We start from the raw sequence: 112474 nt of genomic DNA, 5'->3' as shown, positions 1-112474 counted from the left end.
GCTTTCCACCTGGGTCTCGGCTTCCGCCCAGGCCTCTTCCGGCACACGGCTGCCGGTCATGCGCTGCAGCTCGCGGCCGAGGGATTCGGACAGCGCGCCCTCGGCGAAGACCATCTTGCCCAGCGCCGCCCGGACGAAGTCCGGCACCGGCACGAAGTTCTTGCGGATGGCCTTGGGCAGGCAGCGCACCAGCTCGATGCACTTGGCTTCCAGCAGGCCCGGAACCAGCCATTCGAGGCGTTCGGCAGGCAGTTGCGGCAACAGTGGCGCCGGCACGCGCAGGGTCACGCCGTCCCGCACGTGGCCCGGTTCGAAATGGTAGGTGAGCGGCAACTGCAACTCACCCAGTTGCAGGCGATCCGGGTAAAGACCGGCAGTGACTTCACTGGCATCGCGGGCGAGGACATCTTCCTCGCGCATGATCAGCAGGTCCGGTTTTGCCTTGTGCTCGCGCTCGTACCATTTCTCGAAGCTGGCAGACTGGTAGATATCCGCCGGCAATCGTTCGTCGTAGTAGGCGAACAGGGTTTCCTCGTCGGCGAGGATGTCGCGCCGGCGCGCCTTGGCTTCCAGCTCGTCGAGCTTCTCCAGCAACTGGCGGTTGGCCGACAGGCACTTGGCGCGGCTGTTGATCTCGCCGCGCACCAGCGCCTCGCGGATGAACATCTCGCGGGACACCGGCGCATCGATCGGGCCGTAGTGCACGGCGCGGCGGCCGATGATGATCAGGCCATACAGGGTGACCTGCTCGTAGGCCACTACCTGGCCGCGGCGTTTCTCCCAGTGCGGTTCCAGGTAGTTCTTCTTCACCAGGTGCCCGGCCAGCGGTTCCAGCCAGTCCGGCTCGATCTTGGCGACCATGCGGGCGAACAGCTTGGTGGTCTCCACCAGCTCGGCGGCCATGATCCACTGCGGCTTCTTGCGGCCGATGACGCTGGAGGGATGAATCCAGAAGCGCCGCTGGCGCGCGCCGAGGTAGTCGCCCTCCTCCGCCTTCTGGCCGATCTGGCTGAGCAGGCCGGAGAGGATCGCCTTGTGCACGGCGGCGTAGTCGATGTCGCGAGCCTTCGGCTCATCCGCCTTGGCGACCGGCTGGCGGCCACGGTTGTCGTGCGGCTTGGCCTGCTCGCGGACGGGTTCGTTCTTGCGCTGGGCGCCGTCCGACTTCGAGCCGAAAGGCAGCTGCAATTCGCGGCAGATCAACGTCAGCTGGCGGTGCGCATCGCGCCACTCGCGCAGGCGCAGGTAGTTCAGGAAGTTCTTCCGGCACCAGTTGCGCAGCGGGTTGGAGCCCAGCGCCTGGCGCTGCTCCTCGAAGCCGCGCCAGAGGTTGATCAGGGCGGCGAAGTCCGAGTCCGGGTCCTTCCACTGTGCGTGGGCCTGGTCGGCGGCCTGCTGGCGATCCATCGGCCGCTCGCGCGGGTCCTGCACCGACAGCGCGCTGGCCACGGTGAGGACTTCCGGCAGGCTGCCCAGTTGTGCGGCCTCCAGCAGCATGCGGCCCAGGCGCGGGTCGATGGGCAGGCGCGCGAGCTGGCGGCCCAGCGGTGTGAGCAGGCCCTCGCGGTTCACTGCCGAGAGCTCCTGCAGCAGGGTGAAGCCGTCGTTGATCGCCTTGCCATCCGGCGGCTCGATGAAGGGGAAGGCCTCGATGTCGCCCAGACGCAGATGGAGCATCTGCAGGATCACCGCCGCCAGGTTGGTGCGCAGGATTTCCGGATCGGTGAAGGCCGGGCGACCGTTGAAGTCTTCCTCGCTGTACAGGCGCACGCAGATGCCCGGCTCGACCCGGCCGCAACGGCCCTTGCGCTGGTTGGCGCTGGCTTGCGAGACGGCTTCGATGGGCAGGCGCTGGACCTTGGCGCGGTAGCTGTAGCGGCTGATGCGCGCCGTGCCGCTGTCGATCACGTAGCGGATGCCCGGCACGGTCAGCGAGGTCTCGGCGACGTTGGTGGCGAGCACGATCTTGCGCCCCGGCATGGGCGCGAAAATCTTCTGCTGCTCGGCCGGCGTCAGGCGCGCATACAGCGGCAACACTTCGGTGTGGCGCAGGTTGGCCTTGCGCAGCATGTCGGCGGCGTCGCGAATCTCGCGCTCGCCGGGGAGGAACACCAGCACGTCGCCGGGGCGCTTGCCGATTTCGCGCTCATGGGCGGCAATTTCGTCCAGCGCGCGGAGGATGCCCTGGTCCACGGAAAGGTCGTCGAATAGCGCCTCGCCGTCCTCGTCCACTTCCGCGGCGAGCGGTCGATACCAGGTGTCCACCGGGTAAGTGCGGCCCGAGACCTCGACGATGGGTGCATCGCCGAAATGCTTGGAGAAGCGTTCGAGGTCGATGGTCGCCGAGGTGATGATCAGCTTCAGGTCGGGACGGCGCGGCAGCAGCGTCTTCAGGAAGCCGAGCAGGAAGTCGATGTTCAGGCTGCGTTCGTGGGCTTCGTCGACGATGATCGTGTCGTAGCGTTCCAGGTAGCGGTCGTGCTGGGTCTCGGCCAGCAGAATGCCGTCGGTCATCAGCTTGATCAGTGTGCTGTCGTCGCTCTGGTCCTCGAAACGCACCTGGTAGCCGACCAGCGAGCCCAGTGGCGTGCCGATTTCCTCGGCGACGCGGGTCGCGACACTGCGCGCGGCCAGGCGGCGCGGCTGGGTGTGGCCGATCAGGCCATGGGTGCCACGGCCCAGCTCCAGGCAGATCTTCGGCAGCTGGGTGGTCTTGCCCGAACCGGTTTCGCCGGCGATCACCACCACCTGGCTCTTTTCCAGCGCGGCCTTGATCTCGTCGCGCTTGGCGGCGATGGGCAGGCTGTCGTCGTAGCGAATCTTCGGAATGCTCGCACGGCGCGCCTCGACCTTGGCGCAGGAGGCCTGGAAACGCTCGGCCCACTGGGCGAGCTTGGCGTCGTCCGGGTGCTTGCGCAGTTCATGGAGTTGCCGGCGCAGGCGATGGCGGTCGCGGATCAGCGCATGGTCCATGCGCTGCAGGAGCTGTTCGGGAGTCGGCGTGGTTTCTGGGGTCATCGGCTTCGCTGGCGTATGCGCGGGAAGCGGCGCAGCGCAAACGAGCGAGGCCGGTCCCGGAAAATGGGCTGTCATGGCGACAATCCGTGGATTGTCGCAGAGGACCGGCAAGGGCCGCCACGCCGAATGCGTTGCGGCCCGTATTGGCGGGGCGTCGCGCCCCGCCGGGAGTCAGGCCTGCTGGTGCTCGCGCAGCTTGGCCAGGGCAATGGCCAGTGCCGCGCCGCCGAGGGTCTTGATCAGCGTGGGATGCTGGGCATAGAAGTGGCCGATGCTTTCGACTACGCCGGGGTTGGCCTTTTCCGCCTGGGCAGCCATCACCTCCACCTCCGACGCGCTCAACTGCCCGGCCTGTTCCGGCGTCAGCTGCGTCGCGCCCGGCTGCAGCACCTTGCCCAGGCCACCGCTCATCATCTGGGCGAGCAGTGCCGGGCCAGCGGCAGCCAGCAATTGATTCAGCATGCCCGCACGCTGCACATCGCTGGACTGGCCGAACAACTGGCTCACCGTGTTGGCGAAAGGCGGCGTCTGATCGGAATGGAACATGGCGGTGAGGCTCTGCCCCAGTGCGCCGGCGGGCGCATTTTCAAGGTGCTCGTCCAGATTGCCACCGACGGCACCGACCACTTGCTGCAACAACGAATCCATCAGACTCATGGCGAATTTCCTCAGCTCTTTTTGGCGAACAGCAGGTGGTAGAGGACGAGCAGGGCTACGGCGCCGATCACCGCGCCAATGAAGCCCGTGGACTCGTCGGGTTGGTAGAAGTGCAAGGCCTGGCCCGCGAAGGTCGCCAGCAGCGCGCCGGCAATACCCAGGGCAGCGGTGATGAAGAAGCCCAGGGAGTTGTTCCCGGGTGCCAGCCACCGCGCAACAAGCCCCGCAACGAAGCCGATACAGATTGTCCAGATGAGGTGCATGGCGCTAGAACTCCGTGACAGTGGGAACGTCGGCCGAGGCTACGAGCAGCGCTGCCATGGAGGTATCGGTGATTTCCGAAAGTACCGCGGGGAATGTTGACTGTCTCCAGCGCGGAGGCGCCGGTGAACGATCTGGGGGGCAGACGTGCCATCGGCTAAGGAGCCGGTTGTTCGGACCGCCGTTGAATACGCCACTGGCCTGGCGTCCCCGAATCGGAGCGCAAGCTCCCATCCATGGGCGCTTGCGATTCCCTAGCAATGCAATGCCGCCAGCGCGCGGCTCCGCTCAGATGCGGAACTGCCCCACGAGCTGGCGCAGGCGCTCGCCCAGGCCGTTCAGCTCGGTCGCCGTGCGCGCGCCCTTGGCTGCGTCGTCCGCCACGCTCTCCACGCCGCCGGCGATCTGGTGCACGCTGCGGTTGATCTCCTCGGCCACCGCGGTCTGCTCCTCGGCGGCGCTGGCGATCTGCGCGTTCATCGAGTTGATGGTGCCGATCAGCTGGGCGATGGCGTCCAGCGACTGGCCGGCCTGGTTGGCCTGGCCACGGGTGCGCTCGGCCATGTCGCTGGCGCGCTGCATGGCACTGACCGAGCCTTCCGTGGTACCGCGCAGGCGGTCGATCATCTGCTGGATTTCCCCGGTGCTCTGCTGGGTGCGGCTGGCCAGGGCACGGACTTCGTCGGCGACCACGGCGAAACCACGCCCGGCCTCGCCGGCGCGGGCCGCTTCGATGGCAGCGTTGAGCGCCAGCAGGTTGGTCTGCTCGGCGATGGAACGGATCACTTCCAGCACACCGACGATGCCCTGCACGTCCTGCCGCAGGGTGTCGAGGGAGTCGCTGCTGCTGCGCACCTCGCCCACCAGGTCGTTGATCTGCGAGACGCACAGGTCCACTTCGCGCTTGGCGGCCTGGCCTTCGCGATCGGTCTGTTGCGCTGCGTCGGCGGCCTGTTGTGCGCTGCGCGCCACTTCCTGCGCAGCGGCGGTCATTTCGTTGATGGCGGTGGCGACCTGGTCAGTCTCGTGGCGCTGCCCGTCCATCGCGCGTTCGGAGCGCTGCGCCTGCTGGGCCACATCGCCCACCAGACCCGACAGCTGGTTCGTGGTGCCGGCGACCTGCTGCACCAGTACGTGAATCTTCTCGACGAAACGGTTGAACGAGCCGGCCAGTTCACCCAGCTCGTCATGGCGGCCCAGGTTCAGGCGATGGGTCAGGTTGCCGTCACCGGCAGCCATGTCGTCGAGGTTATCGCGGACCTGCACGATAGGCTGCACGATGGCGCGGCTGAACAGCCCGGCGAGCAGGCCGATCACCACCAGCAGCGCCAGCGCCCCGCCACCCATGAGCAGCAGCAGGTTGTCGATCTTGGCATCGAAAGCGGCACCGGCCTCCTTCACTTCGCGCTCGACGTCGTCGAGGTTGAGGGAGGTACCGAACACCAGGTTCCACTTGGGCAGGTAATGCGCGTAGCCGATCTTCGGCACGATGGCATTGCCGCCCGGCAGGGTGAAGCTGTAGCGCACGTAGTGCTGGCCGCTCTGCCCCGCCGCCACCAGTTCGCGGATGGCGTAGACGCCGTTGGGATCGCGATAGCCGCTGAAGTCTTCGCCCAGGCGTTCGTCGCTGGTGCCCTGGAAGACGCGGATGGAGCGGGTGTCGTAGCCCCAGAAGTAGCCGCCCTTGCCGTATTCGAGGCGCTTGAGGATGGCGATGCCCTGTTCGCGCGCCGCGGCATCGCCCTGAGCAGCGGCCTGGTAGACAGGCCCGACGGCGGCCAGTGCCACGTCGACGAAGTTCTTCAGCTGGGCTTCGCGGTCCTGGGTAAGGTTCTCGCGGATCTGCGCTTCCTGCTGGGTCGCCAGTTGCTTCAAGGCAACGGTGGAAATCGCGCACAGCAGCAGGGTGAGGAGGAGGATCGGCACGATGGCCAGGAGCAGGACCTTGGCGCGCAAACGAAGGGCAGTGTTCAAGGCGTTCACCTCAGGCGGATAGGGGACATGGCTTCCTTGCCCCATCAAAAAACCCGCCTTGCGGCGGGTTTCTTATCTATCGGCTCAGGCTCTGATTTTCTTGAGCTCTTCGTCGCGCAATTCGCGGCGCAGGATCTTGCCAACGTTGGTGGTCGGCAGGCTGTCGCGGAATTCCACGGACTTGGGACGCTTGTAACCGGTGAGGTTGTCGTGCATGTGCTGCATGACTTGCTCCTTGGTCAGGGTGACGCCCGGCTTGGACACCACGAAGACCTTGATCGCCTCGCCGGACTTCTCGTCCGGGATACCGATCGCGGCGCACTGCAGCACGCCCGGCAGGGTGGCGAGCACGTCTTCCAGCTCGTTGGGGTACACGTTGAAGCCCGACACCAGGATCATGTCCTTCTTGCGGTCGACGATACGCATGTAGCCGTCTTCCTGGATGATCGCGATGTCGCCGGTACGCAGCCAGCCATCCTTGTCGAGGATCTCCTCGGTGGCTTCCTGGCGCTGCCAGTAGCCCTTCATCACCTGCGGGCCCTTGACGCACAGCTCGCCACGCTCGCCCAGTGGCAGGTCCTGGCCGTCATCGCTGATGACCTTGCAGAGGGTCGACGGAACCGGGATGCCGATGGTGCCGATCTGGATGTTCTGGAACGGGTTCACCGACACCACCGGGCTGGTCTCGGTCATGCCGTAGCCTTCGCAGATGGCGCAGCCGGTGACGTCCTTCCAGCGCTCGGCAGCAGCCTGCTGCAGGGCCATGCCGCCGGAGAGGGTCAGCTTCAGTGCGGAGAAGTCCAGCTTGCGGAAGCCTTCGTTGTTGCACAGGCCGACGAACAGGGTGTTCAGGCCGACGAAGCCGGTGAACTTCCACTGCGACAGCTCCTTGACCATGCTGGCCAGGTCGCGCGGGTTGGTCACCAGAATATTGTGGTTGCCGGTGAGCATCATCGCCATGCAATGGAAGGTGAAGGCGTAGATGTGATACAGCGGCAGCGGCGTGATGAGGATCTCGCAACCTTCATTGAGGTTGGCGCCCATCAGTGCCTTGCACTGCAGCATGTTGGCGACCAGGTTGCGATGGGTCAGCATCGCGCCCTTGGCCACGCCGGTGGTGCCGCCGGTGTACTGCAGCACCGCTACATCGTCGCCCTTGGGCGAGACTTCCGCCACCGCCTTGCCGCGGCCCTTGGCCAGGACGTCGATGAGCTTCTGCGCGTTGGGGATGCTGTAGGCCGGCACCATCTTCTTGATGTTGCGGACCACGAAGTTGACGATGAAGCGCTTGAGCGGCGGCAGCATGTCACCCACTTCGGTGACGATGACGTTGCGGATGCCGGTCTTGGGCAGCACTTCCTCGGCCAGGTGAGCCATGTTCGCCAGGCACACCAGCGCCTTGGCGCCCGAGTCGTTGAACTGGTGCTCCATTTCCCGCGCGGTATACAGCGGGTTGGTGTTGACCACGATAAGGCCCGCGCGCATGGCGCCGAAGACCACGATCGGATACTGGAGCACGTTGGGCAGTTGCACGGCGATGCGGTCGCCGGGCTTGAGGTCGGTGTGTTGCTGCAGGTAGGCGGCGAAGTCCCCGGAGAGCTTGTACATCTCGCCGTAGGTCAGGGTCTTGCCCAGGTTGCTGAAGGCAGGCTTGTCTGCAAAACGTTGGCAGGATTCTTTGAGTACCGCGAGGATGTTCGGGTACTGGTCAGCGTTGATCTCGGCAGCGATCCCCACTGGGTATTTGTCCTTCCAGAAATTGTCGGTCATGGAAGCCCACTCCTAAGCAACAGCTCATCTTTACCGCGTTCGCGGTTCTTTGTTGTGTTTATGTCGCTTTCCCCCGGCTCGGGGAGCGAAAAGCGGGCCGAGATTATCAGCTTTGGGAAACAGCGACCAGCACCAAACACAGCCTTGTCCGTAAGAAAAATGACCGAAGACAGGCTTTCCGGTCACCAATCTCCCATTCGTCGGAAAAGCCCGTCCCAGAAGGCTCGCAGCCTTGTTGGATTGTCTGACAAAGTGAGTTTCAGGGAAATGAAACCGGAAAAAAGAACGGGGACCGGTGTTCAGGCCAGGTCCCGCTCGGAAGGTTGAAATCGCAGTTTCGGATAGGCCGGTTTCGCATGGCTCAAGCGGTTGAAGCGATTCGCCGCCGGCGGCTGCTGTGAACAGCGTCTCAGGCGGCGCGCCCGGGTACGCTGCCTTCAATGATCTACCTCAACACCGGACCATTAAGGTTCCCGCACAGTGCTTATGCACTCTCCTGGAGAACCCTCATGTTTCCCGAATTCCGCGAAAAGATTACCCGTCTGAAAACCGAAGACCCGCATTTCGCCAAGCTCTTCCACAGCCACAACGACCTCGACCAGCAGATCAAGAACATGGAAGCGGGGATCACTCCCGCCAGCCATGACACCATAGAGACACTGAAGAAGCAGAAGCTGCAGCTCAAGGACGATCTCTACGAGATCCTGCGCAAGAAAGACGGCTGCTGCCAGTGCGGCAGCGGCGGCTGTGGTGGTTGACCCACTCGCGTCGACAATACGCCATAAAAAAGGGGGGGGCTGATTCAGGATCAGCCCCCCCTTTTCATTCACGCTCGCCTCAGGCGGTTTCGCGCAGCTCGCGGCGCAGGATCTTGCCCACCGGCGTCATCGGCAGAGCGTCCTTGAGCACGATGTGCTTGGGCACCTTGTAGCCGGTGAAGTTTTCCTTGCAGTAGGCCTTGAGTTCCTCGACGGTCACGCCGCCTTCGCGGGCGACGACGAACAGCTTCACCGCCTCGCCGGATTTCTCGTCCGGCACGCCGACGGCCGCGCAGTTGGCGACTTTCGGGTGGGCCATGACCACGTCCTCGATCTCGTTGGGGTAGACGTTGAAGCCGGAGACGATGATCAGGTCCTTCTTGCGGTCGACGATGCGGGTGAAGCCGTCCGGGTCGATCACCGCGATGTCGCCGGTGCGCAGCCAGCCGTCGGCGTCCAGCACCTCGGCGGTGGCTTCTTCGCGCTGCCAGTAACCCTTCATTACCTGCGGGCCCTTCACGCACAGCTCACCACGCTCGCCCAGGCCGACGTCGTTGCCGTCGTCGTCGATCACCTTCAGCGCGGTGCCCGGCACCGGGATGCCGACTGTGCCGAGGCGCGCCTGGTCGCCGTAGGGGTTGGTGCTGACCACCGGGGACGTCTCGGTGAGGCCGTAGCCTTCGACCACGGTGCAGCCGGTCATGGCTTTCCAGCGCTCGGCGGTGGCGGTGACCAGCGCGGTGCCGCCGGAGTTGGTGACCTTCAGGTTGGAGAAGTCCAGCTCCTTGAATTCGGGGCGGTCCATCAGGGCGACGAACAGGGTGTTCAGACCCAGCAGCGCGGAGAAGCGCCACTTCTTCAGTTCCTTGATGAAGCCGGGGATATCGCGCGGATTGGTGATCAGCACGTTGTGGTTGCCATTGACCATCATGCACATGCAGTTCGCGGTGAAGGCATAGATGTGATACAGCGGCAGCGGCGCGATCATCACCTCGTTGCCGACCTGCATCAGCGGCTTGCCGTCCGGCCCGTGTTGCTGCAGACAGGCATGCACCTGCTGCATGTTCGCCACCAGGTTGCCGTGGGTGAGCATGGCGCCCTTGGCCACGCCGGTGGTACCGCCGGTGTACTGCAGCACCGCGATGTCTTCCAGACCGACCTTGACCGGCTGCAGCCCATGGCCGCGGCCCTGACGCAGCGCTGCCTTGAAGGAAACGGCCTGGGGCAGGTTGTACTCCGGCACCATCTTCTTCACGTGCTTGACCACGGTGTTGACCAGCAGGCCCTTGAGCGCCGGCTGCAGGTCGCCCATCTGCGCTTCGATCAGGTACTCGATGCCGGTGTCGGGCAGCACTTCCTGCACCAGCTTGCCGAACAGGTTCACGTAGACCAGCGCGCGGGCGCCGGAATCCTTGAACTGGTGGCGCATCTCACGGGCGGTGTAGAGCGGGTTGGTGTTGACCACGATGAGGCCGGCGCGCAGGGCGCCGAACACGGCGATGGGGTATTGCAGGATGTTCGGCATCTGCACGGCGATACGGTCGCCGGGCTTGAGGTCGGTGTGCTTCTGCAGGTACGCGCCGAAGGCGGCGGACAGGCGATCCAGCTCGGCGTAGGTCAGGGTCACGCCCATGTTGCTGAAGGCCGGGCGGTCGGCGAACTTCTTGCAGGAGCGTTCGAAGACTTCCACCACCGACTTGTAGGCGGTCAGGTCAATGTCGCTGGGCACGCCGGCCGGGCGTTTGTCGTTCCAGAAATCAGGTTGCATTTATTCTTGTCCTCGTACCTGAGCGAAACCGAACCGTCATTGCGGTCATTCGACGGAAGCTAGCAGTTCCTTTGGTCATCGCAAAGACTCCAGGCGGCGTCATAGACTGCGTGAATCTTGCTCCACCACCCCCGCTCAGCGCGGGATAGAGCCGGCGGCCGCCTGGGACGGGACTTGCACGACAATGGCCGGGAGCTATCCGCAATCCATACAGAAGATGTCCCGGCGTGGCAGAATCGCCCCGTCTGGCCCGCTCCATGGCCCCATTCCAATAAGAATCGACGAACAAGAACCAGGATGGACCCCATGCCCTACGCCGCCTACTGGCTCGCTGCCAGCGACGAGACACCGCTCTATACCCGCCACTGGGCGCCGGAAGGCCCGTCCCGCGGGGCCCTGATGCTGTCCCATGGCATGGCCGAGCATGCCGGCCGCTACGAGCGCCTGGCCCTGGCGCTGAACGCCGCCGGCTATCACCTCTATGCCATCGACCAGCGCGGCCACGGCCGCACCGCCGAGAACGGCGAGCTGGGCCATTACGCCGACCGCGGCGGCTGGGGCAAGGTGATCGGCGACCTGCACACGCTCAACCAGCATGTGCGCGAGGAACACCCGGACCTGCCGATCATCCTGCTCGGCCATAGCATGGGCAGCTACATTGGCAGCGCCTACCTGCTGCAACACAGCGCCAGCGTGAATGCGGCGGTGCTGTCCGGCTCCAATTACCAGCCGGTCGCACTGTACAAAAGCGCTCGCGCCATCGCCCGCTTCGAGCGCTGGCGCCAGGGTCCGCTGGGGCAAAGCGCGCTGATCGACTTGCTGTCCTTCGGCTCGTTCAACAAGGCCTTCAAGCCAAACCGTACAGCCTTCGACTGGCTCAGCCGCGACCCCGTCGAAGTCGACAAGTATGTCGCCGACCCGCTCTGCGGCTTCCGCTGCAGCAACCAGCTGTGGGTGGACCTGCTCGGCGGCCTGGCGGATATAACGCCGGTGGAGCATCTCTCGCGCATCCGCCACGACCTGCCCGTGCTGGTGATCGGCGGCGAACGCGACCCGGTCAGCCAGGGCAAGCGCCTGCGGGATCTCGCCCAGGCGATGACCCGCGCCGGGGTTCGTGACGTCCAACTGAAGATTTATCCCGACGCTCGCCACGAGTTGTTCAACGAGAGCAACCGCGACGAGGTCATCCACAACCTGATCGACTGGCTGGGCGCGCAGTGCCCGGTCCCGCAGGTCGAGAAATCCGAGGAGCCCCTATGACTTCCGTGCAGAACGTCCCCTATGAAGAACTCGAAGTCGGCCAGAAGGCCACCTTCAAGCGCAGCGTCGGCGAACGCGACATCCAGCTGTTCGCCGAGGTCTCCGGCGACCGCAACCCGGTGCACCTGGACGCCGACTACGCCGCCACCACCCAGTTCAAGGAGCGCATCGCCCACGGCATGCTCACCGGCGCGCTGATCAGCGCGGCAATCGCCACCACCCTGCCTGGCCCGGGCACCATTTACCTCGGCCAGAACCTGACTTTCACCCGCCCGGTGAAGCTCGGTGACGAACTGACGGTGGAACTGGAAGTGCTGGAAAAGCTGCCGAAGAACCGCGTGCGCATCGGCACCGTGGTGCTCAACCAGGACGGCAAGGCCGTGGTGAAAGGCGAGGCCGAAGTGATGGCGCCGACCGAAAAACTCGACATCGAACTGCCCGCCCTGCCGCCGATCACCATCGGCTGATGCAAATTCCGGGGCCGGCCATCCGGTCCCGGAAACTTGTATACAGTTTTCCCCTCGACTACCCTGCCCCCGTCACCTCACATCCATCCGGGATAACCGAAGGCTTCGTGCCCGAAACCCCTCACCGGGAATCGGAGCCGCCATGGACCTTCGACTGCTATTGCTGTCCCTTTGCACCTTCGCCGCCGGCCTCGCCGAGGCCATCCTCACCGGCATCCTGCCCTCTCTCGCCGACGACCTGAATGTCTCGCTCAGCCTCGCCGGCCAGCTCACCAGCCTGTTTTCCCTGAGTTTCGCCATCGCCGCGCCGTTGCTCGGCTGGCTGACCCGTGGCGCCGATTGCCGGCGGCTGCTGTTCATCACCCTGCTGGTGTTTGCCGCGTTCAATGCTGGCGCCGCGCTGAGTCCCGACTACGCCTCGCTGCTGCTGATGCGCATCGGCATGGCCGCGTGCTGTGGGTTGCTGATCATGCAGGCCAGCCTGCTGGCGGTGGAGCTGGCGCCGCCGGGCCAGCGCGGGCGCGCCATTGGCCTGATCTTCATGGGCATCAGCGGCTCGCTGGTGTTCGGCGTACCAGCCGGCGTACTGGTCAACGACTGGTTCGGCTGGCGCTGGATCTTCGCCGCCATCGCCCTTTACTCGCTGCCACTGGCCGCCCTGCTGCTGCTCGCCCTGCCCCGCCGCACGCTGGAGAGCCCGGCCAATGGCGCAGCGTACAGGCGCCAGTTGCGCAGTCCCGCGCTGAATCTCGCACAACTGGTGTCGATTCTTCTGTTGGGCGGTCACTTCACCCTGTTCGCCTACATCACGCCCTGGTTCCAGCAGGTCGCCGGGATCACTGACAGCCAGAGCATTGCGCTGACCCTGTTACTGATCGGCCTGGCGGCCATCGGCGGCGGTTATCTGGGTGGCTGGCTGAGCGACCGGCTCGGCCAGCGCCGCGCGCTGATCGTGGTGCCGGTGCTGTTCGCCCTGGCGATGACGGCGATCCCGCTGAGCCTCGGACATCCGTGGCTGCTGCTCGGCGCGCTGATGGTCTGGAGCACCATCAGCTGGATGATTTCGCCAGCGGTGCAGAGCTACCTGCTCGCCAGCGACCCCGCCAGCGGCAGCGCCGGCGTGGCACTGAACACCTCGGCCATGCACCTGGGCATTGCCCTCGGCGCGGCGCTGGGCGGCGCGGCGATCAGCCTGGCCGGCATCGTCTGGACGCCCTGGGTCGGCGTCAGCCTGGTAAGCGCGTCGGTGCTGTGCGCGGCACTTTCCTGCTGGCTCGGGCGCGAACCGCATGCGCTGGGGCTCAGCGCTCCTTCACGGTGACGCTGGCGGTCATCCCGGCGCTCAGGTGTACGCCTTCGGGTACCGTGCCCAGGCGGATGCGCACCGGGATGCGCTGGGCCAGGCGCACCCAGTTGAAAGTCGGCTCGACGTTGGCCAGCAACTGGCTGTCGGGGATCGCGTTGCGGTCGGTGATGCCGCTGCTGATGCTTTCCACCGTGCCGTCGATGGCGATGTCGCCACTCATCAACACCACCTGCGCCGGCTGGCCGACACGGATGCCGGGCAGCTTGGTTTCTTCGAAGTAGGCGGTGACGTAGAAGGACTTCTGGTCCACCAGCGCCATCACCGGCTGGCCAGCCTGGGCATAGTTGCCCTGGGCCAGGCGCAGGTTGGTGACCTGGCCGTCGCGCGGGGCGCGCATTTCGCTGCGGGTCAGGTTGAGCTGCGCCAGCCGGACCTGGGCCTGGGCCTCGTCGAACTCGCTCTTGGCAATGGCGGCGTTGATCTGCGCGGTCTCCTTGTCCTCGGCACTGATGGCGGCGATGCCCAGCTTGTTGCGCCGCGAGGCTTCGCTCAGGCGCAGTCGATATTGCTGCTGGCGCGTCTCGGCGACGGCCTTGGCCTGCTCCAGGTTGGCGGCATAGCGCTCGTGGTCGATGCGCATGATCAGGTCACCGGCCTTGACCTGCTGATTGTCCTGCACGGCGAGGTCGGTGACCCAGCCGGATACGTCCGGGGCGATCACCACCACATCGGCGCGCACGCGCGCATCGCGGGTCCAGGGCGACAGCATGTAGTAGCGCCATAGCCAGGTGCCGGCCATGACAGCGGCAATGACCAGGATGACGGTGACCGCTACGCGAAAGGTTCCGCGCATACAAACTTCTCCTCTCAGGGCACAGCGCTGAGCGCCCAGGTAATGGCGCAGAGAATCAGCACGAACAACGCGCAGTCGAACAGCGCCTCGTGCCAGATCCAGCGTCCGAAGGGGGTGGCCTGCAGCAGCAGGCGCAAAACCACGGTCAGGCCCAGGGCCAGCACCGCGTAGATGAACAGCGGACTCAGAAACACGCCACCCCAGCCGAACTCATGCAGTCCCATTGGCGTCCTCCAGGCGGCACCACTGGCGCCAGGTATGGCGTAATTGCGCCAGCGCGGCACGGGCCAGGCGGTTGGATTCGTCGTCACCCTGCAGATCATGCGCGAGGGCTTCCTCCAGCGGCGGGCACAGGCTTTCCAGGCGCGGCTCGCGGCCCGCGCCAGGGCCCTTTTCCAGCACGCTGCCCAGTGCACCGAGGAACTGATCACGACGCTTGCGCAACTGCCCCTGGGCGCCGTTGAGGCAGGCTCGCATGTGGATCAGCTCATTGCCCAGGTCAAGGGCGAACAGGCCGTCCTGCCAACGCCGCTGCTCTTCCTTGGGCAACAGAGTGTAGTGCCGCGCCAGACGGATCAGGCGGTCGGCCATGCGCCCGCCAAACCAGTTCTCGGCTTCGGCCAGCGGCCGCCGAGTCAGGCGTCCGAGATCTTCGCAGGTGGCCTGGATCAACCGGCGGTTGAGCCAGTCCGCCGGCAAGGTCAGCAAGCGGAACACCAGCACCGCAAAGCCCACGCCGATGACGATGCCCTGGGCCGAATTAAGCAGGTTGGCCAGGTCGTACTTCATCACGTTGCTGGGCGCTACGAGCGTGATGAAGTGGATCGAAAAGGACGTCGCCGTGCCCGCCAGCGCTGGCGTGGCCATGCCCAGCAAGGCGAAGAACAGCGGCACGCCCAGTGCCAGGCAAAGCAGCGGGAAGCCGTTCCACTGCGGCAGCAGCCATTGACTTACGATGGCAGCCGCCGGGATCGCGTAGAGAATGCCTCGCAGGAAACCCAGGCCGATGGTGACGGCATTGTCGCGGTTTGCGAACAGGCTGCAGATCACCGCCGCCAGCAGCATGCCGCCGGTGGCCGCCGGCCAGGCCGTGGCCATCCAGAAGGCCGACATGCCGAGTAACGCCAGCGCACTGCGCAGGCCGTAGAACAGCGCCATCAGCCCATCGCGGTGCCAGGACAGGGTACCGGTGGCAACATCGTCCACCCGACCGTCGGCTACCGCACGCATGGTCCGTTCCGAATCCACCGCCTTGCGCAGCAACAAGGCACAACGGGTCAGGCAGTAGCGCAGGTCGTTGGAATAGCTGTCGTCGGTGCCGGCCTTCTGCAGGCGCTCCTGCAACCCATGCATCACATCGACCTGGGGATTTTCCAGCGCGGCACGCAGCTCCTCGAACCAGGGCTGCAGGCGGGCACGGTCTTCCGCGTCCAGCACGCTGCGCTGGCGCGCTACACCGCGCGCGGTGCGCAGCAGGCTAAGCAAGTCACGGGAAAGAATCCGCAGCGCGCGTGAGCGCATGCGTCCGCGATAGCCCTCGAACCAGGCATGGTCGCGCTGCACGTCGACTTCGACAATCTTGCCCAGCGCCTGCAGCAGTCCCTTGATCTGCCGAGCGTCGGCATCGATCTCGCTGCGCGCGGCCTGCATGCCGGTAAGCCAGGTGGCCTGGGCCTGCTTGTCCAGGTTGGCCTCGACGCGACGGGGCCAGAGGATGGCGCTGATGGCCGAGGCGCAGAGGATCCCCAGGCAGATTTCCGTGCTGCGCGCCACGGCCTGGTCGAACACGTCCAGCGGATGGTTGATCGCCGGCAGGCCGATGATCGCCACGGTGTAGCCCGATAGCACGAAGGCGTAGGAAACGTGGTTGCGCAGGCTCGTCGACGCAGCCGTGCAGAGCCCTAGCCAGAGCGAGATGGCCAGCAGGAACAGCCAGGGCGTCTGGGCGAATAGCGCGATCATCACCACCGACATGACGGTACCGACCACGGTACCGATCAGGCGGAAAAGCCCTTTGGCCACCACCATGCCCGACAGCGGCTGGGAAACGATGAACACGGTCATCAGCGCCCACTGCGGCTGCTCAAGGTCAAAGCGGAAGGCGCACCAGAGCGCCAGACCACCGGCCAGGAGGGTCTTGATTGCGAATTTCAGCGCCAGCGTATCCGGCGCGAGGAATGCCTGCAGCGTAGGTCGCACGCGGTCTCTCGAAAGGGTCCGGGTCTATCGCTTAAAGATAGCCGGCAAAGAGGATGATGGAATCGTTGCTGATCATATTATTAGCAAGCTAACAATATGTCATCCCCACTTTCGTCAGGGCAAAAAAACGGGCGACCTAAGTCGCCCGAAGTGCCTTGCGTGCTCTGTGAATCTGTAAGGATCAGCTCTTCTTGTGGCTGTCCTTCCAGATGAAAATTCCAACCCCGCCGAAGAAAACAACCATCAGTCCGACGGTAAGGATGCCTGCGAGAACCACTTCGTCGATGAACATGATGCTGGCCTCCTGTTGCCTACATCGTCTGGGGATGTGTGCAGATTACCGGCGGCCTGGCGGTGCAAATTGACCTGGATCAATGGACGACAAGGCGCTTTCCGGGGAGGCCCGGAGCACTGACGCAGGTCAAGTTTCGGAGGGGACGGGGTGCGGCGGGAAGCCGCGCAGGGCGGGGGTTTGCGGGTGAAGCGGGGGATTGGAGGCGAAGAAGTTCAGCGCTTCTTCGGCTTGCTCTTGCCCTTCTTGCGCGACTTGCCCAGCGGCAGTGCCTGCTCGAAGGCCTTGCGCACATCCTGCAGGCGCTTTTCGTGCACGTCGTGGATGCGCTTGTCGCGCTCGGCGGTGAAGTCGATCAGCTTGTCGTCGTTGCTCATGGCAGGGCATGCACCAGGCGGAAAGTCAGGTTCAGGCGCGGCGCGACCGGACGGCGCGTCTTGGCGACCTGATGCTGCCAATAATGCTGTGTCGCGCCGGACATGACCAGCAGCGAACCGCCGGAAAGCTCCATGGAATGTTCGATTGTGTTTCGCCCCTTGCGCCGCAAATCGAAGCGCCGGGTCCCGCCCAGGTTCAGCGAGGCCACCACCGGATTGCGTCCGAGCTCCGGCTCGTCATCGCTGTGCCAGCCCATGGAATCCTGGCCGTCGCGGTAGTAGTTGAGCAGCACGCCATTGAAGCGCTGCCCGGCCGCCGCCTCCACCGCGGCACGAATCTCCGCCAGTAGCGGCGTCCAGGGCAGCGGCGCGTGGGTCAGGCCGGAATAGGTATAGAAGGCCTCGGGATCGCCGTACCAATTGACCAGGCGCGGCACCGGGTAGTCGCGGCCGTGCAGACGGACGAGCGGTTGCTCCCAGGGCGTCTCGGCCAGCAACTGCGCCAGCCAACGGGCGGCACGCGGCGGCGGGCACCAGTCGGGAATCAGGCGCAGTTCTGCATCGGGCAGCAGGATGGGGGCGTCGTCGAACAGCATGCAAGGCTCGGGCATTCAGCGATGGACAGAGTCTACTACCCCGGGAAGTCAGACCTCGACATCGATCCACAGTCCCTTGCGCGGCGCGGCCTGCACGCCTTCACCCAGTTCCTCGACTTCTTCCAGCTCCTCCAGCGCCTCGCCCTCGGGCGTGCCGTCGGTCTGCTCGCGACGCTTGCGTCGGCGCTGGTACTCGTCCTTGAGCGCCTGTTCGTCCGGACGGCGCTCCAGCTCCACACCAGCGTTGCCCGCGCTGGGCGCAGGTGGCGTCACCGGGGCGACATCCGGTCGCGGCCTGGGCAGGTCCTGCTGGGCAGTGACGGGGGCAAAATGGGTCGGTACAAGTGGCAGCATCGGGATGCTCCTGCGCCGAAGCTCGGTGGGAAGTCCTCTTGTCAGGCTATCGGCGGCAGCGCTAGAGACTTGAGCCCGCCTCGCTACACTTTGTTCGATTCGCGATGAATCTGCCGTGAAATCCGGCACCTGCCGGCGGCCGTAGCGACATTTCGGACGACCGGAGGCGCCGACGGCCATCGCTGAACGCTGCGCGTTCCGGTACCATAGCCGGCTTTTTTTGGGAGGTGTCCATGGCGCAGTATCAACCCGGTCAACGCTGGATCAGTGACAGTGAAGCGGAACTCGGCCTGGGGACCATCCTGGCGCTGGATGGCCGCATGCTCACGGTGCTCTATCCGGCCACCGGTGATACCCGCCAGTACGCCGAGCGCAATGCGCCGCTGACCCGCGTGCGCTTCGCCCCGGGCGATCAGATCACCCACTTCGAAGGCTGGAAGATGACCGTCCGCGAAGTGGACGAGATCGACGGCCTGCTGATCTACCACGGCATCACCGCGCAGAACGAGCCGCACACCGTCCCGGAAACCCAGCTGTCGAACTTCATCCAGTTCCGCCTGGCCAGCGACCGCCTGTTCGCCGGGCAGATCGACCCGATGTCCTGGTTCGGCCTGCGCTACCACACCCTGGAACACCGCACCCGCCTGCTGCAGTCCTCGCTGTGGGGCCTGGGCGGCGCCCGCGCGCAACCCATCGCGCACCAGCTGCACATCGCCCGCGAAGTCGCCGACCGCATGGCGCCGCGCGTCCTGCTGGCCGACGAAGTGGGCCTGGGCAAGACCATCGAAGCGGGCCTGGTGATCCACCGCCAGCTGCTCTCCGGCCGCGCCAGCCGCGTGCTGATCCTGGTACCGGAAAACCTGCAGCACCAGTGGCTGGTGGAAATGCGCCGGCGCTTCAACCTGGAAGTCGCGCTGTTCGACCGCGAGCGCTTCGTCGAGAGCGATGCCAGCAATCCCTTCGAGGACACCCAGTTGGCCCTGGTGGCGCTGGAATGGCTGCGCGAGGACGAGAAGGCCCAGGACGCGCTGTTCGCTGCCGAATGGGACCTGCTGGTGGTCGACGAGGCCCACCACCTCGTGTGGCACCCGGAACAGGCCAGCCCGGAATACCAGTTGGTCGAGCAACTCTCCCAGGTCATCCCTGGCGTGCTGCTGCTCACCGCGACCCCGGAACAGCTCGGCCTGGATAGCCACTTCGCCCGTCTGCGCCTGCTCGATCCGGACCGCTTCCACGACCTGGAAGCCTTCCGCACCGAAAGCAGTCAGTACCGCCCGGTTGCCGAAGCGGTGCAGGAACTGGTCGACCAGGGCACCCTCTCCCCTACCGCGCGCCAGGCCATCCACGGCTTCCTCGGCAGCGAGGGCGACGAGCTGCTGGCCAGCGTCGAGGCCGGCAATGAAGAGGCCCGCGCCCGCCTGGTACGCGAGCTGCTCGACCGCCACGGCACCGGCCGCGTGCTGTTCCGTAATACCCGCGCCGCCGTGCAGGGCTTCCCGGAACGCCAACTGCATCCTTACGTACTGGCCAACCCGATCGAGTACATGGAGCTGCCGCTGGGCGAGCACCCGGACCTCTACCCGGAAGTCAGCTTCCAGGCCCAGGCCGACGACGGCGACGAGAACAACCGCTGGTGGCGCTTCGACCCGCGCGTCGAGTGGCTGATCGACACCCTGAAGATGCTCAAGCAGTACAAGGTGCTGGTGATCTGCGCCCATGCCGAGACCGCCATGGACCTGGGCGACGCCCTGCGCCTGAAGTCCGGCATCCCGGCCACCGTGTTCCACGAAGGCATGAGCATCCTCGAACGCGACCGCGCCGCCGCCTACTTCGCCGATGAAGAGTTCGGCGCCCAGGTGCTGGTCTGCTCGGAAATCGGCAGCGAAGGCCGCAACTTCCAGTTCGCCCATCACCTCGTGCTGTTCGACCTGCCGGCCCACCCGGACCAGCTGGAACAGCGCATCGGCCGCCTGGACCGGATCGGCCAGAAGCACACCATCCAGATCCACGTCCCGCACCTGGAAAACAGCCCGCAGGAACGCCTGTTCCAGTGGTACCACCAGGCGCTGAACGCCTTCCTCAACACCTGCCCCACCGGCAACGCCCTGCAGCACCGCTTCGGCCCGCGCCTGGTGGAACTGCTGGACGGCGGCGACGACGACGCCTTCGAGGCCCTGCTGGCCGAAGGCACCGCTGCCCGCGAGGCGCTGGAAGCCGAGATGCACAACGGCCGCGACCGCCTGCTGGAGCTCAACTCCGGCGGCGCCGGCGAAGGCGAGGCGCTGGTGGCGGAGATCGAGGAACAGGACGACCAGTTCGCCCTGCCGATCTACATGGAGCGCCTGTTCGACACCTATGGCATCGACAGCGAGGACCATTCCGAGAACGCCCTGATCCTGCGCCCCAGCGAGAAGATGCTCGACGCCAGCTTCCCGCTGGGCGACGACGAAGGCGTGACCGTCACCTACGACCGCGGCCAGGCGCTGGCCCGTGAAGACATGCAGTTCCTCACCTGGGAACACCCCATGGTGCAGGGCGGCATGGACCTGGTGCTGTCCGGCTCGCTGGGCAATACCTCGGTGGCGCTGATCAAGAACAAGGCACTCAAGCCCGGTACCGTGCTGCTGGAACTGCTGTTCGTCAGCGAGGCCGTGGCACCGCGCAAGCTGCAGCTCGGCCGCTTCCTGCCGCCAGTGGCGCTGCGCTGCCTGATGGACGCCAACGGCAACGACCTGTCCTCGCGCGTGTCCTTCGACACCCTGAACGATCAGCTGGAAAGCGTGCCGCGCGCCAGCGCCAACAAGTTCGTGCAGGCCCAGCGCGACGTGCTGGCGAAGCAATTCTCCGTGGCCGAGACCAAGATCACCCCGCGCCATGCCGAGCGCGTGGAGCTGGCTCGCCAGCAGTTGAAAGCGACCCTGGACGAAGAGCTGGCGCGCCTGACCGCGCTCAAGGCCGTCAACCCCAGCGTGCGTGACAGCGAGCTGGATGCCCTGCGCAAGCAGCGTGACGACAGCCTGGCGATGCTGGACAAGGCCTCGCTGCGCCTGGAGGCGATCCGCGTGCTGGTCGCCGGCTGATCGCGGCAACGCCGAAATGAAGAAGCCGCCACCGGGCACCCGGTGGCGGCTTTTTTCATGGGCACCGTTCCTACGCAATGGCGAGCCCCACGATCAGCGAAACAACCCGCTCTATTCCCGGCATATTCAGGCACACCGACTACCATTGACGCTGCGCAAGGGATTCTCGCCCATGGGGGGATAGAGTTTCCCTACCAAGCCACTCATTGAGGGAACACATCATGTACGAGCGCATTCTGGTAGCGGTGGACGGCAGCCCGGTTTCCGACCGAGCCCTGGTCGAGGCGGCCAAGCTGGCTCAGCTGAGCGGCGGCGAGCTGCGCGTCATCACCATCGTCGACAGCCCGCTGCGCCATTTGCCCGACTACGCCGTGTACTACAACCCGGAGCCGCTGCGCGAAGCCGCGCTGAAGGCCGCCGATGACATCCTCGGCAAGGCGAAGGAGAAGATCGCCGAGTTCCCGGTGAAAACCAGCTTCGAGCGGGTCTGCCAGGAGCGCGCCAGCGAGGAAATTGCCGAGCGCATCGAGATCGAGGCCGAAGCCTCCAAGGCCGATGTCATCGTGATGGGCACCCACGGCCGCCGTGGCGTACGTCGCCTGATGCTGGGCAGCGTGGCCGAAGGCCTGCTGCGCGTCAGCAACCGTCCGGTGTTGCTGGTTCGCGAGAAGTAACAGCTCCCGGAAAACAAAAGGCCCTGCGGCAGAAGCCGCAGGGCCTTTTTCATGGCCGCCGTTCAGATCGGCCCTTCAGTCATTGCGAAGCGGTCATGGCACGTTTGCAGGAGTGGAAGATGTCCAGGTCCGGCTGGTACAGGCTGGTCTGTACACCGTAAAGCCCGAGCACCGAATGGAACAGGTTGTCATGGCTCAGCTCGTCGCCGCCGGCTTTCTTCTCCAGGCAGCCGCGATCTACGCCCATGCCACCCAGGGCGCCGTCGCCGAACCACATCACCATGGGCACGTGGGTCTGCGCCTTGGGCGCGATGGCATAGGGCGCGGCGTGCAGATACACACCGTTCTCACCCAGCGACTCACCGTGGTCGGAGACGTAAAGCATCGACGTATCGAAGCGTCCCTCGTTGTGCTTGAGCAGCTCCACGACCTTGGAGAGGAAGTAATCGGTGTAGAGGATGGTGTTGTCGTAGACGTTCACCAGCTCTTCCTTGCTGCAACTGCCCAATTGGTTGGTATGGCAGACCGGGGTGAAGCGCTCCATGGACTTCGGATAACGATCGTAATACTCCGGACCATGGCTGCCATCGGCGTGCAGGACGATGATCGCGTTGTCCTTCAGGCCATCGATGTAAGCCTGCAGGTCCTGCAGCATGGCTTCGTCAAGGCAACGATTGCCGTCGCAGAACGGGCCCGGCTGATCCTTCGAGATATCGCGGCTGGGCACACGCAGGCAGGTGCCCTTGCAATCGCTGTTGTTGTCCAGCCAGAGCACCGACACGCCGACCCGCTGGAGGATGTCGAGCAGCCCCTGGTTGGTCTTGCCCTTCTTGTCGCTGTAGTCCTCGCGGGGGAACTTCGAGAACATGCAGGGCACGGAAACCGCCGTGGACGTGCCGCAGGAACTGACGTTGGTGAAGTTGAGGATATCGAGCTTCGCAAGCTCCGGGTTGGTCTCGCGCGCGTAGCCATTGAGGGAGAAATGGTCCGCACGGGCGGTTTCGCCGACCACGAAGATCATCAGCGACTTCTTGCCGTCGGCATTCACCTTGCGCGGCATTACCGCGTCCTCGCCGATGGGCTGCACCACCAGATGTTCCTTGATGCCCAGGCGCTGCTTGGTGAACTTGCTCACCGCATAGATGTAGTTGGTCGGGTTGATGAAGTGGGTCAGCTTCTCTTCCTGGCGGAACACCGGCGCGTAGGTGGAGTAGAACGAACCGACGCAGACGGCGACCACCACCAGGCAACCGAAGATGACCAGCACCTTGTTCAGCAGCCCGCGGAAGAACGGGCTGTAGCGGACCGGCGTCAACCAGATGATCACCGCCGGCAGCACGCCCAGCAGAAGCAGGTAGCCGACCATGCGCGCGCTGAACAGCGCGGCGGCCTCGCCGGGATTGGTCTCGATGACGTTCTGCACCATCATGGTATCGATCACGACACCGTAGGAGTTCATGAAGTACGCCGCCGCCGCCGAAACCAGCGCCACCAGGGTCAACGCCGGCTTGAGCAAAGGACGGAAGGACACCAGGGTCAGCAACAACGTGAAGGCGGCCCAGAGGAACAAGGCGAACGAGGCGAAGAACGCCACGCCCCAGAGGCCCTCCATGGGCACCAGGCTGTTCAGGGCCCGCCAGGTGGCGAAGTTGTAGAACAGCACCAGTGCCAGCGAGAACAGCAGGACCAGCCTTGCAGAGCTGACCTGGGGAAAGAGGCGGCGCTTGCCCTCGGACATCGAGCGCACTCCTTACATCGATAGTCGGATAGGAAATGGGATGGCCGATGCTGCCGGCCGGCGGCGCAACTCTAGCGGGCAATTAGTCAAAAAAGTGTCAATTTCGAAACACCGCACTTCCTTCAGAGTCTGGAGAATATCAAAGCAGAATCTGGCACTACCGTACGTCGTTTCGTATTAACCAGTTTGTCGGAAATGGCCGCAAGACCTTGCGGGCCGCGGACAGCTTCCTAGACTCACATCAAAGTGATATCAATTCGCCAACCACCTCCCCCGACATCTGGAGCATCCCGCCCATGGACTGGCAGAAGGACGCCTTACCCGATGCTGTGCTGTTGGAGTGCTCTCACAATTCCGGCCTGGTCCTGCTGGCCATCCTCATCGCCTGCGTCGCCAGCTTCGTCGCGCTGAGCATCGCCGCACGGATGGTCCGCGCACCGCAACATGCGCACCGTTGGCAGTGGGTCGGCGGCATCTGCCTGGGCAGCGGCATCTGGTCGATGCACTTCGTCGCCATGCTGGCCTTCCGCTCGTCGGTTCCGCTGCACTTCTCCGGCGGCCTGACACTGATCTCCCTGCTCATCGCCATCGCCATCTGCGTGGTCGCCATGCGCCTGCTCGCCCACGCGGGCCTTAGCCCCCTGCAGTACCTGCTGGCCGCCTGTTGCATCGGCGCCAGCATCGCCGGGATGCACTACACCGGCATGGCCGCCATCGAGTCGCCGCCGATGCAGCATTACGACCCGCTGCTGGTTACCCTGTCGGTGCTGATGGCCGTGCTGGTGGCCTTCGTCGCCCTGGTACTGGCGCCGGTACTCAATCGTCAGCCGGCGGGCCGCCAGTGGATCTACCAGGTTTTCGCCAGCCTGCTGCTGGGTGGCGCCATCGCCAGTATGCACTTCACCGGCATGGCCGCCCTGACCCTGACCCTGCCCTCCTGGGTAGCGCCGGTGGCGGACCTTGGGCGCAACAACGCCATCCAGCTCGGCCTGATGGTTGGCCTGTTGGCCCTCGCCGTAGTGCTCGCCGGGCTCTGGGCGGCCTGGATCGAAGACAGCCTGGAAAGCAAGGAAAGCGAGTTGAGCCGGGTCAACGCCCTGCTCAGCCAACTGGACCACGCCAATGCCTCGCTGCAGCAATTGGCCCGCTTCGACGGCCTCACCGGCCTGCATAACCGCAACGCGCTCAACGAGGAATTCACCGCCCGCCTGCAGCGCAATCGGCAGAAGGGCCAGGGCATGGCGGTCATCCTGCTGGACGTCGACCACTTCAAGCGGGTCAACGATTCCCTTGGCCATGCCGCCGGGGACGAGCTGCTGTGCATCGTTTCCGAGCGCCTGCGCAGTGCGCTGCGCAGCACCGACCTGCTGGCGCGCTTTGGCGGCGACGAGTTCTGCATCCTCGCCGACCTGGGTGAGGACCACGAGGCGCGCATCCTCGCGCAACGCCTGATGCAGCGCATGAAGGAGCCGATCAGCACGGCCGGGCGCAACCTGGTGATGACCATGAGCGTGGGCATCAGCCTGTTCCCCAACGACGGCGATCAACCCGAAGAACTGCTCAAGCACGCGGACCTGGCGCTCTATCAGTCCAAGGGCAACGGCCGCAACGCCACGCATTTCTTCAGCCCGCACCTGAAGACCAAGGCGACCCAGGAACTGCAGCTGGAGGAAGAACTGCGCAAGGCGTTGTGGGACGACGAGCTGGTGCTCTACTACCAGCCGATCCTGCGTATCGATCATGGCGAAGTGGAACAGCTCGAAGCGCTGGTGCGCTGGAAGCATCCTACCCACGGCCTGCTGGCGCCGGACCGCTTCATCGGCCTGGCGACCGCCAATGGCCTGATCGGTGCGCTCGACGCCTGGGTACTGCGCCGCGCCTGCGAGGACCTGCGACGCCTGCACGACCTGGGCCACACGGACCTGCGGGTAGCGGTGAACTGCTGCGCCAGCAACCTCGGCCGCGAAGGGCTGGTCGATGAAGTCCAGCAGACGCTCGAAGAAACCGGCCTTGCCGCGCGCTACCTGGAGATGGAGGTCACCGAGAACGCCGTGATGTCCAATATCAGCCAGGCCGTTCCCTTGCTCAACCGCCTGCGCGAGCTGGGTGTGAGCCTGTCGATCGACGATTTCGGCACCGGTTACTCATCGCTGTCCTATCTGCGCCAGCTGCCGCTGGATGCGCTGAAGGTGGACCGCTCCTTCATCCGCGACGTGCCGCAGTCGCGCCGCGACAGCGAGATCGCCCAGGCGATCATCGCCATGGCGCAGAAGCTGCACCTGAAGGTGATCGCCGAGGGCGTAGAGCACGCGCAGCAACTGACGTTCCTGCGCGATAACCATTGCGAGCTGGCCCAGGGTTACCTGTTCAGCCGCCCGTTGCCCCTCTCCGCACTGGTGGAATTCCTCGAGGCCTACCGCGAAGACAGCGACACGGCCTTGCTGCGCAATCAGGCCTGACTGCGGGGTTCCCTCAGAAATCGAACTTCCCCGCACGCCAGCGCGGCAGCCAGCGCAGGGAGTCGGCGGTGGTGCCGGTGGGGCGGTACTCCGCGCCCAGCCAGCCGTCGTAGCCGACGTCATCGAGCACCTGCAGCGGCACTTCGAATTCCATCTCGCCCGAGCCCGGCTCGCCGCGCTCGGGGTAGTCGGCGAACTGCACGTGGCCGATCTGGCCCATCAGCGCGTAGATGCAATCCACCAGCTCCAGGCCCATGCGCGCCATGTGGTAGAGGTCCAGCTGCGCACGCAGGTTTTCCCGCGCCACGCGCTCGAGCATGTCCTGCAGGTGCTCCGGGGTATTGAGCAGGAAATCCTTCATGTCATGGCAGTTGATGGCTTCCATCAGCACGTCGGTGCCCGTGCCGGCGAAGGCATCGCAGGTGCTGCGCAGACGCTCGGCCAGGGTCTGCAGAGCAACCTCGCGCTCCTGCCCCTCGACCAGCCGGCCAGCCAGCACGTTGACGTGCTGCGGCTTGACGATGCGCGCGTAGTCCAGCGCCTTGGCCAGCGCCGCCTCGAACTCCGCCGCGCGCTCCGGCACAGCCGCAATGCCCGGGCCGCCCTGCATCAGGTCGCCGGCCGGCAGGTTGATGAGGATCAGCGGCAGGCCGGCTTCATCCAGTGCAGCTTTCAGGTCCTGCGCGGGGACGTCGTACGGGAACTGGATCTCCACGCCCTCGAAACCGGCCTTGGCGGCGGCGTCGATACGCTGCAGCAGCGGGACTTCGGTAAACAGCAGGGACAGGTTGGCGCAGAGTTTCATACGGGGAATTCCTTCGAAAGACGGTATTGCTCGACCAGGGTAGCCGGGTCGCGTTCAAGATTGCCCTGGCTACCGTGCAGGCGCATCAGTTGGGCGGCGAGGCCGCTCATCGGCGTGGCCGAGCCTTCCTCGCGGGAAAGCTTCACGGCAGTGTCCAGGTCCTTGAGCAGCGTGCGCACGTGCCACTTCACCGGCTCGAACTGGCTCTGCGCCATCTGCGGAGCCAGGATCTGCAAGGGTTTGGAATCGGCGAAACCGCCGGCCAGGGCGGGCGCGATCAGGCTGGCATCGACGCCGGATTTCTCCGCCAGCGCCACCACTTCGGCGATCACCAGCGCATTGCAGGCGACGATCATCTGGTTGCACACCTTGGTCACCTGCCCCGCGCCGACGTCGCCCATACGCGTCAGGCGCTGGCCGAGATGGGCCAGGATCGGCCGCACGCGCTCGATGTCCTCGACGCGCCCGCCCGCCATGATTGCCAACGTACCCGCTTCGGCGCCCGGCGTACCGCCGGAGACCGGCGCGTCGACCCAGCGCATGCCGGTGCGCGCTTCCAGCTCGGCGGCCATCTCGCGGGTGGCGGCCGGTTCCAGGCTGGAGAAGTCCACCAGCACCTGGCCTGCGCGAGCGCCCTCGATGATGCCGCCGGCACCGAACACCACTTCGCGCACGGCGGCAGTATCGGCCAGGCAGAGCATCACCACCTCGGCATCGGCACACAACTGCGCAGGCATCGCCACGGCCTGCGCACCTTCGGCGGCGAGCAGTTCGCGCTTGCCGGCGGAGCGATTCCACACCGTCAGCGGGAAGCCGGCGGCAAGCAGGCGGCGGGACATGGGCACGCCCATCAGGCCGAGGCCGGCAAAGGCAAGGGAGGGAATGGCGGACGACATGAGTAATCTCCGGTACAAGGCTGGGAAAGTACGGGGAGCGGCATTCTAGCAGGCACCGCCGGTTGCCGGCCGCAGCCGCTGCGACGATGCCAGAGCAGCCAAACAGTCGCGCCGCCACTATACTGCCGGAGTTTTTTCCGCCATTGACCCGGAGAACTCTCCCCATGCTCAAACGCACCCTGGCGCTCGCCGCCGGTTTCGCTCTGTCCCTGTCCGCCGTCTTCGCCCACGCCGATACACCGAAGGAACTCAAGGTCTCCGCCATCCCCGACGAAGCCCCGACCGAACTGCTGCGCAAGTTCAAGCCGCTGGGCGCCTACCTTGAAGAGCAACTGGGCATGCCGGTGAAGTTCATCCCGGTGTCCGACTACGCCGGCGTGGTCGAGGCCCTGGCCTCGGATCGCCTGGACATGGCCTGGCTGGGCGGCTTCACCTTCGTCCAGGCGCGCTTGAAGACCGGCAACGCCATCCCGCTGGTGCAGCGCGAGCAGGACCAGCAGTTCACCAGCAAATTCATCACTGCCGACCCGAACGTGAAATCGATCCAGGACCTCAAGGGCAAGACCTTCGCCTTCGGCTCGGTCTCGTCCACCTCCGGCAGCCTGATGCCGCGCTACTTCATGCAGAAGGACGGCGTGGTGCCCGAGCAGTTCTTCTCCCGCGTCGCCTATTCCGGCGCCCACGACGCCACCGTGGCCTGGGTCCAGGCCGGCAAGGTCGATGCTGGCGTGCTCAACGCTTCGGTCTGGCAGAAGCTGGTGGACAGCGGCAAGGTCGACACCAACAAGGTGAAGGTCTTCGCCACTACGCCGACCTACTACGACTACAACTGGACCGTGCGCGGCAACCTCGATCCGGCCCTGGCCGAGAAGATCAAGAAAGCCTTCCTCGCCCTCGACCCGGGCAAACCGCGCGACAAGGAAATCCTCGACCTGCAGGCGGCCAGCCGCTTCATCGAGACCCAGCCTGAGAACTACAAGGGCATCGAGGAATCGGCGCGCGCCGCCGGCCTGCTGAAGTGACCCTGAAACTGACCGGCGTGGAGCACATCCACGCCAACGGCCAGCGCACGCTCGCCGGCATCGACCTGAGCGTCGATGCCGGCGAACGGGTGGCGATCATCGGCCCTTCGGGCGCCGGCAAGACCACCCTGCTGCGCATCCTGGCCACCGCCCTGAAACCCGCTTCCGGCAGTTTCGACCTGCTAGGCACCCAGCCGTGGGCACTGAGCGGCCCCGCGCGCCAGCGCCTGCGCTCGCGTATCGCCCTGGTGCATCAGGCTCCGCCGCTGCCACCGCGCCAGCGGGTGGTCACCGCCGTTCTCGCCGGCCGCCTCGGCCAATGGCCGCTGTGGAAAAGCCTGGCCAGCCTGCTCTACCCTCTCGACAGCACCGGCGCCCACAGCGAGCTGCAGCGCCTGGACCTGGGCGACAAGCTCTTCGAACGTTGCGACAAGCTTTCCGGCGGCCAGCTGCAACGCGTCGGCATCGCCCGTGCGCTGTACCAGCAGGCCGAAGTGCTGCTGGCGGATGAACCCGTCTCGGCCATGGACCCGGTGCTCGCCGGGCACACCCTCGGCGTGTTGACTCGGGAAGCGCAGAACCGCGGCGTAACGCTGCTCGCCAGCTTGCATGCCGTGGACCTGGCGCTGGAGCACTTCCCGCGTATCGTCGGCGTGCGTGATGGCCGTATCGCCTTCGACAAGGCGACACAGAGCGTCAGCCCCGACGACCTGCGCGCGCTGTACGCCAACGAGCAGCTCGGCCAGCAGGGTGCTTCCTCGCCGGAAGGCAGGCCCGTGGTGGTGCAGATCCCGCGATGCTGAACCCTGCTCTGTCGAAGACCTCGCTCCGCGATCCGGCGGCGCTGCCGCGCCTGCTGCTCACCCTGCTCGCCCTGGCCCTGCTGTGGCCTGGATTACGCCTGTCCGAACTGGATATCGCCAGCCTGTTCAGTGGCGACAACGCGCGGACCATGGCGAACTTCCTAGCCGGCTTCTGGCCGCCGGCCCATGACGACGAGTTCCTCGCCCTGCTCGGCCGCGCCACCCTGGAAACCCTGGCCATCGCCACCGCCGGCATGGCGCTGGCCTGGCTGATCGCCTTCCCCGCCGCCTTGCTGGCAACCCGCGCGCTGTCGATCTCCGCCCTGCCCCGCGGCGGGCTGCCGGCCTGGTGGGCGCGAGCGCTGCGCTGGCCGGTGCGCGGCCTGCTGATCGTGCTGCGCAGCGTACCGGAAATTGTCTGGGCGCTGCTGTTCGTCCGCGCCGTGGGCCTGGGTCCCACCGCCGGCGTGCTGGCCATCGCCATCACCTACGGCGGCATGCTCGGCAAGGTCTACGCGGAAATCTTCGAATCGGTGGACCCGCGACCGACGCGCGCTGTGCTGCTGGGCGGCGGCTCGCGGTTGCAGGCCTTCGCCTACGGCGTGCTGCCCTCGGCGGCGGCGGAACTGATTTCCTACACCGTCTATCGCTGGGAGTGCGCGATCCGCGCCTCGGTGGTGATGGGCTTCGTCGGCGCCGGCGGCCTCGGCCAGCAGATCGATCTGTCGCTGCGCATGTTCGCCGGCGGCGAGGTGGCCAGCATCCTGCTGACCTTCCTGGTGCTGGTGCTGGCCGCCGACCTGCTCAGCCGCTTCCTGCGCGGGAGGCTCGAATGACCGGCCTGCTGCGCAGCCTGGGCTGGCTGCTGCTGATCCTGCTCGCCGTCGGCGCGTCCTTCGCCTACCTGGAGATGGACAGCGGCGGCCTGTTCGACGCGCGCGGCCTGGGCCAGATGCTCGATTACGGGCGCGATTTCCTCTCGCCGGACCTGAGCGCAACGCACCTCGCGGCAGTCGGGCGCGGCGCCCTGGAGACCCTGGCCATGTCGGCCATCGGCACCCTGCTCGCAGCGCTGCTGGGCATGCTGCTGGCGCTGCCCGCGGCCGGGCGCTTCGGGCGTATTGCGCAGAGCCTCTCGCGGCTGCTGCTCAACGCCCTGCGCGCGGTGCCGGAGCTGGTCTGGGGCGCACTGATGGTGCTGGCCGCCGGCCTGGGCCCGAACGCCGGCACGCTCGCCCTGGCCCTGCACACCGGCGGCGTGCTCGGCCGGCTGTTCGCCGAGGCGCTGGAGAATTCCCCGAGCGCCCCGGCAGAAGCCGTGCGCCTGGCCGGTGGCGGACGCATCGCCGCATTCGCCTACGGCACCCTGCCGGCCGTCTGGCCGCAACTGGTGGCGTACATGCTCTACCGCTGGGAGAACAACATCCGCATGGCCAGCGTGCTCGGCTTCGTCGGCGCGGGTGGGCTGGGGCAGATGCTGTATTTCAGCCTCAGCCTGTTCCAGCAGGCCCAGGCGGCGACCGTGATCCTCGCCATGCTGTTGCTGGTGCTGTGTGTGGATTCGCTCAGCGCCTGGGCGCGGCAGCGCTGGGTGAGCCACTAGCGCTGGTGGAAGCGAGTGGGCCCCCCAGTTCTTGCTCGCGAACCGCCTCACGACGGAGTCACCGGTGAATCCGTTCGCGAGCAAGCTCGCTCCTACAGGTGAACCGCCGGCGCCTGGCGGGGCAGGACCGCACGCAATAAAAAGCCCGGCACACAGGCCAGGCTTTTTATTGCGTACGTCGGTTACGAGTCGCCGTGGATCACCTTGTCCAGGTCGATCGGGTCGCCGGGCTGGGTGCCGAGCTTCTGACGGATGTCCTCGAACATCGCGTCGTATTCCTTGTGATTGCGCACCATCGAGCCGAATCGCGGGTGCAGGCCATGCTTCTGCGCGATGCGGGTGGCATCGCTGGCGAAATTGAAGGCCTGTTCCTTGGGCATGTCCCATTCTTCGGTGAAGGCATTGCCGTCGATCTCGCCCTTCATGACGAAGTGAACGATGGTGCCTTTTTCCACATCCTTGCGGACTTCATAGTTGATGTGAGCGTCGATCTCCTGCTGCCCCAGCCCCGGCAGGGACTGGAGATGCAGATGGCCCGGTTCGAACATGGCGAATCTCCTTCTATGGAATCCCGACAGTCTAGCCGGCCTTGGCGAATTGGAAATCGCCCAGTGTCAGTGCACGGACTCTTTTCGAACTCTTTCCTGTACCAGCACCCAGGGGGCGATCACTACCGCCCAGAGCTCCGGGTCGCGGTCGAGAAAATCCTGCGCGAGCTTTTCGTCGACCTTGCTCAGCTCACCACTGGCCAGCCAGGCCGATACCTTCGCCCTGTCGTCCTCGGCCACGCCCATCGCGACCTCCACCAGATCGGCAGAACCCGCGACCTTGAGCAGGCTGCCGCGGGCAAAGAAGGGCGCGAGCTCCTGCCAGGAAATCTTCGCGGTTTCGCCAAGCAACTTGGCATAGAGGGTGCTAGCTTCTTCTGTCATGGATCTCACCTGGTAAACGAACGGCGCCATGATAGCGCCGGGACCGCGCCAGGCAAGGTTCGGACGGCGTTTTCCATGGTGACGAAAAACCCATGGGGATGAGTCGGAAGGCGCCGTTTTTCTGTACGTTTGTTTCAATCTTGCGACATGCCCACAGTCGGCTGTCCGCCCCCCGCTTTTCAAGCGGTCCGGCGGCACTCTACACTGTACCGGTACAGTTGCCGGTGGGCCTGTCCGGGGCAATCCCGGTCCGGTAGCCCCTCGGCCACCAGGACTACAAAAACGAAAACACAAGAAGAGTGGAGCACTATGAAAAAGGGTACTCAGCGTCTTTCCCAGCTGTTCACCGCCATGGCCCTGGCCGGCGTTGCCAGCTTCTCCATGGCCGCCGACACCATCAAGATCGCTCTGGCCGGCCCGGTGACCGGCGCAGTCGCCCAGTATGGGGAGATGCAGTTCATTGGCGCGAAAATGGCCATTGAGCAGATCAACAAGGCCGGCGGCGTCGACGGCAAGCAACTCGAAGGCGTGGTCTACGACGACGCTTGCGACCCGAAACAAGCCGTGGCCGTTGCCAACAAGATCGTCAACGATGGCGTCAAGTTCGTCGTTGGCCACCTGTGCTCCAGCTCCACTCAACCGGCTTCGGACATCTACGAAGACGAAGGCGTGCTGATGATCACCGCCGCCTCCACCAGCCCGGACATCACTTCCCGCGGCTACAAGCTGATCTTCCGCACCATCGGTCTCGACAGCCTGCAGGGCCCGACCGCCGGCAAGTTCATCGCCGAGCACATCAAGCCCAAGACCGTGGCCGTGATCCACGACAAGCAGCAGTACGGCGAAGGCATCGCCACTGCCGTGAAGAAGACCCTGGAAGGCGCCGGCATCAAGGTCGCCCTGTTCGAAGGCATCAACGCCGGCGACAAGGACTTCTCCGCGATGATCGCCAAGCTCAAGCAGGCCAAGGTCGACTTCGTCTACTACGGCGGCTACCACCCGGAGCTGGGCCTGATCCTGCGCCAGGCTGCCGAGAAAGGCCTGAAAGTCGGCTTCATGGGCCCGGAAGGCGTGGGTAACAAGGAAATCTCCGCCATCGCCGGCCCGGCTTCCGAAGGCCTGTATGTGACCCTGCCGAAGTCCTTCGACCAGGATCCGAAGAACCAGGCCCTGGTTGACGCCTTCAAGGCCAAGAACGAAGACCCGAGCGGTCCGTTCGTGTTCCCGGCCTACGCCGCGGTCCAGGTCATCGCCGAAGGCATCAAGAAAGCCGGCAGCGAGGACACCGACAAGGTAGCCGCCGCTCTGCGCGCCAACACCTTCGCAACCCCGACCGGTGACCTGGCCTTCGACGAGAAGGGCGACCTGAAGAACTTCAACTTCGTGGTCTACCAGTGGCACAAGGACGGCACCAAGACCGAAGCCAAGTAAGCCACCCGCCGCCACACAAAGCCCACTGCCCACGCAGTGGGCTTTGTTTATCCGAGTATTCCGGGGGTCCGTCGCGCCACAAGCGCCGCTTCACGCGACGCCCGAGGAGTTAGGTAATGCCTGAGCTCTATCACTACCTGCAACAGCTGATCAACGGCCTCACCGTCGGCAGCACCTATGCCCTGATCGCCATCGGCTACACCATGGTCTACGGCATCATCGGCATGATCAACTTCGCCCATGGCGAGGTGTACATGATTGGCTCGTACGTGGCCTTCATCGTGATCACGGGGCTGGCGATGATGGGAATCGTGAGTCTTCCTGTCGTCATCATCTGCACCTTCGCCGCGGCGATCATCGTCACCAGCGCCTACGGCTACAGCATCGAGCGGATCGCCTATCGGCCACTGCGCGGAAGCAACCGGCTGATTCCGCTGATCTCCGCGATCGGCATGTCGATCTTCCTGCAGAACGAAGTGCTACTCGCCCAGGATTCCAAGGACAAGGCAATCCCCAACCTGCTGCCGGGCAACTTCGTGATCGGCGCCGACGAAATGACCGGCGTGACCATCTCGTACATGCAGGTGCTGATCTTCATCGTCACCCTGCTGACCATGTACGGCCTGTCCATGTTCATCTCCCGCTCCCGCCTGGGCCGCGCCTGCCGCGCCTGCGCCGAGGACCTGAAGATGGCCAACCTGCTGGGCATCAATACCAACAACATCATCGCCCTGACCTTCGTCATCGGCGCCACCCTGGCCGCCGTGGCTGCGGTGCTGCTGGGCCTGCAATACGGCGTGATCAACCCGCACATCGGCTTCCTCGCCGGCATCAAGGCATTCACCGCCGCGGTGCTGGGCGGCATCGGCAGCATCCCGGGCGCCATGCTCGGCGGCCTGGTGCTGGGCGTGGCCGAAGCCTTTGGCGCCGACGTGTTCGGTGACCAGTACAAGGACGTGGTGGCCTTCACCCTGCTGGTGCTCGTGCTGCTCTTCCGCCCCACTGGCCTGCTCGGTCGCCCGGAGGTGGAAAAGGTATGACTCGGAAACTCAAGACCGCCTTCTTCAGCGCCCTGCTGGTGATGGCCGTGGCCTACCCGGTGCTGGGCCTGAAGCTCAGCGTGATCGGTATCGGCCTGCAGCTGGAAAACGTCAGCCCCACCCGCCTGTGGACCATCGCCGCCTGTGCCGTGCTGATGTTCGTCTGGCAGCTGGTGCGTGACCGCTTCGCCTTCGGCGGCAGCGTCAAGCAAGCCCTGTCGCATCCGCATACCCGTCTGGCCGAACGCCTGACCCACGCCTCCGTGCAACGCAAGATCATCATGGGCCTGATCGTCGTCGCCCTCGCCTGGCCGTTCTTCGGCTCGCGCGGCGCGGTGGACATCGCCACCCTGATCCTGATCTACGTGCTGCTGGGCCTGGGCCTGAACATCGTGGTGGGCCTGGCTGGCCTGCTCGACCTCGGCTACGTCGGCTTCTATGCCGTGGGCGCCTACAGCTACGCGCTGCTGTCGCACTACTACGGCCTGGGCTTCTGGGTGTGCCTGCCGATCGCCGGCCTGATGGCGGCGTTCTTCGGCTTCATCCTCGGCTTCCCGGTGTTGAGATTGCGCGGGGACTACCTGGCGATCGTGACCCTGGGCTTCGGCGAGATCATCCGCATCCTGCTGCGCAACATGACCGAGCTGACCGGCGGCCCCAACGGCATCAGCAACATCGACAAGCCGACCCTGTTCGGCCTGACCTTCGAGCGCCGCGCCCCCGAGGGCATGCAGACCTTCCACGAGTTCTTCGGCATCGCCTACAACTCGAACTACAAGGTCGTGTTCCTCTACCTGGTCGCGTTGCTGCTGGTGCTGCTGGTGCTGTTCGTGATCAACCGCCTGCTGCGCATGCCCCTGGGCCGCGCCTGGGAAGCCCTGCGCGAAGACGAGATCGCCTGCCGTGCGCTGGGCCTCAACCCGACGCTGATCAAGCTCTCCGCCTTCACCCTCGGCGCCTGCTTCGCCGGTTTTGCCGGCAGCTTCTTCGCCGCGCGCCAGGGCCTGGTCACCCCGGAGTCGTTCACCTTCATCGAATCGGCCATCATCCTCGCCATCGTGGTGCTGGGTGGCATGGGCTCCCAGCTCGGCGTCATCCTGGCCGCCGTGGTGATGATCCTGCTGCCCGAACTGATGCGTGAGTTCAGCGAGTACCGCATGCTGATGTTCGGCGCCCTCATGGTGCTGATGATGATCTGGCGTCCGCAGGGGCTTCTGCCCATGCAGCGCCCGCACCTGGAGTTGCGCAAATGAGCCGACCGATTCTTGAAGTATCCGGCCTCACCATGCGCTTCGGTGGGCTGCTGGCCGTCAACAACGTGGCCCTGAAGGTCCAGGAAAAACAGGTGATCTCGATGATCGGCCCCAACGGCGCCGGCAAGACCACCGTATTCAACTGCCTGACCGGCTTCTACGCCCCCACCGGTGGCGAGATCCTGCTGCGCGGCGAGCCCATCCAGGGCCTGCCGGGCCACAAGATCGCCCACAAGGGCGTGGTGCGGACCTTCCAGAACGTACGCCTGTTCAAGGAAATGACCGCGGTGGAGAACCTGCTGGTGGCGCAACACCGGCACATCAACACCAACTTCCTCGCCGGCCTGCTCAAGACCCCGGCCTTCCGTCGCGCGGAAGCCGAGGCCCTGGACTACGCCTCGCACTGGCTGGACATCGTCAACCTCAAGGACATCGCCAACCGCCCGGCGGGCACCCTCGCCTACGGCCAACAGCGCCGCCTGGAGATCGCCCGCTGCATGATGACCCGCCCGCAGCTGTTGATGCTGGACGAGCCGGCGGCCGGCCTGAACCCGCGGGAAACCGAGGACCTCAAGGCGCTGATCGCCATGTTGCGCTCCGAGCACGGCGTCACCGTCCTGCTCATCGAGCACGACATGAAGCTGGTGATGAGCATTTCCGACCATATCTACGTGATCAACCAGGGCACTCCCCTGGCGGACGGCACCCCGGAGGAAATCCGCGGCAACCCGGATGTGATCAAAGCCTATCTGGGGGAGTCCTGAGTCATGCTGAAGTTCGACAAGGTTTCCACCTTCTACGGCAAGATCCAGGCGCTGCACGACGTCAGCATGGAAGTCCAGCAGGGCGAGATCGTCACCCTGATCGGCGCCAACGGCGCTGGCAAGTCGACCCTGCTGATGACCCTGTGCGGCTCGCCGCGCGCCTCGTCCGGCAGCATCACCTATATGGGCGAGGAGCTGGTCGGCAAGGAATCCTCCGTGATCATGCGCAAGAGCATCGCCGTCGTGCCCGAAGGCCGCCGCGTGTTCGCCCGCCTGACCGTGGAAGAGAACCTCGCCATGGGCGGTTTCTTCACCAGCAAGGGTGACTACCAGGAGCAGATGGACAAGGTCCTGGCCCTGTTCCCACGTCTGAAGGAACGCTTCAACCAGCGCGGCGGCACCATGTCCGGCGGCGAACAGCAGATGCTCGCCATCGGCCGTGCGCTGATGAGCAAGCCCAAGCTGCTGCTGCTCGACGAGCCGTCCCTGGGCCTGGCGCCGATCATCATCCAGCAGATCTTCGACATCGTCGAACAGCTGCGCCAGGAAGGCGTGACCGTCTTCCTCGTCGAGCAGAACGCCAACCAGGCGCTCAAGCTCGCCGACCGCGGCTACGTGCTGGAAAACGGTCGCATCGTCATGCAGGACACCGGCGCCAACCTGCTGGTGAACCCCAAGGTGCGCGACGCGTACCTCGGCGGCTGACCTTTTCCATTGCGTTGAGAAACGGCCCTTCGGGGCCGTTTTTCATTTCTGACGCACAAACGAGAACGCCGCCCGGTGGGCGGCGTTCTCACATCGGGGTGGATCAGGTGCCGTAGCTCAGCACCTGAGCGCGCCGGCGCAACTGGGAAACGACATCATCCTCCATGCGACCTTCGGAGATCAGCAGGTCGCGGCGGATGGTCTGCACCGCATCCGCACTCTGGTCATGGTCGGCCAGATGCTGGCCCTCGATGACTCGCCGTAGTACCACGTCTCCTTCGTCGTTGGTGAGGGTCAGAATTCGGCCGCCGTCGGGGCGTGCCGGGCCCAGGGAGGGAGCGTAGGGAGCGAAGGTCTCGGTCAGCAGGGCGCTTAGCCGGTCCATGTCGTATCTCCTTGTTGCGAAATGAAAAAACACAGGAAGAAGACCGCACGTTCGGCGATAAAGTTCGCGAGTTTCAGTACCGTTGGTCATGACGGCATGTTTCACAGCCCGTTCCTGCGGGCATGAAAAAACCCGCCGATTGGCGGGTTTTTCCGGACAGCGAGCCGCGTTTTAGAGTGGCTTGCCGCGGTTGCCGTGGGCGCTGACGAAGGCCTGAATCTTGGCCAGCTCGTTCGGCAGAACGGTGCAACGCTCTTCGCGCTGGAACAGGTCGGTCAGGTGCGCCGGTAGCGCCGGGACGGCCTCGATGCCGGCCTTCTCCACCGCTTCCGGGAACTTGACCGGATGCGCGGTGCCCAGGGTGACCATGGGCACCGCCAGGCTACGACGGCACTCGCGAGCGGCGCGCACGCCGATGGCGGTGTGCGGGTCCAGCAGTTCGCCGGACTCGGCGTAGACCTGGGCGATGGTCTCGCAGGTCTCCTCGTCGCTCACCGCCAGCGAATCGAACAGGCGGCGGGCTTCGGTCCAGCGGTCATCCTCGACGGCCAGCTTGCCGGTGGCCTTGAAGTTGTCCATCAGCTCGGCAACAGCCTTGCCATTGCGGCCGTGCAGGTCGAACAGCAGGCGCTCGAAGTTGGACGAGACCATGATGTCCATGGACGGCGACAGCGACGCGTGCAGGGTGTCCTTGTCGTAGCGGTTGCCGGACATGAAGCGGTGCAGGATGTCGTTGCGGTTGGTCGCGACGATCAGCTGGCTGACCGGCAGGCCCATGTTGCGCGCCAGGTAGCCGGCGAAGATGTCGCCGAAGTTGCCGGTGGGCACCGAGAAGGCCACGGAGCGGGCCGGTGCGCCGAGCTGCAGGGCGGCATGGAAGTAGTAGACGATCTGGGCCATGATCCGCGCCCAGTTGATCGAGTTCACTGCCACCAGGCGGGTGCCTTTCAGGAAGCCCTGGTCGGCGAAGCTGGCCTTGACCATCTCTTGGCAGTCGTCGAAGTTGCCTTCGATGGCGATGTTGTGGATGTTCTCGCCGAGGATGGTGGTCATCTGCCGGCGCTGCACCTCGGACACACGGTTGTGCGGGTGCATGATGAAGATATCGACGTTCTCGCAGGCCTTGCAGCCCTCGATGGCGGCCGAGCCGGTGTCGCCGGAGGTGGCGCCCATGATCACCACACGCTCGCCGCGCTTGGTCAGCACGTGGTCGAGCAGGCGGCCGAGCAGTTGCAGGGCGAAGTCCTTGAAGGCCAGGGTCGGGCCGTGGAACAGCTCCAGCACCCACTCGTTGCCGTTGAGCTGGCGCAGCGGCGCCACGGCGTTGTGGGCGAAGACGCCGTAGGTCTCCTCGAGGATCTTCTTGAAGTCGGCATCGGAAATGCTGCCGGCAACGAACGGGCGCATCACCCGGAAGGCCAACTCGTGGTAAGGCAGGCCGGCCCAGGAGGCAATCTCCTCGACGGTGAAGCGCGGCAGGTTTTCCGGCACATAGAGGCCGCCGTCGCTGGCCAGGCCAGCCAGCAGCACGTCTTCGAAGTTCAGCGCAGGCGCCTGGCCGCGGGTACTGATGTAACGCATGGTGTGAAACCTTCGGGTTGGCAGCGGCGCGCAGGCGCCGCCGCAGTCGATTCAATTCAGTTGTTCGACGCGGATGCGTACGACATTGCCGACGACGTCATCCAGCGCTTCCAGCGCGGCGATGGCTTCGATGATGCGGGACTCGAGCACGCGGTGGGTAACCAGGATCATCGGCACCAGACCGTCATGCTCTTCGACTTCCATCTGCATGATCGATTCGATGTTGATGCCGCGCTCGGAGAGGATGGTCGCCACCTGGGCCAGTACGCCCGGATGGTCCTTGGCCTGGATGCGCAGGTAGTAGGCGCTTTCGCAGGCGTCGATCGGCAGGATCGGGTGGTCGGAGAGCGAGTCCGGCTGGAAGGCCAGGTGCGGCACGCGGTTCTCCGGGTCGGCGGTCATGGCGCGAACCACGTCCACCAGGTCGGCGACCACCGAGGAAGCGGTGGGCTCCATGCCGGCGCCGGCGCCGTAGAACAGCGTGGAACCGGCGGCATCGCCGTTGACCATGACCGCGTTCATCACGCCATTCACATTGGCGATCAGGCGGTCGGCCGGGATCAGGGTCGGGTGCACGCGCAGCTCGATACCCTTGTCGGTACGGCGGGCGACGCCCAGGTGCTTGATGCGGTAGCCCAGCGCCTCGGCGTAGTTCACATCGGCGGTGGTCAGTTGGGTGATGCCTTCGGTGTAGGCCTTGTCGAACTGCAGCGGGATGCCGAAGGCGATGGACGCCAGGATGGTCAGCTTGTGCGCGGCGTCGATGCCTTCGACGTCGAAGGTCGGATCGGCTTCGGCATAACCCAGCGCCTGGGCTTCCTTGAGCACGTCGGCGAAGGCACGGCCTTTCTCGCGCATCTCGGTGAGGATGAAGTTGCCGGTGCCGTTGATGATGCCGGCCAGCCAGTTGATGCGGTTGGCGGCCAGGCCCTCGCGGATCGCCTTGATCACCGGAATGCCACCGGCCACGGCGGCTTCGAAGGCGACGATGACGCCCTTCTCGCGGGCCTTGGCAAAGATCTCGTTGCCGTGCACGGCGATCAGCGCCTTGTTGGCGGTGACCACGTGCTTGCCGTTCTCGATGGCCTTGAGCACCAGCTCGTGGGCCAGGGTATAGCCACCGATCAGCTCGATGACGACGTCGATTTCCGGGTTGTTTGCCACGTCGAAGATATCGGCAGTAATGGGGGTACTGCCGGTTTCACACTTCGGATTGGGGCGACGGGCGGCAATCTGCGCAACCTCGATACCACGCCCGGCACGGCGGGCAATCTCCTCGGCGTTGCGTTTGAGTACATTGAAGGTACCGCCACCGACGGTCCCCAACCCACAGATTCCCACTTTCACCGGTTTCACGCTGAAACTCCCCATGATTACAGCATCGGGGTGCCTGAGACGCCGATGCCCGCAACGAGGCGGGCACGGCAGCAGGCACCAAGTCAGAACAGGCGAGGCGCCTGTTCCCTAGTCAAAAGGAACCGAACATTACGAAGCGGTTCCGTATTAGTCAATCAGAGCGCAAGCCGCGGCTTACTTGGCTTCCAGCGCCAGCTTGGCGATCTGGCCGGCCGGCTGGTAGCCCGGCAGCATGGTGCCATCAGCAAGGATGATCGCCGGGGTGCCCTGCACACCGACCATCTGACCCAGGGCGAACTGCGCATCCACCGGGTTATCGCACTTGGCGGCCTTCACTTCCTTCTCGTGGAACATGTCGCTCATGGCCGACTGGCGGTCCTTCGAACACCACACGGCCTGCAGCTGCGCATCGCCTGGCGAGTTCGGCCCCTGGCGCGGGAAGGCCAGGTAGCGCACCTCGATGCCGCGCTTCTGCAGTTCCGGCACTTCGGCGTGCAGCTTCTGGCAGTACGGGCAGGTGGTGTCGGTGAAGACGGTGATGTGCGCCTTGGTCTCGCCCTTGGCCGGGAACACGACCATGTCCTTGGCGGCGATGGCGTTGATGGTCTTGGCCACGCCGGCGCTCTCGGCCTTCTCGGTCAGGTTGGTCGGCTTGCCGTCCTTCACCTGGTAGATATTGCCCTGGACGACGAACTGGCCGTCGGCGCTGGCGTAAAGAATACGGCCGCCCTTGAGCTGCACCTGGTAGATGCCATCCAGAGGACCCTTGGAGATATTCTCGATGGGCAGGTCAGGCTGCAGCGATTGCAGGGTGGTGCGGATCGCCTGGTCCGGTTCGGCGGCCAGGGCGAGAGTGCTGGCGAGGCCGATAGCCATACCAGCCAGAAGTCGAGACAAACGCATGGAAAACTCCTGATGTCAGTCGGCGAAGACTATCACACCGGGCCGGCAAGACCGAGCCAAAGGCTGTAGCGGGAAGCTTCGGCGTAGCGGTGTCTCACAAGCCTGATTCGCAAAGATCGAACAAGGTGTAGACATCCCTGTCGCGGCAACCTGCCCAAGTTCGATCCCGGCCCGGCCATCCATGGCCGGTCGTTCGCGGGGCAACGCATGCGTTGCCGGAGCCCCGCTCACCCACGGGGATGATGCTGGGCGTGCAGGTCCTGCAGACGTGCTCGGGCAATGTGCGTGTAGATCTGCGTGGTCGACAGATCGCTATGCCCCAGCAGCATCTGTACCACGCGCAGGTCGGCGCCGTGATTGAGCAGATGGGTGGCAAAGGCGTGGCGCAAGGTGTGCGGCGACAGGCTCTTGCCGATGCCGGCCACCCTCGCGTGCAGCTTGATGCGGTGCCAGAAGGTCTGCCGGGTCATCTGCTCGCCACGCAGACTGGGGAACAGCACGTCGCTGGGCCGTCCGGCCAGCAGATCACCGCGGGCCTCGCGGACATAGCGCTCGATCCAGCGGATCGCCTCCTCACCCAGCGGCACCAGGCGCTCCTTGCTGCCCTTGCCGAGCACCCGCACCACCCCCTGGCGCAGGTTCACCTGCTCCAGGGTCAGGCCGACCAGCTCGCTGACCCGCAGGCCGCAGGCATACAGCACTTCGAGCATGGTGCGATCGCGCAGCCCGAGCGGATCATCGGTCTCCGGCGCGGCCAGCAATGCCTCCACATCCGCCTCCGACAGCGATTTGGGCAGCGGCTTGCCCAGTTGCGGCAGGTCCACCAGCAGCGTCGGATCCTCGGCGATCAGGCCTTCGCGCAGGCAATAACGGTAAAAGCCTCGCAGCCCGGAAAGGAATCGCGCCGTGGAGCGGGCCTTGTAGCCCTCGCCCAGGCGCCAGGCCAGATGGTCGAGGATCACGTCGCGACCAGCCGCCTCCAGCACCACGCCGCGCTGGTCCAGCCAGCCGTTGAACAGGGCGAGATCGCTCCCATACGCACTGCGGGTGTTGTCGGAGAGCCCCTTCTCCAGCCAGAGGGCATCGAGGAAGCGGTCGATCAGGGGATGAGCAATCGGAGTCATTTCACGCCAGTACAAAGGAAAAAGCGGCGCCGGTAGTCTTTCATAGACACCATCCCCCTCACCACTGCTGCACAACCTCGGACGGTCCATGGACGAACACAGCACCTATTACGCCTTCGCCGGTATCGGCATCGCCGCCCTCCTCAGCCAATGGCTGGCCTGGCGCCTGCGTCTGCCGGCGATTCTCTTCCTGCTGTTGAGCGGCATCCTGGTTGGCCCGATCCTGCACGTGCTGTCGCCCGAAGCGTTGTTCGGCCCGCTGTTGTTCCCCGTCGTCTCCCTCGCGGTAGCCCTGGTGCTGTTCGAGGGCAGCCTGACCCTGCACCTGGACGAGTGGAAGGAAATCGGCACCGTGGTACGCCGCATGGTGACCATTGGAGCGCTGGTCACCTGGGGCGTGATCGCCCTGGCCACCCACTACCTGCTGGACTTCACCTGGGAGATGGCGCTGCTGTTCGGCACGCTCACCCTGGTGACCGGCCCCACCGTGATCGTGCCGATGCTGCGCGTGGTCCGCCCCAACGCCACCATCGCCAACATCCTGCGCTGGGAGGGCATCGTCATCGACCCCATCGGCGCCATCCTCGCCGTGGTGGTGTACACCTTCATCGCCGCGAGCGACGCAGGCTCCGGGTGGACCGACAGCCTGCTGACCTTCATCAGCGTGATCGGTTGCGGCATCCTCTTCGGCCTGCTCGGCGGCCAGGCGCTGGGCGTCGCGCTGCGTCGCCACTGGCTGCCGGACTACCTGCACAACCTGGCATCGCTGTCGGTCGTCCTTGGCGTGTTCGTGCTGTCCAACACCGTGATGTCCGAGTCAGGATTGCTCGCCGTCACCGTGATGGGCCTGCGCATGGCCAACATGCAGGGCGTCGACGTGCGACACATCCTGCACTTCAAGGAGAACCTCAGCGTCCTGCTGATTTCCGGCCTGTTCGTGCTGCTTGCCGCGCGGCTGGACTTGCCGGCCCTGCTCGGCCTGGGGCCGATCGCGCTGCTGGTGCTGGTGCTGATCCAGTTCGTCGCACGGCCGCTGAACGTGCTGATCGCCACGGCCGGGTCAACGCTGAACTGGCGGGAACGGGCGCTGCTGAGTTGGATCGCGCCCAGGGGAATCGTCGCCGCGGCGGTCTCGGCGATCTTCGCCATCCGCCTGCAGGAAGCCGGCCATGCCCAGGCCGGCGTGCTGGTGCCGCTGACCTTCCTGGTGATCATCGGCACGGTGATCCTGCAAAGCGCCACCGCACGACCGCTGGCCCGCCTGCTGAAAGTTGCCGAGCCGGTGCCCACCGGCTTCCTCATCATCGGCGCCAACCCGGTGGCCCGCGCCATCGGCACCGGCCTGCAGAATGCCGGCGTGGAGGTACTGCTCACCGACTCGAGCTGGGAGAACACCCGCGCCGCGCGCATGGACAACCTGCCCACCTACTTCGGCAACCCGGCCTCGCAGCACGCCGAGGCGCACCTGGACCTGATCGGCCTGGGGCACCTGCTGGCCTTGTCGCCCAATGCCGAACTCAATGCGCTGATGTGCATGAGCTTTCGCCACGAGTTCAACCCGCGCCAGCGCTTCATCCTGCCCAGCAGCCAGGACAGCAGGCGCAGCGAGAAGCATCGGGTCAGCGACCGCCATCGCGGCCGGCCGCTGGGGCAATCGACGATCACTTATCCACAGATGGCTGGCCTTATCGCTCGCGGCGCGGAAATCCGCTCGACCCTACTGAGCGAGAACTTTGGCTGGGAGGACTATCAGGCGCTGCACGAAGGCCGTGCGCTGCTGCTGTTCGCCAAGGACCCGAATGGCCGCCTGCACATTGCCAGCCCCGAGCGGCCGCTGACGCCCGGCACGGGATGGACGGTGATTTCGCTGATCGAGGAAGTAGCTGAAGGGGCGTCGAGTAGGAATGAAACGGCCCAAGTCGCAAGAACCTGACGACTGGCTACGTCACCCTATCTTACGGTTGGTGACAGAATATGTCTGACAGACAATGATTGCACCACGCCATCATTGCGCCCCACGAAGCCCACGCCATGCCCAGTCAACAGAACTCTCGTCTCGGCCAGATCCTTGTCAGCAAGGGCCTGATTACCTCCCAACAGCTGGACAAGGCCATCCAGCTCCAGCTCACCAACGGCCTGCGCCTGGGCGAAACCCTGATCCAGCAGGGCTGGATCAGCGAACGCCAGCTCGGCCGTGCGCTGAAGAAGCAGAACAACCTGCGCCTGGCGGCGACGCTGGTCGCCGCGCTGCTCAGCCCGTTCCAGCTGGCCAGCGCCGATGTGCAGCGCCAGGCACCGACGAGCATCACCCGCCATGAGGCGCCCAAGGGCTTGAAGCCACTGAGCGACCGCGAGATGAGCGATGTCAGCGCCCAAGGTTTCGATGACACCCTGCAGAGCCTGCTGGTCAGCGCCGAGAGCGGCGATGGAGTCGGCGCCATCAAGCAACTGTCGCGCCTGGTAATGCCCGTCGTGGACAGCCTCGACGCCGAAACCTCTCTGCACGACGTCCAGTACGACACGCTGCATGCCTCCTCCAGCCTGAATCCCGATGGCTCGATCAACGTGCGCCTGCCCAGCTCCATCGGCGAGGTGCGCTTCGACAACATCCGCGTCGCCGGTGCACCGAAGACCCAGAGCATGGGCAGCCTGAGCCTGCAGAACATCGACCTGTCCCAGGCCTCGCTGAAGATCAGCCTGCGCCACTGAAGGCGGCCTGAAATGAAAGAAGGCGCCCGTGGGCGCCTTCTTTCATTTCAGGCCTCGAAGCCGGGCAGGACCGGCACCGGGCGCTTCTCATCGTCGATGGCGACGAAGCTGAACAGCCCGTGGATAGCCTTCTCGCGGCCATCGGCGGACATGCTCTCGACGAAGACCTCCACCTCGACCTTGAGGCTGGTGTTGCCGACCTTCACCACCCGGCCGATCAATTCGACGATGGAGCCGGCGGCGATCGGGTGCTTGAAGTCGATGCGATCGGTGGACACGGTCACCAGCGGCAAGCGGCAGAAGCGAGTCGCGGCGATGAACGAGACCTCATCCATCCAGGCCAGCGCGGTACCGCCGAACAGGGTGTTGTGGTGGTTGGTGGTGGGCGGGAAAACCGCCTTGGTCACGCGGGTTTCGGACAACTCGGTACGACGGAGGATTTCTTGCTCTCTGGGGCTCATGCCACTGCTACCTGATGCAATGAGGGTGGCTGCCGGTGCTGCGGGGTCTTGTACTTCTACTACGCTGCCGGGGGCAAATGGGACGCCGGATTGAGCGGCGAAAAACTACAGGCAAGAAAAAAGCAGCCCGTGGGCTGCTTTTTTCGGGAACAACCGGCGAATTAGGCCAGTTTTTCCTTGATGCGAGCTGCCTTGCCGGACAGTTCGCGGAGGTAGTACAGCTTGGCCTTGCGCACGTCGCCGCGACGCTTGACGGAGATGCTGTCAACCAGCGGGCTGTAGGTCTGGAAGGTACGCTCGACGCCTACGCCGTTGGAGATCTTGCGAACGGTGAAAGCGCTGTTCAGGCCGCGGTTACGCTTGCCGATCACGACGCCTTCGAAGGCCTGCAGACGCTGACGGTCGCCTTCCTTCACTTTAACCTGGACGATTACGGTGTCGCCGGGGGCGAACGCCGGAATCTCTTTGCTCATCTGTTCAGCTTCGATCTGCTGAATGATCTTGTTGGTCATTTCATGCTCCTAAGACAAGCGCTCGGCGCTCGCCATCGATACGTTAACTATCGTTCCGCTGGCGGATGTATTCCTCCAGCAGCTTTTTCTCTTCTCCAGAAAGCGAGCGGCAATCCAGAAGATCGGCACGTCGTTCCCAGGTCCTGCCTAAGGACTGCTGCAAACGCCAGCGCCGGATGTGTTCGTGGTTGCCGCTGAGCAGCACCTCCGGAACACGTTTGTCTGCGTACACCTCGGGTCGGGTGTAGTGCGGACAGTCGAGCAGGCCATCCGTGAAGGAGTCCTCCTCGGCGGAGTCCACGTGGCCCAATGCTCCGGGCAACAACCGCGTGACCGCGTCAATCAGCACCATGGCCGGAAGCTCACCCCCGGACAGGACATAATCGCCGACTGACCATTCCTCATCGACATGCTCTTCAATGAAGCGCTCGTCGATGCCTTCGTAACGCCCGGCGATCAGGATCAGACGTTCCTCGTTCGCCAGTTCTTTCACGGCCGCCTGCGTCAGCTTGCGACCTTGCGGCGAGAGGTAGATCACCTTCACCGGTCCGCCTGCGGCTTGCCGGGCATCGCCCAGTGCGCCTTCGAGCGGCTTGATTTTCATCACCATGCCGGGACCACCGCCGAAAGGCCGGTCGTCCACCGTCTGGTGACGGTCCTCGGTGTTGCTTCGCGGGTTGAAGCACTGAAGCTGAATCAGCTCCTGCTTGACCGCGCGACTCGTGATGCCATAGTCGCTGATAGCGCGAAACATCTCCGGAAAGATGCTGATTACTCCTATCCACATCGGCTGAGGGCTCTCATCCACATGGGTTAGAAGTCCGCGTCCCAGTCCACCCGTATCTCACCGGCTTCCAGGTCCACCGCCTGTACGCACTGATCCGTATACGGAAGCAGGCGTTCACGGTCGTCCAGGCTGCCTGCGCAGGGCTTGACTACCATCACATCGTTGGCGCCGGTCTCCAGCAAGTGGTCGAGAATCCCGAACAGTTGCCCGTTCTGATCGATCACCTTGAGACCTTCCAACTGGCTCCAGTAGAACTCGCCATCATCCAGCACCGGCAGCTCGCTGCGCGGAACCAGGATCTCGAATTCGGCGAAGGTGCGGGCGATCTCGCGATCATCCAGTCCCTTCAGCTTCACGACCAGGACATTGCCCTGCACGCGACCTTGGACCAGTTCAGCCTGTCGAACCTCGTTGCCACGCTTGAGCGTCCAGCGACGGTAGTCCAGCAGGTTGTCCAACGGATCGGTAAAGGAATACACCTTCACCTCACCACGAATGCCGTGCACCGATACGATCTTGCCGAGAACGATCATCTCCTCGGCGGGAGCAGGCTTCGTGTTCATCGATCTCAGGCAGCCTTGGCGGCTTCCTTGATCAGTTGAGCAACACGCTCAGACGGTTGAGCGCCTTGGCTCAGCCAGTAGTTCAGACGCTCCTGGTTGACCGACAGCTTGACTTCGGCGCCAGTGGCGACAGGGTTGAAGAAGCCGACGCGCTCGACGAAACGGCCGTCACGAGCGTTGCGGCTGTTGGTCACGGTCAGGTGATAGAACGGGCGCTTCTTGGAGCCGCCACGAGCCAGACGAATGGTTACCATGCGTACGTTGTTCCTATGGTTTGCTTGCAAAAAAGAAATGCAGCCCTCGGGCACAGAGCCCGAAAGGCCGCATATTCTATGAGCTAAAGCCCCGCGCCGCAAGCCGCAGCGCGTCCGGCCCGCTGGGCGGCGAGCCGTCTGGCCTCACATCTTGGGCATGCCGCCGGGGAACATGCTCCCCATGCCGCGCATCATCTTGGCCATGCCGCCCTTGGCGGTGACCTTCTTCATCATCTTCTGCATCTGCTTGTGCTGCTTGATCAGGCGACCAACGTCCTGCACCTGGGTACCGGAACCCATGGCGATACGGCGTTTGCGCGAACCGCTGATCACTTCCGGATCACGGCGCTCGGCGGGGGTCATGGAGTTGATGATCGCCTCCATCTGCTTGAACTGCTTCTCCGCCGCGTTCTGCGCGTTGCCCATCTGCGACAGGTTGACGCCGCCGAGCATCGGCAGCTTGTCCATCAGGCTGCCCAGGCCGCCCATGTTCTTCATCTGCTGCAACTGATCGCGGAAGTCTTCCAGGTCGAAGCCCTTGCCCTTCTTGATCTTCTTCGCGAGCTTCTCGGCCTTCTCGCGGTCCATGTTCTGCTCGGCCTGCTCGATCAGGCTGAGCACGTCGCCCATGCCGAGGATGCGCGAGGCCACGCGGTCGGGGTGGAACGGATCGAGCGCTTCGCTCTTCTCGCCCATGCCGAGGAACTTGATCGGCTTGCCGGTGATGGCGCGCACGGACAGCGCGGCACCGCCACGGGCGTCACCGTCGACCTTGGTCAGCACCACGCCGGTCAGCGGCAGCGCATCATTGAAGGCCTTGGCGGTGTTGGCGGCGTCCTGGCCGGTCATGGCGTCGACCACGAACAGGGTTTCCACCGGCTTGATCGCCGCATGGACCTGCTTGATCTCGTCCATCATGTCGGCGTCGATGTGCAGACGACCGGCGGTATCGACGATCACCACGTCGATGAACTTGAGCTTGGCTTCGCGGATCGCCGCTTCGGCGATCGCCACCGGCTTCTGGCTGGTATCGGACGGGAAGAAGGTCACGCCGATGTCGCTGGCCAGGGTTTCCAGCTGCTTGATCGCCGCCGGGCGGTAGACGTCGGCGGACACCACCAGTACCGACTTCTTCTTGCGCTCCTTGAGGAAGCGCGCCAGCTTGCCGGCGGTGGTGGTCTTGCCCGCGCCCTGCAGGCCGGCCATCAGGATGACCGCCGGCGGCGCGGCGTTGAGGTCGAGGTCCTCGTTGGCCGCGCCCATCAGCTCGACCAACTCGGCCTGGACGATCTTCACGAAGGCCTGGCCCGGGGTCAGGCTCTTGGAAACCTCGGTGCCGACCGCGCGATCCTTGATCTTGGCGACGAAGTCCTTGACCACCGGCAGGGCCACGTCGGCCTCCAGCAGGGCCATCCGCACTTCGCGGAGCGTGTCCTTGATGTTGTCCTCGGTCAGCTTGGCCTTGCCAGTGACGTGGCGCAGCGTTTGCGAGAGGCGATCTGTAAGGTTTTCGAACATGCGCGTTCCTAATCAGCCCGGTCGGGCCTGGGTTTGGCTTGTCAGCAAGCCGCCGATTATAGCGAAGTGCGGGCAGCGCCAACACCGCCGATGATCCCGATGTGACGGAGCGCTTCGCAGGCCAGAAGCGAACTGTTCTCAGCGGCTTTCTAGGCGCGGGCGATCTGTGCCACACTCACCACCTTTCGGGTCCCCCGTCGAAGGACTGTTCCAAGGACTTATGCAACCTCTGCTGCCCAGCCTGATCGCCGCCGTCCTTTATATCGGCACCACCGTCTACCAGGGCGCAAGCCTGGCCCGCCGCACCCCGCCGCAAAAACCGCTGCTCCTCCTGCTGGGCCTGGTCGCCCTGCTCTGCCAGGCCTACAGCCTGAGCCAGGAGTTGCTGACGCCTGCGGGCCTGGCGCTGGACTTCTTCAACGCCGCCAGCCTGATCTCCGCCGCGGTCACCGCCCTGACCCTGCTGGCCTGCCTGCGCATCCCGGTGCAGAACCTGCTGCTCTTCCTTTATCCACTCGGCGCGCTGACCACCCTGCTGGCCGTGCTGGTGCCCCACGGCACCATCGAGCCGATCAACGAGCAGCCGGGCATCCTCGCCCATATCCTGCTGTCGATCCTGGCCTATGGTCTGCTGACCATCGCCGTGGTCCAGGCGCTGCTCCTGCTGGTGCAGGACCATCAGCTCAAGCACAAGCACCCGTCGGGCCTGATCCGCAACTTCCCGCCGCTGCAGACCATGGAAAGCCTGCTGTTCGGCTTCCTCTGGGGCGGCTGGTCGCTGCTTTCGCTGTCGCTGATCTCCGGCTGGCTGTTCGTCGACAACCTGTTCGCCCAGCACCTGGCGCACAAGACCATCCTCTCCTGCTTCGCCTGGGTGGTGTTCGGCGTGCTGCTGTGGGGCCGCCACCAGCTCGGCTGGCGCGGCCACAAGGCGATCCGCTGGACCCTCGCGGGTTTCTGCCTGCTGATGCTGGCCTACTTCGGCAGCAAGCTGGTCAAGGAATTCATCCTGCACATCTGAGGCTAACGGCGGCGCCTGCGCGCCGCTGAAGGACACGCGCGCATGGAAGAGATCCACCCCGGCTACCTGATCGGCCTGCTGGTCTTCCTGATCCTCTGTTCGGCGTTCTTCTCCAGCGTCGAGACCGGCATGCTCAGCCTCGACCGCTACCGCCTGCGCCACCTGTCCAAGCAGGGCAACCGCGGGGCGCGCCGTACCAGCTGGCTGCTGCTGCGCACCGACCGGCTGCTGGGCACCATCCTGATCGGCAACAACTTCGTCAACATCATCGCCTCGTCCCTGGCGACCCTGCTGGCCCTGCGCCTGTGGGGCGAAGCGGGCGTGGCCATCGCCACCGTGGCGCTGACGCTGATCCTGCTGATCTTCGGCGAGATCACGCCCAAGACCTACGCCGCCCTGCGCCCCGAGCGCGTGGCCTTCCCCGCCAGCCTGCCGCTGATCTGGATGCAGAAGCTGTTCAGCCCGCTGCTCTGGCTGATGACCGGCATCAGCAACCTGCTGCTGCGCATGGGCGGCCTCGACCCGACCCAGCGCGGCGGCAAGCCGCTGAGCAATGACGAGCTGCGCAGCGTGGTCACCGACTCCAGCGAGAAGCTCACCCACAATCGCCAGGACATGCTGCTGAGCATCCTCGACCTGGAAAAGATCACGGTGAACGACCTGATGGTGCCGCGCAACGAAGTCCAGGGCATCGACCTGGACGACGAGCTGGAAACCATCATCGGCCAGCTGCGCAACACCACCCATACCCGGCTGCCAGTGTTCCGCAACGACATCAACCAGGTCGAAGGCGTGGTGCACATGCGCCAGATCGCCCGTCTGCTGACCCATAACCAGTTGACCAAGGACAGCCTCAAGGCCGCCTGCCTGGAGCCCTACTTCGTGCCGGAGAGCACGCCGCTGTCGACCCAGCTGGTGAACTTCCAGAAGCAGAAGCGGCGCATCGGCATCGTCGTCGACGAATACGGCGAGGTGATCGGCATCATCACCCTGGAAGACATCCTCGAAGAGATCGTCGGCGAGTTCAGCAACCAGAACACCCTGCGCAACCCGGACATCCACCCCCAGGCCGACGGCACCTATGTCATCGACGGCTCCGCCAACCTGCGCGACGTCAACCGCGCACTGGGCTGGCAATTGCCCAGCGACGGCCCCAAGACCCTCAACGGCCTGGTCACCGAAGCACTGGAGCAGATTCCCGACTGCGCCGTATGCCTGAAGATCGGCCGCTACCGCCTGGAAATCCTCCAGTCCGGCGAAAACCGGGTGAAAAGTGTGCGCGCGTGGCTGCCTGGCGCGCCGCCGAGAGAACCCTACGCCGACGAGCTTGCCTGAGCCGCCCCGCCCGCCCCTATAATCCAGGCGGCTTACCCAGCCTCCCGCCGACGCCCGCCGCTATCCGCGACGCAGCGCCGGCCAGTCAATCGCACGCCCCGCCGAGCCTCGACCCTGCGTCGTTGCCTTGCGAAGCAGCCGGCCTCGCCCCGACCCCCCGCGAGCCGCGCCCATCCCGCCCCGACACCGGGCCGCGCTCGCACTCGCGCCATGGCGATGCCTCAAGAAACGTCGGACACGACCGCCAGAGTCGTCGCCGCGCCTGACTGCCAGGGATATTCCCGTATGACCAGTGCCACCCTCGAAGCCGCACAACCGGCCGAACAGACCAACTCCACCACCCGCGTCGCGGTAGCCAGCTTCATCGGCACCGCCATCGAGTTCTACGACTTCTACGTCTACGCCACCGCCGCCGCGCTGGTGATCGGCCCGGTGTTCTTCCCGCAGACCTCCGGCACTGCCCAGGCGCTCAGCGCCTTCATCACCTTCGGCATCGCTTTCCTCGCCCGCCCGCTGGGCTCGGCACTGTTCGGCCACTTCGGCGACCGTATCGGGCGCAAGTCGACCCTGGTCGCCTCGCTGCTGCTGATGGGCATCTCCACCACCCTGATCGGCCTGCTGCCGGGCTACGACAGCATTGGCGCCTGGGCGCCGATCCTGCTCTGCGTGCTGCGCTTCGGCCAGGGTCTCGGGCTGGGTGGCGAATGGGGCGGCGCGGCGCTGCTGGCCACGGAGAACGCGCCCAAGGGCCGTCGGGCCTGGTTCGGCATGTTCCCGCAGATGGGCCCGTCGATCGGCTTCCTCGCCGCCAACGGCCTGTTCCTCTGCCTGGCCATGCTGCTCAGCGAAGAGCAGTTCCGCGCCTGGGGCTGGCGTATTCCGTTCGTGCTCAGCGCCGTGCTGGTGATCGTCGGTCTGTACGTACGCCTGAAGCTGGTGGAAACCCCGGTGTTCGCCAAGGCCATGGAGCGCCACGAACGCTCCAGCCTGCCGATTGCCGAGCTGTTCGCCAAGCACTGGCGGCCGACCCTGCTGGGCGCCCTGGCGATGGTGGTGTGCTACGCCCTCTTCTATATCTCCACGGTGTTCTCGCTGAGCTATGGCGTCAGCACCCTGGGCTACAGCCGCGAAGACTTCCTCGGCCTGCTATGTATCGCCGTGCTCTTCATGGCGGCAGCAACACCGGTATCGGCCTGGCTGAGCGACCGCTTCGGGCGCAAACCGGTGCTGATCATCGGCTGCGTCGCCGCCATCGCCTCGGGCTTCGCCATGGAACCACTGCTGAGCCAGGGCTCGTCGGTGGAGGTAGCGATCTTCCTGTCGCTGGAGCTGTTCCTCATGGGTGTAACCTTCGCTCCCATGGGCGCGCTGCTGCCAGAACTCTTCCCCACCCACGTGCGCTACACCGGTGCTTCGGCGGCCTACAACCTGGGCGGCATCCTTGGTGCCTCAGTGGCGCCGTACATCGCGCAGAAGCTGGTGGGCATGGGTGGCCTGAGCTGGGTGGGCGGCTATGTGTCGGTTGCGGCGGCACTCAGCCTGCTGGCGGTGCTGTGCCTGCGCGAGACGCGCGGGGACGACCTGAACGATATCCGCTGAGACTTGCCTGTAGGAGCGAGCTTGCTCGCTCCTACAGAAGGGTTCGATCCTGGAAAACCAGCCATTGGGCCAGGTGTTCGCCCCAGACCTGATAACCCAGCGCCGACGGGTGATAGCCATCGATGGCAAGGAACTGTGGCTGCATCTCCAGGCTGACGCCGCAATACCCCGCCCCCTGCGCCAAGGCGAGGCTTCTGAGCTGACGATCCAGCAGCGCTGCGCGCCAGCCGAGCAGCCGGCGCAACAACCAGGGTAACGCCGTGAAATGCTGCAATGGCGGCACCGCCGTGCAGACGACCCGTGCGCCGCGACCACGAAAATGCGCGATCAATTGCTCAAGAGCCCCCAGCCAATGCTGGCCGGAGCTGAAATGCGTGGTGTCGTTGACGCCGAAGACCAGCGCCACCAGCTCGTAATCCTGATCAGTCGCCACCGGCAGCAGGCGCTCGCAGGCCTCTGCGGCAGTAATGCCGTTCTCCCCTACCGCACGCCAGGCAACAGGACGCTCCAGGCGGCTCGATAGCGCCAACGCCAGCCGCCCGGCCAGCGCAAAGTCCAGGCAGGACGCACCAACGCCGGCGACCGTGGACTCACCCAGCAGGAGAAGACGAAAAGGTTCGCCAGGAAACTCCGCGCCTGCAACGCCTTCGCAGACGCCCGCGGCGGGAGCCAGGCGCAAGGCCGTGCGCCTGGTACGCACGGCCATGGGCAGGGCCAACGGCAACAGCGGCAATGCCGCCGCCCACCACATCAGCCCCGCCCAGCGGCTCACAGCTGGACGTTGACCGCCTGGGCCGAACGGGTGGCCTTGGCGCGGGCGGCGTCGATCGACTCGTCGCGCGCCAGAGCAACGCCCATACGGCGCTGGCCATCCACCTCGGGCTTGCCGAACAGGCGCAGGGCGGTGTCCGGTTCGCTCAGGGCGGCGCCGAGATTACCGAAGGAAACCTGCTGCGACTTGCCTTCCACCAGGATCACCGCCGAGGCGGAATCGCCCAGTTGGCGGATCACCGGAATCGGCAGGCCGAGGATAGCGCGGGCATGCAGGGCGAATTCGGAGAGGTCCTGGGAAATCAGCGTCACCAGGCCGGTGTCGTGCGGGCGTGGCGAGACTTCGCTGAACCACACTTCATCGCCCTTCACGAACAGTTCCACGCCGAACAGACCACGGCCGCCCAGCGCTTCGGTGACCGCCTTGGCCACGCGCTCGGACTCGGCCAGCGCCTTCGGGCTCATCGCCTGCGGCTGCCAGGACTCGTGGTAGTCGCCCTTCACCTGGCGGTGGCCGATGGGCGCGCAGAAGGTAGTGCCGCCGATGTGGCGTACGGTCAGCAGGGTGATTTCGTAGTCGAAGTCGATGAAGCCCTCGACGATCACCCGGCCCTTGCCGGCGCGGCCGCCTTCCTGAGCGTAATCCCACGCGGTCTTCAGGTCGGCGTCGGACTTGAGCACGCTCTGGCCCTTGCCCGAGGAACTCATGATCGGTTTCACCACGCACGGATAGCCCACGGCGGCGACGCCCGCAGCGTAATCCTCGTAGGTATCGGCAAAGTGATAGGGCGAAGTGGGCAGGCCCAGCTCTTCAGCGGCCAGGCGACGGATGCCTTCGCGGTTCATGGTCAGCTGCGCGGCGCGCGCGGTCGGGATGACCGTGTAGCCTTCGTTCTCCAGCTCGACCAGGGTCGCGGTGGCGATGGCCTCGATCTCCGGCACGATGTAGTGCGGCTTCTCCTGCTCGATCACCGCGCGCAGGGCGACGCCGTCGAGCATGCTGATCACGTGGCTGCGATGCGCGACCTGCATGGCCGGCGCGTTCGCGTAGCGGTCGACGGCGATGACTTCGCAGCCCAGGCGCTGCAGTTCGATCGCCACTTCCTTGCCCAGCTCGCCGGAGCCACAGAGCAGTACGCGGGTCGCGCTCGGCGACAAGGGAGTTCCAATACGGGGCATTGCGGGAAACCTCAAGAAGGGAAAAATCGACGGCGTGCTAGACCAGCACGCCTTGTTCGCGGGCACGCTGTTCGCAACGCTGAAGCACTTCGCGCCGTTCGGCGTTGTCCATGAGCCCCCAGCGGGTGATTTCGGCAGCGCTGCGCTGGCAACCCAGGCAGATGTCGGCATCGTCCAGCGCGCAGACGTGCACGCAGGGCGAGGCGACGGGACGTTCTTCAGTCATTTTCCTGCTCGGCCAGGTCGCGGGCGTAGCGCTGGGCGTTGTGTACGTAGTGGGCAGCGCTGGCTTCGAGCATCTTCTTCTGCGGCTCGGTCAGCTCGCGCACCACCTTGCCGGGGGAGCCCATGACCAGGGAGCCGTCGGGGATTTCCTTGCCCTCGGGGATCAGCGCGTTGGCGCCGATGATGCAGTACTTGCCGATCTTCGCGCCATTGAGGATCACCGCGTTGATGCCGACGAGGCTGTAGTCGCCTACCTGGCAGCCGTGCAGCATGGCGTTGTGGCCGATGGTCACGCCCTTGCCCAGGGTCAGCGGGAAGCCCATGTCGGTATGCATGACGGTGCCGTCCTGCACATTACTGTGCTCGCCGATGTGGATCAGCTCGTTGTCGCCGCGCAGCACGGCGTTGAACCAGACGCTGGAGCCGGCGTCGAGGCGCACCTTGCCGACCACCGTGGCGTTGGGGGCGATCCAGCTTTCCGGATGGGTTTCGACTCGGGAAGAGCCCAGGCGGTACTTCATGATTTCTCCTCAGACGGTGGCCGCTCGTTATTATCGGGTCTCAGCTCAGCTTGATGAACTTCGATGGCGGCTGGTGCAGGTCGATACGGGCGTCGTACAGCAGGTTCAGCAACTCGACCAGCATGATCGCGGACAGGCCCCAGATCTTGTAGCCCTCGAACAGGTAGCTCGGGACGTACCAACTGCGGCCGAAGTAATCGATACGGTGAGTGGTTTCCCGCGGGTCGCCACGGAAGAACTCCAGTGGCACCTTGAACACGGCGTCGATCTCGCCGTCATTGGGACGGTACTCCACGAAATCGGGGACGAAGCCGACGAATGGCTTGACCAGGATGCCGTGCCGCGACACCAGAGTGCTCAACGGACCGACCACCTCCACCAGCCCCGGCGGCAGGGCGATTTCCTCCTGCGCCTCGCGCAGCGCGGTGTGGATCAGGTCGACGTCCTCAGGATCACGGCGCCCGCCGGGGAAGGCCACCTCGCCGCTGTGGGTCGAGAGCCCGGTCGCGCGCAGGGTGAGCACGAGCTCTTCCTGGGGTGTGATGGGAAGCAGAACCGCCGCCTCGGGGAAGCTGTGGTCCGTTTCAAGGTCGCTTGGTTGGTGCGTCTGTATGCGTTGGCGCAGCTGGTCCAGCATGCCGAACATCCTGCGGGGGCCGATTCTTCTAATTGAAGGATCATGGCACGAAAGACGTCCCTGCCCAACCCCCGCCCCTTGCTGGGTGCACCACGCAGCGCGCAAGATTGCCGCATCGAAAAACAAGGAAACGGCATGAAATTCTGCAGTCAGTGCGGCGCCTGCGTAAGCCTGCGCATCCCCAGCGGCGACAACCGCCTGCGCTTCGTCTGCGACCAGTGCCAGACTGTTCATTACCAGAACCCGCGCATCGTTGCCGGCTGCCTGCCGGCCTGGCATGGGCGCATCCTTCTCTGCCGCCGTGCCATCGATCCGCGCCGAGGATACTGGACGCTGCCGGCGGGCTTCATGGAAAACGGTGAAACCCTGGAACAGGCCGCCGCTCGCGAGACGCTTGAAGAAGCCAATGCCCGCGTCCACGACCTGCAGCTTTATACGGTCTTTGATCTGCCGCATATCAGCCAGGTTTATATCTTCTTCCGTGCCGAACTCACCGACCTCGACTTCTGTGCCGGCGACGAAAGCCTGGAAGTACGGCTCTTCGAAGAATCCGACATTCCGTGGGGTGAGCTGGCTTTCCCCACCGTGGGTCGTACCTTAGAATATTTCCTGGCGGATCGGGTCATTCAGAACTTCCCGATACGCAATGAAGGGATTCTCCCAATGCTTGCACAGAAAAAGAACTTATAAGCTCATTTACCGCCTCTAAGGCTTTAGGAACTACCGGGGAACACCACTCGATGCGCTGGTTGATTGCCGTACTTTGTCTGACCTTCGCAGCGTTCTCGCATGCCAACGCGACGCCCACGCTCGACGGTCACATCGACAAGATTCTCGTGCTCAAGTCCGAGCGCAAATTGCACCTCATGAGCAACGGCAAGGTGCTCAAGAGCTACCGCGTGTCCCTGGGCAAGCGCCCGCAGGGCCCGAAACTGGCCGAGGGCGACAACCGCACGCCGGAGGGCTTCTACTGGGTCGACTGGCGCAAGACCAGCGACAAGTACAACCTCTCCATGCACATCTCCTACCCCAACGCCCGCGACGTGGCCAAGGCGCGGGAAAAGAGCCTGCAGCCGGGCGGCATGATCATGATCCACGGCACCCCGATGGATGATGAATACCCCGAGTGGTACTTCTCGACCCTGGACTGGACCAACGGCTGCATCGCCATGACCAATGCCGACATGCGCGAGGTCTGGAGCCTGGTCAAGGACGGCACGCTGATCGAGATTCGCCCGTAAGGGCAGCAGCATGAAAAAGGCGCCCGCGGGCGCCTTTTTCGTATGGTTCAGAACACCATGTCCGACAGCCGCCAGACCTCGAAGGCCGGCGTCTCATAAGGATGAGCCTGCTTGAGGGCCTTGACCGAGTCATGGATCAACTCGTCGGCGACCACCATCTCCACCTTCCATTCGGCGACCTGCTCGATGCTGCCGGCCTGGCCGATGAACGGATTGCTGCCCTGCAAGGGGCGGAACTGTCCCTGTCCGAGTGCCTGCCAGCTGCAGCTGTCGTAGGCACCGATGCGTCCTGCACCGGCGGCGAACACCGCTTTCTTGACCGATTCCAGATGGCTTTCCGGAACGTAGAAACACAGTTTGTACATGTTTTGCCTTGCAGCCCTTTTTTACTGGGCCCCAGCAGGGAATCAGGTGCTTTTGAGTAGAAATTCTGCTTAGAATTGATGGCAAGACTTTGCAGATGGCCACTATTATGCCAGCACCAACAAAAAAGTATGTGACACGCAACGGCCTTTACCTCAGAGAATCGACTTATCACGTCAGGATTGATGTTCCAGCCGACCTACGAGCGGATTTCGGGAACAGGCGGACACTCTTTCGAAGCCTGAAGACTGGCGATAAGCGATTGGCCAGTGAGCTTGCTTCCCTTCAGATTGGTACTTGGAAAGCAGAGTTCCGGGCGCTCCGTGATGAACGTCTCAAGAATCGCGTAACGCCTGATGTATGGCAGGCGGAGGCAGCGCGGATGGCTGTCAGTCTCCGCGAACAGGTGGAGTCGATTCCCCTTGACGTGGTACGGCGTGTAATTCCTAACCCTGCCGAAGAACTGCTTGAGCATGGAATTCGGGGCGTAGGCAGCTTATGGGAAGGTCATAACGTGCTCCACAAGGTTTATCGGCACCTACGTTTGCTGGAACGAGATGCACCAGAGCTAGTTGAAACGGTGCTACCGCGAATCGAGGCGGGTGAAGACAAGATGGAACGTCTTAGCATCCTGCTAGACATCCTCGACGAGACATTGCCTGTTCTTCACGCGAGTCACTACGGCTTAAGGAAGGATGAGCGCGTGCAAGCTGCTGCCATCATCGCAGACCCCAGCACACATCGACCAAAGTCCCCCATCACTGCTGCTTCGCTGACCAAATTTGAAGAGTATTACGCCACGCAGAATGAGGACGCTCGCACTCGGAGAAAATATTTCTCCAACATCCAGAAGCTCTCAAAATACCTAACATCTGAAGGTAAAGAACTTAACTTCGATTCAGTCGCCGCTTTCCTAGATTCCGTATCACAGAAGCGCACAACCCGTTTAGGATACCTCGCATCGCTTCGTGCATATCACGAATGGGCGAAGCTATACGACACCTACTATCGCGAGCACTTTTCCGAGAAGAGCCCATTCGATAAACACAAGCATCCGAAAGTTGGTGTTGCCGCGAGTGAAGAGCGCGATCCTTACACAGACGAACAAGTTGAGAGGCTGTACACAGCAGCCATCAACAAGGGAAACTCTGATCTTGCCGACCTTATCTTGTTCGCTTGTTACACCGGAGCGCGAATCGAAGAGATTGGCAGAATAAACGTCGCTTCGACTGTTTTCGATGATAATGAAAACCCCATAGCATTCAAGGTTCCAAAGTCAAAGTCTGTGGCAGGAGAAAGAACCACGCCCATCCATAGTAAGCTACGCCCAATTTATGCGAGACGACTGACCAAGACTTACAGTGGTGCCGAATACTTGTTTCCAGGCAACGACACTACAAAAGGAGGGCAACGCCTCAATGCCCTGTCGCAGCAGTTCAGCAAACTAAAGACCAGCTTAGGCTTCGGAAGTCGCCACGTATTCCACAGCTTCCGCAATACGTTAACTAACAAGTTAGAGGATGCGGGCGTAGCCGAGTCAACTGCGAAGTCTATTGTAGGGCACAAACGGAACGATCTTACTTACGGAAAGTACTCAAAGGGCATGTCTTTACCGAACCTAGCAGTTGAACTAGAGAAGGTCTCTTACAACTTCACCATCCCTCTCAGCTGAAACAATCCACAATGACCTGTTTGCATGACACGTTGAACTTTATTTTTAACGAACTCTTGACTTTACAGAAAACCATGAGACCATATTATTGAGGCCCCTCATTAGTATTCCCTTCGCTTGGCACGCCTCATTCTAATACTGAGCACCTGTTGAACCATCGTATGTTAATCCTCATTTGCGGCGATGGTTCAACACCTTATTCCTTAATCACAACGGTAGTGGATTCCAGAGCGGCATTATCGTTTCCAATGCTCGCCAGCAGCAGTGATCAAGCTGGCATAAATTCAAAGAACATGTGACGGCAAAGTCTGCCAACTGAATGCCGTCACATTAGCTGGTGCCTTTACCGTCTCAAGGGAGCACCAGCGACCTATTCCCCACTTGCTAGCGTTATTGGCGTAGCGCTTAATCGCCGACTGGCATACTCGGTGCAAGCTGTATGCTCTCATCTTTCATGGTTGAAACTTGAATAACTTAAGCTCCCAGGCGGGGGCTTTTTCTATATCCATACGAAAGTCTAACTCATTAACACTCTCATAGGAGAATTATCATGGCACGTAAGATTCGCCATATGTCATGCCACCATTGCAGCAAGCTATTTTATGCCAGAAGTATTCTTACTAAGTATTGTAGTAAAAAATGTGCGAACGCCGCATTCAGATCGAAGAATGAACCCACCCAAGCTGAGCTTAAGCGCCTTTTTGAACTACAAAACGGGACCGAAACTAAAGATGATACCGAGCACGATCAGGATGCGGCATGATTTATTTTATCGTCCATGTTGAACATCAAATCATCTTAGGAACGGCAGATATCCCGTACAGTAGCTTCACTAGTCAGTTCGTGGAGTGCACTAAAGCTCAAGTCACACGATACGAGGAACTGCAATCCGTGCTACCGCCAGACGTGTATGTAGAACTCTCAGATATCATTCGACCTGCATTAACAGATCAAGCAGAACAAACCAGAGCAACACCAGCGACACCAGCAACACGGGCCGCTATTAAATCTCTCTTCCGATCATAACCAACAAAAGGAAATCAAATGAAAAACGAAACCAAATACAAGTACGGAACCGACACTATCGAGTTTTTTACTTTTGATGCTGATGAACTGCAAGACCGTATTCAAATGGCCGAGGAAGTCTACTACCAGTCAGTTGCACGGGGAGAGGGTCAACTATGTGCAAACATTCATTTCCATGAGTCTCCGTTCCCCATAGCTCTGAAGAAGCTGCTTGCGCTTCATGATGCTGGATACACCGTCAACGAAAACAAGTTTTGCGGCCTGCAAGGTGGTGCTATTGATCTAACCCTTACCAAGCCGCAGTCTGAGATTGATCGCGATCTAGTCCAGGTCCATAAGCGCGCAGAAGAGCAATACCACGCCCATCGCTACCAGTTGAACAGCGAGGAGACCTCCAGGCAGATTCAAATCACGCTTGATCGCACCAGGCGTGAACGAGAAGCAGCGGAAGCGGCAACAGCCATCAAAGCAGATACAGACGCCCGGCAAGCTGCTCTCGATGATTTGAAAGCAGTATACGGAGGTTGACAAAATCCAAACGATAGATGTAATGTTTCCGGCTGCTCGATAAGCGAGCTAGAACTAGCCAATCTTGGCGACCAGAAAATGGTGTTGCAAATGAACCTAAAACTTAACCAGCTCGTGGGAGACATCTGATCTAGCCGTATTGGCTGCCGTCTCCTGCGTGCAATGCGACAGGAGTATCAAATTGTCTAACGCTACATCTCTGCTACAAATCCAACGCCTTACCTCCCTCCTCGAATACCAGTTTATCCGCCGTGATGCCGCTGGCAGGTACAATCTTGCCGATATTCATGAAATGGCTGGCCGGCACACACGCTGCATTCCCGGCAACTGGAATCGAAATGGTCGAGTGGAACACTTGATCGAAGCTTTCCGCCTGCGAAGCAGCTACCCCAACCTTGAACCATTGGCAGTGGTAAAGACCGGCCCTCGCACTGGGTGTGGAACTTTCGCAGTCGAAGAGCTAGCCATCCTCTATGCCGACTGGATTAGTCCCGAGCACGGCCAGCGCATCCGCGAAGCTATGGCATCTGGTAAATCTGTTGAGTCGGATATTGAGTTAAAGAGCAAGGCATTGCGGCTGATGAGTCGCACTCTCGGCTTCGAGGACGCCGCCAATGATGCAGTCCAGCCGATGGGCAAGCCGGCTCTGATCCGATTTGTACAGGACTACATCCGAACCCGGCGCGTCGTCACCAGCAAAGACATTACTGCTGTCCTGATGAGCGTTACCGGCGAAGACAATCCTTCTCGCCGCATAGGAAACATCCTCGTTCGACTTGGATGTGAGTGGCGGACAGTCGGTAGTGCCAAGCTCTACCTCACCCCGCTGGGGTTCGAATCTGATTTGTCCCTCGATTCGACAGATAACGAACTAACGCAGGCCCGCCAAGAAGACCTTGATAGCGTTCGACTTCGCCTGAACGCAGCGTCTCGGGTATAGGTTCATCGGGTGGCCTTCAGGAGGTGCTACAGCGCGCTAAATGCAATGCTTGCTGCGATGGTATGGCTTTTCCAAGAACGCGCACTGTAGCGCCTCCTAGGGGGCATAGCGCTGATTTAATCTTTCTGATCGAGAATTGGCTATACGGACTTTGACTGGGAAGGGCTCTGAGTTAGCTGTGATAGGTATTATTTATTGAAGCATCTTGACAGATAGCCATTTCCTATGATAAACTAGAGCTACGAACGCCGAGCGAAAGCGAGGTGTAAGAGCTCTTATTGTAAGATACTTATATAATATACTTAGAATACTCTTAAGGTTATCTTTGGAATCTCTTTAGTATTTTTATATAGAAGATATATAGTACATAAAATATATATCTTTGTAAGATTCTTACTAAGTATTTATAAGGTATTATCAGAATCTTCTAGGGTAATCTCTAGATTATCTGTTGTATCTTCTAGAATTATCTGATGCTGTACAGAAGGACTCTCAGCACAAACAGATACCGGGGGTGATCCCCCAGTGCATGCCCTACGGGCAGAGTCACTACGACATCGTAAGATACTCCCGGAATAGTCTTAATGATTTCTCTGGTATCTCCCGGAATACTCTTACGTATAACTCAAGCTGCCTGAAGTTCAGCCGTACACTCATGTTTAGCTGATCAAAAACTATACGATCTATATCTAGGAACAATTCTCATCTATGCAAGCCCCGTCTTGACGGTGGGGTTCGTTGTAACTGGATTCCCCCACAGCCCCTAGTTCCAGCTCCTTTGCACGATGGGGGCTTAGCAGATTGTTCCTGTGCTGGTCCAGTTCTCGATTCCTAGTCGCAAGGGCAGGAAATCCTGCCTTCATTTAAATAAGATTAATTCCCATCCAGATGTCGGGTGCAAGTCCTGAGTTTCCCGGATTTGTCAATAAAAAGATTTTTACGCCATTACAACTCTTGAACGTTCGTTGTAACAGATGTAAAGTAACCCCATTGACAGCGAATCGAGGTAACGAACATGGACGTAGTTGCTTACTACCGGGTTTCTACTAAAGGCCAGGGTGAAAGCGGACTTGGTATCGACGCCCAGCAAGAATACGTTCGTATCGCTGCTACTCAACACGGTTGGACCGTGGTAGCTGAGTACACCGATGTTGGTGTATCCGGTTCGGTGCATCCTCTTGAGCGTCCTGAAGCATCCAGGGCGTTTGCTCACGGTCTGCCGGTAGTAGTGGCTAAACTTGATCGAATCAGCCGCGACGTTGAACACATTGCGGGTCTGATGAAGCGTGCTCAGTTCAAAGTGGCGACGATGCCCACCGCCGATACCTTCCAACTGCATATCTACGCCGTGCTGGCTGAGCAGGAACGTACCTTCATCAGTGAGCGTACGAAGGCTGCTTTGAAGTCACTGGAAGCGCGCGCAGAGTCCGGTGATGCTGAAGCTATTCGGAAGATCAGCAATCGAACCCAAGCACTTGAAAAGGGGCGCAGCATGTTGAACCGCCAGAAGGGTCACGACACGCAACGTACTCAAGCTGATGAGCGCGCAGCCGAACTCAAAGACAAGCTAGAACTCTGCATCTTCAAGGGTGCCCGCACTCTGCAAGCTCTCGCCAACTGCCTAAATGAAAGCGGTGTGCCAACTGCCCGTGGCGGCAACTGGGCTCCTACCTCGGTTCAGCGGGTTATGGATCGTCTGAGCCTTACCTTCCCTGCATAAATCAACATTAGGCCACCTAAGTCGCTCTCGGTGCGATGATCAGTCTGGGGTAATACGTACCACTGGCATATTTTGGAGAACATAGAACCCTATCCTAGGCCACCTAGCGAGGGGATTAAGCACCGCCCCATCCACTGATCAATATCCCCATTCCAGGGAGTTAAGGGTTCAACTTAACTTTCACTAAGTTGACGAAGGCGGAGCAGGCAACAAGCATAAACTTCGCGTCTTCGAACTTAATGCTGGAATTATCTGAAAGAGCATGTCGAATTCCGTCTGCATCAGAGGTATAGCCGTAGAGCTTAGTGAAGGCGCTTTTCAATGCCGCATGCAATTCTATCCTTTCTTCCAAGTTATTAAGCAACGCACCTAAAGTCCCCTTCTCGCCAAGCGCAGCTTGTACCAGACTTTCCACAGCGCTGATGGATTCTTTAATGGAGTTCCGATAATCGGGCGCCTCTCTATCAGAGAGCAGCTCCAGCGCACGCCTTATGTGTAATGATTCTGCCCCTTTCGCATTGGACATGGCGGATTCAATTTCATCTATTTCATGCCCCTCAGTAATCCGCACCACTCTGTCATCAACAACTCGATAGGCAGATACATTTATTGTGAGCGTTTCATTACAGCTGCTACGAAAAGACTCCCTAGCACTGGAAGAGAACTTGAAATTAGAGAATAGGAACTCTAAGAAATTATAGACCTTAAACCAGTCACATTCGAAGAAGTCTTTCCTCATCGCAGCAACAGCGGCCTTCCAATCGTCAGGGCGCGAATCCAGCGTCTTGTGATAATAGGATGCCCATACTCGCCTAACTAAAAGATCGTATCTTTCATTGTTGAAATCGCTAAGCGATTGATACGGACTATATCCGCTGAATACACAAACAGTAATGGCATTCCAGAGCCCAACTCTAAGTTGTTCATCCATCGAATCAATCTGAATGACATCGCGGGCCTTGGTGAATCCGTATCGTTCCGAGAAGGTCATATTCATATTATCCCTCATCCCAATACTGTTGCAATAACAGAGACGACAGATACACCAATTGCAAACCACGCGAGAAAGGTAGCATGCCTGGCTTTGCTGTCCTCTTCCTGTAGTCCTGCTAACACCGAAGCTAGGAGAGGAAAATTAACGCATCGCCGATCATTTCCCGCTTGTAGAACGAAGAAAGCGACATTGCTGCCGTCTGGTCGTTTGTAACCATGCTTCTGCTCTAAATGGTAATACAAGCGACCAAACACGATATCCCCGTCCACTCCTAAACGCTGAGCGATCTTCTGGCAATCAACTGGCACAAAAACCTTAGTTTGCCGCGAATTCTCGCCTCCTCTGGAAAACCGAGAAAACTCGTGATGGTACTCTTCGTAAATTGCCTCTAGCACACTGAGGTCTGATGGAACTTTCAATTATCCCACCTCCGATGGCATGAGGCCCCTTTCGGGGCCCCAGCACAATCACTTCAGGCTGTTAGGGTGACCGTCCGTTTTAATGGATGCCCAGTCACTTACTTCAGCTACGATAAGTCCATCATCACTATCGATGAAATTTCTGAAGTGATCACGGAGCGCAACACTACTTGCAGTTTGGTACTTGAAGCACCAGAGAGATTTGAGAATGCGAACAGCACCGAGACGCTGAAGTTCCGCATACAACTTCTCGTAATTCCGCTGCTTGCGCAGATCGTACTCAAGGAAATAGAGAGCCATACGTCGCCTCCTTAGAGCTGCTCGTCAGACTGCGCAACTACCGTCGCAGCCAGAGTTTTCGTGGCGTCGCTGTACTTCGGCGACTTCAGCACCATCGAGGCGAACGCCTCCATGTCCTTGCCGGTCTGCTTGGGGCTAGACGACTGGGCAAGAGCAGACCCCGCCAGCTTCTTTGCAGTAGCCGAGGCGTTAGGATCGCGGAGGGTTTGGGCGGCGAGTTTAGAGACTTCGTCAGAGGTCTGTTTGGGGTTTGCCATGAGAAATATTCTCCGAGTTGGCAACGTTAGAGTGCCGACCCAGACGGGCGCCGTTCAGCAGAGGCCAATTGACGGGGCCGTCAATCAGACGCTTAATTAGCAACCCTATCGGGGCCAACGTCATTCCTGTCGTCTGGCTCAGGTGGTACGGATGGCGCCGCCAAGTTTTGGTCGACCGAAGCGCCGCCATCCGTAGTCTTCTCCCTCCTCAGTACGCAGGGAGCGAAGCCGAAACCACAACATCTAGTGGCAGAGGGCCTTCGCTTGCCCAACATCTTATTCCCCCTATTTGCGTTTGCAAGGCGATAAAGCGGGGAAAAGCTGTGGATAAAATGTGGATGAAACGTGTGTGAAGCGGGGTAACTCGCGCTAATGCGCCAGCCGCTTGGCTTTCACCGTTCGTCGCCGTGGATGACAGAATTTTTCTGGCACTGGAAACCCTGGCTAGACCGCCATGGTCGGCCATCGATCAGGGTCAAAGAAGATGGTTGGGTGACCGGAGGATAGAATTTGAGCAGATGCTTTGCTTAGAATTTATGATAAGAATCGTAAATCTAAAAATCTATTAAATCGTTGATTTTTAAGTATTTTTAAGTCTCACCATAGAAACACAGTTTGTACATCGGAGACTCCGATCGAAACGGGGACACGACCGTGGCAAGACGGGCCACGGGTGACAAATGCTGCCACAAATAGTGGCACTTTGCCTCTTGCGACCGACAAGTCGTCGTCCAAGTTCGACCGTCCGGCTCCCTGCTGGTTCGTCGGGGAAGTCCTTTGTATGAAATCTGTGACCGACTTCGAGCTCCACTTTGCCGAAGCGGTGAGCGGAAGCCGTCAGACTATTCCGCATAACCAACCTAGCTTGTTGAGCATTGAATGAGATTTTTCGAACGAAATTTCTTCTTACTACGTAGGGTAAATCCCTAAGAGATTTTTTGGGCGCTCTGGTCACAGCACCCGCCGTGGGATGAGGCGATAACTGCACGGTCCTCCCCACTCGTACGGTACTGCACCATGAACGACCTCATCGCCCGCTCCAACCCCGACGGCTCCACACGCCGCCAGAAACTTCTACTGATCTACCCACCGATGACCACCCCCACCTCGCCGCCCCTGGGTGCTCCGATGCTCAAGGGCTACATCGAGCGGGAACTGCCCAATTGGGACGTGAAGGTGCTGGACCTGAACCTGTGGTGCTACGAACGATTGTTCGAGATGTTGCGCAGCGGGTTCCTGCAGATACCCGGGACAAGCCCCAGCAGCCTCGCTGCACTGCTGGAAACGCCAGACTTCTTCCGTGGCAAATCGATGAAGGACTTCTACGGCGACCCGGTCGCCTACGATCAACACGGTGAATTGCTGCTCACCCTCACGCACATGATGAGCGAAATACTCGGGCGCGAGGCCGATGACCTGCACCAGGGCGCCCACCTCACCCCGCTGCTCTCAGAAGCCTTCGACCTCATTATCAAGGAGCAGGCTGACTGCTATGGCTTCTCCATGATCTTCAGCCAGCAACTGCCCATCGGTGCGGCGTTCGGACGCCTGGTGCGGCAAGTCACCGGGCGCAAGGTCTTCTTTGGCGGCAGCTGCTTTACGGCAGGCGCGGAAGACTTCCTCCGCTGGTATCCCCATTCGGCAGACGTCATCATCGATGGCGATGGCGAAGAGCCTCTCAAGCAACTGCTGCTGCAAGGTGGCTCACCAGCGAATGTCCCGGGCGCCGTGTTTTTCGAGGCTGGTGAAGTCAAACGCAACCCCTCCGAATACCGTCGGGATATCGACGCCTACGGCAAGCCGGACTTCGGCGACCTGACGCTTGACCGCTATTACTCCCCCACTCCCGTCATCCCTTTGCTGCTGTCACGCGGCTGCTACTGGCGCCGCTGTACTTTCTGCGTGCATTACATGTCCGCCGGGCTGACTTATCGCCTGCATGGCCTGGAAATGGTCATCGACATGCTCCGAGGCTTTGTCGAAAAGGGCATCCGGCACTTCTCGTTCGTCGATGAAATGATCGCTCCCGGCCATTTTGCCAAGTTGGCGGATGCCATCATCGAGTCTGGCCTGGATATTTCCTACTACGCCCTGAGCAAGCCCAACCGCACCTTCACCCCCGAGATTCTCGCCAAGATGGCGCGTTCCGGTTGCAAGTACCTGCTCTGGGGCCTGGAAAGCGGCACACAACGCATTCTCGACCTGATGGACAAGGGCACGAGAATCGACGATGTCGAACAGGTATTGCGCAATGCCCACGCCGCGGGGATTGCCAACCATGTCTACATGATCTGCGGTTTCCCAACCGAAACTGAGGAAGAATTCCACAACACACTGCGCTTCCTGGACCGCAACCGCGACTACATCTACTCGATTCACCGCGGCACCTTCTCGCTGGAGCCTGGCTCCCCCATCCATAAGGAACAGGAACGCTTCGGCGTTACCCGCGCCTGGATGGCCCGTCCCACGCCCCTGGGCGGACGCTGGCACCATGAAACGGTCAGCGGCATGAATAGGGACGAAGTACAAGCGGTCTTCCGCGCGGCCCAGCCGTTCTTGCGGCGCTTCAACCCTTATGCGGTATTCCTGGCCAACTACCGGGATCACGCCATGCTGGTCTACGACAAGCTCGGCGCCGACGCGGTGCACAAGATGCCCCGTCACTTCCCCGACCTGAGCAAAGTGATTGAAGCCAGGAACAGCCAGACCACCACTGCGGACCTGATGAGTTGATCCGTCGACACAGGCCACTCGCCACCGTTCTTCCTTCAGCCGTTCTGCGCCGCTAGCGAAGCTCCCGGCGCCTTGAATGCTGGCCATCGCAGTAGGGTAGTTCGGCAGACCGGCCGCAGCGGCAGAGCAGCAGGTAACGCTCGCGCTTCACCGTGAGTTCCAGCACATCCGGGCATTGCTCGGCAGCATCCGGCAGACTCGCGCAATGTCCGCAGCGACACAGGCGCAGCACCTGCCCCGACGTCACCGGGCGAACTTCGGGAAGCACGGGGTCGTCAGCCAAGGCAGCCTCCAGCGATGGCCAGGCAAAGAAAAAGGGGAAAGCCGAAGCTTTCCCCTTTTTCGTCACGCATGAAGGCCGAACTCAGCCGACCCAGACGCGGGCATTGCGGAACATGCGCATCCAGCCGCCATCCTCTTCCCACTCGTCCGGACGCCAGGAGTTCTGCACGGCGCGGAACACGCGCTCCGGGTGCGGCATCATGATGGTGACTCGGCCGTCGCGGCTGGTCAGGCCGGTGATACCACGGGGCGAGCCGTTCGGGTTGGCCGGGTAGGTCTCGGTGACCTTGCCCAGGTTGTCGACGAAGCGCATGGCCACGGTACCGGACAGGTCGGCTTCGAGCAGGGCTTCCTCGCTTTCGAACTCCGCATGGCCTTCACCGTGGGCGATGGCGATCGGCAGGCGCGAACCGGCCATGCCCTGCAGGAAGATCGACTGCGACTCCTGCACCTGAACCATCGCCACGCGCGCCTCGAACTGCTCGGAGCGGTTGCGCACGAAGTGCGGCCAGAACTCGGTGCCGGGGATCAGCTCGTGCAGGTTGGACATCATCTGGCAACCGTTGCACACGCCCAGTGCGAAGCTGTCCTTGCGCTCGAAGAAGGCCTGGAAGCCATCGCGGGCACGGGCGTTGAACAGGATCGACTTGGCCCAGCCTTCGCCGGCGCCCAGCACGTCGCCGTAGGAGAAGCCGCCGCAGGCCACCAGGCCCTTGAACTGCTCCAGGCTGATGCGGCCGGCGAGGATATCGCTCATGTGCACGTCGACTGCGGCGAAGCCGGCGCGGTCGAAGGCAGCCGCCATCTCGACCTGGCCGTTGACGCCCTGCTCGCGCAGGATGGCGATCTGCGGACGCACACCTTTCTTGATGTAGGGCGCGGCGATGTTGTCGTTGACGTCGAAGCTCAGCTTCACCGACAGGCCGGGGTTGTCCTCGTCCAGCAGGCCATCGAATTCCTGGTCGGCGCAGTCGGCGTTGTCGCGCATGCGCTGGATACGGTAGCTGGTTTCGCTCCAGATACGCTGCAGGTTGCGGCGCTGGTCGTTGAAGACGCGCTCGCCATTGAAGTCCAGGTTGATCTCGGCGCCGTTGACCGGCTGGCCGATGACGGCGACGCAGTCTTCCAGGCCGGCAGCGCTGAGCTGGGCCAGCACTTCCGGGGTGGCGGCGGAGCGAACCTGGATGACGGCGCCCAGCTCTTCGTTGAACAGGGCGGCGGTCAGCTCGTCACGGCTGTCGGCCAGCGCGTCGAGGTTCAGGTCCAGACCACAATGACCGGCGAAGGCCATTTCCACCACGGTGGCCATCAGGCCACCGTCGGAACGGTCGTGGTAGGCCAGCAGGTGGCCGTCGGCGTTCAGGCCCTGGATCACAGCGAAGAAGGCCTTCAGGTCTTCGGCATCGTCGACGTCCGGCGCAGCGCGGCCGATCTGGCCGTTGACCTGGGCGAGGATGGAGCCGCCCATGCGGTTCTTGCCACGGCCCAGATCGATGGCGATCAGGTCGGTCTCGCCCTTGTCCAGGCGCAGTTGCGGGGTCAGGGTCTTGCGTACGTCGTTGACCGGGGCAAAGCCGGAGATGATCAGCGACATCGGCGAGGTCACGCTCTTCTCGGCGTCGCCATCCTGCCAGCGGGTCTTCATGGACATGGAGTCCTTGCCCACCGGGATGGTGATGCCCAGCGCCGGACACAGTTCCATACCGACAGCCTTGACGGTGTCGTACAGGCGCGCGTCTTCGCCCGGGTGGCCGGCAGCGGCCATCCAGTTGGCGGAGAGCTTGATCTCGGAGATCTTGTCGATGCTCGCGGCGGCCAGGTTGGTGATGGTCTCACCGATCGCCATGCGGCCGGAGGCCGGGGCGTCGATCAGGGCCAACGGAGTGCGCTCGCCCATCGCCATGGCTTCACCGGTGTAGACGTCGAAGCTGGTGGCGGTGACGGCGCAGTCGGCCACCGGCACCTGCCACGGGCCAACCAGCTGGTCGCGCGCCACGAGGCCGGTGATGGTGCGGTCGCCGATGGTGATCAGGAAGTTCTTGCTGGCCACGGCCGGGTGACGCAGCACACGCAGGGTGGACTCGGTCAGGTCCAGGCCGACAGTGGCGAAGTCATCGCCCAGTTCGGCTTCGCGGGTGACCGAACGGTGCATGCGCGGCGGCTTGCCCAGCAGTACTTCCAGCGGCATGTCCACCGGATTGTTGCCGAAGTGGCTGTCGGCGACGGTCAGCTGCTTCTCTTCGGTGGCTTCACCGACCACGGCGAACGGGCAGCGCTCGCGCTCGCAGATGGCCTTGAAGGTCTCGAAGTCGGCGGCGTCGACCGACATCACGTAGCGTTCCTGCGACTCGTTGCACCAGATTTCCAGCGGGCTCATGCCCGGCTCGTCGTTGGGCACGGCGCGCAGTTCGAAGCGGCCGCCACGGCCGCCGTCGTTGATCAGTTCCGGCAGGGCGTTGGAGATGCCGCCCGCGCCCACGTCGTGGATGAACTTGATCGGGTTGTTCTCGCCCATCTGCCAGCAGCGGTCGATGACCTCCTGGCAACGGCGTTCCATTTCCGGGTTCTCGCGCTGCACCGAGGCGAAGTCCAGGTCAGCGGCGGAAGCACCGGTGGCCATGGAGGACGCGGCGCCGCCGCCCAGGCCGATCAGCATGGCCGGGCCGCCGAGTACGATCAGCTTGGCGCCGACCGAGATCTCGCCCTTCTGCACGTGGTCTTCGCGGATGTTGCCCAGGCCGCCGGCGATCATGATCGGCTTGTGGTAACCACGGACTTCCTCACCACGCGGAGTGGCGATGGCCTGCTCGAAGGTACGGAAATAACCGGCCAGGTTCGGGCGGCCGAATTCGTTGTTGAACGCGGCGCCGCCCAACGGGCCTTCGATCATGATGTCCAGCGGAGTGACGATGCGCTCGGGCTTGCCGTAGGGCACTTCCCAGGGCTGCTCGAAGCCGGGGATGTTCAGGTTGGAGACGGTGAAGCCGACCAGGCCGGCCTTCGGCTTGGCACCGCGGCCGGTTGCGCCTTCGTCGCGGATCTCGCCGCCGGAGCCGGTGGAGGCGCCGGGGAAGGGAGCGATGGCGGTCGGGTGGTTGTGGGTCTCCACCTTCATCAGGATATGCACGGGCTCTTCGCTCGCCGCGTACTCGCGGGTTTCCGCGTTCGGGTAGAAGCGGCCGGCGACGTAGCCTTTCATGACCGCAGCGTTGTCCTTGTACGCGGACAGCACGCCTTCGCGGTGCATTTCATAGGTGTTCTTGATCATGCCGAACAGGCTCTTGTCCTGCGACTGGCCGTCGATGTCCCAACTGGCGTTGAAGATCTTGTGGCGGCAGTGCTCGGAGTTGGCCTGGGCGAACATCATCAGCTCGACGTCGTGCGGGTTGCGACCCATCTCGACGAAGCTTTTCACCAGGTAGTCGATCTCATCGTCGGCCAGGGCCAGGCCCAGCTCAAGGTTGGCCTTCTCCAGCGCGGCGCGACCGCCGGCAAGGATGTCCACCACGGTCAGCGGCTTGGGCTGGGCGTGGCTGAACAGGGCGGAAGCCTCTTCGAGCTGGCTCAGAACCAGTTGGGTCATGCGGTCGTGCAGGCGGGCGGCAACGGCTTGTACGTCGGCCTCGCTCAGCTCACCGCTGACGTAGTAGGCGATGCCGCGCTCGATGCGCTCGATCTTGGCCAGGCCGCAGTTGCGGGCGATGTCCGAGGCCTTGCTCGACCAGGGCGAGATGGTGCCGAAGCGCGGCACCACCAGGAACAGACGGCCGGCGGGCTCCTGCACGGGGACGCTCGGGCCGTATTTCAGCAGGCGCGCCAGGACTTGTTCTTCCTCGGCGTTGAGGGCTCCGGTGACCTCGGCGAAGTGCGCAAACTCGGCATACAGCCCGGTGACGGCGGGCACATGCTGGGTCAGCAGGTCGAGCAGTTTGCCGTGGCGGAAAGCGGAAAGGGCGGGAGCACCGCGCAGGATCAGCATTGTCGGAACAGCCTCTGGAGACGGGGAAGTGTGTGGGGCCGGACGGGCCGGCCCACAGAGGCCGTGCATTCTACCGTAAAGCGCTGCGTGGCGGCAGCTCTCAAGCGCCTTCCTTGCCGTTGCTCCCGCGAAAATCGCCATTCATCTTCGAATGCCTTCGAGCGACGGCCGCGCGAGCGCTTGCGTCCGGGCCTCCGTGTCCGACAGGCCGACGAACGGCGCGCCAGCTAGCAGAGAAGCCGTCGGCTGTCGAGATATGGCGCACAACTGCCTTTGCGTATACTGCCCTGATGCTTGCCCTGACTGTGTCCCGTGTGCGCTGCACCGCCTGGATCTTGGCGACCTGTATCTTTCTGCTGCTTTGCGGCTGTAGCGAGGCGAAAGCCCCGACGGCCCTCGAGCGCGTGCAGAAGGACGGCGTGCTGCGCGTGATCACCCGCAACAGTCCGGCCACCTACTTCCAGGACCGCAACGGCGACACCGGCTTCGAGTACGAGCTGGCCAAGCGCTTTGCCGACAGCCTGGGCGTACAGCTGCAGATCGAAACCGCCGACAACATCGACGACCTCTATGATCGCATCGGCCGCGACGGCGGGCCGAACCTGGCTGCCGCCGGACTGACGCCGGGCGGCGAACGCGATAGCCAGGTGCGCTACTCGCACTCCTACCTCGACGTCACCCCGCAGGTTGTCTACCGCAACGGTGCCCAGCGCCCTACCCGCCCGGACGATCTGGTGGGCAAGCGCATCGTCGTCCTGAAAGGCAGCAGCCACGCCGCGCAACTGGCCGAACTGAAGAAGCAGTACCCCAAGCTGGAGTACCGCGAATCCGATGCCGACGAAATGGTCGACCTGCTGCGCATGGTGGACGTCGGCGAGATCGACCTGACCCTGGTCGACTCCAACGAACTGGCAATGAACCAGGTGTATTTCCCCAACGTTCGCGTCGCCTTCGACCTTGGCGACGCCAAGGGCTTGGCCTGGGCGCTGCCGGCCGGGGATGACAACAGCCTGCTGGAAAAGGTCAACGCCTTCCTCGACAAGGCCAAGCAGGATGGTCTGCTGCAGCGCCTGAAGGACCGCTATTACGGCCATGTGGACGTGCTCGGTTATGTCGGCGCCTACACCTTCGCCCAGCATCTGCAGCAACGCCTGCCCAAGTACGAACAGCACTTCCGCCAGAGCGGTACCAAGCTCGAGGCAGACTGGCGCCTGCTGGCGGCCATCGGCTACCAGGAGTCGATGTGGCAGCCCGACGCGACCTCCAAGACCGGCGTGCGCGGCCTGATGATGCTGACCAACCGCACCGCCCAGGCCATGGGCGTGGCCAATCGCCTGGACCCGAAGCAGAGCATCCAGGGCGGCAGCAAGTACTACGTGCAGATCAAGGACGAGCTGCCCGACAGCATCAAGGACCCGGACCGCATGTGGTTCGCCCTGGCCGCCTACAACATCGGCGGCGCGCACCTCGACGACGCGCGCAAGATGGCCGAGCAGCAGGGCCTCAACCCGAACAAGTGGCTGGATGTGAAGAAGATGCTGCCGCGCCTGTCGCAGAAGCAATACTACCGCAAGACCCGTTACGGCTACGCGCGCGGCGGCGAGACGGTGCACTTCGTGCAGAACGTGCGCCGCTACTACGACATCCTCACCTGGGTGACCCAGCCGCAGATGGAAGGCGGCCAGCTCGCCGAGAGCGGCCTGCACCTGCCGGGCGTGAACAAGACCAAGCCCGACGATGACGACGACGGGCGGAATCAGAAGCTCTGAGCTGATCCACGCCGACTCGCACTCCCACAACTCCAGAAGTGCTCAGCCCTTGCGACGCGCCTTGAAGAAGGCAGAGAGCATCGCGCTGCATTCCTCTCCCAGCACTCCACCTTCCACCAGCACCCGGTGGTTGAGGAAGCCCTGTTCGAAGAAGTTGCCCCGGCTGACCACCACGCCCGACTTGGGCTCGGTGGCGCCGAACACCACGCGCTGGATGCGCGAGTGCACCAGCAGGCCGGCGCACATGCTGCAGGGTTCGAGGGTGACATAGAGCGTGCTGCCGGGCAGTCGGTAGTTCCGCGCGGCGGCGGCGGCCTCGCGGATGGCGACCATTTCCGCATGGGCGCTGGGGTCGTGGGAGGTGATCGGGCGGTTGAAGCCTCGGCCGATGACCTGGCCGTCCAGCACCAGCACGGCGCCCACGGGCACTTCGCCCAGCGCCGCGCCCTGCTCGGCCAGGGCCATGGCTTCACGCATGAAGGGGATGTCCTGGCTGCGGTCGATGACCGGCGCCAGCCCCTTCACCGTCGGATGCCCCTTGCTGTTGGTCAGCCGCACCATGCCTCGCCCACCGCGATGGTTCCCATCAGCCCGGTCTCCATGTGATCGATCACGTGGCAGTGGAACATCCACAGGCCGGGGTTATCCGCCACCAGCGCCACGCGTGCCGTCTCATTCTTGCCCAGCAGGTAGGTGTCGGTGAAGTACGGGATGATGTCGCGGCGATCCGAATCCAGCACCTTGAAGGCCATGCCGTGCAGGTGGATCGGATGCTGGTACTGGGTCATGTTGCGCAGCACGAAGATATAGCTGTTGCCTTCCTTGAGCTTGGCCAGCGGCGGCGCGTTGTGCTTGTGCTCCTCGCCGCCCTGCCAGGCCACGCCGTTGATCTGCCACAGCGACGGCGCCGACTGCCCCTTGGAGTAGTCGGACATGGCGCCGACCCACTCGAACTTGAAGTTGATGGTCTCGGCGTTCTTCAGGTCCGGCTCGGCCACCGGGTTGCGCGGCAGCGGCGCCGGCCACTTGGCGGTGGGCGCTTTCGGGTTGGCGACGCCACGGATGGTCGCCAGACGCACCGGGCCATTGCGCAGAGACAGCTCGGCGCCTTCCGCCGGGCCGCGGATGCCCAGTTCCAGGCGCATGCCCGGGCCGATCCAGTACTGGTCATTCGGACCCTTGCCGAAATCGCGCGGCGCCACCGGGTGGCCGTCGATGGCGTAGATCTTCGCCTCGGCGTCCGGCAGGTTGAGGCGGTAGGTCACGGTGTTGTCGACGTTGAGGATGCGCACGCGGACGATCTCGCCGGCCGGCAATTCGATCACCGGGGTACGTTCGCCGTTGATGGTCGACAGGCGTCCGCGAGTCCCTTCGCGCGCGGCCTCGCGCGGTACGCTGAAGGGCGTGAAGTTGCCCTCCTCGTCCACGTGCCAGGTCTTCAGGTTGAGGATCTTTTCGCTGGTGAACTCGGAGGGCTCGCGCTCGTCGATGATCAGCGGCCCGACCAGGCCGCGGCCCAGTTGCTCGCTGCTCATCAGGTGCGGGTGGTACCAGTAGCTGCCGGCGTCCGGCGTCTTGAACTGGTAGATGAAGCTCTCGCCCGGCTGCACCGGCGGCTGCGAGATGTAGGGCACGCCGTCCATCTCGATGGGCAGGCGGATGCCGTGCCAGTGGATGGTGGTCGGCTCGTCCAGCTTGTTGGTGAAGCGCACGCGCAGCCAGTCGCCCTGGCGCGCACGGATTTCCACACCGGGCGCCTGGCCGCCATAGCCCAGGCCAGGGGTCTTGTGGCCGGGCACCAGCTCCAGGTCCAGCGGCGCGGCGATCAGTTCATAATCATGCTCGGCGGCTACCTGCGGGCGCGCCAGCCAGATGCGCGCGCCACCGGCGCCCAGGCCGACGACAGCCAGGCCAGCGAGGCCACCGAGTACTTGTCTACGGGTAAACGACATGGGTCCAGACTCCTCGAACAAGGGACTTGCGACCCCATCGGCTTTCACGGAGGTTGGCGCGTTCGCGCCCGGCGCCAGGCTCTTGCGGCCGGCTGCATTGCTCCGCTTCCCACATAGGAAGCAGAAGGCAACTGTGCATGAAGGCGCAAACGCCTCTCATGCGCCAGGTCAAGGACAGGTATCCCCGTCCTCGCCTGTCGAAGAAAGCGGCGAGATTGCCGCTTTCCTCGTTAAGGAAACGTTAAAACCTGAATTCGATCTCGCGAGCTAGAGCCGTAGTAGGCGGAAAGCGCCCGAAGAGCGGAGTTTACAGCTGTAAATGGGCACCTGAGGGCGCTTTCCAACGCCCTACGGCCGACGCGCAGCAGATCAAAGCAGGTTTTAGACGTCTCCGATCATTCCCACTCGATGGTGGCTGGCGGCTTGCTCGACACGTCGTAGGTGACGCGGGAGATGCCGTCGATCTCGTTGATGATGCGATTCGAGACCTTCTCCAGCAGCTCGTACGGCAGGTGCGCCCAGCGAGCGGTCATGAAGTCGATGGTTTCCACGGCGCGCAGCGCAACGACCCAGGCGTAACGGCGGCCATCGCCGACCACGCCGACGGATTTCACCGGCTGGAACACCACGAAGGCCTGGCTGGTCTTGTGGTACCAGTCGAAGTTGCGCAGCTCTTCGATGAAGATGTGGTCCGCGCGACGCAGCAGGTCGGCGTACTCCTTCTTCACCTCGCCGAGGATGCGCACGCCCAGGCCCGGGCCCGGGAACGGGTGGCGGTAGACCATGTCGTAGGGCAGGCCCAGCTCCAGGCCGATCTTGCGGACTTCGTCCTTGAACAGCTCGCGCAGCGGCTCAACCAGTTCGAACTGCATGTCCTCGGGCAGGCCGCCGACGTTGTGGTGCGACTTGATCACGTGGGCCTTGCCGGTCTTGGCGCCGGCCGACTCGATCACGTCGGGGTAGATGGTGCCCTGGGCGAGGAACTTCACGTCCTTCAGCTTGGTGGCTTCCTCATCGAAGACTTCGATGAAGCTGCCGCCGATGATCTTGCGCTTCTGCTCCGGGTCACTGACGCCGGCCAGACGGCTGAGGAACTTCTCTTCGGCGTTGGCGCGGATCACCTTGACGCCCATGTTCTCGGCGAACATGGCCATCACCTGGTCACCCTCGTGCAGGCGCAGCAGGCCGTTGTCGACGAAGACGCAGGTCAGCTGGTCGCCGATGGCCTTGTGCAGCAGGGCTGCGACCACCGAGGAGTCCACGCCGCCGGACAGGCCCAGCAGCACTTTGGAGTTGCCGACCTGGGCACGCACGGTGGCGATGGCGTCGTTGACGATGTTGGACGGAGTCCACAGTGCTTCGCAGCCGCAGATGTCCAGCACGAAGCGCGAGAGGATGCGACCGCCCTGCTTGGTGTGGGTCACTTCCGGGTGGAACTGCACGCCGTAGTAGCCACGGGCATCGTCCGCCATGGCGGCGATCGGGCAGCTCGGGGTGCTGGCGAGGATGTGGAAGCCGGCCGGAATCTCGGTAACCTTGTCACCGTGGCTCATCCACACGTCGAGGCCGAAGACGCCGTCCTCATCCACGTGATCTTCGATGCCGTCGAGCAGGCGGGCCTTGCCGACGACGTCGACGCGGGCGTAGCCGAACTCGCGCAGGTCCGAACCCAGCACCTTGCCGCCCATCTGCTCGGCCATGGTCTGCATGCCATAGCAGATACCGAACAGCGGCACCTTGAGGTCGAACACCGCCTGCGGCGCGCGCGGGCTGTTGGCCTCGTGCACCGACTCCGGGCCGCCGGCCAGGATGACGCCGCGCGGGGCGAAGGCACGAACCTCGTCGTCGCTCATGTCGAACGGGTGGATCTCGCAGTACACGCCGATCTCGCGAACGCGGCGGGCGATCAGCTGGGTATACTGGGAGCCGAAGTCGAGGATCAGGATCCGGTGAGCGTGAATGTCTTGGGCCATGGCCATCTCTCGTAGCGAAATTCTTAAACGACACGGGGCTGTATCAACCAGCCCCGTGTCCGACTCATTAACCTGAAACCCTCAACCTACGCGGTAGTTCGGGGCTTCCTTGGTGATCTGCACATCGTGGACGTGGGACTCGGCCATGCCGGCGCCGGTGATGCGCACGAACTGCGGCTTGGTGCGCATGTCCTGGATATCGGCGCTGCCGGTGTAGCCCATGGCGGCGCGCAGGCCGCCCATCAGCTGGTGGACGATGGCGGTCAGCTGGCCTTTATAGGGCACGCGGCCTTCGATGCCTTCGGGTACCAGCTTCTCGGCGCCGGCGGAGGCGTCCTGGAAGTAGCGGTCGGAGGAACCGGTGGAACCGGCCATGGCGCCCAGGGAGCCCATGCCACGGTAGGACTTGTAGGAGCGACCCTGGAACAGCTCGATCTCGCCCGGCGCTTCTTCGGTACCGGCGAACATCGAACCCATCATCACGCAGTAGGCGCCAGCCACCATGGCTTTGGCCAGGTCGCCGGAGAAGCGGATGCCACCGTCGGCGATCAGCGGAACGCCGGTGCCTTCCAGGGCAGCGGCGACGTTGGCGATGGCGGAGATCTGCGGCACGCCGACGCCAGCGACGATACGGGTGGTGCAGATGGAGCCCGGGCCGATGCCGACCTTCACGGCGTCGGCGCCAGCGTCAGCCAGTGCCTTGGCCGCTTCGCCGGTGGCGATGTTGCCGCCGATGACCTGGACTTGCGGGAAGGTTTCCTTGACCCAGCGGACGCGATCGATCACGCCTTTGGAGTGGCCGTGGGCGGTATCGACGACAACCACGTCAACGCCGGCGGCGACCAGGGCGGAAACACGCTCGCCGGTATCGGCGCCAGTGCCGACGGCAGCGCCGACGCGCAGGCGGCCCAGGTCATCCTTGGACGCCAGCGGGTAGGTCTTGGCCTTCTCGATGTCGCGGAAGGTCACCAGGCCAGTGAGGTAGAAGTTCTCGTCGACGATCAGCATCTTCTCGATGCGGTTCTCGTAGAGCGCCGCCTTGATCTCTTCCAGCGGGGTGTTCTCGCGGGCGGTGACCAGCTTGTCCTTCGGGGTCATGATCGCGGCCACGCTGTCGCCGATGTTCGGCTTCACGCGCAGGTCGCGGCCGGTGACGATACCGACCAGCTCACCCTCTTCCACCACCGGGAAGCCGGAGAAGCCGTACTCGCGGGCGATCTGCAGCAGCTCGATGATCTTGGTCGACGGAGTCACGGTGACCGGGTCGCGAACAATCGCGGTCTCGTGCTTCTTGACCTTGCGGACCTCGGCGGCCTGCTGCTCGATGCTCATGTTCTTGTGGATGATGCCGATGCCGCCTTCCTGTGCCATGGCGATGGCCAGGCGGGCTTCGGTCACGGTATCCATCGCGGCGGACACCAGCGGGATGTTCAGTTCGATGCCACGGGTCAGGCGAGTCTTCAGACTCACGTCCTTGGGCAGGACTTCCGAATAACCTGGGATCAGGAGGACGTCGTCGAAAGTGAGGGCTTCTTGGCTGATGCGCAGCATGGCGGGGGCTCCCGATCGGGAAAAATGGAAGCGCGGCATTATATCCCAGCTGGGGGCTGCGGCTCAACGTGACCTGACGATCTGAATAAGGCCTTTCTCCACCTTGCGTGCTGGCCCCTGTCCACAGGCCCGCTTATCATCCTTCGCCATGCAGAACGATCCCTTCCAACGGCTGGGCCTCGACCGCGAGGTTCTGACCGTCAGCCAGCTAAACCAGCGCGCCCGCCACCTGCTGGAGGACGTGTTCCCGCAGGTGTGGGTCGAGGGCGAGATCTCCAACCTCGCGCGGCCCGCGTCCGGTCACCTGTACTTCACCCTCAAGGACAGCAACGCCCAGGTGCGTTGCGCGCTGTTCCGGCAGAACGCCCTGCGGGTGCGCCAGGCCCTGCGCGACGGCCTGGCCGTGCGGGTGCGCGGCAAGATTTCGCTGTTCGAAGGGCGCGGCGACTACCAATTGATCGCCGACACCGTCGAACCCGCCGGCGATGGCGCGCTGCGGCTGGCCTTCGAGGCGCTGAAAGAGAAACTCGCCGCCGAAGGCTTGTTCGCCGCCGAGCGCAAGCGCGAACTTCCGGCTCATCCCCGGCGCATCGGTATCGTCAGCTCGCCCACCGGCGCGGTAATCCGCGACATCATCAGCGTGTTCCGCCGCCGCGCGCCGCAGGTCGAGCTGACCCTGGTCCCCACCGCCGTACAGGGCCGCGAAGCCATCGGGCAGATCGTCCGCGCGCTCAAGCTGGCCGACGCGCAAGGCTTCGACGCGCTGATCCTGGCCCGTGGCGGCGGCTCGCTGGAAGACCTCTGGTGCTTCAACGAGGAACCGGTGGCCCGCGCCATCGCCGCCTGCGTGACGCCCATCGTCAGCGCCGTGGGCCACGAAACCGATGTATCCATCAGCGATTTCGTCGCCGACGTGCGCGCACCGACGCCCTCGGCTGCCGCCGAGCTGCTGGCGCCCCACAGCGGCGACCTGCAACAGCGCCTGGACAGCCTGCGCCGCCGGCTGATCCTGCGCATCCAGGACCGTCTGACCCGCGAACGGCTGCGCCTGGAAGGCACCGCGCGGCGCCTGCGCCACCCCGGCGAGCGCCTGCGCCAGCAATCCCAGCGCCTGGATGACCTGGACATGCGCCTGCGCCGGGCCTTCGAGCGCCAGCTGCAGATCCGCCAGGAGCGTGTGGCACGCCTGGATACTCGCCTCGCCGCGCAACACCCTGGGCGCAACCTGGCCCTGCTGCGCCAGCGCCTGGACAATCTCAGCGCCCGCCTGCCCCGCGCTACCAACGCGATCCTGCGCGAACAGCGCCAGCGCCTCGACAGCCTGATGCAGACGCTGCACATCGTCAGCCCGCTGGCGACACTGGGGCGCGGTTACAGCATCTTGCTGGACGACAAGGGCCAGGCGATCCGCAGCGCCACGCAGACGAAGAACGGCCAGCGCCTCAAGGCCAAGCTGGGCGACGGCGAGCTGGAAGTGCGCGTGGAAGACAACCACCAGGCGCCCGTCACCCTGTCGCTGCTGGACTGAGAACCGATGACCGACCTGCTCGCACCGATCCTGCCGCAACCCGATCCGGACTGGGCCGAGGCCTTCCGCGTGCCTATCGTCGAGTGCCACCAACCGCTGCAGGCCATGGGCATCGCCACGGGTTTCGCGGTATGGCCGGCCTATCACCGCCTCGGCGTGCCCAACGCACAACCGGAGTGCTATGCCCGAACGGGAGTATTCGAGCGCCTGTTGCACGCTGCCAGCCTGCTGCCCGATGGCCTGCGCCTGGTCATCCTCGACGCCTGGCGGCCGTTCGCCGTGCAGCAACACCTGTACGACACGCTCTACGACATCCTCCGCCAGCACCAGCCAGACGCCGACCCAGCCGAGCTGACCCGGCGCACCCGCGAATTCGTCGCGCCGCCCAGCACCCGCGCCGAATCGCCGAGCCCGCACCTCACCGGCGGCGCCATCGACCTGACCCTGTGCGACAGCGAAGGCCGCTGGCTGGACATGGGCAGCCTGTTTGACGAAGCCACGCCGCGCTCCTATACCCGCCATTACGAAGAGATCGCCGCGCCGGACGAGCAGCAGCGGCGCATCCGCGACAACCGCCGGATCCTGTTCAACGCCATGAGTGCTGCAGGGTTCAGCAACCTGTCCAGCGAATGGTGGCACTACGACTACGGCGACCAGCTGTGGGCCGCGCACCTGGGCAAGCCCCACGCCATCTATGGCCCGGCGCAGGTGCTGCCGCTGGAACAGCTGTGGCGCCAGCAGCTCGAGGGCCTGCTCCGCTAGCTTTCTCCTCTGCCGGGGAGCCCGGACCTGCAGGAGCGCCCTGCCACGACGTTCCGCTTTCGACGAAATCGTCCCGCTCGCCGGAGAGCGCCGTGTAGACTGCCCGCTTCATCCGCCGACACGTCCACGGATTGCGCCATGTTCCGACTCTTCTGCCTGCTCGCCGCCACCCTCCTCACCCTGCCCGCCCACGCCGAAGGCTTCATCAGCCGTACCCTGAACAAGCCGGTGCCCGGCGGTGTCGCCGTGGTGCAACTGGGCCAGGAGGCCGCCATCCCCACCGCCACCTACCAGGGCAAACCGGTACTGGTGGTGCGCGAGGAAGGCCGCGACTGGATCGCCATCGTCGGCATCCCGCTGACCACCAAGGCCGGCAACCAGCAGATCGCCGTGAAGCAGGCCGGCGCGAGCCGCAACCTCGGTTTCACCGTTGGCGCCAAGCACTATAAAGAGCAGCGCATCACCCTGAAGAACACCCGCCAGGTGAACCCGCTGCCCGAAGACCTTAAGCGCATCAACCGCGAGCTGGCCGAGCAGACCGCCGCGTACCGCAGCTTCAGCCCCGGCACACCGAGCAACCTGGTACTCGACAAGCCGGTCGACGGCCCGCTCTCCAGCCCCTTCGGCCTGCGCCGCTTCTTCAATGGCGAGGAGCGCAACCCGCACTCGGGCCTCGACTTCGCCGTGCCCGCCGGCACGCCGATCAAGACACCGGCCGCCGGAAAGGTAATCCTGATCGGCAACTACTTCTTCAACGGCAACACCGTGTTCGTCGACCACGGCCAGGGCTTCATCAGCATGTTCTGCCATATGTCGAAGATCGACGTGAAACTCGGCGATCAGCTCCCACGCGGTGGCGTGGTCGGCCGTGTCGGCGCCACCGGCCGCGCCACCGGGCCGCACATGCACTGGAACGTCAGCCTGAACGACGCCCGCGTCGACCCGGCGATCTTCATCGGCGCGTTCAAGCCCTGATGCGACTTCGTTTCGATGGACGCAGTGCACTGTTCGCGCTGCTCTGGTTCGCCGTGCTGGTCTGGCTGGCCACGGCCGGCGCGCACCTCGGCTGGCTGCGCGGCTTCGGCGGCGACGTGCTGGCGGTGATCTGGCTGTACTGCCTGTTTCGCGCGGCGCTGGATGCACCGGCGCACTGGCTCGCCGGCGCGGCGCTGGCCTGCGGGCTGCTGATCGAATTCGGCCAGTTCCTCGCCGCGACCCTCCACTGGCAGATCGGCAACCGCGCACTGCGCATCGTGCTGGGCGCCACGCCGGACTGGCTGGACGTGCTGGCCTACTGCATCGGCTTCGCGCTGATTCTCGCGGCGCGGCAGACCCGCTTGGCTCTCAGGCCAGCGGGTAACTGAAGAACAGCGCCATCTCCCCGGGCAGCACCTGCGCCGGGTAGTAGAGGTCGGTGGAAAGCCCGCTGAGGGAGAAGCCGCGCGAGCGGTAGAAGCCTACCGCCGGCAGGTTGAGGTTCTGGGTTTCCAGCCACAGGTGGCGCGCCTCGGTGCCACGCGCCCAGTCCAGGCAGCCTTCCAGCAGTTGCTTGCCTACGCCCAACCCGCGCGCCTCGGGGAGGACGAACAGGTCGTCCAGTACCGCACGGCGATTCCAGATTTCGTAGCGGGCGATAGCGAAGCCCAGACGTTCGCCTTCTTCGTCGACGACCACGGCGGTCCAGTCGGCCGCCGCGACGTCATCTTTCAGATCAGCGAAGGGATAGCGCTTGGTCTGCGTCTCGGCCAGTCGCTCCTCGCGCAGGATGAAACCATCGGCGGCACTCTCGACACGCAGGATCGAGTCGCTCGAGTAGCTGCCGTCGAAACCCAGCAGCCACTCGCCGTCTTGCGCCCACACCAAGGGGCGCAGGAGCCGGTCGCTCATCAGTTCATCTGCATGCCGTGCATGTCGTGGCCCATGTCGGTGCCCCCTTCTGTTCCTTTAGAGAGTGGGGCTTCTTTCTGCACGGCGATCTCGACCTTCACGTCGCCGGCCTTCTGGAAGTGCAGGGTCAGCGGAAAGCGCTCGCCATCGGTGAGCGGCTTCTTCAGGCCGAACAGCATCAGGTGGTACTGGCCAGGCGCGAAGACGACCTTGCCGCCGGCAGGAATATCCACGCCCTCGACTTTCTGCATTTTCATCATGCCGTCCTTCTCCACGTGCTGGTGGATTTCGGCGCTGGCGGCGCGGTCGGTGTCGGCGCCGAGCAGGCGGTCCGCGTCCTTGCCGTGGTTCTGCACGATGAAGTAGGCCGCGCCGTTCACCGAGTTGGCCGGCAGCAACAGCGACCAGGGATGGTCGATGTGCAGGTTGCCAGCCTCGTATTCGTGGGCCATGGCGGCCCCGGAGAAGCCCAGCAGGACAGCGAAAGCGAGCAGGGTTTTACGCATGTTCGAGACTCCAGTTGGCTTGTGATCGGTTCCGCCGGATCGGCGGCAAAACATCGGGCGGCGGACGAAACGATCGCGCCGCAGCATAGCCTGCCTCGCGGCAGGCGTCAGGGTTGAACAGCGCACGCATCAACCCAGCGCCGGGCTGCGCGACTTGAGGCGCGACAGCACCGCCCAGTCCAGCGCCCACACCAGCAGCAGCGACGCGCCCACCAGCGGGAAGGCGACACCGAGGATGATCATGAGCGCCACCCCGCCCTTCCATACCGGCAGCGCGTGCGGCATCGGCGGCACGCCGAGTCGCCCCTGCGGACGGCGCTTCCACCAGATCCACAGGCCGCTGACGGCGCTGAGCAGGATCATCAGGCAGACGCCGAGCATGAGCAGTTGGTTGAACAGGCCGAACATCTTGCCCTCATGCAGCATCACGCCGGACTCGACGCCCTTGGCCACCAGCCCGTAGTCCTTCCAGCGCACGTCGGCGAGCACCTTGCCGGTGTACTGGTCGATGTGCAGGGTGGCGTCGTTGCGCGAGTCGTCGGCGAACACCGAGACGGTGAAAACGCCCTGCTCGCCCTTGGGTAGGGCGACGGCATAGCCCGGCACCACGCCGGCCTTGTCGGCGGTATCGACCACCTGCTGCAAGCTGATCTGCGGCATCGCCATGCCGCCGGAACCATGGGCCATGTGTTCGGCGTGGGCGCCGCCGGACATCGGCATCGGGGTGTTTTCCATCGCCCAGGGAATGGTCTGGCGGTGCGCCTCGTTGAGCGTGCGCGCCTCCAGGTCCGATTTGGGCACGTCGTTCCACATGGCTACCGGGAAGCGGTTCCAGACATCAGCGAAGGATTTGCCCCAGAAGCCGGTCCAGGTCATGCCGGTGAGCAGCATGAACAGCATCAGCAGCGAGCCCCAGAAGCCGACCACCCTGTGCACGTCGCGCCACAACGCACGGCCACGGCGGGACAGGTCCGGCCACAGCAGCACCCGCAGCGAACGCTTACGCGGCCACCACAGGTACAGGCCAGACACCACCAATACGATGCCCCAGCCGGCGGCCAGCTCGATCAGTCGGTCGCCGACGGTGCCGATCATCAGCTCGCCGTGCAGCGCACGGGCCATGGCCTGCAGGTTGGACTTCGCGTCCTGCACGCCGAGCAGCTTGCCGCTGTATGGATCAACGAAGGCATTCACCTCGCGCCCATCGAGCTGGGCGACGAACTGTGCGCTACGGTCAGCGGCCGGTGCCGGCAAATACTGGCTGACCTGCAGCTGCGGGTTCTGGTGATGCAGGTGCATCAGTTGCTCGTCGGCGGACAGCCGCACCTCACCCGGCGTCACCTGCAGCAGGTCGCTGTACATCAGCGGGTCGAGCTGCGGCTTGAACAAGTAGATGATCCCGGTCAGCGACAGCAGGATCATGAACGGCGCGACGAACAGCCCGGCATAGAAGTGCCAGCGCCAGGCCAGGTTGTAGAAATCGAATGTCTTCTTCTGCATTCGTTGATCTCCTCACGCAAGGAGGCCCCCGACCGGCGGGGGCCGGTCGGGCATTAGAACGAGAAGTCCACTTTGGTCCAGAACGTACGTCCCGGCTCGTGGATCGATTCGGGGTCGTTGGCCGGGTAGCCGAAGCCGGCGTTGCCCGCCAGGTTCAGGTGCTCGGCGTAGTCCTTGTCGAACAGGTTGTCGACGCCGGTGCTGACCTTGAGGTTCTTGCTCAGCTTGTACGCGCCGTTGAGCGAGAACACCGCGAAGCCGGGGCTTTCGTCGAAGTCGTAGCCGACCACGTTGCCCTGGTTCTCGGCGATACGGCCCTGGTGCGCGACCACGCGCCAGAGACCGCCGGCGCTCCAGTCGCCTTCCTCGTAGCTCAGGCCGAAACGCGCCTCCAGCGGCGGCATCTGCGGCAGCGCAGTATCGTCGGTGGTGTTCTTGCCCCAGGCGTAGGCCAGGGTGCCGTCGGCGGTCCAGTTGCTGGTCAGCGCGTAAGCCGCGCCCAGTTCGCCACCCATGATCCGTGCATCGACGTTCCGCGCCTGGGAGGTGCGGCCCATCATGCCGCCGGGCATGTAGTCGAACAGGATGTAGTCGCGGATCACGCCGACATAGCCGGACGCCCAGGCCTTGAGCTTCTCGTCCTCGTACTGCGCGCCGAAGTCCAGCTGGGTGGTTTTCTCCGGCTTGATGCTGTCGAAGGCGTTGACCGAGCCGGTCGGTCCCTTGTCCGGGGAGAACAGCTCCCAGTAGTCGGGGAAGCGCTGCACGTGGCCAAGGCCGACATAGAGCGTGGTCGGCGTGTCGGCCAGGTCGTGCTCGTAGCGCGCGAAGCCGCTGGGCAGCGTGTCGGCGCGGGTGTCGTCGGCCGTGGGGTTGGGCATCGCCATCATCCCCGAGCCGGTGCTCTGCCGATAATCCTTGACCGAGGCGCGGTCCAGGCGCGCACCGGTGATCACGCGGTCGCGGTCGGCGGCGTACCAGGTCAGCTCGCCAAAGGCGCCGTAGTTGTGGAACACGGCATCCTTGTCCCACGGCTGCTCGTCATAAGTATTGATACCCATGCCGGAGCGTTCGCGGTGCTCGTTGGTCTGCGCGTCAACGCCGGTGATCAACTTGAAGTCGTCCCAGCGCCAGGTGGCGGCCAGGCGCCCGCCGAGGGTCCGGCGGTCGACGTTGGAAGCCATCGGGCCGGCCATCATGCCCATGCCCGAGGGCGTGCGCAGGCTGTAGTTGTCCATCACGTGGTCGGCGTAGTTGTAGTAGACCTGCGCCTCCAGCTTGTCGAGCACTTCGCCGATGTTGGACTTCTCGAAGCGCAGGCCGAGGCTCTCGCGCTTGAACTGCGAGCCATCCATGCCGCGTCCGGCGTAACGCGCTTCACCGTCGCCCTTGCCGGCGGTGAGCTCGACCAGGGTGTCGGCGTCCGGCGTCCAGCCCAGGGCCACGTCGCCGTTCCACTTGTTCCAGCGCGAGGGCACGGTGTTGCCGCTGCCGTCCTCGTAGTCATCGGACTGCGACTTGTTGCCGATGACCCGCACGTAGCCCAGCGGTCCACCGGCGGCGGCGTCCAGCACGCGGTCGAAGCGGCCGTTGGAGCCGGCGGTGAGGCTGCCGTTGATTCGCGTGCCCAGTTCGCCGAAGCGCTCCGGCTCACGGTCGAAGCGGATGGTGCCGGCCGAGGCGCCGGGGCCCCAGATCACGGTCTCCGGGCCCTTGACCACGGTGAGCTTGTCGAAGGTTTCCGGCGAGATATAAGAGGTGGGCGCGTCCATCCGTGCCGGGCAGGCACCGAGCATGGTGGTGCCGTTGGTGAGGATGTTCAGGCGCGAGCCGAACATGCCGCGCAGCACCGGGTCACCGTTGGTGCCGCCGTTGCGGATGGCGGAGAAGCCGGGAATGGTCTTGAGATAATCGGCGCCGTCGCTGGCGGGGATCGGCTGACGCGGCTGCTTGGGGTCGGTGACGATGGTCAGCGGCGAACTCTGCGCCACGGCAGTAATGACGCTGGGCGACAGTTCGGTGACATGCGAAGAGTGATCTTCCTCTTCGGCCATCGCCGGGGCGGCAGTGAAACCGCCAAGGGCGGTCAGCGCGCACAGGGCGCGCAAGCCGACGGCACGTTGCCGACGGCGCATTTGCATGCGGGACATTCCATTAATTCCATGATCGGTGATGACGCCCGCTCCACGCGTACTCGCACGGCGCGCAAGCGAATGCAGGCATCCGCGCCGGGGTCGGGGAGTCGGGATTGCGGGTCAGCCGATCAGGGCAGGAGGTGCGCGCGAGCGGGCGCCGGGGAAGACCGGCGAGGCGGGAATACCGGAGGAGGAGAGCTGTGCGACAGGGGCCCCAGCGACCGGCATGCTGTGATCGAGCAGAACCGGTGGCGGCGTCAGCGGCGGGCTGTGGATCAGCAGGCTGCAGTAGCCGCACTTCTCCATGAAGGCGTCGGCGGTGAGCGGTTGCTCGCCGTGGGAAGTCGGTGCCGCGTGTTGTGCAGCAGCCCGGTGCCCGTCCGAACAGGCCATCTCGTCCATGGCGGCGACCGCCGCACCATGGTCCATGGCCTTGCCATGCTCCATCGGCACGACGTGATCCATAGGCATGGCGTGATCCATCGGCATCGACTGGGAAACCAGCGGGCCGACATAGATCATCAGCATGGCGAACAGCGCCAGCCAGGTTCCTACGCCTTGTCGCGTGCGACGGGTCACGAAATGTCCTTGGGGATGGTGGGCCCCGCCTGAGGCGAGGTGCGCAATGATCGCATGGAGTGACAAAGCTCCGCTGCGGCAAGTAGACGCAGAATCAGTTAAGCACAGCGTTAAGCGCTAGGAAAAATTGCTCAAAATCAATAATTCAAACAATTTAATCTCACAGGACATTCTCCAGAGACTATTTCTACCAAATTTCCCCAAATGCTTGCCATTGGTCTTCCAGGCCTTTAGCTTGGCACTCATGAAAACCGCACACACCCTCATCCTGCTTCGCCAACACGCCTGCCTGCGCCTGGTCAGCCCGCGACTGCGTGGCTGAGCCCCCCTCCCCCGGTTTCGCCTCATTCAGATTTTTATGCGCCGGCCCCGCAGGCCGCAGAGAACAAGGATTCCGCTCATGAGCATGTTGAAAGACCCGTCGAAGAAATACCGCGCCTTCACCCAGATCACCCTGCCCGACCGTACCTGGCCGGACAAGATCATCGACAAGGCGCCGATCTGGTTGTCCACCGACCTGCGCGACGGCAACCAGTCCCTGATCGAGCCGATGGACGCCGAGAAGAAGATGCGCTTCTTCAAGTGCCTGGTGCAGGTCGGCCTGAAGGAAATCGAAGTGGGCTTCCCGTCCGCCTCGCAGACCGACTTCGACTTCGTTCGTGAGCTGATCGAGGGGGGCCACATTCCCGATGACGTCACCATCCAGGTACTGACCCAGGCTCGCGATGACCTCATCGAGCGCACCTTCGAGTCCCTCAAGGGCGCGAAGAAAGCCATCGTCCACTACTACAACGCCTGCGCACCGAGCTTCCGCAAGATCGTCTTCAACCAGGACAAGGCCGGCGTGAAAGCCATCGCCGTGGCCGCTGGCCAGACCATCAAGCGCCTGGCCGCCGCCGCGCCGGAAACCCAGTGGGGCTTCGAGTACTCGCCGGAGGTGTTCAGCTCCACCGAGACCGATTTCGCCGTCGAGGTGTGCAACGCGGTGATCGACGTGTTCCAGCCGACCCCGGCGAACCGTCTGATCCTCAATCTGCCTGCCACCGTCGAGTGCGCCACGCCGAACAACTATGCCGACCAGATCGAGTGGTTCGGCCGCCAGATCAACAAGCGTGACAGCGTGCTGATCAGCCTGCACACCCACAATGACCGTGGCACGGGCGTAGCCGCGTCGGAACTGGCGCTGATGGCCGGTGCCGACCGCGTCGAAGGCTGCCTGTTCGGCAACGGCGAGCGCACCGGCAACCTGTGCCTGGTGACCATGGCGCTGAACATGTATACCCAGGGCATCGACCCCGAGCTGGACTTCTCCGACATCGACGCCGTGCGCAAGGTGGTGGAAGAGTGCAACCAGATTCCGGTGCACCCGCGCCACCCGTACGTGGGCGACCTGGTCCACACCGCCTTCTCCGGCTCCCACCAGGACGCCATCCGCAAGGGCTTCGCCCAGCAGAAAGACGACGCCGTGTGGGAAGTGCCGTACCTGCCGATCGACCCGGCGGACATCGGCCGCAGCTACGAAGCGGTGATCCGCGTGAACAGCCAGTCCGGCAAGGGCGGCATCACCTTCCTGCTCGAACAGGAATACGGCATCAGCCTGCCGCGCCGCATGCAGATCGAGTTCAGCCAGGTCGTGCAGAACGAGACCGACCGCCTCGGCCTGGAAATGACCGCCGAGCAGATCTACACCCTGCTGCAGACCGAGTACCTGCAGGCCGTCTCCCCGTTCGGCCTGAAGAACTACCGCCTGCAGGAAGAGAACGGTATCTGCGCCATCGACATCGACGTGACTCACAAGGGCGAACAGCACCGTTGGCACGGCAAGGGCAAGGGCACCCTGGAAGCCTTGGTCGCCTCGCTGCCGGTGGACGTCGAGATCATGGACTACAACGAGCACGCCATCGGCGCCGGCACCAACGCCCGCGCGGCCGCCTACATCGAACTGCGCGTCGAGGGTGGTCGTTCGCTGCACGGCATCGGCATCGATGAAAACATCACCACCGCCAGTTTCCGCGCGCTGTTCAGCGCCCTGAACCGTGCGGTGACGCTGGGCCACGCGAAAGCAGCGTAAGTCTGGTTCAACCGTAGTCCCCCTTTGCCCCGGACGCCTCGTGCGTCCGGGGCTGTTTTCAACGGAGTGAAAACATGACCGATACATCGCAGGACAACCCTTTCCAGACGCCCGCCGCCGCACTTCAGGACGGCCCCGCCGTCGCCACGGGCGAACCGCTCTACCGTCTCGCCGCCGTGGGCATCGCCACCTTCTTCGGCACGCCGGTCGCCGGAGCCTGGATCATCGTCCAGAACCTCAAACGTCTGGGCCGCCACGCCCAGGTGCGCAACGCCTGGATCACCGGCATCGGTGCCCTCATCGCGATCTTCCTGCTGGGCATGTTCCTGCCGGATAGCGTCCCCGCCACTCCCATCAACATTGCCGCCGTCTTCGGCATGTATCACTACGCCAAGCAGCACACCGGCGGCGCCGTCGAGCAGCATGCGGCCCAGGGAGGCCAGTTCGCCTCCAACTGGCGCGCTTTCGGCGTCAGCCTGCTGTTCCTCCTCGCCGTCATGGCCGTGGTCTTCGGCGGAGCCTTTGTCCTAGCTCTGTTCGGACTGATCTGAATCATCCTCCGCACATCACCTAAAGATTCCCCCTAGCCCCCTAGGGGGAAGTCTCCGCAATGCTGGGGCTCGCCCCGATTACTCCCCGCTCTCCCCTTCCCTAGTCTTGCGTGCACTGCCGTGAAAGCGGCAGGCAAACAAAAAATCGTGTCACGCAATCAGACACTTTCGGCCGCCCCTGCCTTGCGTACAGAGGCGCCTGGTTACCTACAACAACAACGAGCTCGACGTGCTTGGCCATCTGCCTTCACCCGCTTCAGGAGCCAGTAACCGTGAACCCGCAATCTCCCCACCCACTATCCGTCCGTGCTTCCCGTTATTCCTGGTATGTCGTCGTGCTATGCATGGTGGCCTACATCTTCTCCTTCGTTGATCGGCAGATCCTCTCGCTGATGATCGAGCCGATCAAAGCCGATCTGCAGATCAGCGACACCCAGTTCAGCCTGCTCAGCGGGCTGGCCTTCTCGCTGTTCTATGCCTTCATGGGCCTGCCCATTGCCTACCTCGCCGACCGCTCCTCGCGGGTCAGGATCATCGCCATCGGCGTGGCCTTCTGGAGCATCGCCACCGCCGCGTGCGGGCTGTCGAAGAACTTCCTGCAGATGTTCCTGGCGCGCATGAGCGTGGGCGTCGGCGAGGCCGCGCTGACTCCGGCGACCTATTCGATGCTCAGCGACCTGTTCCCCAAGGAAAAGCTCGGCCGCGCACTGGGGCTTTACTCCATGGGTGCCTTCCTCGGCGGTGGCCTGGCCTTCCTGGTCGGCGGCTACGTGATCGAGGCGCTGCGCGACGTGCCGGCCATCGACCTGGGCTGGCTGGGCCAGGTGCGCTCCTGGCAGATCGCATTCTTCATCGTCGGCCTGCCCGGCGTGCTGGTGGCGCTGCTGATCGCGCTGACCATCCGCGACCCGGAGCGCAAGCTGGGCGATCGGGAACAAAAGGCAACGGTTCGTGACGGGCTGCGTTTCCTGCGCCGCCATCGCGCCACTTTCGCCTGCCACTACCTGGGCTTCTCCTTCTTCGCCATGTGCCAGTACGCGCTGATGGGCTGGGCACCGGCCATGTACATCCGCCAATACGGCCTGTCGCCACTGGAGGTGGGCTACATCCTCGGCGGCATCCTGCTGGTGCTCAACACTGCCGGGGTGTTCTGCGCCGGCTGGCTGGTGGACGGGCTGCAGAAGCGCGGGCGCAGCGACGCCGCGCTGATCAGCGGCATGCTCGGCGCCGCCTGCACCATTCCTTTCGTCATCGGCTCCGTGACAGCCGGTAACCTGCAGTTGTCGGTGCTGCTGATGGGCCCGGCGATGTTCTTCTGCGCCTTCTGCATCTCCACCTCGGCGGCCGCCATGCAGGTGCTCACGCCCAACCGCCTGCGCGCGCAGGTGTCGGCGCTGTTCCTGCTGGTCTCCAACCTGATCGGCCTGGGCGTCGGCACCACGCTGGTGGCTCTGCTCACCGACCACTACTTCAAGGACCCGAAGGCCGTCGGCTCCTCCATCGGCATCATTGTCACCCTCGCCGGGCTGCTCTGCCTGTGGCTGCTGGGCAGCGGTCGCAAGCACTTCCGCCGCAGCCTGGGCGAAGAGCAACGGGCCCGGCCCGAAGCCGCCGCGCCGCTGAACAGCACCACAGCCGCTGCGAACTGACCGCGTCCGCCCGACAAGACATAGGGCCGTTCGCCGGCGGGTCGCCCCGCGCCCCGGCGAACCGAGCCCAGGAGATGACGATGTTGCGTAATCGCTTTGCCAGTGCGCTGCTTTCCAGCGCGCTGTTGCCCCTCTGCGCCCAGGCCGACCTGATCGATGACAGCCGGCTCGACGCCACCCTGCGCAATTTCTACATGCTGCGCGATTACCACCAGGCAGATGCCCCGCAATCCCAGGCCGGCAGTTGGTCTCAGGCCGTACTGGCGCGCTTCGCGTCCGGCTATACCCAAGGCACCCTCGGTGTCGGTGTGGATTTCACCGGTTTCTACGCCCTGAAGCTCGACGGCGGCGCTGGCACCAGCAACGACAGCAACCTGCCCTATGACCGCTCGACCGGCGAGCCGGTGGACGACTTCAGCCGTGGTGGCGCCACGCTCAAGCTGCGCTATTCGAAGACCACGCTGAAGGTCGGCCTGCTGGAGCCGCGCCTGCCAGTGATCTTCCAGGACGATGTGCGCGTACTGCCGCAGACCTTTCAGGGCGTGATGCTGGAGTCGAAGGAGTCGGAGCGCTTCAAGTTCACTGCGGCCCAGTTGTGGAACACCAGCACCCGCGCCTCCAGCGATCGCGAGTCGTTCTACCTCGCCACTCGACCCGCCAGCCAGGACAGCAACAAGCTGAACCTGGGCGGCGTCGACGCGCAATGGACGCCGGGGCTGTCCACCAGCTACTACTTCGCCCAACTCGAGGACATCTATGACCAACACTATGTGGGAGCCAACTTCAAACAGCCGGTCGGGGAGAACACCGCGCTGCTCGGCACCCTGAGTTATTTCCACAACGAGGAATCCGGGCAGGCGTTGTCCGGTCGTATCGACAACCGCGCCTACGGGGCGCGGCTGGGCGTGAAGCACGGCGGCCACACGCTGTCGGCCACCTACCAGCGCATGCTGGGCGAGGACATGTTCCCCATGCTGCTGGGCAATACGCCGCAGCCCTACCTGGTCAACTGGGTCACCAACGGCGGGTTCTTCTGGGCGCAGGAGCGCTCCTATCAGTTGCGCTACGACTACGACTTCGCCAGCCTCGGGCTGCCGGGCCTGACCTTGATGACGCGCTACACCAAGGGCACCGACATTGCGCGCCCTGGCAAGGGCGATGGCCACGAGTACGAGCGCGATACGGATATCGGCTACACGATCCAGGACGGCCCACTGAAGTCGCTGTCATTCCTGATGCGCACCTCCACCGTGCGCAGCAGCTACGCCAGCGATTATGACGAGGTACGCTTCATCACCAGCTATCCGCTGGCGTTCTGAAGGCCCTGAAATGAAGAAGGCCCCTTTCGGGGCCTTCTTTATTCACTCGTCGTCGCCACTGGCCGTCACAGCGCCCAGGCAACACAGGCGATGCTGCTGTTCACCACCCTGCAGCAGCCAGCTCTCGTCCTCGGCCTGGTAGCTGGCCTCCATCACCTGGTTGTAGCTGAAGCGCCATTCGCGGCGGTCACGACCGTCGATGGATTCGATCTGCAGCACCACGTCTTCGCTGGCGAAGGGTTGCCCGGCGTTTGCGGCGGCGTCCGCCTGGTCCAGCAGTGCCTCGTTGAGCTCGAACTGCCAGGCATGCAGGCCGTCGATCAAGAGCATGTCGGCGGTTTCCAGCTGGTCCAGCAGGTAGGGAGTCGTGGTCATCTTTGGCACTCGGCAATTGGGCTGGCCGCCATGATAGACCAGCTGGCTGCCGGCTGCCGGTTATTCCGCCCGGCGCGGGCAGAGGCGGCGTCTACACTGAGGGTTCTCGCACACCCCTGAGGAGGCAAAGCCGATGCGTACACGCGAACTCGGACAATCGGGCCTGAAGATTCCCGCGCTGGTCTTCGGCGGCAATGTGTTCGGCTGGTCCGCCGACGAAGCGACCTCCTTCCGTCTGCTCGATGCGCTGCTCGACGCCGGTCTCAACTGCATCGACACCGCCGACGTGTACTCGCGCTGGGTGCCGGGGCACGAGGGCGGGGAGTCCGAAATCCTGATCGGCAAATGGCTGAAGAAAACCGGCAAGCGCAGCCAGGTACAGATCGCCACCAAGGTCGGCATGGACATGGGCAACGGTCACAAGGGCCTGTCGGCGGTATACATCGAACAGGCCCTGGGACGCTCGCTCAGGCGTCTGCAGACCGACTATATCGACCTCTACCAGTCCCACTGCGATGACCCGCACACCTCGATGGAGGAAACCATGGGCGCCTTCGCCGAAACGGTGAAGAGCGGCAAGGTGCGGGTGATCGGCGCGTCGAACCTGGAGGCCAGGCGCCTGCGCGAAGCGTGCGAAGTGTGCGACCGCCTGAAGCTGCCGAACTACCAGAGCCTGCAACCCAACTACAACCTCTACGACCGCGCCAACTACGAGACCAACCTGGAGCCCACGGTGCAGCAACTGGGATTGGGCGTGATCAGCTTCTATTCGCTGGCGGCGGGCTTCCTCACCGGCAAGTACCGCAGCGAGGCGGACCTGGGCAAGAGCAGCGTACGCGGCTACAAGGTGAAGAACTTCATGAACGAGCGCGGCTTTGCCATTCTCGACGCGCTGGAGGAAGTGGCTGGCGAACTCCGCGCTACGCCGACGCAGGTCGCCCTCGCCTGGCTGATGGCACGTCCCAGCATCACCGCGCCGATTGCCAGCGCCTCGAAACTGGAACAGTTGCCGGACCTGATCGCAGCGGTCGACCTGAAGCTGAGCGATGAGGCGATCCAGCGATTGAATGCTGCCAGTGCGTATTGAGCGGGGCGACTGGCCTGCGACTACAAACGGATATCGAACTGGTCGGCGTCGAGATTGGCCGGGAAGCGTTCCCGGTAAGCCGCCAGCTCCGCCGCGCTCAAGGCTATCTGGAAGACGCCATCGGCATTCCCGGCGGCCAGCAGATTGTCTCCCTGGAAATCCAGCACCTGGCTGTCGCCGGAATAGGCGTGGCCCTTGCCGTCTTCACCGACCCGGTTGACTGCCGCGACGTAGCACAGGTTTTCGATGGCTCGCGCCGGCAACAGCCGATTCCAGTGTTGGCGGCGCGCGGCCGGCCAGTTGGCGGTGTAGAGCAGCAGGTCAGTGTCCTGGGCATCTCGGCTCCAGACCGGGAAGCGCAGGTCGTAGCAGACCAGCGGGCGAATCCGCCAGCCCTTCCAATCCAGCAGCACCTGCTGTTCGCCCGGCGTGTAGTGCTTGTGCTCGCCAGCCATGCGGAACAGGTGGCGCTTGTCGTAGTGCTGCACTTCGCCATCCGGGCGCGCCCAGAGCAGGCGGTTGCGATGGCTGCCGTCAGCGGCGCGGATGATCACGCTGCCGCAGACTACGGCGTCCAGTTTCGCCGCCTGTTCGCGCAGCCAGACGTAGGTCTCGCCCTCCTCCGCTTCGGCCAGCGCTTCGGAATCCATGGAGAAGCCGGTGGTGAACATCTCCGGCAGGATCACCACGTCTGCGCCACGGGCGCTTTCCAGCAGCGCCTCGAAGCGCTCGCGGTTGGCCTTGGCGTCGTGCCAGACCAGGGTGGTCTGCACGAGGGCAAGCTTGAGGTCTGACAGTTGGCTCAGATCGCGCATAGTCGTTCCGCTGCCTGGCGCAGCGTCTCCTCTTTCTTGGCGAAGCAGAAGCGCACCAGGCGCATGTCCGCCGGGGCCTGCTGGTAGAACACCGAGACCGGAATGGCAGCCACGCCGTGCTCGCGGGTTAGCCATTCGGACATGGCGACGTCATCGAGGTCCGGGCGGATCGCCGAGTAATCGACCACCTGGAAATAGGTGCCGGCGGCGCGCTGGAAGGTGAAGCGCGAGCCTTCCAGCAGGTCGCAGAACAGGTCGCGCTTGGCCTGGTAGAAGCCCGGCAGCTCGCGCAAGTGCTCGGGATGCGCGGCCATGAAATCGGCCAGCGCCCACTGCAGCGGCGTCACGCCGCAAAAATTCACGTACTGGTGGATCTTGCGCATCTCCGCCGACAGCGCCGGCGGCGCCACCACGTAGCCGGTTTTCCAGCCGGTAACGTGGTAGGTCTTGCCAAAGGAGCTGATGACGAAGGCGCGCGGATACAGTTCGTCATGGGCCAGCACGCTGGCGTGCTGCACGCCGTCGTAGATCAGGTGCTCATAGACCTCGTCGCTGATCACGTAGATCTCTCGGTCGCGGATCAGCTCGGCCAGGCGATCCAGGTCGGCACGGTCGATCAGCGCACCGCTGGGGTTGTGCGGGCTGTTGAGGAAGATCAGGCGCGTGCGCGGGGTGATGGCATCCGCCAGGCGCTGCCAGTCGATGCGAAAATCCGGCTGGCTCAGGGCGACATGCACGCAGCGACCACCGGCCAGCTCTACCGAAGGCTCGTAGCTGTCGTAGCAAGGATCGAGGACGATGGCCTCATCACCGGCGCGGATCAGAGCCTGCACCGCGCAGAAGATACCTTCCGTCGCACCAGGAACGATAGTCACCTCGGTGTCGGCGCTGACGCTACGCCCATACAGGCTGGCAACCTTGATCGCTACTTGTTCGCGCAGCGCCGGCAGGCCGGTCATCGGGCTGTATTGGTTGTTTCCGGCCATGACATGGCGGGCGACCGCCTCGAGCAGCGGCGCGGGGCCGGGGAAGTCCGGGAAGCCCTGGGAGAGATTCAGCGCCCCGCTTTCGGCGGCGAGCTGGGACATGCGGGTGAAGATAGTGGTGCCGACATTCGGCAGTTTGCTGGTAAGCATGGCGTGACTGGAGGCTGCAGGCGATGGGAGGGAAGTCCCTACTCTATCGCCTGCGGCTTGCGGTCTAAAGCCTGACAGACGTTATTTACGTTTGTCCTTCTTCTTCTTCTCCGCCTTCTTGTGGTGAGACATGAGGCGGCGCTTCTTGTTGACCTGGCGATCGGTGAGCTGGGTCTTCTTGCCCTCGAACGGGTTGTCGCCGCCCTTATACTCGATGCGGATCGGCGTACCGACCAGCTTCAGCACGCGGCGGAAGGTCTTCTCCAGGTAGCGCGTGTAGGCCTTGGGCACCGCATCCACCTGGTTGCCGTGGATCACGATCAACGGCGGGTTGGCGCCCCCCAGGTGCGCATAGCGCAGCTTGATGCGGCGGCCGTTGACCATCGGCGGCTGGTGGACCTGGATGGCGTCCTCGAGGATCTGCGTCAGCTTGCTGGTGGGCCAGCGGGTCACGGCGGAGCGGAAGGAATCCTGCACCGACTTGTACAGGTGCCCAACGCCAGTGCCGTGCAGCGCGGAGATGAAGTGGATGTCGGCGAAGTCGGCGAACATCAGCCGGCGCTCGAGCTCGGTCTTCACGTAGTCACGCTCGGCCGACTCCATGCCATCCCACTTGTTCAGCGCAATGACCAGCGCGCGGCCGGTCTCCAGCACGAAACCAAGCAGGTTGAGGTCGTGCTCGACCACACCTTCGCGGGCGTCCATGACGAAGATGACCACGTTGGCGTCCTGGATCGCCTGCAGGGTCTTCACCACCGAGAACTTTTCCACCGCCTCGAAGATCTTGCCGCGACGACGTACGCCGGCGGTGTCGATCAGGGTGTACTTCTCTTCGTTGCGCTCGAAGGGGATGTAGATGCTGTCGCGGGTGGTGCCGGCCTGGTCGTACACGATCACCCGCTCTTCACCGAGCATGCGGTTGACCAGGGTGGACTTGCCGACGTTGGGGCGACCGATGATGGCGATCTTGATGCCATCCTTCTCGCTCGGGCCGGGGATGCGCTTGGCTTCCTCGCCCTCGGCGACCTCTTCCAGCTCGCTGGGCAGGTCGTTGTCTTCCGGCGCCTCGGGCTCCGGGGCGAACATCTCGCCCAACGCTTCCTGGAGCATCTGGGTGATGCCACGGCCGTGGGCGGCAGCGATCGGGATCGCATGCCCCAGAGCCAGCGGGCTGAACTCGGCGCGAGCGATGTCCGGATCGACGGTATCGACCTTGTTCGCCACCAGGTAGGTGCGCTTGTTCTTCTTGCGCAGGTGGTCGGCGATCATCTCGTCGGCGGCGGTGAGGCCCGCGCGGGAGTCGACCATGAACAGGACGGCATCGGCCTCTTCGATGGCCTGCAGCGACTGCTCGGCCATCTTGGCGTCGATACCCTCTTCGTCACCGGAAATACCGCCGGTATCGATGACGATGAATTTCTTGCCCTGCCACTTGGCCTCGCCGTACTGGCGGTCGCGGGTCAGACCTGCGTACTCGGCGACGATGGCGTCACGGGTGCGGGTCAGGCGGTTGAACAGGGTGGACTTGCCGACGTTCGGGCGGCCCACCAGGGCTATTACGGGAACCATGCGGCTCTCCAGGAAATTTGATTTTCAGAAAACACGACGGCCGCTGCCGTTTTTCACGGCAGCGGCCGGCAGTAACACTCAGCTTAGCGAATCGTGTAGGCGGCCAGCTTACCGCTGTTGCCGAACACGTACATCCAGCTGCCGACTACCAGCGGGCGAACCCGCACGCCGTCACCGTCAACCTTCTCGCGGCCAACGAAACGACCGTCCACCTGGCTCAGCAGGTGCACATAGCCTTCCAGGTCACCGACAACCACGTTGCTCGACAGCACGGCCGGAGCGGACAGCTGGCGGCGAGCCAGCGCGTCGTTGCTCCACAGCGAGGACGAACCACGGGAGTCGAGGCTTTCCACGGTGCCGCTGGCCTGGCTGATGAACACACTGCCAGTCCCTTCGGCGACGCCGACGTAGCTGGAAGCTTCACGCTGCCAGAGCACGCGGCCGGTGCCTACGTCCAGCGCCGCGGCGCGGCCCTGGTAGCTGGCGACGTAGAGAACATTGTCGATCAGCAGCAGACCGCCGTCGATGTCGACGACGCGGTCCAGCTCGGAACGGCCTTGCGGAATGGCAACGCGCTGCTCCCAGACCGGCAGGCCACGCTCGACGTCCACGGCGACGACCTTGCCGCTGGCCAGGCCGGCCAGGGCCAGGCGGCCAGCGATCAGCGGAGCGCCGGTGCCACGCAGAGTCAGCACCGGCACGGTGCCTTCGTAGATCCAGCGCTGATTGCCGGTGGCGGCATCGAAGCCGATCAGCTTGTCGTCCTGGGTCTGCACGACTACCACGTCACCGTTGGTGGCCGGGGCTGCCAGTACTTCGCTGCTCACCTTGGCGCGCCACTTCTGCTCGCCCGAACCGGAATCCAGGGCGATCACGTCACCGCGCAGAGTGCCCAGCAGGACCATGCCGTTACCCACGCCGACGGCGCCGGAGATGGGCAGGTCGAGGTCTTTCTTCCACAGCACTTCGCCGGTTTCGCGCTGCATGGCCATGACGCGGCCTTCGGCAGACGCGGCGTAGATGGTCTGGCCATCCACAGCGGGCTCGAGCAGGTTGTACAGGTCGCCCTGGCCGTCACCGACCGAACGGCTCCACTGTTTCTCCAGGCGGACCTCTTCCTTGAAATCGGTCAGCTCGGCCGGCGGCAGTTCCTTCTTGCTATTGCTGCTGCAACCCACAGCCATCAGGGTCAGTGCCAGCAGTGCAACGTGTTTCCAACGCAACATCTCAGGCGTCTCCCTTGGCCAGGTCGTCGAGTTTCATCTGCAGGGCGCCAACGGCGGCGTCTTCCGGCAGGGCAGCCTTGGCCTTTTCGTAGGCGACACGGGCGTCGTCGTTGCGCTTGAGCTGCAGCAGCAGGTCGCCGCGCAGTTCTTCGCGAGTGGCTACATAGGCCTTGTCGACGTTGCCGTCGAGCAGCTTGAGACCGTCCTCGGCCTTGCCCTGGGCAGCCAGGACACGCGCCAGGCGCTGCCGGGCCAGTTCGCCAAGGGTGGCATCCACCGGCTTGTCGACCACGGCCTTGAGCTCGAGGGCAGCGTCATCCAGCTTGCCGTTGTCCACGGCGACCTTGGCGACGAACAGGCGGCCGTACTGGGCGTACGGAGTACCGGCGTACTCGGTGGTCAGCTTGCCAGCGAGTTCGGCGACCTTGGCGGTGTCGGGCTTGCCGGCCGGGTTCAACGCAGTTTCCAGCAGGGCCTGGTAAATGATGGAAGCGCCCTGGGACTGGTTGGTCTGGTACTTTTTCCAGGCTTGCCAGCCGAACACCACGATCAACGCCAGAGCGGCGCCGGTCAGCAGGGGCATGCCGTTACGCTGCCACCAGTCCTTGATGTCAGCGATCTGTTCTTCTTCGGTACGGTTACTCACCCCAATACTCCTATCCGCTCGATTCAGGCCTGCTGGAGGCAGGCAGCCAGGTGCTCGGGCAGAGCATCCCAGGCGATATTCTGTTGTTCGCCCTCGCCACGCAGGGGCTTGAAACCTACCACGCGGTTGGCCAGTTCGTCGTCACCCAGAATCATGGCGAACTGTGCGCCGCTCTTGTCGGCCTTCTTGAACTGGCTCTTGAAGCTGCCGGCGCCGGCATTGACCAGCAGGCGCAGCCCCGGGATAGCCGAGCGCAGTTGTTCCGCCAGGGTCAGCGCGGCCAGCTCGGCCGGCTCGCCGAAGGCGCAGACATAGAGATCGGCCGGGCGATTCAGCTCGGCCGGGACCACGCCCAGGGTTTCCAGCAGCAGCACCAGGCGCTCCACGCCCATGGCGAAGCCCACGCCCGGCGTCGGCTTGCCGCCGAACTGGCTGACCAGGCCGTCGTAGCGGCCCCCGCCGCATACGGTGCCCTGGGCGCCGAGCTTGTCGGTGACCCACTCGAAAGCCGTGCGGCAGTAGTAGTCGAGGCCACGCACCAGTTTCTGGTTGATTTCGTAGCGCAGGCCGACCGCGTCCAGGCGGGCCTTCAGGCCCTCGAAGTGGGCGATCGACTCTTCGTCCAGGTAATCATGCAGGCTCGGTGCACCGACCAGCAGGGCCTGGGTGGCCTCCACCTTGCTGTCGAGGATACGCAGCGGGTTGGTGGTCATGCGGCGCTGACTGTCTTCATCAAGCTGGTCGAAGCGCTCCTGGAGGTAGGCCACCAGGTCCTCGCGAAAACGCGCCCGAGCTTCGCTGGAGCCCAGGGTGTTCAGTTGCAGGGTCACGGCGTCGGCCATGCCCAGCTTCTGCCACAGGCGCCAGGTGAGGATGATCAGCTCGGCGTCGATGTCCGGGCCGGGCAGGTTGAAGACTTCCACGCCAATCTGGTGGAACTGGCGGTAACGGCCCTTCTGCGGCTTCTCGTAGCGGAACATTGGGCCGGTGTACCAGAGCTTCTGTACCTGGCCGCCACCGGACAGGCCGTGCTCAAGCACAGCGCGCACGCAACCGGCAGTGCCCTCCGGACGCATGGTCAGGGATTCGCCGTTGCGATCGAGGAAGGTGTACATCTCCTTGTCGACCACGTCTGTGCCTTCACCGATGCCGCGGGCGAAGAGTTCGGTGAATTCCAGGATCGGCATGCGGATCTCACTGTAGCCATAGGCATCCAGCAGATCGGCAAAGGTGCGCTCCAGATAGCGCCAGGCCGGGGTCTGGTCCGGCAGGATGTCGTTCATGCCACGGATGGCTTGCAGGGACTTGCTCACTTAGGATCCTTGTTGCGGTCAGCCGCGCACGATGAGTGCGGCGTCGGCCTCGGCCTTCTCGGCCGCTTTTTCGCGGATCAGCCGTTCCAGCTCATCCACCAGGTTATCGTTCTGCAGCTTCTGCGCCGGCTTGCCGTCGATGTAGATCAGGTTGCTCGGCGTACCACCGGTAAGGCCGATGTGGGCCTCCTTGGCTTCGCCCGGGCCGTTGACCACGCAGCCAATCACGGCGACGTCCAGCGGAACCAGCAGGTCCTCCAGGCGGCCTTCCAGCTCATTCATGGTCTTCACCACATCGAAGTTCTGCCGCGAGCAGCTCGGGCAGGCGATGAAGTTGATGCCACGGGAGCGCAGGCGCAGCGACTTGAGGATGTCGAAGCCGACCTTGATCTCTTCCACCGGGTCGGCGGCGAGGGAAATTCGGATGGTGTCGCCGATGCCTTCGGCGAGCAGCATGCCCAGGCCCACGGCCGACTTCACGGTGCCCGAACGCAGGCCACCGGCTTCGGTGATGCCCAGGTGCAGGGGTTGCTCGATCTCTTTCGCCAGCAGTCGGTAGGCGGCGACGGCCATGAACACGTCGGAAGCCTTCACGCTGACCTTGAAGTTCTGGAAGTCCAGACGCTGCAGGTGGTCGACGTGGCGCATGGCCGACTCCAGCAGTGCTTCGGGAGTCGGCTCGCCGTATTTCTTCTGCAGATCCTTTTCCAGCGAGCCGGCGTTGACGCCGATGCGGATCGGGATATTGCGCTCGCGGGCGGCATCGACCACGGCCTTGACCCGGTCTTCGCGACCGATGTTGCCGGGGTTGATACGCAGGCAGTCGACGCCCAGTTCGGCCACGCGCAGGGCGATCTTGTAGTCGAAGTGGATATCGGCCACCAGCGGGACTTTCACCTGCTGCTTGATCTTGCCGAACGCCTCGGCGGCGTCCATGTCCGGCACGGAGACGCGGACGATGTCGGCGCCGGCGTCTTCCAGACGGCGGATCTGGGCCACGGTGGCCGCCACATCCAGGGTGTCGGTGTTGGTCATGCTCTGCACGGCAATTGGGGCATCCCCACCTACCGGCACGTTACCTACCCAGATTTTCCGGGACAGGCGACGTTTGATCGGAGACTCGCAATGCATCTTACTGTCCACCCAACTTCAGGCGTGCGGTGCCACCGCGCGCAGGGGTAACTTCAACTGGCTGGCCGTTGTAGCTGACCTGGGCGCCCTGGGCAAAGCCAAGGCGCAGTTGGACCGGCGCCTTGGCGGCGACTTCCAGCGAATCACCCTTGCGCTTGAGGCCCTCGAGGATGACCTTGCCGTCGGCATCGGTCACCTGGGTCCAGCAATCGGCGGTGAATTGAACCTTGACCACGCCCTGTCCGGCGGCCGCGACCACAGGAGCAGCCGGCGCCTCGGCCGGTGCAGCGGGGTTCGCCGGTACGGCGGGCTGTTGCGCAGCCGGCGGTTGCGCCGGGGCTGGAACTGCCGGTGCGGGAGCCTGTGCGGCTTCAGGTACGGCGGGTGTGCCCGGAGCGACAGGTGCGGCAGTGGCCGGCGGAGTACCTTCGGCCGGAGCCTCGGCGGTGCCGCTGTCGCCAGCGGGCTCGGACGGAACCGGCGGGGTATTGGCCTGGTCCTCGGCGACGGCCTGATCTTCCGGCTCGTCGAGGGTGTGGATTTCAGTGGTGCCGTCGGCGCTTTCGACCTCGACGTGCTCCATGTTCAGGCTGCCCGTCTCGGCTGGACGCGCGGAGCGTTCCTGCCACCAGAAGTAACCGAAGCCGATCAGCACGGCCAACAGGGCCAGGCTGAACAGGCGCAACAGGTTGCGCGACAGGCGCACCGGCTCGACCACGCGGCCGAGTGCCTGGACGTTGCTGCCGCTGGCATCGGTGCCGGTGTACTGATCGAAGGCAGTGACCATCTGGGCCTGGTCCATGCCCAGCAGCTTGGCGTAGGCGCGGATGTAGCCACGGGCGAAGGTGTGGCCCGGCAACTGGTCAAAGGAGCCCTGCTCCAGCTGGCGCAGCGCATTCTCGGTGAGATTCAGCTGACCGGCGACCTGAGCGGTACTCCAGCCCTTGTTCTCGCGCGCCTGGCGCAGGGTCTCGCCAGGATTGGCGCGGGTCGTGCCGATGACATCGGACTGCGACGTATTCATCATTTATCCGCCTGGTATGCCTGGTATTCAGGAGAAGCGGGATACAGGCGCTTGAGTTGCAGCCCGTAGCTGGCAGCGGTATCCCGGTCGTCGTAGATCTTTGCCAGTCGAATCCCCAGCAGCAGGCTGCGCGCGGTCTGCGGGCCCCGCTTGAGGTATTCCTCATAGTAGGCGCGAGCCGGAACGTACTCGCGATCCTGGTAGTTCAGGTCAGCCAGCTCCAGCAGCGCCCCTGTCGAGTTGCGATTCAGGCGAATGGCTTTCTCGAAGAATTCCTTGGCCTTGGAGCGCTCATTCAGCTTCAGGCTGACCAGCCCGAGGTTCTCGAAGATACGCGAGCGCTCGGAATAAAGGCCGTCTTCGGTGGCCTTCATGTAGGTGTCGTAGGATTCCTGGTAGCGCTTCTCGTCGAACAGGAAGCCGGCGTAGTTGTTCAGGATGCGCGCGTCACCCGAGCGCGAGGACAGCGCTTTTCGGAATTCGCTCTCAGCGAGCTTGGGCTCTTTCTCGACCTGGTACACCACCGCCAACGCGGCGTGGGCGTCGGCGCTGGAGGAATCGAGGTCGAGGGCCTGGCGCAGCGGCACCTTGGCCTGCTCGGTATTGCCCATCTGCAGGTAACCGATGCCGAGCTGGATGTAGGCGTCACGCGCCTCATTCCGGCCCTTGTCGGTCTTCAGAGGATCCTGTTTACCAGTCGTCACGCAACCCGTCAGCACGGTTGCCAACAGTAAGAACAGCGCGGCGCGCAGGGTCATCGGAATCCTCCCTAGTTCAGTTTCGATTGGCGTTGGTCGGAGCCTGTTCGGCATCGGCGGCCAGCTGTCGTACGGCGATATAGCGTTCGCTGCGGCGGGTGCGGTCCATCACCTGGCCTACCAGCTGACCACAGGCGGCATCGATGTCGTCGCCGCGAGTGGTGCGAACCGTAACGTTGAAGCCGCTTTTGTGCAGCATGTCCTGAAAACGGCGGATGGCATTGTTGCTCGGACGCTCGTAGCCGGAGTGCGGGAACGGATTAAACGGAATCAGGTTGATCTTGCAAGGGAAATCCTTGAGCAATGCGATCAACTGCTCGGCATGCTCGGGCTGGTCGTTGACGCCGGCCAGCAGAGTGTACTCCACCGTCAGCACGCGCTCCTTGCCCAGGCGCGTGATGTAGCGGTAGCAGGAGTCGAGCAGCATTTCGAGCGGGTACTTCTTGTTGATCGGCACCAGCTTGTTGCGCAGTTCATCGTTGGGCGCGTGCAGCGACAGTGCCAGGGACACGTCGGTCACCTCGGCGAGCTTGTCGATCATCGGCACCACGCCGGAGGTGGACAGGGTCACCTTGCGCTTGGAAATGCCGTAGCCGAGGTCTTCCATCATGATGCTCATGGCGGTCACGACATTATCGAAGTTCAGCAGCGGCTCGCCCATGCCCATCATCACCACGTTGGTGATGGCACGGTCGATCTTGCCCGGGATGGTCCCGAACGATTGGTTGGCGATCCACACCTGGCCGATGATCTCGGCAGAGGTCAGGTCGCTGTTGAAGCCTTGCTTGCCGGTGGAGCAGAAGCTGCAGTCCAGCGCGCAACCGGCCTGGGACGACACGCACAGGGTGCCGCGGCCGCCCTGCGGGATGTACACGGTCTCGACACAACTGCCCGAGGCCACGCGTACGACCCACTTGCGGGTACCGTCAGAGGAAATGTCCTGGCTGACGATCTCCGGCGGGCGAATTTCGGCAACGGCCTTGAGCTTTTCGCGCAAGGCCTTGCCGACATTCGTCATGGCGTCGAAATCGACGGCGCCAAAGTGGTGAATCCATTGCATCACCTGGCCGGCGCGGAAGCGCTTTTCACCGATGGACTCGAAGAATTCCTCGAGCTGGGGCTTGGTCATGCCCAGCAGGTTGGCCTTTACAGCGGTATCAGTCATGGATTCACCCTCGCTCACTCACTGACGGATCAGCGAATGCGCTCGCACACCTCGGTGCTGGAGAAGAAGTAAGCGATTTCGCGGGCAGCCGAAGCTTCCGAGTCGGAACCGTGTACGGCGTTCTCGTCGATGGAAACAGCGAAGTCGGCGCGGATGGTGCCGGCGTCGGCTTTCTTCGGATCGGTGGCGCCCATCAGCTCACGGTTGCGCAGGATGGCGTCTTCGCCTTCCAGAACCTGAACGACGACCGGGCCGGAGGTCATGAAGGAAACCAGGTCCTTGAAGAAGGGACGCTCTTTGTGCTCGGCGTAGAAGCCGCCAGCTTCGCGCTCGGACAGCTGAACCATCTTCGAAGCGACAACGCGCAGACCGGCTTTCTCGAAGCGGGTCAGGATTTCGCCGATGACGTTCTTGGAAACGGCGTCGGGCTTGATGATGGAGAAGGTACGTTGCAGGGCCATGGAAATAACTCCGAAAAGCAAGGTTGGTAATGCCAAGAAGCCCCTGGCGTGGCCAGGAGCTCCTGCGATTCTAGGGTTTGCCGCGTGCCGAGCCCGCAGGGCGAAGGCCGCGAAACCGGCCCGACTGCGACAGGGCCGGCGACTGGAAAATTCCCCTGGGGAAATTTTCGACAGCTCACCTAAAGATAAAACCCGCGAATTATACGCGGGTTCATGACAAATGGGTACGCGGCTCTGGTGAGCCGCCCCTCAGTCGGCTTCGTCGATCCAGGCGGCCTGGATGGCCTCCAGGACCTTTTCCCCGCCGCGGGAAGGATCGTCGCTGAACTCCGGCAATGCCAGCACCCAGCGGTGCAGATCGACGAAATTCACGTAGCGCGGATCGACATCCGGCTTGGACTCGGCCAGCTGGATCGCGATTTCGAGCACATCAACCCATTTCAGACTCATGTGAACGCTCCGCCTCAGTGACCTTCGGACACCTGGTTGATGGTGTACTTCGGAATCTCCACCACCAGGTCCGTCTCGCCGACCACTGCCTGGCAGGACAGGCGCGAATCCGCCTCCAGACCCCAGGCCTTGTCCAGCATGTCGTCTTCCAGCTCGTCGGAGGCTTCCATCGAATTGAAGCCCTCCCGCACGATCACGTGGCAGGTGGTGCAGGCACAGGACATCTCGCAGGCATGCTCGATCTCGATGCCATTGCGCAGCGCTGCCTTCATGATGGTTTCGCCCGGCTGGGCTTCGATCACCGCGCCTTCAGGGCAGTGCTCGGCGTGGGGCAGAAAGACAATCTGCGGCATCTTCGCTTATTCCTCGATTTCGTTGAGCCGGCGACCGGCCAATGCGGCTTTGACGGTGGCGTCCATACGGCGCGCGGCAAAGGCGTCGGTCAGCTGGGACAGACGCTTGATCTGTTGTTCGATGGCGACGGTATCGCTGCCGGTGGCCAGCTCGCGCAGCGAGTCCATGCCGGCATCGATGACCAGGCGCTCGTCGGCCTCCAGCAGGCGTTCGCCGTCAGCGTCCAGCGCCGACTGCACGGCCTCCAGCAGGCGCTGGGCCTCGACCTGCTGTTCACGCAGGGCGCGGGCAGCAAGGTCATCGCCGGCATATTGGAAGGAGTCCTGCAGCATGCGGGCGATTTCGCCATCGGTCAGGCCGTAGGAAGGCTTGACCTGGATGCTCGCCTCGACGCCCGAGGACAATTCGCGGGCGGAAACGCCCAGCAACCCGTCGGCGTCGACCTGGAAGCTGACGCGAATCTTCGCCGCGCCAGCCACCATCGGCGGAATGCCGCGCAGCTCGAAGCGCGCCAGGGACCGACAGTCCTTGACCAGCTCGCGCTCGCCTTGCAGCACGTGGATCATCATGGCTGTCTGGCCATCCTTGTAAGTGGTGAACTCCTGGGCGCGGGCCACCGGAATGGTGGTATTGCGCGGGATCACCTTCTCCATCAGCCCGCCCATGGTTTCCAGGCCGAGCGACAGGGGAATCACGTCAAGCAGCAGCAGCTCTTCGCCGCGTTTGTTGCCGGCCAGGGCATCAGCCTGGATGGCCGCGCCGATGGCGACCACCTGGTCCGGATCGATGTCGGTCAGCGGGTCGCGAGCGAACAGGTCGCCCACCAGTTCGCGCACCCGAGGTACGCGGGTCGAGCCACCCACCATGACGACGGCGCTGACCTCTTCCAGCTCGACACCGGAATCACGGACTGCGCGACGGCAGGACTTGAGGCTGCGCTGAATCAGCGGATCGATCAGAGCCTCGAGCTGGGCACGGGTCAGTTCACCAGACCAGCCGTCATAAGCAACGGCCGCGCTGGCGCTGTCGGTCAGCGCTTCCTTGGCCGCGCAGGCAGTCTGCAGCAGACGGCGCTGGGCGCCCGGATCGAGGTCGGCCGAGAGACCGGCCTGCTCGATGATCCAGCCCGCAATGGCATGGTCGAAGTCGTCGCCGCCCAGGGCGGTATCGCCGCCGGTGGCCAGGACCTCAAAGACGCCACGGGTCAGGCGCAAGATGGAAATATCGAAGGTACCGCCGCCCAGGTCATAGATGGCGACCACGCCCTCGGCGTTCTTGTCCAGGCCATAGGCCACGGCCGCAGCGGTCGGCTCATTGAGCAGACGCAGAACGTGGAGGCCGGCCAGACGCGCGGCGTCCTTGGTGGCCTGGCGCTGGGCGTCGTCGAAATAGGCGGGAACGGTGATCACCGCGCCCACCAGCTCGCCACCCAGGGTCGACTCGGCGCGCTGACGCAGGACACGGAGGATCTCAGCCGAGACTTCCACCGGGCTCTTGGCCCCCTGGACTGTCTCGATGAAGGGCATGTGCGATTCGCCCTGGGTGAAGCGATACGGCAGCTGGCCGCCCAGTTGCTTCACATCTTCCAGGCCGCGCCCCATGAAGCGCTTGACCGAGATGATGGAGTTCAAGGGGTCTTGCGAGGCGTTGGCGCGAACGCTCTCCCCCACCTCGATGCGATCGGCGAGATAGCGCACCGCAGAAGGCAGGATCACTTCGCCGCGATCATCGGGCAAGGGCGCTGCGACGCCGCTGCGCACGGCAGCGACCAGGGAATTCGTGGTGCCCAGGTCAATCCCTACCGCCAGGCGGCGCTGGTGTGGCTGGGGACTCTGTCCGGGCTCGGCGATCTGCAGTAGGGCCATGCGGTTTCTAATCAGGCTATCGGGCGCGGCGCGGGCCGCGCGGATTAATCGTCGAGTCGCTCTTCGAGCTGCCGCACTTCCTGCGCCAGCTTGTCGAGGAACTGCATGCGGCGAACCAGACGCTCGGCCAACTCACGACGGGCGGCATCATCCCAGCAATCGGCGAAATCCTCTTCCAGACGCTGCTGGGCGGATTTCAGCTGACGCTTGAACTGCGCCACGCCATCAAGATCGGCGTTGTCCTGCAGATCTTCCAGATCCTCGCGCAGCTGCATCTGCTGCAGCAGGAACTCCGGGTCCTGCACCGTGGCTTCCAGCGGCAATGCATCGCCACGCAGGGCCAGCAAGTACAGCGCGCGGCGCGGGACACTCTTCAGCGTCTGGTAGGCATCGTTGAGCTCGGCGGCCTTGGACTGCGCCAGTCGTTGCTCGCGCTCGGAAGCATCGGCGAAACGATCCGGATGGACGGTACGCACCAACTCCCGATAGCGATTGCCAAGGGCTTCCAGATCGATCCGGAAGCCCGGCTGCAGGTCGAACAGCGCGAAGTGACAGGGACTACCCACACCCAGCCTCAGACGTTGAAGCTTTCGCCGCAGCCACACTCACCGCGCACGTTCGGGTTGTTGAACTTGAAGCCCTCGTTGAGGCCTTCCTTGGTGAAGTCCAACTCCGTGCCGTCGAGGTAGACCAGGCTTTTCGGGTCGATGATGACCTTCACGCCGTGGCTCTCGAACACCTCGTCCTCGGCTGCCAGTTCGTCGACGAACTCCAGCACGTAGGCGAGACCCGAACAGCCGGTGGTACGCACGCCAAGACGAATGCCCTCGCCCTTGCCGCGCCCTTCGAGGGAGCGGCGAACGTGGTTGGCGGCGGCTTCGGTCATGCTGATGGCCATGGGAACTCCTTACTCAACGAATCGCTTCAGAGCAGACCTTTCTTCTGCTTGTAGTCGCGCACGGCCGCCTTGATGGCGTCCTCGGCGAGTACCGAGCAGTGGATCTTCACCGGCGGCAGGGCCAGTTCTTCGGCGATGGTGGTGTTCTTGATCGATTCGGCTTCGTCCAGGGTCTTGCCCTTCATCCACTCGGTGGCGAGGGAGCTGGAGGCGATGGCCGAACCGCAGCCGTAGGTCTTGAACTTGGCGTCTTCGATGACGCCCTGCTCGTTGACCTTGATCTGCAGGCGCATCACGTCGCCGCAAGCGGGAGCACCGACCATGCCGGTGCCGACATCCGGATCTTCGGCGTTGAGCTTGCCGACGTTGCGCGGGTTTTCGTAGTGGTCGATGACCTTGTCACTGTAAGCCATGGCTAATCCTCACTTCTACGGGGCGGGTCAGTGGGCCTGCCATTCGACCTTGGACAGGTCGACACCCTCTTTGAACATATCCCACAGCGGCGAGAGCTCACGCAGCTTGGAAACGGCTTCCACCACCTTCTTGGCGGCGTAATCGACCTCTTCTTCGGTGGTGAAGCGGCCGAAGCTGAAACGGATGGAGCTGTGCGCCAGCTCGTCGTTGCGACCCAGGGCGCGGAGCACGTAAGACGGCTCCAGCGAGGCCGAGGTGCAGGCGGAACCGGACGAAACGGCCAGGTCCTTGAGCGACATCATCAGCGACTCGCCCTCGACGTAGTTGAAGCTGACGTTGAGGATGTTCGGCGCGTAGGAAACCGGGCTGCCATTGAGGTACAGCTCTTCCAGGTCCTGCACCTGATCGAAGAAGCGCTTGCGCAAGCCTTCGATGCGGGCCATTTCCTGGTGCATTTCTTCCTTGGCGATGCGGAAGGCTTCGCCCATGCCGACGATCTGGTGGGTCGCCAGGGTGCCCGAACGCATGCCGCGCTCGTGGCCGCCACCATGCATCTGGGCTTCCAGGCGCACACGCGGCTTGCGACGCACATACAGAGCGCCCATGCCTTTGGGGCCGTAGACCTTGTGGGCGGAGAAGGACATCAGGTCGACCTTGAGTTTCTCCAGGTCGATGTCGACTTTACCGGCGGACTGGGCGGCATCGACGTGCAGCAGAATGCCACGGGCGCGGGTCAGCTCGCCGATGGCGGCGATGTCGTTGATGCTGCCGACTTCGTTGTTCACGTGCATGACCGAAACCAGGATGGTGTCGTCACGCAGGGCGGCCTCGACCATCGCCGGGGTGATGACGCCCTCGGGAGTCGGCTCCAGGTAGGTCACTTCGAAGCCTTCGCGCTCCAGCTGGCGGCAGGTATCCAGGACCGCCTTGTGCTCGATCTTCGAGGTGATGATGTGCTTGCCCTTGGACGCGTAGAAGTGCGCGACACCCTTGATGGCGAGGTTGTCGGACTCGGTGGCACCGGACGTCCAGACGATCTCGCGGG

The 112474-nt window shown here is 63.7% G+C and carries 107 protein-coding genes and 2 pseudogenes (2 of these 109 running past the window's edge); 39 read left to right on the top strand and 70 right to left on the bottom strand.

What is annotated here, in order from left to right:
• From hrpA to fadD1, 6 genes and pseudogenes are all read right to left on the bottom strand, one after another.
• Nucleotides 1–3018 carry the 5' portion of an ATP-dependent RNA helicase HrpA gene (gene hrpA, locus GJV37_RS02085; protein WP_170859338.1) on the bottom strand. It extends 1002 nt beyond the left edge of the window, so the window shows 3018 of its 4020 coding nt (coding positions 1–3018); its start codon is at nt 3016–3018; its stop codon lies beyond the left edge, outside the window.
• A 171-nt stretch (nt 3019–3189) separates the two neighbouring features.
• Entirely contained in the window at nt 3190–3675 is a 486-nt protein-coding gene (locus tag GJV37_RS02080; RefSeq protein WP_065085768.1) for a hypothetical protein, read from the bottom strand.
• An 11-nt stretch (nt 3676–3686) separates the two neighbouring features.
• Complete coding sequence (locus GJV37_RS02075) at nt 3687–3938, bottom strand: GlsB/YeaQ/YmgE family stress response membrane protein (protein WP_024764614.1); 252 nt, start codon at nt 3936–3938, stop codon at nt 3687–3689.
• Nucleotides 3939–4224: 286 nt separating this feature from the next.
• Nucleotides 4225–4824 (bottom strand): annotated as a pseudogene (locus GJV37_RS29770) (methyl-accepting chemotaxis protein); the annotation flags it as partial.
• A 258-nt stretch (nt 4825–5082) separates the two neighbouring features.
• Nucleotides 5083–5955: pseudogene (locus tag GJV37_RS29765) on the bottom strand (cache domain-containing protein); the annotation flags it as partial.
• Between the two features lie 39 nt (nt 5956–5994).
• Entirely contained in the window at nt 5995–7680 is a 1686-nt protein-coding gene (gene fadD1, locus GJV37_RS02065) for a long-chain-fatty-acid--CoA ligase FadD1 (protein ID WP_193452120.1), read from the bottom strand.
• 509 nt (nt 7681–8189) lie between these two features.
• Here fadD1 and GJV37_RS02060 point away from each other — a divergent pair.
• Nucleotides 8190–8438, top strand: a complete 249-nt coding sequence (locus GJV37_RS02060) for an HP1242/YdcH family protein (protein WP_024764617.1) — start codon at nt 8190–8192, stop codon at nt 8436–8438.
• 79 nt (nt 8439–8517) lie between these two features.
• Here the strand turns inward: GJV37_RS02060 and fadD2 are convergent, their stop codons facing one another.
• Complete coding sequence (fadD2, locus tag GJV37_RS02055) at nt 8518–10206, bottom strand: long-chain-fatty-acid--CoA ligase FadD2 (RefSeq protein WP_170859340.1); 1689 nt, start codon at nt 10204–10206, stop codon at nt 8518–8520.
• A gap of 306 nt (nt 10207–10512) precedes the next feature.
• Between fadD2 and GJV37_RS02050 the strand changes: the two genes are divergently transcribed.
• The 3 genes from GJV37_RS02050 to GJV37_RS02040 all read left to right on the top strand — a co-directional run bounded on the left by GJV37_RS02050 (nt 10513) and on the right by GJV37_RS02040 (nt 13254).
• Nucleotides 10513–11466: an alpha/beta hydrolase gene (locus tag GJV37_RS02050; RefSeq protein WP_169888895.1), complete on the top strand. Its 954-nt coding sequence runs from the start codon at nt 10513–10515 to the stop codon at nt 11464–11466.
• Nucleotides 11463–11933, top strand: a complete 471-nt coding sequence (locus GJV37_RS02045; protein ID WP_170859341.1) for a MaoC family dehydratase — start codon at nt 11463–11465, stop codon at nt 11931–11933. The genes GJV37_RS02050 and GJV37_RS02045 overlap by 4 nt, the downstream gene beginning before the upstream one ends.
• Before the next feature lie 142 nt (nt 11934–12075).
• Nucleotides 12076–13254 (top strand): MFS transporter, encoded by a 1179-nt coding sequence (locus tag GJV37_RS02040; protein WP_170859342.1) that lies wholly within the window; start codon nt 12076–12078, stop codon nt 13252–13254.
• Here the strand turns inward: GJV37_RS02040 and GJV37_RS02035 are convergent.
• The 7 genes from GJV37_RS02035 to GJV37_RS02010 form a co-directional block, all read right to left on the bottom strand.
• The gene (locus GJV37_RS02035; RefSeq protein WP_024764622.1) at nt 13235–14092 is read right to left on the bottom strand and encodes an efflux RND transporter periplasmic adaptor subunit; all 858 of its coding nucleotides are present in this window, start codon (nt 14090–14092) and stop codon (nt 13235–13237) included. The genes GJV37_RS02040 and GJV37_RS02035 overlap by 20 nt on opposite strands.
• A 14-nt stretch (nt 14093–14106) precedes the next feature.
• Nucleotides 14107–14316, bottom strand: a complete 210-nt coding sequence (locus tag GJV37_RS02030) for a DUF1656 domain-containing protein (protein WP_024764623.1) — start codon at nt 14314–14316, stop codon at nt 14107–14109.
• Entirely contained in the window at nt 14303–16291 is a 1989-nt protein-coding gene (locus GJV37_RS02025) for an FUSC family protein (RefSeq protein ID WP_065085764.1), read from the bottom strand. The genes GJV37_RS02030 and GJV37_RS02025 overlap by 14 nt, the downstream gene beginning before the upstream one ends.
• Before the next feature lie 181 nt (nt 16292–16472).
• Entirely contained in the window at nt 16473–16583 is a 111-nt protein-coding gene (ccoM, locus tag GJV37_RS29635; protein ID WP_024764625.1) for a cytochrome c oxidase subunit CcoM, read from the bottom strand.
• 215 nt (nt 16584–16798) lie between these two features.
• Nucleotides 16799–16960 carry a hypothetical protein gene (locus GJV37_RS02020; RefSeq protein ID WP_089285726.1) on the bottom strand — a complete coding sequence of 54 codons (162 nt, stop codon included), beginning with the start codon at nt 16958–16960 and terminating at the stop codon, nt 16799–16801.
• Nucleotides 16957–17556 carry an alpha-ketoglutarate-dependent dioxygenase AlkB family protein gene (locus GJV37_RS02015; protein ID WP_038803291.1) on the bottom strand — a complete coding sequence of 200 codons (600 nt, stop codon included), beginning with the start codon at nt 17554–17556 and terminating at the stop codon, nt 16957–16959. Before GJV37_RS02015 ends, GJV37_RS02020 begins: the two co-directional genes overlap by 4 nt.
• Before the next feature lie 48 nt (nt 17557–17604).
• Nucleotides 17605–17910 carry an aspartate-semialdehyde dehydrogenase gene (locus GJV37_RS02010; protein ID WP_065085762.1) on the bottom strand — a complete coding sequence of 102 codons (306 nt, stop codon included), beginning with the start codon at nt 17908–17910 and terminating at the stop codon, nt 17605–17607.
• Nucleotides 17911–18137: 227 nt separating this feature from the next.
• Between GJV37_RS02010 and rapA the strand changes: the two genes are divergently transcribed.
• Nucleotides 18138–20990, top strand: a complete 2853-nt coding sequence (rapA, locus tag GJV37_RS02005; protein ID WP_169888908.1) for an RNA polymerase-associated protein RapA — start codon at nt 18138–18140, stop codon at nt 20988–20990.
• A gap of 221 nt (nt 20991–21211) precedes the next feature.
• Entirely contained in the window at nt 21212–21664 is a 453-nt protein-coding gene (locus tag GJV37_RS02000) for a universal stress protein (protein ID WP_024764627.1), read from the top strand.
• A 79-nt stretch (nt 21665–21743) separates the two neighbouring features.
• Here the strand turns inward: GJV37_RS02000 and GJV37_RS01995 are convergent, their stop codons facing one another.
• Nucleotides 21744–23402: a phosphoethanolamine transferase gene (locus tag GJV37_RS01995; protein ID WP_170859343.1), complete on the bottom strand. Its 1659-nt coding sequence runs from the start codon at nt 23400–23402 to the stop codon at nt 21744–21746.
• 296 nt (nt 23403–23698) lie between these two features.
• On the opposite strand from GJV37_RS01995, the gene GJV37_RS01990 reads away from it, so the two are divergent.
• On the top strand, nt 23699–25861 hold the full coding sequence (locus tag GJV37_RS01990) for a putative bifunctional diguanylate cyclase/phosphodiesterase (RefSeq protein WP_169888911.1): 2163 nt from the start codon (nt 23699–23701) through the stop codon (nt 25859–25861).
• Between the two features lie 13 nt (nt 25862–25874).
• Here the strand turns inward: GJV37_RS01990 and GJV37_RS01985 are convergent, their stop codons facing one another.
• Nucleotides 25875–26666, bottom strand: coding sequence for a hydroxypyruvate isomerase family protein (locus GJV37_RS01985; protein ID WP_037010207.1), 792 nt, complete (start codon nt 26664–26666; stop codon nt 25875–25877).
• Complete coding sequence (locus GJV37_RS01980; RefSeq protein ID WP_084357575.1) at nt 26663–27562, bottom strand: NAD(P)-dependent oxidoreductase; 900 nt, start codon at nt 27560–27562, stop codon at nt 26663–26665. The genes GJV37_RS01985 and GJV37_RS01980 overlap by 4 nt, the downstream gene beginning before the upstream one ends.
• A gap of 164 nt (nt 27563–27726) precedes the next feature.
• Between GJV37_RS01980 and GJV37_RS01975 the strand changes: the two genes are divergently transcribed.
• Genes GJV37_RS01975 through phnE form a run of 4 tightly spaced genes read left to right on the top strand, consistent with a single transcriptional unit; the run spans nt 27727 to nt 30990 of the window.
• Complete coding sequence (locus tag GJV37_RS01975) at nt 27727–28584, top strand: putative selenate ABC transporter substrate-binding protein (protein WP_024764632.1); 858 nt, start codon at nt 27727–27729, stop codon at nt 28582–28584.
• On the top strand, nt 28581–29387 hold the full coding sequence (locus GJV37_RS01970) for a phosphonate ABC transporter ATP-binding protein (RefSeq protein ID WP_193452119.1): 807 nt from the start codon (nt 28581–28583) through the stop codon (nt 29385–29387). The genes GJV37_RS01975 and GJV37_RS01970 overlap by 4 nt, the downstream gene beginning before the upstream one ends.
• Nucleotides 29381–30223 (top strand): PhnE/PtxC family ABC transporter permease, encoded by an 843-nt coding sequence (locus GJV37_RS01965; RefSeq protein ID WP_193452118.1) that lies wholly within the window; start codon nt 29381–29383, stop codon nt 30221–30223. Before GJV37_RS01970 ends, GJV37_RS01965 begins: the two co-directional genes overlap by 7 nt.
• Nucleotides 30220–30990, top strand: a complete 771-nt coding sequence (phnE, locus tag GJV37_RS01960; RefSeq protein ID WP_084357577.1) for a phosphonate ABC transporter, permease protein PhnE — start codon at nt 30220–30222, stop codon at nt 30988–30990. Before GJV37_RS01965 ends, phnE begins: the two co-directional genes overlap by 4 nt.
• Nucleotides 30991–31172: 182 nt before the next feature.
• Here the strand turns inward: phnE and GJV37_RS01955 are convergent, their stop codons facing one another.
• Both GJV37_RS01955 and GJV37_RS01950 read right to left on the bottom strand, forming a co-directional pair.
• Nucleotides 31173–31538 carry a DUF5064 family protein gene (locus GJV37_RS01955; RefSeq protein WP_024766898.1) on the bottom strand — a complete coding sequence of 122 codons (366 nt, stop codon included), beginning with the start codon at nt 31536–31538 and terminating at the stop codon, nt 31173–31175.
• A gap of 66 nt (nt 31539–31604) precedes the next feature.
• Nucleotides 31605–31922: a DUF2288 domain-containing protein gene (locus GJV37_RS01950; RefSeq protein ID WP_024766897.1), complete on the bottom strand. Its 318-nt coding sequence runs from the start codon at nt 31920–31922 to the stop codon at nt 31605–31607.
• A 309-nt stretch (nt 31923–32231) separates the two neighbouring features.
• On the opposite strand from GJV37_RS01950, the gene GJV37_RS01945 reads away from it, so the two are divergent.
• The 5 genes from GJV37_RS01945 (at nt 32232) to GJV37_RS01925 (ending at nt 37115) form a co-directional block, all read left to right on the top strand.
• Complete coding sequence (locus GJV37_RS01945) at nt 32232–33353, top strand: branched-chain amino acid ABC transporter substrate-binding protein (RefSeq protein WP_024766896.1); 1122 nt, start codon at nt 32232–32234, stop codon at nt 33351–33353.
• A 116-nt stretch (nt 33354–33469) separates the two neighbouring features.
• Nucleotides 33470–34393 carry a high-affinity branched-chain amino acid ABC transporter permease LivH gene (gene livH, locus GJV37_RS01940; RefSeq protein WP_024766895.1) on the top strand — a complete coding sequence of 308 codons (924 nt, stop codon included), beginning with the start codon at nt 33470–33472 and terminating at the stop codon, nt 34391–34393.
• Complete coding sequence (locus GJV37_RS01935) at nt 34390–35646, top strand: high-affinity branched-chain amino acid ABC transporter permease LivM (RefSeq protein WP_054907400.1); 1257 nt, start codon at nt 34390–34392, stop codon at nt 35644–35646. Before livH ends, GJV37_RS01935 begins: the two co-directional genes overlap by 4 nt.
• Nucleotides 35643–36410, top strand: coding sequence for a high-affinity branched-chain amino acid ABC transporter ATP-binding protein LivG (gene livG / locus GJV37_RS01930; RefSeq protein ID WP_024766893.1), 768 nt, complete (start codon nt 35643–35645; stop codon nt 36408–36410). Before GJV37_RS01935 ends, livG begins: the two co-directional genes overlap by 4 nt.
• Before the next feature lie 3 nt (nt 36411–36413).
• Nucleotides 36414–37115, top strand: a complete 702-nt coding sequence (locus GJV37_RS01925; protein WP_024766892.1) for an ABC transporter ATP-binding protein — start codon at nt 36414–36416, stop codon at nt 37113–37115.
• Nucleotides 37116–37218: 103 nt separating this feature from the next.
• Here GJV37_RS01925 and GJV37_RS01920 read toward each other — a convergent pair whose 3' ends face one another.
• The 5 genes from GJV37_RS01920 to xerD form a co-directional block, all read right to left on the bottom strand.
• Nucleotides 37219–37500 (bottom strand): DUF3509 domain-containing protein, encoded by a 282-nt coding sequence (locus GJV37_RS01920; RefSeq protein ID WP_024766891.1) that lies wholly within the window; start codon nt 37498–37500, stop codon nt 37219–37221.
• Nucleotides 37501–37671: 171 nt separating this feature from the next.
• Nucleotides 37672–39081 (bottom strand): threonine synthase, encoded by a 1410-nt coding sequence (gene thrC, locus GJV37_RS01915; RefSeq protein ID WP_170859346.1) that lies wholly within the window; start codon nt 39079–39081, stop codon nt 37672–37674.
• A 51-nt stretch (nt 39082–39132) separates the two neighbouring features.
• Nucleotides 39133–40437 (bottom strand): homoserine dehydrogenase, encoded by a 1305-nt coding sequence (locus GJV37_RS01910; RefSeq protein WP_024766890.1) that lies wholly within the window; start codon nt 40435–40437, stop codon nt 39133–39135.
• Nucleotides 40438–40611: 174 nt separating this feature from the next.
• Complete coding sequence (locus GJV37_RS01905; RefSeq protein ID WP_024766889.1) at nt 40612–41340, bottom strand: disulfide isomerase DsbC N-terminal domain-containing protein; 729 nt, start codon at nt 41338–41340, stop codon at nt 40612–40614.
• A gap of 227 nt (nt 41341–41567) precedes the next feature.
• The gene (gene xerD, locus GJV37_RS01900) at nt 41568–42464 is read right to left on the bottom strand and encodes a site-specific tyrosine recombinase XerD (protein WP_024766888.1); all 897 of its coding nucleotides are present in this window, start codon (nt 42462–42464) and stop codon (nt 41568–41570) included.
• Between the two features lie 88 nt (nt 42465–42552).
• Between xerD and GJV37_RS01895 the strand changes: the two genes are divergently transcribed.
• Both GJV37_RS01895 and GJV37_RS01890 read left to right on the top strand, forming a co-directional pair.
• Nucleotides 42553–44397 carry a cation:proton antiporter gene (locus tag GJV37_RS01895; RefSeq protein WP_024766887.1) on the top strand — a complete coding sequence of 615 codons (1845 nt, stop codon included), beginning with the start codon at nt 42553–42555 and terminating at the stop codon, nt 44395–44397.
• Between the two features lie 98 nt (nt 44398–44495).
• On the top strand, nt 44496–45173 hold the full coding sequence (locus GJV37_RS01890; protein WP_024766886.1) for a cyclic di-GMP-binding domain-containing protein, MshE-related: 678 nt from the start codon (nt 44496–44498) through the stop codon (nt 45171–45173).
• A 47-nt stretch (nt 45174–45220) separates the two neighbouring features.
• Here GJV37_RS01890 and GJV37_RS01885 read toward each other — a convergent pair whose 3' ends face one another.
• The 6 genes from GJV37_RS01885 to ffh form a co-directional block, all read right to left on the bottom strand.
• Nucleotides 45221–45634 carry an acyl-CoA thioesterase gene (locus GJV37_RS01885; protein ID WP_065084994.1) on the bottom strand — a complete coding sequence of 138 codons (414 nt, stop codon included), beginning with the start codon at nt 45632–45634 and terminating at the stop codon, nt 45221–45223.
• 161 nt (nt 45635–45795) lie between these two features.
• A complete protein-coding gene (gene rplS, locus GJV37_RS01880) occupies nt 45796–46146 on the bottom strand; it encodes a 50S ribosomal protein L19 (RefSeq protein WP_017522234.1) in 351 nt (116 codons plus the stop codon).
• Between the two features lie 43 nt (nt 46147–46189).
• A complete protein-coding gene (gene trmD, locus GJV37_RS01875; protein WP_024766884.1) occupies nt 46190–46933 on the bottom strand; it encodes a tRNA (guanosine(37)-N1)-methyltransferase TrmD in 744 nt (247 codons plus the stop codon).
• 26 nt (nt 46934–46959) lie between these two features.
• Entirely contained in the window at nt 46960–47496 is a 537-nt protein-coding gene (gene rimM / locus GJV37_RS01870; protein WP_024766883.1) for a ribosome maturation factor RimM, read from the bottom strand.
• A 5-nt stretch (nt 47497–47501) separates the two neighbouring features.
• Entirely contained in the window at nt 47502–47750 is a 249-nt protein-coding gene (gene rpsP / locus GJV37_RS01865; RefSeq protein ID WP_024766882.1) for a 30S ribosomal protein S16, read from the bottom strand.
• 144 nt (nt 47751–47894) lie between these two features.
• Nucleotides 47895–49268 (bottom strand): signal recognition particle protein, encoded by a 1374-nt coding sequence (ffh, locus tag GJV37_RS01860; RefSeq protein ID WP_024766881.1) that lies wholly within the window; start codon nt 49266–49268, stop codon nt 47895–47897.
• A gap of 220 nt (nt 49269–49488) precedes the next feature.
• On the opposite strand from ffh, the gene GJV37_RS01855 reads away from it, so the two are divergent.
• The 3 genes from GJV37_RS01855 to GJV37_RS01845 all read left to right on the top strand — a co-directional run bounded on the left by GJV37_RS01855 (nt 49489) and on the right by GJV37_RS01845 (nt 53223).
• Nucleotides 49489–50289, top strand: coding sequence for a cytochrome C assembly family protein (locus tag GJV37_RS01855; protein ID WP_024766880.1), 801 nt, complete (start codon nt 49489–49491; stop codon nt 50287–50289).
• Between the two features lie 42 nt (nt 50290–50331).
• Nucleotides 50332–51624, top strand: a complete 1293-nt coding sequence (locus GJV37_RS01850) for an HlyC/CorC family transporter (RefSeq protein WP_084357578.1) — start codon at nt 50332–50334, stop codon at nt 51622–51624.
• 285 nt (nt 51625–51909) lie between these two features.
• Nucleotides 51910–53223 carry an MFS transporter gene (locus GJV37_RS01845; RefSeq protein ID WP_024762998.1) on the top strand — a complete coding sequence of 438 codons (1314 nt, stop codon included), beginning with the start codon at nt 51910–51912 and terminating at the stop codon, nt 53221–53223.
• 31 nt (nt 53224–53254) lie between these two features.
• Here the strand turns inward: GJV37_RS01845 and GJV37_RS01840 are convergent, their stop codons facing one another.
• The 5 genes from GJV37_RS01840 to GJV37_RS01820 are packed head-to-tail and all read right to left on the bottom strand — an operon-like array spanning nt 53255 to nt 56556.
• Nucleotides 53255–53995: an SGNH/GDSL hydrolase family protein gene (locus tag GJV37_RS01840; RefSeq protein ID WP_024762997.1), complete on the bottom strand. Its 741-nt coding sequence runs from the start codon at nt 53993–53995 to the stop codon at nt 53255–53257.
• Complete coding sequence (purT, locus tag GJV37_RS01835) at nt 53992–55173, bottom strand: formate-dependent phosphoribosylglycinamide formyltransferase (protein ID WP_024762996.1); 1182 nt, start codon at nt 55171–55173, stop codon at nt 53992–53994. The genes GJV37_RS01840 and purT overlap by 4 nt, the downstream gene beginning before the upstream one ends.
• Nucleotides 55174–55210: 37 nt before the next feature.
• Nucleotides 55211–55399: a DUF1289 domain-containing protein gene (locus tag GJV37_RS01830; RefSeq protein ID WP_024762995.1), complete on the bottom strand. Its 189-nt coding sequence runs from the start codon at nt 55397–55399 to the stop codon at nt 55211–55213.
• Nucleotides 55392–55919 carry a gamma carbonic anhydrase family protein gene (locus GJV37_RS01825; RefSeq protein ID WP_170859347.1) on the bottom strand — a complete coding sequence of 176 codons (528 nt, stop codon included), beginning with the start codon at nt 55917–55919 and terminating at the stop codon, nt 55392–55394. Before GJV37_RS01825 ends, GJV37_RS01830 begins: the two co-directional genes overlap by 8 nt.
• A 40-nt stretch (nt 55920–55959) precedes the next feature.
• Nucleotides 55960–56556, bottom strand: coding sequence for a CoA pyrophosphatase (locus tag GJV37_RS01820; RefSeq protein WP_037006654.1), 597 nt, complete (start codon nt 56554–56556; stop codon nt 55960–55962).
• A 135-nt stretch (nt 56557–56691) separates the two neighbouring features.
• On the opposite strand from GJV37_RS01820, the gene GJV37_RS01815 reads away from it, so the two are divergent.
• A complete protein-coding gene (locus GJV37_RS01815; protein ID WP_024762992.1) occupies nt 56692–57246 on the top strand; it encodes an NUDIX hydrolase in 555 nt (184 codons plus the stop codon).
• Between the two features lie 50 nt (nt 57247–57296).
• The gene (locus GJV37_RS01810) at nt 57297–57797 is read left to right on the top strand and encodes a L,D-transpeptidase family protein (protein ID WP_024762991.1); all 501 of its coding nucleotides are present in this window, start codon (nt 57297–57299) and stop codon (nt 57795–57797) included.
• A gap of 47 nt (nt 57798–57844) precedes the next feature.
• Here GJV37_RS01810 and GJV37_RS01805 read toward each other — a convergent pair whose 3' ends face one another.
• Nucleotides 57845–58162 (bottom strand): YqfO family protein, encoded by a 318-nt coding sequence (locus GJV37_RS01805; protein WP_024762990.1) that lies wholly within the window; start codon nt 58160–58162, stop codon nt 57845–57847.
• A gap of 95 nt (nt 58163–58257) precedes the next feature.
• On the opposite strand from GJV37_RS01805, the gene GJV37_RS01800 reads away from it, so the two are divergent.
• The 5 genes from GJV37_RS01800 (at nt 58258) to GJV37_RS01780 (ending at nt 64046) form a co-directional block, all read left to right on the top strand.
• Nucleotides 58258–59832, top strand: coding sequence for a DUF6538 domain-containing protein (locus tag GJV37_RS01800; protein WP_193452117.1), 1575 nt, complete (start codon nt 58258–58260; stop codon nt 59830–59832).
• 550 nt (nt 59833–60382) lie between these two features.
• Nucleotides 60383–60595, top strand: a complete 213-nt coding sequence (locus GJV37_RS01795) for a hypothetical protein (RefSeq protein WP_193452116.1) — start codon at nt 60383–60385, stop codon at nt 60593–60595.
• Nucleotides 60596–60876: 281 nt separating this feature from the next.
• A complete protein-coding gene (locus GJV37_RS01790) occupies nt 60877–61386 on the top strand; it encodes a hypothetical protein (RefSeq protein ID WP_193452115.1) in 510 nt (169 codons plus the stop codon).
• Nucleotides 61387–61567: 181 nt separating this feature from the next.
• Complete coding sequence (locus GJV37_RS01785; RefSeq protein ID WP_193452114.1) at nt 61568–62326, top strand: KilA-N domain-containing protein; 759 nt, start codon at nt 61568–61570, stop codon at nt 62324–62326.
• A 1015-nt stretch (nt 62327–63341) separates the two neighbouring features.
• Entirely contained in the window at nt 63342–64046 is a 705-nt protein-coding gene (locus tag GJV37_RS01780; RefSeq protein WP_193452113.1) for a recombinase family protein, read from the top strand.
• A gap of 160 nt (nt 64047–64206) precedes the next feature.
• Here GJV37_RS01780 and GJV37_RS01775 read toward each other — a convergent pair whose 3' ends face one another.
• The 4 genes from GJV37_RS01775 to GJV37_RS01760 are packed head-to-tail and all read right to left on the bottom strand — an operon-like array spanning nt 64207 to nt 66016.
• Complete coding sequence (locus GJV37_RS01775) at nt 64207–65043, bottom strand: AbiJ-NTD4 domain-containing protein (RefSeq protein ID WP_193452112.1); 837 nt, start codon at nt 65041–65043, stop codon at nt 64207–64209.
• Between the two features lie 8 nt (nt 65044–65051).
• Nucleotides 65052–65459, bottom strand: coding sequence for a hypothetical protein (locus tag GJV37_RS01770; RefSeq protein ID WP_193452111.1), 408 nt, complete (start codon nt 65457–65459; stop codon nt 65052–65054).
• 48 nt (nt 65460–65507) lie between these two features.
• Nucleotides 65508–65759, bottom strand: a complete 252-nt coding sequence (locus GJV37_RS01765) for a hypothetical protein (protein WP_193452110.1) — start codon at nt 65757–65759, stop codon at nt 65508–65510.
• A gap of 11 nt (nt 65760–65770) precedes the next feature.
• Nucleotides 65771–66016: a hypothetical protein gene (locus tag GJV37_RS01760; protein WP_193452109.1), complete on the bottom strand. Its 246-nt coding sequence runs from the start codon at nt 66014–66016 to the stop codon at nt 65771–65773.
• Between the two features lie 1017 nt (nt 66017–67033).
• Between GJV37_RS01760 and GJV37_RS01755 the strand changes: the two genes are divergently transcribed.
• Entirely contained in the window at nt 67034–68749 is a 1716-nt protein-coding gene (locus GJV37_RS01755; RefSeq protein WP_193452108.1) for a B12-binding domain-containing radical SAM protein, read from the top strand.
• Nucleotides 68750–68801: 52 nt separating this feature from the next.
• On the opposite strand, the gene GJV37_RS01750 is transcribed toward GJV37_RS01755, so the two are convergent.
• Together GJV37_RS01750 and purL are read right to left on the bottom strand one after the other, a co-directional pair.
• On the bottom strand, nt 68802–69032 hold the full coding sequence (locus GJV37_RS01750) for a CDGSH iron-sulfur domain-containing protein (RefSeq protein ID WP_205346025.1): 231 nt from the start codon (nt 69030–69032) through the stop codon (nt 68802–68804).
• An 81-nt stretch (nt 69033–69113) separates the two neighbouring features.
• The gene (purL, locus tag GJV37_RS01745) at nt 69114–73010 is read right to left on the bottom strand and encodes a phosphoribosylformylglycinamidine synthase (protein WP_193452107.1); all 3897 of its coding nucleotides are present in this window, start codon (nt 73008–73010) and stop codon (nt 69114–69116) included.
• A 290-nt stretch (nt 73011–73300) separates the two neighbouring features.
• On the opposite strand from purL, the gene mltF reads away from it, so the two are divergent.
• A complete protein-coding gene (gene mltF / locus GJV37_RS01740) occupies nt 73301–74779 on the top strand; it encodes a membrane-bound lytic murein transglycosylase MltF (RefSeq protein ID WP_169888934.1) in 1479 nt (492 codons plus the stop codon).
• A gap of 42 nt (nt 74780–74821) precedes the next feature.
• Here the strand turns inward: mltF and tadA are convergent, their stop codons facing one another.
• The 4 genes from tadA to guaB form a co-directional block, all read right to left on the bottom strand.
• Complete coding sequence (gene tadA, locus GJV37_RS01735; protein WP_425326830.1) at nt 74822–75340, bottom strand: tRNA adenosine(34) deaminase TadA; 519 nt, start codon at nt 75338–75340, stop codon at nt 74822–74824.
• Nucleotides 75328–76731: a multicopper oxidase family protein gene (locus GJV37_RS01730; RefSeq protein WP_065084988.1), complete on the bottom strand. Its 1404-nt coding sequence runs from the start codon at nt 76729–76731 to the stop codon at nt 75328–75330. The genes tadA and GJV37_RS01730 overlap by 13 nt, the downstream gene beginning before the upstream one ends.
• A 395-nt stretch (nt 76732–77126) precedes the next feature.
• A complete protein-coding gene (gene guaA / locus GJV37_RS01725) occupies nt 77127–78704 on the bottom strand; it encodes a glutamine-hydrolyzing GMP synthase (RefSeq protein WP_024762984.1) in 1578 nt (525 codons plus the stop codon).
• 81 nt (nt 78705–78785) lie between these two features.
• Nucleotides 78786–80255 (bottom strand): IMP dehydrogenase, encoded by a 1470-nt coding sequence (gene guaB / locus GJV37_RS01720; RefSeq protein WP_024762983.1) that lies wholly within the window; start codon nt 80253–80255, stop codon nt 78786–78788.
• Between the two features lie 148 nt (nt 80256–80403).
• On the opposite strand from guaB, the gene xseA reads away from it, so the two are divergent.
• From xseA to GJV37_RS01700, 4 genes are all read left to right on the top strand, one after another.
• The gene (xseA, locus tag GJV37_RS01715; RefSeq protein ID WP_038803286.1) at nt 80404–81783 is read left to right on the top strand and encodes an exodeoxyribonuclease VII large subunit; all 1380 of its coding nucleotides are present in this window, start codon (nt 80404–80406) and stop codon (nt 81781–81783) included.
• A gap of 6 nt (nt 81784–81789) precedes the next feature.
• The gene (locus tag GJV37_RS01710) at nt 81790–82545 is read left to right on the top strand and encodes a M15 family metallopeptidase (protein WP_024762982.1); all 756 of its coding nucleotides are present in this window, start codon (nt 81790–81792) and stop codon (nt 82543–82545) included.
• Between the two features lie 138 nt (nt 82546–82683).
• Nucleotides 82684–83520 (top strand): M23 family metallopeptidase, encoded by an 837-nt coding sequence (locus GJV37_RS01705; RefSeq protein ID WP_038803285.1) that lies wholly within the window; start codon nt 82684–82686, stop codon nt 83518–83520.
• A complete protein-coding gene (locus tag GJV37_RS01700) occupies nt 83520–83909 on the top strand; it encodes a ribosomal maturation YjgA family protein (RefSeq protein WP_037015868.1) in 390 nt (129 codons plus the stop codon). The genes GJV37_RS01705 and GJV37_RS01700 overlap by 1 nt, the downstream gene beginning before the upstream one ends.
• Here the strand turns inward: GJV37_RS01700 and GJV37_RS01695 are convergent.
• From GJV37_RS01695 to GJV37_RS01675, 5 genes are all read right to left on the bottom strand, one after another.
• Nucleotides 83890–84432, bottom strand: coding sequence for a GNAT family N-acetyltransferase (locus tag GJV37_RS01695; protein WP_170859351.1), 543 nt, complete (start codon nt 84430–84432; stop codon nt 83890–83892). The genes GJV37_RS01700 and GJV37_RS01695 overlap by 20 nt on opposite strands.
• Nucleotides 84432–84938, bottom strand: coding sequence for a copper chaperone PCu(A)C (locus GJV37_RS01690; RefSeq protein ID WP_037015862.1), 507 nt, complete (start codon nt 84936–84938; stop codon nt 84432–84434). The genes GJV37_RS01695 and GJV37_RS01690 overlap by 1 nt, the downstream gene beginning before the upstream one ends.
• Nucleotides 84939–85067: 129 nt before the next feature.
• Nucleotides 85068–86438 carry a PepSY-associated TM helix domain-containing protein gene (locus GJV37_RS01685; RefSeq protein ID WP_170859352.1) on the bottom strand — a complete coding sequence of 457 codons (1371 nt, stop codon included), beginning with the start codon at nt 86436–86438 and terminating at the stop codon, nt 85068–85070.
• A gap of 53 nt (nt 86439–86491) precedes the next feature.
• Nucleotides 86492–88588, bottom strand: coding sequence for a TonB-dependent copper receptor (locus GJV37_RS01680; protein WP_170859353.1), 2097 nt, complete (start codon nt 88586–88588; stop codon nt 86492–86494).
• A gap of 105 nt (nt 88589–88693) precedes the next feature.
• Complete coding sequence (locus GJV37_RS01675) at nt 88694–89152, bottom strand: DUF2946 domain-containing protein (RefSeq protein WP_193452106.1); 459 nt, start codon at nt 89150–89152, stop codon at nt 88694–88696.
• Nucleotides 89153–89552: 400 nt separating this feature from the next.
• Between GJV37_RS01675 and leuA the strand changes: the two genes are divergently transcribed.
• From leuA to GJV37_RS01655, 4 genes are all read left to right on the top strand, one after another.
• Nucleotides 89553–91223 (top strand): 2-isopropylmalate synthase, encoded by a 1671-nt coding sequence (leuA, locus tag GJV37_RS01670; protein ID WP_024762976.1) that lies wholly within the window; start codon nt 89553–89555, stop codon nt 91221–91223.
• A gap of 74 nt (nt 91224–91297) precedes the next feature.
• Nucleotides 91298–91774, top strand: coding sequence for a hypothetical protein (locus tag GJV37_RS01665; protein WP_170859355.1), 477 nt, complete (start codon nt 91298–91300; stop codon nt 91772–91774).
• Nucleotides 91775–92046: 272 nt separating this feature from the next.
• Nucleotides 92047–93423 carry a spinster family MFS transporter gene (locus tag GJV37_RS01660; RefSeq protein ID WP_065084664.1) on the top strand — a complete coding sequence of 459 codons (1377 nt, stop codon included), beginning with the start codon at nt 92047–92049 and terminating at the stop codon, nt 93421–93423.
• Nucleotides 93424–93503: 80 nt separating this feature from the next.
• A complete protein-coding gene (locus GJV37_RS01655; protein WP_170859356.1) occupies nt 93504–94742 on the top strand; it encodes an OprD family porin in 1239 nt (412 codons plus the stop codon).
• A 42-nt stretch (nt 94743–94784) separates the two neighbouring features.
• On the opposite strand, the gene GJV37_RS01650 is transcribed toward GJV37_RS01655, so the two are convergent.
• Entirely contained in the window at nt 94785–95117 is a 333-nt protein-coding gene (locus GJV37_RS01650) for a DUF5629 family protein (protein WP_037006648.1), read from the bottom strand.
• 133 nt (nt 95118–95250) lie between these two features.
• Between GJV37_RS01650 and GJV37_RS01645 the strand changes: the two genes are divergently transcribed.
• Nucleotides 95251–96204: an aldo/keto reductase gene (locus tag GJV37_RS01645; RefSeq protein ID WP_024762971.1), complete on the top strand. Its 954-nt coding sequence runs from the start codon at nt 95251–95253 to the stop codon at nt 96202–96204.
• Between the two features lie 20 nt (nt 96205–96224).
• Here GJV37_RS01645 and GJV37_RS01640 read toward each other — a convergent pair whose 3' ends face one another.
• The 18 genes from GJV37_RS01640 to GJV37_RS01555 form a co-directional block, all read right to left on the bottom strand.
• Complete coding sequence (locus tag GJV37_RS01640) at nt 96225–97019, bottom strand: amidohydrolase (protein WP_169888950.1); 795 nt, start codon at nt 97017–97019, stop codon at nt 96225–96227.
• A complete protein-coding gene (locus GJV37_RS01635; protein ID WP_037014561.1) occupies nt 97007–98155 on the bottom strand; it encodes a pyridoxal phosphate-dependent aminotransferase in 1149 nt (382 codons plus the stop codon). The genes GJV37_RS01640 and GJV37_RS01635 overlap by 13 nt, the downstream gene beginning before the upstream one ends.
• An 81-nt stretch (nt 98156–98236) precedes the next feature.
• Nucleotides 98237–99724, bottom strand: a complete 1488-nt coding sequence (der, locus tag GJV37_RS01630; RefSeq protein WP_024762968.1) for a ribosome biogenesis GTPase Der — start codon at nt 99722–99724, stop codon at nt 98237–98239.
• An 83-nt stretch (nt 99725–99807) separates the two neighbouring features.
• Nucleotides 99808–100950, bottom strand: a complete 1143-nt coding sequence (gene bamB, locus GJV37_RS01625) for an outer membrane protein assembly factor BamB (protein ID WP_170859357.1) — start codon at nt 100948–100950, stop codon at nt 99808–99810.
• Nucleotide 100951: 1 nt separating this feature from the next.
• Complete coding sequence (locus GJV37_RS01620; protein WP_037014564.1) at nt 100952–101596, bottom strand: YfgM family protein; 645 nt, start codon at nt 101594–101596, stop codon at nt 100952–100954.
• A gap of 23 nt (nt 101597–101619) precedes the next feature.
• On the bottom strand, nt 101620–102909 hold the full coding sequence (gene hisS, locus GJV37_RS01615) for a histidine--tRNA ligase (protein WP_170859358.1): 1290 nt from the start codon (nt 102907–102909) through the stop codon (nt 101620–101622).
• Nucleotides 102910–102927: 18 nt separating this feature from the next.
• On the bottom strand, nt 102928–104040 hold the full coding sequence (gene ispG / locus GJV37_RS01610) for a flavodoxin-dependent (E)-4-hydroxy-3-methylbut-2-enyl-diphosphate synthase (RefSeq protein WP_084359509.1): 1113 nt from the start codon (nt 104038–104040) through the stop codon (nt 102928–102930).
• A gap of 1 nt (nt 104041) precedes the next feature.
• The gene (locus tag GJV37_RS01605) at nt 104042–105067 is read right to left on the bottom strand and encodes a RodZ domain-containing protein (protein WP_024762963.1); all 1026 of its coding nucleotides are present in this window, start codon (nt 105065–105067) and stop codon (nt 104042–104044) included.
• A complete protein-coding gene (pilW, locus tag GJV37_RS01600) occupies nt 105064–105822 on the bottom strand; it encodes a type IV pilus biogenesis/stability protein PilW (RefSeq protein ID WP_170859359.1) in 759 nt (252 codons plus the stop codon). The genes GJV37_RS01605 and pilW overlap by 4 nt, the downstream gene beginning before the upstream one ends.
• A 16-nt stretch (nt 105823–105838) precedes the next feature.
• Nucleotides 105839–106987, bottom strand: a complete 1149-nt coding sequence (gene rlmN, locus GJV37_RS01595) for a dual-specificity RNA methyltransferase RlmN (RefSeq protein WP_170859360.1) — start codon at nt 106985–106987, stop codon at nt 105839–105841.
• A 29-nt stretch (nt 106988–107016) separates the two neighbouring features.
• On the bottom strand, nt 107017–107448 hold the full coding sequence (gene ndk, locus GJV37_RS01590; protein WP_024762960.1) for a nucleoside-diphosphate kinase: 432 nt from the start codon (nt 107446–107448) through the stop codon (nt 107017–107019).
• Nucleotides 107449–107697: 249 nt separating this feature from the next.
• The gene (iscX, locus tag GJV37_RS01585) at nt 107698–107898 is read right to left on the bottom strand and encodes a Fe-S cluster assembly protein IscX (RefSeq protein WP_024762959.1); all 201 of its coding nucleotides are present in this window, start codon (nt 107896–107898) and stop codon (nt 107698–107700) included.
• A 14-nt stretch (nt 107899–107912) separates the two neighbouring features.
• On the bottom strand, nt 107913–108251 hold the full coding sequence (gene fdx / locus GJV37_RS01580; protein ID WP_024762958.1) for an ISC system 2Fe-2S type ferredoxin: 339 nt from the start codon (nt 108249–108251) through the stop codon (nt 107913–107915).
• A gap of 6 nt (nt 108252–108257) precedes the next feature.
• Nucleotides 108258–110117, bottom strand: a complete 1860-nt coding sequence (gene hscA, locus GJV37_RS01575) for a Fe-S protein assembly chaperone HscA (RefSeq protein ID WP_024762957.1) — start codon at nt 110115–110117, stop codon at nt 108258–108260.
• Between the two features lie 44 nt (nt 110118–110161).
• A complete protein-coding gene (gene hscB / locus GJV37_RS01570) occupies nt 110162–110683 on the bottom strand; it encodes a co-chaperone HscB (protein WP_024762956.1) in 522 nt (173 codons plus the stop codon).
• Nucleotides 110684–110691: 8 nt separating this feature from the next.
• A complete protein-coding gene (gene iscA, locus GJV37_RS01565) occupies nt 110692–111015 on the bottom strand; it encodes an iron-sulfur cluster assembly protein IscA (protein ID WP_024762955.1) in 324 nt (107 codons plus the stop codon).
• A gap of 26 nt (nt 111016–111041) precedes the next feature.
• Nucleotides 111042–111428 (bottom strand): Fe-S cluster assembly scaffold IscU, encoded by a 387-nt coding sequence (gene iscU / locus GJV37_RS01560; RefSeq protein WP_015478505.1) that lies wholly within the window; start codon nt 111426–111428, stop codon nt 111042–111044.
• A 27-nt stretch (nt 111429–111455) separates the two neighbouring features.
• Nucleotides 111456–112474, bottom strand: the 3' portion of a protein-coding gene (locus GJV37_RS01555; protein WP_169888960.1) for an IscS subfamily cysteine desulfurase. Its footprint extends 196 nt past the window's final position; only the last 1019 of its 1215 coding nucleotides appear in the window; the start codon falls outside the window, past its right edge — the gene reads right to left on this strand; it ends in the stop codon at nt 111456–111458.

This window comes from Pseudomonas nitroreducens, from assembly GCF_010994165.1.
Classification (GTDB): domain Bacteria; phylum Pseudomonadota; class Gammaproteobacteria; order Pseudomonadales; family Pseudomonadaceae; genus Pseudomonas; species Pseudomonas nitroreducens.
The sequence above is the reverse complement of the archived record's forward strand: the minus strand, read 5'-3'. Positions and strand labels throughout refer to the sequence as shown.

Excerpts from the sequence above, each read along its gene's own strand:
- GJV37_RS02080 (WP_065085768.1), bottom strand. The coding sequence starts at position 3,675 with ATGAGTCTGATGGATTCGTTGTTGCAGCAAGTGGTCGGTGCCGTCGGT.
- GJV37_RS02075 (WP_024764614.1), bottom strand. The coding sequence starts at position 3,938 with ATGCACCTCATCTGGACAATCTGTATCGGCTTCGTTGCGGGGCTTGTT.
- fadD1 (WP_193452120.1), bottom strand. The coding sequence starts at position 7,680 with ATGACCGACAATTTCTGGAAGGACAAATACCCAGTGGGGATCGCTGCC.
- GJV37_RS02060 (WP_024764617.1), top strand. The coding sequence starts at position 8,190 with ATGTTTCCCGAATTCCGCGAAAAGATTACCCGTCTGAAAACCGAAGAC.
- fadD2 (WP_170859340.1), bottom strand. The coding sequence starts at position 10,206 with ATGCAACCTGATTTCTGGAACGACAAACGCCCGGCCGGCGTGCCCAGC.
- GJV37_RS02050 (WP_169888895.1), top strand. The coding sequence starts at position 10,513 with ATGCCCTACGCCGCCTACTGGCTCGCTGCCAGCGACGAGACACCGCTC.
- GJV37_RS02045 (WP_170859341.1), top strand. The coding sequence starts at position 11,463 with ATGACTTCCGTGCAGAACGTCCCCTATGAAGAACTCGAAGTCGGCCAG.
- GJV37_RS02040 (WP_170859342.1), top strand. The coding sequence starts at position 12,076 with ATGGACCTTCGACTGCTATTGCTGTCCCTTTGCACCTTCGCCGCCGGC.
- GJV37_RS02035 (WP_024764622.1), bottom strand. The coding sequence starts at position 14,092 with ATGCGCGGAACCTTTCGCGTAGCGGTCACCGTCATCCTGGTCATTGCC.
- GJV37_RS02030 (WP_024764623.1), bottom strand. The coding sequence starts at position 14,316 with ATGGGACTGCATGAGTTCGGCTGGGGTGGCGTGTTTCTGAGTCCGCTG.
- ccoM (WP_024764625.1), bottom strand. The coding sequence starts at position 16,583 with ATGTTCATCGACGAAGTGGTTCTCGCAGGCATCCTTACCGTCGGACTG.
- GJV37_RS02020 (WP_089285726.1), bottom strand. The coding sequence starts at position 16,960 with ATGAGCAACGACGACAAGCTGATCGACTTCACCGCCGAGCGCGACAAG.
- GJV37_RS02015 (WP_038803291.1), bottom strand. The coding sequence starts at position 17,556 with ATGCTGTTCGACGACGCCCCCATCCTGCTGCCCGATGCAGAACTGCGC.
- GJV37_RS02010 (WP_065085762.1), bottom strand. The coding sequence starts at position 17,910 with ATGCTGCCACTTGTACCGACCCATTTTGCCCCCGTCACTGCCCAGCAG.
- GJV37_RS02000 (WP_024764627.1), top strand. The coding sequence starts at position 21,212 with ATGTACGAGCGCATTCTGGTAGCGGTGGACGGCAGCCCGGTTTCCGAC.
- GJV37_RS01995 (WP_170859343.1), bottom strand. The coding sequence starts at position 23,402 with ATGTCCGAGGGCAAGCGCCGCCTCTTTCCCCAGGTCAGCTCTGCAAGG.
- GJV37_RS01990 (WP_169888911.1), top strand. The coding sequence starts at position 23,699 with ATGGACTGGCAGAAGGACGCCTTACCCGATGCTGTGCTGTTGGAGTGC.
- GJV37_RS01985 (WP_037010207.1), bottom strand. The coding sequence starts at position 26,666 with ATGAAACTCTGCGCCAACCTGTCCCTGCTGTTTACCGAAGTCCCGCTG.
- GJV37_RS01980 (WP_084357575.1), bottom strand. The coding sequence starts at position 27,562 with ATGTCGTCCGCCATTCCCTCCCTTGCCTTTGCCGGCCTCGGCCTGATG.
- GJV37_RS01975 (WP_024764632.1), top strand. The coding sequence starts at position 27,727 with ATGCTCAAACGCACCCTGGCGCTCGCCGCCGGTTTCGCTCTGTCCCTG.
- GJV37_RS01965 (WP_193452118.1), top strand. The coding sequence starts at position 29,381 with ATGCTGAACCCTGCTCTGTCGAAGACCTCGCTCCGCGATCCGGCGGCG.
- phnE (WP_084357577.1), top strand. The coding sequence starts at position 30,220 with ATGACCGGCCTGCTGCGCAGCCTGGGCTGGCTGCTGCTGATCCTGCTC.
- GJV37_RS01955 (WP_024766898.1), bottom strand. The coding sequence starts at position 31,538 with ATGTTCGAACCGGGCCATCTGCATCTCCAGTCCCTGCCGGGGCTGGGG.
- GJV37_RS01950 (WP_024766897.1), bottom strand. The coding sequence starts at position 31,922 with ATGACAGAAGAAGCTAGCACCCTCTATGCCAAGTTGCTTGGCGAAACC.
- GJV37_RS01945 (WP_024766896.1), top strand. The coding sequence starts at position 32,232 with ATGAAAAAGGGTACTCAGCGTCTTTCCCAGCTGTTCACCGCCATGGCC.
- livH (WP_024766895.1), top strand. The coding sequence starts at position 33,470 with ATGCCTGAGCTCTATCACTACCTGCAACAGCTGATCAACGGCCTCACC.
- GJV37_RS01935 (WP_054907400.1), top strand. The coding sequence starts at position 34,390 with ATGACTCGGAAACTCAAGACCGCCTTCTTCAGCGCCCTGCTGGTGATG.
- livG (WP_024766893.1), top strand. The coding sequence starts at position 35,643 with ATGAGCCGACCGATTCTTGAAGTATCCGGCCTCACCATGCGCTTCGGT.
- GJV37_RS01925 (WP_024766892.1), top strand. The coding sequence starts at position 36,414 with ATGCTGAAGTTCGACAAGGTTTCCACCTTCTACGGCAAGATCCAGGCG.
- GJV37_RS01920 (WP_024766891.1), bottom strand. The coding sequence starts at position 37,500 with ATGGACCGGCTAAGCGCCCTGCTGACCGAGACCTTCGCTCCCTACGCT.
- thrC (WP_170859346.1), bottom strand. The coding sequence starts at position 39,081 with ATGCGTTACATCAGTACCCGCGGCCAGGCGCCTGCGCTGAACTTCGAA.
- GJV37_RS01905 (WP_024766889.1), bottom strand. The coding sequence starts at position 41,340 with ATGCGTTTGTCTCGACTTCTGGCTGGTATGGCTATCGGCCTCGCCAGC.
- xerD (WP_024766888.1), bottom strand. The coding sequence starts at position 42,464 with ATGACTCCGATTGCTCATCCCCTGATCGACCGCTTCCTCGATGCCCTC.
- GJV37_RS01895 (WP_024766887.1), top strand. The coding sequence starts at position 42,553 with ATGGACGAACACAGCACCTATTACGCCTTCGCCGGTATCGGCATCGCC.
- GJV37_RS01890 (WP_024766886.1), top strand. The coding sequence starts at position 44,496 with ATGCCCAGTCAACAGAACTCTCGTCTCGGCCAGATCCTTGTCAGCAAG.
- GJV37_RS01885 (WP_065084994.1), bottom strand. The coding sequence starts at position 45,634 with ATGAGCCCCAGAGAGCAAGAAATCCTCCGTCGTACCGAGTTGTCCGAA.
- rplS (WP_017522234.1), bottom strand. The coding sequence starts at position 46,146 with ATGACCAACAAGATCATTCAGCAGATCGAAGCTGAACAGATGAGCAAA.
- trmD (WP_024766884.1), bottom strand. The coding sequence starts at position 46,933 with ATGTGGATAGGAGTAATCAGCATCTTTCCGGAGATGTTTCGCGCTATC.
- rimM (WP_024766883.1), bottom strand. The coding sequence starts at position 47,496 with ATGAACACGAAGCCTGCTCCCGCCGAGGAGATGATCGTTCTCGGCAAG.
- rpsP (WP_024766882.1), bottom strand. The coding sequence starts at position 47,750 with ATGGTAACCATTCGTCTGGCTCGTGGCGGCTCCAAGAAGCGCCCGTTC.
- ffh (WP_024766881.1), bottom strand. The coding sequence starts at position 49,268 with ATGTTCGAAAACCTTACAGATCGCCTCTCGCAAACGCTGCGCCACGTC.
- GJV37_RS01855 (WP_024766880.1), top strand. The coding sequence starts at position 49,489 with ATGCAACCTCTGCTGCCCAGCCTGATCGCCGCCGTCCTTTATATCGGC.
- GJV37_RS01850 (WP_084357578.1), top strand. The coding sequence starts at position 50,332 with ATGGAAGAGATCCACCCCGGCTACCTGATCGGCCTGCTGGTCTTCCTG.
- GJV37_RS01845 (WP_024762998.1), top strand. The coding sequence starts at position 51,910 with ATGACCAGTGCCACCCTCGAAGCCGCACAACCGGCCGAACAGACCAAC.
- purT (WP_024762996.1), bottom strand. The coding sequence starts at position 55,173 with ATGCCCCGTATTGGAACTCCCTTGTCGCCGAGCGCGACCCGCGTACTG.
- GJV37_RS01830 (WP_024762995.1), bottom strand. The coding sequence starts at position 55,399 with ATGACTGAAGAACGTCCCGTCGCCTCGCCCTGCGTGCACGTCTGCGCG.
- GJV37_RS01825 (WP_170859347.1), bottom strand. The coding sequence starts at position 55,919 with ATGAAGTACCGCCTGGGCTCTTCCCGAGTCGAAACCCATCCGGAAAGC.
- GJV37_RS01820 (WP_037006654.1), bottom strand. The coding sequence starts at position 56,556 with ATGCTGGACCAGCTGCGCCAACGCATACAGACGCACCAACCAAGCGAC.
- GJV37_RS01815 (WP_024762992.1), top strand. The coding sequence starts at position 56,692 with ATGAAATTCTGCAGTCAGTGCGGCGCCTGCGTAAGCCTGCGCATCCCC.
- GJV37_RS01810 (WP_024762991.1), top strand. The coding sequence starts at position 57,297 with ATGCGCTGGTTGATTGCCGTACTTTGTCTGACCTTCGCAGCGTTCTCG.
- GJV37_RS01805 (WP_024762990.1), bottom strand. The coding sequence starts at position 58,162 with ATGTACAAACTGTGTTTCTACGTTCCGGAAAGCCATCTGGAATCGGTC.
- GJV37_RS01800 (WP_193452117.1), top strand. The coding sequence starts at position 58,258 with ATGGCCACTATTATGCCAGCACCAACAAAAAAGTATGTGACACGCAAC.
- GJV37_RS01795 (WP_193452116.1), top strand. The coding sequence starts at position 60,383 with ATGGCACGTAAGATTCGCCATATGTCATGCCACCATTGCAGCAAGCTA.
- GJV37_RS01790 (WP_193452115.1), top strand. The coding sequence starts at position 60,877 with ATGAAAAACGAAACCAAATACAAGTACGGAACCGACACTATCGAGTTT.
- GJV37_RS01780 (WP_193452113.1), top strand. The coding sequence starts at position 63,342 with ATGGACGTAGTTGCTTACTACCGGGTTTCTACTAAAGGCCAGGGTGAA.
- GJV37_RS01775 (WP_193452112.1), bottom strand. The coding sequence starts at position 65,043 with ATGAATATGACCTTCTCGGAACGATACGGATTCACCAAGGCCCGCGAT.
- GJV37_RS01765 (WP_193452110.1), bottom strand. The coding sequence starts at position 65,759 with ATGGCTCTCTATTTCCTTGAGTACGATCTGCGCAAGCAGCGGAATTAC.
- GJV37_RS01760 (WP_193452109.1), bottom strand. The coding sequence starts at position 66,016 with ATGGCAAACCCCAAACAGACCTCTGACGAAGTCTCTAAACTCGCCGCC.
- GJV37_RS01755 (WP_193452108.1), top strand. The coding sequence starts at position 67,034 with ATGAACGACCTCATCGCCCGCTCCAACCCCGACGGCTCCACACGCCGC.
- purL (WP_193452107.1), bottom strand. The coding sequence starts at position 73,010 with ATGCTGATCCTGCGCGGTGCTCCCGCCCTTTCCGCTTTCCGCCACGGC.
- mltF (WP_169888934.1), top strand. The coding sequence starts at position 73,301 with ATGCTTGCCCTGACTGTGTCCCGTGTGCGCTGCACCGCCTGGATCTTG.
- tadA (WP_425326830.1), bottom strand. The coding sequence starts at position 75,340 with ATGGTGCGGCTGACCAACAGCAAGGGGCATCCGACGGTGAAGGGGCTG.
- GJV37_RS01730 (WP_065084988.1), bottom strand. The coding sequence starts at position 76,731 with ATGTCGTTTACCCGTAGACAAGTACTCGGTGGCCTCGCTGGCCTGGCT.
- guaA (WP_024762984.1), bottom strand. The coding sequence starts at position 78,704 with ATGGCCCAAGACATTCACGCTCACCGGATCCTGATCCTCGACTTCGGC.
- guaB (WP_024762983.1), bottom strand. The coding sequence starts at position 80,255 with ATGCTGCGCATCAGCCAAGAAGCCCTCACTTTCGACGACGTCCTCCTG.
- xseA (WP_038803286.1), top strand. The coding sequence starts at position 80,404 with ATGCAGAACGATCCCTTCCAACGGCTGGGCCTCGACCGCGAGGTTCTG.
- GJV37_RS01710 (WP_024762982.1), top strand. The coding sequence starts at position 81,790 with ATGACCGACCTGCTCGCACCGATCCTGCCGCAACCCGATCCGGACTGG.
- GJV37_RS01705 (WP_038803285.1), top strand. The coding sequence starts at position 82,684 with ATGTTCCGACTCTTCTGCCTGCTCGCCGCCACCCTCCTCACCCTGCCC.
- GJV37_RS01700 (WP_037015868.1), top strand. The coding sequence starts at position 83,520 with ATGCGACTTCGTTTCGATGGACGCAGTGCACTGTTCGCGCTGCTCTGG.
- GJV37_RS01695 (WP_170859351.1), bottom strand. The coding sequence starts at position 84,432 with ATGAGCGACCGGCTCCTGCGCCCCTTGGTGTGGGCGCAAGACGGCGAG.
- GJV37_RS01690 (WP_037015862.1), bottom strand. The coding sequence starts at position 84,938 with ATGCGTAAAACCCTGCTCGCTTTCGCTGTCCTGCTGGGCTTCTCCGGG.
- GJV37_RS01685 (WP_170859352.1), bottom strand. The coding sequence starts at position 86,438 with ATGCAGAAGAAGACATTCGATTTCTACAACCTGGCCTGGCGCTGGCAC.
- GJV37_RS01680 (WP_170859353.1), bottom strand. The coding sequence starts at position 88,588 with ATGTCCCGCATGCAAATGCGCCGTCGGCAACGTGCCGTCGGCTTGCGC.
- leuA (WP_024762976.1), top strand. The coding sequence starts at position 89,553 with ATGAGCATGTTGAAAGACCCGTCGAAGAAATACCGCGCCTTCACCCAG.
- GJV37_RS01665 (WP_170859355.1), top strand. The coding sequence starts at position 91,298 with ATGACCGATACATCGCAGGACAACCCTTTCCAGACGCCCGCCGCCGCA.
- GJV37_RS01655 (WP_170859356.1), top strand. The coding sequence starts at position 93,504 with ATGTTGCGTAATCGCTTTGCCAGTGCGCTGCTTTCCAGCGCGCTGTTG.
- GJV37_RS01650 (WP_037006648.1), bottom strand. The coding sequence starts at position 95,117 with ATGACCACGACTCCCTACCTGCTGGACCAGCTGGAAACCGCCGACATG.
- GJV37_RS01645 (WP_024762971.1), top strand. The coding sequence starts at position 95,251 with ATGCGTACACGCGAACTCGGACAATCGGGCCTGAAGATTCCCGCGCTG.
- GJV37_RS01640 (WP_169888950.1), bottom strand. The coding sequence starts at position 97,019 with ATGCGCGATCTGAGCCAACTGTCAGACCTCAAGCTTGCCCTCGTGCAG.
- GJV37_RS01635 (WP_037014561.1), bottom strand. The coding sequence starts at position 98,155 with ATGCTTACCAGCAAACTGCCGAATGTCGGCACCACTATCTTCACCCGC.
- der (WP_024762968.1), bottom strand. The coding sequence starts at position 99,724 with ATGGTTCCCGTAATAGCCCTGGTGGGCCGCCCGAACGTCGGCAAGTCC.
- bamB (WP_170859357.1), bottom strand. The coding sequence starts at position 100,950 with ATGTTGCGTTGGAAACACGTTGCACTGCTGGCACTGACCCTGATGGCT.
- ispG (WP_084359509.1), bottom strand. The coding sequence starts at position 104,040 with ATGCATTGCGAGTCTCCGATCAAACGTCGCCTGTCCCGGAAAATCTGG.
- GJV37_RS01605 (WP_024762963.1), bottom strand. The coding sequence starts at position 105,067 with ATGATGAATACGTCGCAGTCCGATGTCATCGGCACGACCCGCGCCAAT.
- pilW (WP_170859359.1), bottom strand. The coding sequence starts at position 105,822 with ATGACCCTGCGCGCCGCGCTGTTCTTACTGTTGGCAACCGTGCTGACG.
- rlmN (WP_170859360.1), bottom strand. The coding sequence starts at position 106,987 with ATGACTGATACCGCTGTAAAGGCCAACCTGCTGGGCATGACCAAGCCC.
- ndk (WP_024762960.1), bottom strand. The coding sequence starts at position 107,448 with ATGGCCCTGCAACGTACCTTCTCCATCATCAAGCCCGACGCCGTTTCC.
- iscX (WP_024762959.1), bottom strand. The coding sequence starts at position 107,898 with ATGAGTCTGAAATGGGTTGATGTGCTCGAAATCGCGATCCAGCTGGCC.
- fdx (WP_024762958.1), bottom strand. The coding sequence starts at position 108,251 with ATGCCGCAGATTGTCTTTCTGCCCCACGCCGAGCACTGCCCTGAAGGC.
- hscA (WP_024762957.1), bottom strand. The coding sequence starts at position 110,117 with ATGGCCCTACTGCAGATCGCCGAGCCCGGACAGAGTCCCCAGCCACAC.
- iscA (WP_024762955.1), bottom strand. The coding sequence starts at position 111,015 with ATGGCCATCAGCATGACCGAAGCCGCCGCCAACCACGTTCGCCGCTCC.
- iscU (WP_015478505.1), bottom strand. The coding sequence starts at position 111,428 with ATGGCTTACAGTGACAAGGTCATCGACCACTACGAAAACCCGCGCAAC.